The sequence below is a fragment of the Streptomyces sp. NPDC107522 genome, assembly GCF_055657525.1.
Map to the genome: position 1 here is coordinate 111,678 of NZ_JBVKAU010000007.1, position 112,500 is coordinate 224,177.

Genomic DNA, 112,500 nt, shown 5'->3' on the forward strand with positions numbered 1-112,500 from the left:
GAGTCGCGTACGGCCAGGGAGATCCGGGCCGGGCGGGCGGGAGCCAGGGGGGTGCTCATCGGACAGCCTCCTTGGGCTGGGTCAGGGCGAAGAAGACGTCGTCGAGGTCGGGGGTGTGGACGGTCAGCTCGTCGGCCTCGATGCCGGCCGAGTCGAGCCAGTCGAGGACGGAGCGCAGCTCGCGCTGGCTGCCGTCGCTGGGGATCTGCAGCGCGAGGGAATCGTCGTCCCGCGTCACCTCGCGCAGTGCGCCGGCGGCGCTCTGGTAGGCGGCCGGGTCGGTGAAGCGGAGCCGTATGTGGCCGCCGGGGACGATCCGCTTGAGCTCCTCGGCGGTGCCCTGGGCGGCGATCCTGCCGTCGTTGAGCACGGCGATGCGGTCGGCCAGTTCGTCGGCCTCCTCCAGGTACTGGGTGGTGAGGAAGACGGTGACGCCGCCCGTGACCAGCTCGCGGATGATCTGCCACATGTTGTGGCGGGAGCGCGGGTCGAGGCCCGTCGTCGGCTCGTCGAGGAAGATGATCCGCGGGTTGCCGACCAGGGTCATGGCGATGTCGAGGCGGCGCTTCATGCCGCCGGAGTAGGTGGAGGCGGGCTTCTTCGCGGCCTCGGTGAGGTCGAAGCGCTCCAGCAGCTCTGCGCTGACCTGCCGTCCCTCGCGCTTGGAGAGGTGGTGCAGATCCGCCATGAGGAGCATGTTCTCCTCGCCGGTGATCAGGCCGTCGACCGCGGAGAACTGCCCGGTGACGCCGATCTCGGCGCGCACGGCCTGTGCGTCGGTGGCGAGGTCGTGGCCGCCGACGCGGATCTCGCCGGAGCCGGGGTCGGGGGAGATGAGCGTGGAGAGGATCTTGACGGCGGTGGTCTTGCCGGCGCCGTTCGGGCCGAGCAGGGAGAAGATCGTTCCTGCCGGGACGGCCAGGTCGACGCCGTCGAGGACGGTCTTGTCGCCGTAGGACTTGCGCAGCCCGTTCGCCGCGATGGCCAGGTCGGTCATGAGAGGGACTCCTTGGAGGTCTACAGGCTGCGGGCGGTGATGTCGCCGTGGGAGGTGGTCGCGCGGATGCTCAGGCCGGCGTCGGCGCCGTCGGTGTTCCTGAGCGCGTTGTGGATGCGGCCGTAACCGGTGCTGGCGTCCAGGGAGGCGGACACTCCGTGGGCGGCGTCGATGGACACGTCGCCCATCTGCGTGGTCAGCACGACCGTGCCGTCCACCGCCTCGGCGATCCGGACGTCGCCCTTCTGGGTGCTGATCTGTGCGGAGCCGCCCAGACGGCCGATCGAGACGTCACCGGCGAGGACGGTGAGGCGGGCGCTCGCGGTCTCGTCGAGCTTGACCGGGCCGTGCGCGCCCTCGAAGGTGACGTCGCCGAGCCGTCCGACGCCGCGGAACTCGGCGCTGGCCGCCTTCCCCTCGACGTGGGAGCCGGCGGGCAGCTGGACGGTCACCTCGATGGATCCCGAGGGGCCGAGGTACTGGTTCTTCGCCGCCGGGGCGTCGATCCGCAGGACGCCGTCGCCGTATTCGACCGTGGTCTGCTCGGCCGCCTTCACGTCGCGGCTCTTCGAGGCGTTGGCGGGCAGGACCTCGACGGTGGTGTCGGCCCGGTCGGCGGCGATGAAGCGGATGCGTCCGGCGGGGATGTCGAGGACGGCGGAGATGGGGGCGGGGGTGTTGAACGTCTGCATCGTGCACTCCTGTGCTCTTCGTCGTTTCTGACGATGGAAAAGCTACGTTGCGTTCAAGCGTCAGGCAACAGAGTCATTGCGTTAAATTCCAATCGATGCAGGTGAGAGGCGAGATTTCGTTGCAATCGCCCTGGCGTCTAATGCAACAACGCCTAGCCGATCGTTGCAATGAATTCGAGCTGAACGCTATGCTGACGGCACCACGGAGCATCAAGGAGCACCAAGGAGGCCGCGATGCCGGGAGGCAGGCTCACCCAGCAGGAACGCCAGCAGATCGCGCTGGGACTGGCCGACGGCCTCGCCTACGCGGAGATCGCCAGAGGCCTCGACCGCCCGACCTCGACCGTCACACGCGAGGTCATGCGCAACGGCGGCCCCACCGCCTACCGCGCCGACCTCGCCCACCGCGCCACCGAACGCCGGGCCCACCGGCGCAGACAGGCAGCGCCCCGGGGGGCGGAGGCGCCGCCGCAGGCCCACGGACGCGACGCCGAGGCCGTGCGCGAGTACGAGGAGACGCTGACCACCGTCTTCATGCAGTCGGGCATGCCCAAGATGACGGCCCGGGTGATGGCCTGCCTCACCATCAGCGACACGGGCAGCCTCACCGCGGCCGAACTCGTCCAGCGCCTTCAGGTCAGCCCGGCGTCCGTGTCCAAAGCGGTCGCGTTCCTCGAGAGCCAGGACCTGCTCCGCCGGGAACGTGACGAACGCCGCCGCGAGCGCTACGTCGTCGACGACGAGATCATGCACCGGTCGATGATGGCCAGCGCCCGCGCCATCGCCCAGATCGCCGAGACCGCACGGGAGGGCGTCGGCGTCCTCGGTTCCGGCACCCCGGCCGCCACTCGCCTGGAGAGCATGGCCCGCTACCTGGACTTCGTCTCCGAGAGCACCATCCGCGCCGCGGACCAGGCGCGCGAGATCCTCCACACGAAACCCGGCACGGCCGCGGGCGGCGGTGCCGAGCCGGGTTCAGGTCGCTGACGGACGGTTTCTCGAGGCTCTCACCGGGGCTTTCGGACGATCAGGAACGCCTGCTGGCACGTCTCGTCGAGCGCCGGGTCCGGTTCACGGACCGTTCGGGACACCAGGGCGAAGCCGGCCGCCGTCAGCAGGTCGGCGATGTGCTCCGGCCGGCGACGCTGGAACGTGAGCGAGACCGGGTGACCGAAGGGCCGGTCGTGGTGCCGGTGTTCGTCGCCGGCCTGGAAGGCGACGAGCAGGGGAGCACCGGGGGCGAGCACACGGTGGAACTCGGCGAAGAGGTCCGGGAGCCGATCCACAGGTGTGTGGATGGAGGAATAGAAGGACAGCGCGCCGGCCAGAGTGCCGTCCGGTACGTCCAGCTCCAGCATCGACCCCTGCTCGAACCGCAGCCCCGGGTTCTCGCGGCGGGCGATCGCGAGCATCGACTCCGACAGATCGACCCCGAACACCGGCAGGCCCAGCGCGGCGAGGCGGGCGGTCGTCCGGCCCGGACCGCATCCCAGGTCGGCCACCGGGCCGTCCCCCTCGACGAGTTCGGCGAACACGGCCAGCACCGCCCGCTCCAGGGGCCTGTTCACCAGCTCGTCCCGGAAGAGGTCCGCGTAGTCCTCGGCGATGGCGTCGTAGAAGGTGCGGGTGGTGGTGAGGAAGTCGGCGTCGGTCATGGCCGGGGACCTTAGCGAAGCCGGTGCCTACTCGCCGCTCTCCTCCTGCTCACCCCGCTGCTTCAAGCCGGCGCTGATTGCGATGCCGGCGGCGCCACCCACCCCCATACCCAGGCAGAGCCCGATCCCGAGGTTGTCGAAGACGGTCAATCCGAACACGACGCCGATGCTCGTACCTACGGCGAGACCGACCGAAATGCCCAACGCCGGCTTGCTGTCGGCGGAAGTCCCGCCGCTTTCCCCCTGGTTGTTCTCCTCATCGCTGGTCACCCGGCAACTCTCCCACGAGGGCTCCTCACGCCACCCCCACCGCCCGCAGCACCGCGGTGGCCCCGGCCGCCCCCAGCACCACCACCGCGAACGGCGCCCTCCGCCACGCCAGGACACCGCCCACCAGCACCCCGGCCGGCCGCGCCCACCCCGCGAAACCGCCGTCCTCGGTCAGCGCGCCCGTGGCCAGCAGGGCCACCAGCAGGACGATCGCCCCCGCCGACAGCAACTCCTGGACTGCGGGCGAGAGTTCGACGCGCCCGTGGAGCACCGGTCCGACCAGCCGGAAGGCGTACGTCCCGACCGCCAGCGCCAGCATCATGGCCACCGTCGCGCTCATGCCGTACGCCCCCTGCCGCCCCGTCCGTACAAGGCGAGCCCCGCCAGCGCCACCAGCACCGGCACCCCCGCCGGGACGGCCGGCGTGACCGCCAGTGCCAGCCCGGCGCCGAGCAGCGCGCACCGCCGTACGGCCGGACCCTCGCGCAGGGCGGGCAGCACCAGGGCGACGAGGACGGCGGGGAAGGCCGCGTCCAGGCCGTAGGTGCCGGTGTCGCCCAGCGCGCCGCCGGCCAGTGCCCCGGCCAGGACGCCCAGGTTCCACACGGCGAACAGGCCGAGCCCGGAGATCCAGAAGGCCGCCCGCCGGCGTGCCGGATCGGGCTGGGCGAGGGCGAAGGCCACCGTCTCGTCGGTCACCAGATGGGCGCCCAGGAGACGGGCGAGGCGGCTCCGGCCGAGGATGTCCGCGACGGTGAGGCTGAAGGCCGCCGTGCGCGCGTTGAGCAGCAGCCCGGTCGCCGCGGCCGCCACCGGCCCGCCCCCGGCGAGCAGCACGCCGACCGCGCTGAACTGCGCGGAGCCCGCGTACACGAACAGGGACATCACCACCGGCACCCACACCGGCAGACCACCGGTGACGGCGATCGCGCCGAAGGAGACACCGACGACGCCGCTCGCCAGCCAGACGAGCGCGCTGTCCCGCACCAGGGGCGCTGTCAGAGGTCCCGTCAGAGGTGCCATCATCGGTGTTCGGAGAAGCGAACGCATGTTTCTCAGAATGAACGGGCAGACGGCCGTTCGTCAAGGCGAACGAACGTACCTGTAGAGCGAACGACAGGAAGGGAACCGCATGAGCGAGCCCCTCACGTGGATCGCCGCCTCACTGCGGCGCGAGCGCACCCGGGCCGGGCTGTCCCTGTCCGAGCTGGCCAAACGGGCGGGGATCGCGAAGTCCACGCTGTCCCAGCTGGAGGCGGGCGGCGGGAACCCCAGCGTCGAGACGCTGTGGGCGCTGGGGGTCGCGCTCGGCGTGCCGTTCAGCACGCTGGTGGAGCCGCCGGCCCCGGCCGTACAGGTGATCAGGGCGGGCGAGGGGCCCACCGTCGCGTCCGAGCGGGCGGACTACGTGGCCACCCTGCTCTCCGCCAGCCCGCCCGGCGCCCGCCGGGACATCTACCACCTACGCGCGGAGCCCGGCGCGGCCCGCGAGTCGGAGCCGCACATCCCGGGGAGCGTGGAGCATCTGATCGTCAGCACGGGGCGGCTGAAGGCGGGGCCCCGGGGTGAAGAGGTCGACCTGGGGCCGGGCGACTACATGTCGTATCGCGGGGACCTGCCGCACTCGTACGAGGCACTGGCGCCCGGGACGACGTTCGTGCTGGTCATGCAGCACGTATGACGTTTGTGCCGGTCATGCGGCACGTATGACGTTTGTGCCGGTCATGCGGTACGTACAAGGCAGGAGCCCCTGCGCCGGACGGCGAGGGGCTCCTTGGGTACTGCTCTCAGACGTCTTCAGAGGGGCATCCCTCGGATCAGACGGGGGTGACGTTCTCCGCCTGCGGACCCTTCGGGCCCTGCGTCACGTCGAAGGAGACCTGCTGGTTCTCCTCCAGCGAACGGAAGCCGCTCGCGTTGATCGCGGAGTAGTGAACGAAGACGTCGGGGCCGCCGCCTTCCTGGGCGATGAAGCCAAAGCCCTTTTCGGCGTTGAACCACTTCACGGTTCCGGTAGCCATAAGCCCTCCTTGGGCCCAAAGGGTTGCCCTGCTCCAGAACCCTGCAAGTGTGAAAACAAGATGCCGCACAACTGCATACGTCTGAAAACGACGAGAGCCCGCGGTTACATGCTCCGCAGGCTCTGTACTGCAAGGGAAACCAAACTGCAACTTGCGGCGAGCCTAGCACGCGGGCAGCCGAAAGCAATAGAGGTCAAGATCACGTCACCCGGACGTTTGAAGATCGAGATGGGGTTGACCCTGGGGTCGGAGTCCGAAGCGTACCCCACGGGGTCTAGCCTCGCGATGTGGACAATTCTCGCACCCGGCCGCGCGTAGGCCACATCCAGTTCCTCAACTGCCTGCCCCTGTACTGGGGGCTCGCGAGAACGGGCACGCTCCTCGACTTCGAGCTGACCAAGGACACCCCGGAGAAGCTCAGCGAGCAGCTGGTGCGGGGAGACCTCGACATCGCGCCCATCACCCTCGTCGAGTTCCTCCGCAACGCCGACGACCTGGTCGCCTTCCCCGACATCGCGGTCGGCTGCGACGGTCCGGTGATGTCCTGCGTGATCGTCTCGCAGGTCCCGCTGGACCAGCTCGACGGCCGCCGGGTCGCCCTCGGCTCGACCTCGCGCACCTCCGTCCGCCTGGCCCAGCTGCTGTTCGCCGAGCGCTACGGCGTACGGCCCGACTACTACACCTGCCCTCCCGACCTCAGCCTGATGATGCAGGAGGCGGAGGCGGCCGTACTCATCGGAGACGCGGCACTGCGGGCGAACCTGCACGACGGCCCTCGCTACGGCCTCGACGTCTACGACCTCGGCTCGCTCTGGAAGGAGTGGACCGGCCTGCCGTTCGTGTTCGCGGTGTGGGCGGCGCGCCGCGACTACCTGGAGCGCGAGCCGGTCATCACCCGCAAGGTCCACGAGGCCTTCCTCGCCTCGCGCAACCTCTCGCTGGAGGAGGTCGGCAAGGTCGCCGAGCAGGCGGCTCGCTGGGAGGCCTTCGACGAGCGGACCCTGGAGCAGTACTTCACCACCCTCGACTTCAGCTTCGGCGGCCCGCAGCTGGCGGCGGTCGCGGAGTTCGCGCGGCGGGTGGGGCCGACGACGGGATTCGCGGCGGATGTGAAGGTGGATCTGCTGCAGCCGTGAGCGGATCGGCTCCAGTCGTGAAGGGCGGGCCGCTTCCCCACTAACCTGCTGGGAGTTCCCAAGGCACTGCTGGGAGTTCCACGGGCGCAAGAAGCCGTACGGGGGAGGGGTGGGCGCCGATGCAGCCGCTCGGAGTTGACGAGCCGACCGCCGTCGGGCCGTACCGGCTGCTCGGGCGGCTCGGTTCCGGCGGGATGGGGCGGGTGTACCTGGGGCGCAGCGCGGGCGGCCGTACGGTCGCCGTCAAGATCGTGCACCCGCACTTCGCGCTGGACGAGGAGTTCCGGGCCCGTTTCCGCCGGGAGGTGGAGGCGGCGCGGCGGGTGGGCGGTGCCTGGACGGCGCCCGTGCTCGACGCGGATCCGGAGGCGGCGGTGCCGTGGGTGGCCACGGCGTATGCGGCGGGGCCGTCGCTGGCGGCGGCGGTCGCGGAATCCGGTGGCCCGCTGCCGGCGCACACCGTACGGGTGCTGGGTGCGGGGCTGGCCGAGGCGCTGGCCGCGGTGCACGAACTGGGGCTGGTGCACCGGGACGTGAAGCCGTCGAACGTGCTGCTGACCCTGGACGGCCCCCTGCTGATCGACTTCGGCATCGCGCGGGCCACGGACGGTACGGCGTCCCTGACGTCGACCGGCGTCTCGATCGGCTCGCCCGGCTACATGTCGCCCGAACAGATCCTGGGCAAGGGGGTCACCGGGGCGGCGGACGTCTTCTCGCTGGGCGCGGTGCTGGCCTACGCGGCGACCGGGGAGCCGCCGTTCTCCGGGGACTCGTCGGCGGCCCTGCTGTACAAGGTCGTGCACGAGGAGCCCGAACTCGACTCGCTGGAGGGTGAGTTGCGGGAACTGGCGGCGGCCTGCCTGGCGAAGGAGCCGGGTGCGCGGCCCGCGCCGGGGGAGGTGGCGCGGCGACTGGCCCCGGACGGGGTGGCCCGGGCGGTGGCGGGCGGGTGGCTGCCGGGGGCGTTGGTGGAGCAGGTCAGTCGGGGTGCGGTGCGGCTGCTGAACCTGGAGGCGGGGGACGACGTCGCGTCGGGGCCGGTGGCTTTCAGCCCGCAGGCGACGGTGGGGGAGTTCGGGCCGCCGCCGGTGATGCCGGGGGTGGCGGGTGGGGTCGCTTCTGTTCCTGGGGCTGCCTCTGCCCCGGGGGCGGCTTCTGTTCCCGGGGCAGCTTCTGCCCCCGGCACTGCTTCTGCGTCCGGGACCCCTTCTGCGCCCGACGCCCCCGTCGCCGTACCCGAACCGCGCGACGCCCGGCCTCCGCAGGACCGCGACACCCCGCCTCCCCGCGACACCGCACCGGCATCCGGTCAGCGACCCGGCAAGCTCTCCCTCTCCGTCGCGGCGGCCTCCACGCCGGGGGAGGGAGGGCGTGGGCGGCGGATGAGCTGCACGGTGGCGCTCGCGGTGGCGGGGGCGTTGGCCGCGGTGACGGTGGGGTCCGTGTTCGTCTTCGAGCTCCTGCCGGGCGGGGACCAGGACACCACCGCGGATTCGGGGGCGGCCTCGTCCGAGGCGCCGGGCAAGGACGCCTCCACCCCGCCCCCGGGCCAATTCACCCCCACCCCGGATCCGGGCCAAGCCTCCCCCACCCCGGCCACGGGCTCCGTCCCCGCCCGCTACTTCGGCACCTGGGAGGGCAAGGCCACCGCCCTCGGCAGCCTTCCCGCGGGCACCTTCCGGCTGACCGTGCACAAGGCCGACGTGGGCGACGAGTTGGGCACCCTCCGGCAGACGGACCTGCTCGGCGGCGTCTGCAACGACGTACTGACCCTGAAGAAGGTGACGGCGAAGGAGCTCGTCGTGACCTCCGTGGGCCGGAAGACCAACCACGGCGGCTGCAACCCGGCACCGCACACCGTACGGATCACACCGCGCGGCGACGACCTGGTGTACCGCTCGGAGAGCGACGCGGAGGGGAACCCCGAGGCGCGGCTGTCGAAGGTCGAGTAGCGCGGAGCGGAAGGCCAGGCAGCGTGGGGCGGGGGAAAGCGGGGGAGGCGTCGGACGGGCCCTAGGACGGCTGCGGCCCCGCGTTCCGGCGCCGCAGCACCCTGTGGACCATCCCCAGCACGCCCGCCACCAGCCCGAAGACCAACCCGGCCGCCAGGACGCCCCCGAACAGCCCCGACCCGAAATCGCCGCCGAAGAGCGGGGGCAGGTCGTCCTCGGTGACGGGGTCCGTCACCGGGTACGGGGATCCGGTGGTGTCGGGCTCATCCGTGCGCGGGGCCTTGTCGAGGACGGTCATCAGGGCGTCGAGGCGGTCGCCCAGCAGATGGTCGTCGGCCTCGTTCGCCTTCTCGTCGCCGTACGTGAGGGATTCCGGCAGGTCGTGGAGGAGGCCGAGACTGTCCAGCCGCAGACCGTGGTTGAAGGCGTTGATGTAACCGCTCAGCGGATCGGCGACGATGTACACCCCGTCCTCGCCGAGCTTGTCGTGGACCGCCGCGGCGAACGCCTCCTCGTCACCGGCGGACTCGTCCTCCGTCAGCTGAGGGACGAGCGAGACGAAGACCGGCCCGCCACCCTCCGAGCGCGCGAACGCACGGATGCGGTCGTGGAGCCGGTCCGACTGCGTGGCGTCGAGGACCCCCGGGCTCTCCGGGTCCGCGTACACCGGGTCCTGTGCCAGGCCCTCCGCGACCCGGTCGAGGCGGGCGTTGAGGTCGATCGCCCTGGGCCTGGGAGACCAGCTCGACCTGGTCTGGTCGAAGACCAGGAGGGCGGTCACGGCGACCACGGCGGCGGAGGCGAGAGCCAGGGACGGGACGGTCCAGCGCAGGACGCGGCCCGCCCTGACCTCCTTCCGCCAGGCGGCCCCGGTCGTCCCGGCGGCCTTCGGGAGACGGTGCCACCAGCGCCGTACATACGGAACCAGCACCAGAATCAGCAGCGGGACGCCGGTGAGCAGGACCCCGGTGAGGACCGACTGGTCGCTGCGGTCGGACGGTCCGATGTACAGGGCCGCCGGCTCTGTCCCGTCCTCGTCGTACTTCTCGCGCGCCGCCTCCGCCCGCGCCGCGGCCTTCTCGGTGCCCTGCGCGATGACCTCGACGAAGAGCTCGAAGCGGCGCAACGGGCCCGCGTCGTAGGGGGCTTCGTAGAGGGCGACCGTCGCGGCGTCGTCCGCCGGGGCACGGACTCCGTGAGCGACGGCGTCCGCCACCATCGACTCGTCGATGAGCACGTACAGCCCGTCCCGGCCGAGCCGGTCGTGAACCGCGTCGAGCAGGCCCGGGTCTGTGGCACTCTGGCTCGGCAGGACGAGGACGTACGTCGGAACGCCGGTGCCCCCGGCCGCTTCGGCGAACGCGGGGGTCGTGGACCGCGGTACCTCGCGCGGGAGTTGGTCGGTCACGTACACCGGGTTCTCACGCAGGCGGTCGGCGAGGTAGGCGGCCTGGGCGGTGGTGTCGGTGGCCGCCCGGGCCGGGGTGGTGGCGGTTGCGAACAGGGCGGTCAGGACGCCGAGGGCGAGCAGCACGCGCGTGGCGGGGGCACGCAGTGAGTGGCGGATCATGTGTATGCCGTATGCCCTGACTGTGCGCACTGCCGCCTTACCCCGTGTCGCGCCGACTGCTGTTGCTCGCGGCACTCTACTGAGGGGGACCGTCGTTCATGAGCACCACTGTGCTGGTCCTCGCCGCCGCGCTCTGGGGTGCGGTGGTGGGGACGCTGCTGCCGCGGGCCGCCTACCGGTTCTCCGCGCCGGACGGGGAGACCTGGCGGGAGGAGTGTCCGCAAGGGCATCCGGTCCGGGGGTGGATCGGGTGGGCCCGGTGCGGGAAGTGCGCGGGCGCGCGGGCGTACGGGTCCGGTACGGTCCGCTTGGCCATCGTCACCACCCTCGTCTGCGCCGCCCTGGCCGCGGCCACCGGCACCCGCCCCGAGGTGGGCGCCTGGCTGCTGCTGGCGCCGGTCGGCGTGCTGCTCGCGGCCGTCGACCTCCGGGTGCGGCGGCTGCCCGACCCGCTGACGCTCCCGCTCGCGGCCGCCGCACTGCTGCTGCTCGGCCTGGTCGCCCTCGTCCCCGAGCACGCCGGTGACTGGCCGACGGCCCTGTGGGCCACGCTTGCGCTCGGCGCCGGCTACTGCCTGCTGCACCTCATCAACCCTGCCGGCATGGGCTTCGGTGATGTGAAGCTGGCCCTCGCGGCAGGGGCGGTGCTGGGCTGGTACGGCTGGGCGACGGTCATGCTGGGCACCTTCGCCGGGTTCCTGTTCGGGGCGCTGTACGGCTGGGGGCGGGTGCTCCTACGGCGGGCCGGGCGCAAGTCGGCGATCCCGTTCGGGCCGTTCCTGCTCGGCGGGGTGTTCGTGGGGCTGCTGATCGGGGCGTACGCGGCCTGAGGTGAGCCCTGCAAAGGGGCTGGCGTAGGCTGGTTCGGTCCGTCCACAACCCTTACGAAAGGGACGCTCCGGTGACCGAGAAGGCCGACCTCCAGTCTGTGCTCGACCGTGCCGCAGCGGGCGGACGCATCACCCCAGAGGAAGCGCTCGACCTCTACCGCGACGCCCCGCTGCACGCTCTGGGCGCCGCCGCCGACGCCGTACGCCGCCGCAAGTACGCGGGCACCGAGCACATCGCGACGTACATCATCGAGCGCAACATCAACTACACGAACGTGTGCGTGACGGCGTGCAAGTTCTGCGCCTTCTACGCGGCGCCCAAGGACACGGCCAAGGGCTGGACCCGTGACCTGGACGACATCCTGCGGCGCTGCGCCGAGACCGTCGAACTCGGCGGCACGCAGATCATGTTCCAGGGCGGTCACCACCCGGACTACGGCGTCGAGTACTACGAGAAGCACTTCGCCGCCATCAAGAAGGAATTCCCCCAGCTGGTGATCCACTCGCTGGGCGCGTCCGAGGTCGAGCACATGGCCCGGATCTCGAAGGTGTCGGTGGAGGAGGCGATCCAGCGCATCCACGCCGCCGGTCTGGACTCCTTCGCGGGAGCGGGCGCGGAGCTGCTGCCGGAGAGGCCCCGCAAGGCCATCGCGCCGCTCAAGGAGTCGGGCGAGCGCTGGCTGGAGATCATGGAGACGGCGCACAACCTGGGCGTGGAGTCCACCTCCACCATGCTGATGGGCACCGGCGAGACCAACGCCGAGCGCATCGAGCACCTGCGCATGATCCGTGACGTACAGGACCGGACGGGCGGCTTCCGAGCCTTCATCCCGTACCTCTACCAGCCGATGAACAACCACCTGAAGGGCCGCACGCAGGCTTCGATCTTCGAGTACCTGCGGATGATCGCGACCGCCCGGCTCTTCATGGACAACATCGCCCACATCCAGGGCTCCTGGCTGACCACCGGCCAGGACGCGGGCCAGCTGACGCTGCACTACGGCGCGGACGACCTCGGCTCGGTCATGCTGGAGGAGAACGTCGTCTCGGCGGCCGGTGCCAAGCACCGCTCCAACCTGCAGGAAATGATCGACATGATCCGTACGGCAGGGCGGGTCCCGGCCCAGCGCTCCACCACGTACGAGCACCTCGTCGTCCACGACGACCCGGCGAACGACCCCGTCGACGAGCGGGTCGTGTCCCACATCTCCTCCACGGCGATCGAGGGCGGTACGGCTCACCCCGAGCTGAAGATCCTCGCGTCCAACTGACGTACCTGTGCTGACGATTCACGCGGACTCCAGAGGGCGGGCGCTCGCGGTCAAGGGCGCGTGGATCGCCGACGCGGGAGAGCCGGCGGTTCTGCTCGCCGCCCATCCGCGGGCCCGGGTGCGGGAGTGGCCGGGCATTCTCACGCCCGGCCTGATCAACCTCCAGGGCAACGAACTGCTGGAGGAGGCCTACCACCCCGATCCGCGCGAGGCCGACGAACTGGGCACCGAGCCACTGACCGGCGACGCCCTGGCGGCGCTCGCCATGGACGACGCCCGCTGGGCGGCCAGCGCCCGGCGCGGGCTGCAGCGCATGCTGGCGCACGGCACGGTCCGGGTGGCTTGCGAGGAACTGCGCAACCGGGCGGTGCGGGACGCGGTGCACCGCTCGGGCCTGGCGATGGGCCGGCTGGGGCGGCCCGGCGGGACTCCCGCGCTGGACCCGTACCAGTCCGGTCTGCCGGTGGAGTTCGCCGAGCCGAGGGAGCGGGACTCCGCCGCGAGGTTCGCGGTGTTCGACGTACGGGACGAGGCGGAGCTCGCGGAGCGGGGTGCGGGGACGTGCGTGGCGACGGTCGTCGACGGGCGACTGGTCTACCGACGGCGCTGAGACGTCCTCAGGGGCGCGGGGCTGTATCGATGTGCGGCTCCGCCGCGTGGGCGCGACCAGCCACGAAAAACCCGCAGCCCGCGTACATCGGAACCACCCGAGCTCATCCCGAAAACGCCTCCGCAAACGCCCCGGCTTCTTGATCCACCCCGCTGCAATTGGTCAGAGCGTCATCCGCTGAGGAACCGTCCTCACACTGCCGATCCCGAAACGTCGCCCACATGGAAACCCACCCGACCCCCCTTTCCTCGGCGAACTCCCGCACCTGCGCCGCATCCTCAAGCGTGAACGTCTCACCGTCGACGTCATTCACCCCGAGCATCGAGGTCAACGCCATCGCCTTCCAAGCCGTGCCGTCCGACGTCCCGAAAATCTCCTTCAACTGCCTATGCGCGGCCTTGGCCGAGGCGAGCGCATAGTCACCCATGTCCCCCGTGTACGACTCCCCGTAATTCATCGTCATGATGTTCACGCTCGAGACCTGAACGTCATGCCGGTTGGCCGACTCCAGCAGCGCGACACCGTCGTCGTCCAGCCCCGACGGCATCACCGGCAGCGTGAAGGACACCTCAAGGTCGCCGCGCTCCTCCTGCAGCAGCGCGATCGCCTCCGACCGCAGGTCCACCGACTCCGAGTCGGCCAGCTCATCGCCCTCGATGTCGAAGTCGGCCTGCGAGGACCCGGCCGCGTCCAACGCCTCCCCATAGGCCCGCGCCAGCTCAGACGCACTGTCGCAACTCGCCGCCAGCTCCTTGCCGGACGCGCCGCCGAAGGAGACCCGGACGGTGGCACCGCCCTGCGTGAGCTGCGCGATACGGGACTTCACGGCCGAGTCGGAGAGGGCGGCGGTGCCGTTCCAATCGGGCGTGCAGTCGCTGCCGTCCGAGATCACGAAGGCCAGGTTGTACGTCGCCGGGGAGCCGGCGGCGTCGTTCTCGGAAGCCTCGGTCGCGCTGACGTAGGGGGCGTACGACGTGCTGTACGCCGTGCTCGACGAGGCGCTCTCGGACGGCGAGGCATCGTTCCGCGTCGGGGTCGGCGGCGCCGCGTCCGTCGTACCGCCGGACCCCGCGGAGCACGCCGTGGTCAGCGCGAGCAGGCAGGTGATTGCGGCCGCCGATTTCCCAAGGTACGTATGCATGCCGGCAAATCTCTCATCACTTTGCGGCCGTTGCGGAAAACTCTCAGGCAAAGGACAGGCTCAGGCGTTTCTCATATGCCTCTCACATAGAGAGCGAGTTCTGGGCACATAAAGGCTCCGTAACGTCCGGGGAATGCAATCCGAGACTGCCATCGACAAGCAAGCCGACGTGCGCGGCCGCCGCCGCAGGCGCGGCAGGGCCTCCGCCGAGGGGCCCGTGTTCGTTGACAACTCCGGACGCCGCTCCAAGCTGCTGCGGCGCATCGGCCTCCTGGTCGGCGTCGCCTGCCTGGGGTACGCGGTCGTGCTGGGCATGGCCTTCATGGGCGTCGGCACCTCGCTCACCCCGTCCGAGCTGCTGCCCTTCGGGGGCGGCCAGGCAGGCGGCCCCGGCGGGCCGGGCCCCGGCAACCAACCCCAGGGCGGCATCGGCAACCCGGTCGCCCCGCCCAGCGGCACCCCGTCGGCACCGCCCTCGGGCGCCCCCGCCCCGTCCACCTCCGCGTCGCCCGTCGCGGCCGCCAACTGACCGGAACGCAGCCCCACTCATGACTACGACGACGCCTTCACGCGGTCGCCGCCGCGCCCCCTCCCGTATCGAGCGCGTGGCGGGCAAGGCCGCGGCCCTGCAGAAACCCCGCGTCATCCTCGCCGGACTGCTCCTGCTCGCGCTGACCAGCGTCATGCTGCTCGACGGCTATCTGCGCGCCGAGGTCGGCGGCGACCAGCGGGTGCGCACCGGAGCCAGCTCCAGCGAGGTGCCCGACGACATCCTGGAGGGCGGGCCGATCCTCACCTTCCGGGGCGGTCAGGCGACCACCGTCTCCGTGCCGGACAAGACCATCGCGCTCACCTTCGACGACGGCCCGAACCCCACCTGGACGCCGCAGGTCCTGAAGATCCTCCAGGAGTACGACGTACCCGCCACGTTCTTCGTGGTCGGCTCGATGGTCTCGCGCTACCCGGGGATCGTCGCGGACATGGTCGAGCAGGGAAACGAGGTGGGCATCCACACCTTCACCCACGTCGACCTCTCCTACCAGAGCGACGCCCGCGTCAACCGTGAGATGCAGCAGACCCAGTTGGCGCTCGCGGGCGCGGCCGGCATCACGACGACGCTGTTCCGGGCGCCGTACTCCTCGGAGACGGACGCCATCGACAACTACAGCTGGCCTGTCTACAAGAAGCTCGGTGAGGACGGCTACACCAGCGTCTTCGTCGACACCGACAGCGACGACTGGAAGCGGCCCGGCGTATCGAAGATCATCAAGTGGGCCACGCCGGAGGACGGCGAGGGGGCGTCCGTCCTGTTCCACGACGCGGGCGGCGAGCGCTCGCAGACGATCAAGGCGCTGCCGACGTACATCGAGAAGATGAGGGCGAAGGGCTACACCTTCACCACGATCAGCGGCGCCCTTCAGAAGGAACAGACGGCCAACGGTCAGCAGGCCGGTGGCCCGACGCAGCAGGGTCAGGGTCCGGGCGGGCAGGCACCTGCGGGGAACCTCCAAGCCGCCCACCGCAGCGCCACCGGCGCGACCCTCTACGAGGGCAAGGCCCTCATCGGAGCCGTGGCCGTCGCCGAATGGACGGTCCCGGTGCTGTCGGTCGGCCTCCTCGTCGTCGGCGTCGCCGTCCTGGGCCGCTTCGGCATGATGCTGCTCCTCGCCCGGCGCCACTACCGGCAGCGCAACAGACGCCGGTTCAGCTGGGGACCGCCGGTCCACGAACCGGTGAGCGTGATCGTCCCGGCGTACAACGAGAAGGAGTGCATCGCCAACACCCTCAAGTCGCTGGCGCAGAGCACCCATCCGATCGAGATCATCGTGGTCGACGACGGTTCGACGGACAACACCTCCGAGATCGCCCGCGCCGCGGCCCACGAACTCGGCATGACGAACGTCCGTGTCATCCGCCAGGAGAACGCGGGCAAGCCGGCGGCGCTGAACAACGGCGTCCGCAGCGCCAGTCACGACATCGTCGTGATGATGGACGGCGACACCGTGTTCGAGCCGGACACGGTACGGCAGCTGGTGCAGCCCTTCGCCGATCCCGAGGTCGGCGCGGTCGCCGGCAACGCCAAGGTCGGCAACCGCAACACCGTCATCGGGGCCTGGCAGCACATCGAGTACGTGATGGGCTTCAACCTCGACCGCCGTATGTACGACCTGCTGCGCTGCATGCCGACCATCCCGGGCGCGATCGGCGCGTTCCGCCGCGAGGCGGTGCTGGGCGTCGGCGGGATGAGCGAGGACACGCTCGCCGAGGACACCGACATCACCATCGCGATGCACCGCGCGGGCTGGCGGGTCGTCTACCAGGAGCACGCGCGCGCGTGGACGGAGGCGCCGGGTTCCCTGAAGCAGCTGTGGTCGCAGCGCTACCGCTGGTCGTACGGCACCATGCAGGCCCTGTGGAAGCACCGCAAGTCCCTCACGGACAAGGGCGCTTCGGGCCGCTTCGGCCGTGTCGGCATGCCGCTCGTCGTCGTCTTCCAGATCGTCACGCCGGTCTTCGCCCCGCTCATCGACGTGTTCACCGTCTACTCGATGATCTTCATCGACTTCAAGGCGGCCCTGCTGGCGTGGCTGGCGGTGCTCGGAGTCCAGCTGCTGTGCGCGGCGTACGCCTTCCGTCTGGACCGCGAGCAGTACCGCTACCTGCTGATGATGCCGCTCCAGCAACTCGCCTACCGCCAGATGATGTACCTCGTCCTCATCCACTCCTGCATCACCGCCATGACGGGCGGCCGACTGAGATGGCAGAAGCTGAAGCGGACCGGCGAGGTCGGAACGCCGGCGGGGGTGCGCTGATGGGGGCGCACAGCAAGGGGGCGGTTCGGCCGGAGGCACGGTCCAGCCCTGCGGAGGACACCGCCCCGCTCCCTCAGGTGCCGCCGTCGTCCGGACGCGACCGGTACTTCGACACCCTCCGGGCCGTGGCGCTGATCCGGGTCGTCACCTACCACACCTTCGGCTGGGCCTGGGCCGGCATGGTCTTCCCCTCCATGGGCGTCATGTTCGCCTTGGCCGGCACCCTCATGGCCAAGTCCCTGGAGCGCCCGGCGGTCAAGGTGATCCGCAGCCGGCTGCGACGCCTCCTGCCCCCGTTCTGGTTCTGGGGCTGCTTCGTGGTGCTGGCCATGCTGGTCCACGACTGGATGCCGGGCTGGCAGATCGTCTACTGGATCGTGCCGCTCGGCGACCCGCCGGGCAACGCCTGGGCCGAGCAGGCCTGGGAGATCCTCTGGTACCTGCGGACGTACCTCTGGTTCGTCCTGCTGTCCCCGCTCCTGCTGAAGGCGTTCCGGCCGGCCCCGGTACCGGTCCTGCTCCTCTCCCTCGCCCCGATCCTGGTGTTCCACTTCCTGTGGGAGCCCCCGGACAACCGCTTCGGCAGCGCGCTGACGGACCTGGCCACCTTCCTCTTCTGCTGGATCCTCGGCTTCGCGCACCGCGACGGCGTGCTCCAGCGGCTGAAGCCGTTCGCGGTCGTCGTCCTCTCGCTCGCCGCGACCGGCTACGGCGGCTGGTACGCCTTCACCCACCAGGCCGAGACCGGCTCCTACGACCTGGACGACATCCCGCTCGCACAGGCCTTCTGGTCGGCCGGATACGTGACCCTGCTGATGTACGCCAAGGCGTACTTCAAGGTCGACTTCGCCGGGCTCACCCGATTCCGCCGCCTCGACCGCCTCGTCACCGTCTTCAACGCCCGCGCGGTGACGATCTACCTCTGGCACGAGATCGCCCTGATCCTCGCCGTCCCGCTGATCGACCAGTTCTGGAACGTGCCCGCGTTCGAGAAGTACCTGCCGCTGGAGAGCCAGTGGTTCATGTTCGGCATCGGCTGGATCCTGATCGCGGCCTTCGTCCTGCTGTGCGGATGGGTGGAGGACGTGGCGGCGAAGAAGAAACCGAGGCTGCTGCCGTGAGGGTGCCGTGAGGCGGGTCGGCCGGGTGCTGCGGGGCCGTCCGGGCCGTACTGCCACAATGGGCCCGTGACCCGCGCATCCCTGGACAAGCAGCCGCACGAAGTCGCCTCGATGTTCGACAACGTGGCGGAACGGTACGACCTGACCAACGACGTGCTGTCGCTCGGCCAGGACCGCAGATGGCGCAAGGAGGTCGCGAAGGCCGTCGACGCCCGCCCAGCGCAGAAGGTCCTCGACCTCGCCGCGGGGACGGCCACCTCCTCGCTGCCCTTCGCACAGACGGGCGCGTACGTCGTCCCCTGCGACTTCTCCCTCGGCATGCTCCAGGTCGGCAAGCGCAAGCACACCTGGCTGCCGTTCACGGCGGGCGACGCGACGAGGCTGCCGTTCAAGGACGACACCTTCGACGCCGTGACGATCTCCTTCGGGCTGCGCAACGTCCAGGACTTCGACGCCGCCCTGCGCGAGATGTACCGGGTGACGCGGCCCGGCGGGCGGGTCGTGATCTGCGAGTTCTCACACCCGACCTGGGCGCCCTTCCGCACCGTCTACACCGAGTACCTGATGCGCGCCCTGCCCCCCGTCGCCCGCGCGGTGTCCTCCAACCCCGACGCGTACGTCTACCTCGCCGAGTCCATCCGCGCCTGGCCCGACCAGCCGGCCCTCGCCGAGCGTCTGCGCAAGGCCGGCTGGTCGAAGGTGGCGTGGCGGAACCTGACGGGCGGGGTGGTGGCCCTGCACCGGGGCTTCAAGGAGAGCTGAGTCCCGGGCCGCAGGCTGGGCCGAGCGCCCGGCTTCAGGCAGAGCTGACGACGGCGTACGGGTCCCCGGGCTCGTCGAGTTCGCGCTGCAGTCCGCCCGAGGGCGGCCATGGGGTGCGTGGCTCGCGTACGCCTCCGCCGCCCTCGCCCTCTGCGAAGTCGAACCAGATGTACACCATCGAGTTCCGCGGCACCTCGGCACCGGGCTGGGGGTACTGGCGTACGACGTAGTCGACGACGGTGAGGTGGAAGTCCGGCCGGTCCGGTGCGTTGAGGAGCAGGCCGTGCGATTTCGCTTCCTCGCGCGCGTCCATGGCCATCAGTCCGACGAGCTTCGGCACACGCACCTCGGGCGTTTTGGGTGTTATACGCACAGATGTCACCCCCAGCGGTACTGGCAGGGTAACCGCCCGGGGGTACCGTCCGGAAGCGTCAAGTACCTTTCTGTAGCAGTCGGTTACTCTACGTGAGCGCTCTGCAGGTCGAGCCGGAAACAGAGTGCGTCCTCCGGAAGCCGCGGATGCGGGAAGGTCTCCGCCGGCTTCATGCCGAGGCGCCGGGTGACCGCGATGGACCGCTCGTTTCCGGGTCTGACCAGCGCCACGACACCCGGCACGCCCGCCGCCCTGAGCCGGTCCAGCGTCATCCGCGCGGCCGCGGTGACGTACCCCTTGCCCCAGTACTCCCGGCCGAGCCGCCAACCGATCTCGATCTCGCCCGTGGGACCCCAGTCCTGCTCCCACGGCTGGGCGCCCGTGAAGCCGATGACCTGCCCGTCCTCGTCGAGCATGGTCCACAGGCAGAACCCCCGCTCGGCGTCGTGCCGGCGCTGGCGGGCGGTGAGCTCCTCGTAGACGGACAGCTCCGCGGCCCTGCCGCCGTGGAACTCCATGACATCCGGGTGGGCGAAGACCCGGTGCCAGGCGAACGCGTCCTCGTCGGTGGGCACACGCAGCCGTACTGCGGGGAGAGCTCGGTTCACAGGGCAGCCCTTCAGCCGGGTGATCAATTCTGCTGAATAGACTGCCCATGTCCAGTGCCGGTCGGCACGCAGATTTCGAACCCGGGGAGATCCAGCCGTGACCGTCGTGACCGAGCCCCACTCCTCCCCTCTCTCCGAGAACACCGCCGATGTGATCGTCGTGGGCGCGGGGCCGGCCGGCTCCACGACGGCGTACCACCTGGCCAAGTCCGGCCTCGACGTACTCCTGTTGGAGAAGACCGAGTTCCCCAGGGAGAAGGTCTGCGGTGACGGCCTGACCCCGCGCGCGGTCAAACAGCTGGTGGCGATGGGCATCGACATCTCCGAGGAAGCCGGCTGGCTGCGCAACAAGGGCCTGCGGATCATCGGCGGCGGTGTGCGCCTCCAGCTGGACTGGCCGGATCTCGCCTCCTTCCCCGACTACGGCCTCGTCCGCAAGCGCGACGACTTCGACGAGCAACTCGCCCGCCAGGCCCAGAAGGCCGGCGCCCGGCTCTACGAGCGCTGCAACGTCGGCGCCCCGATCATCGACGACCGCACCGGCCGCATCACCGGCGTCCACGCCAAGCTGGGTGAGGAGAAGCGCGAGGTCACCTTCCACGCGCCGCTGGTCGTCGCCGCCGACGGCAACTCCACCCGCCTGTCCCTGGCGATGGGCCTGCACCGCCGCGAGGACCGCCCGATGGGCGTGGCCGTACGGACGTATTTCGAAAGCCCCCGCCACGAGGACGACTACCTCGAGTCCTGGCTGGAGCTGTGGGACCGCCGCGGGCCGGGCGAGGACCGCTTGCTCCCGGGCTACGGCTGGATCTTCGGCATGGGCGACGGCACGTCGAACGTCGGCCTGGGGGTGCTCAACACCTCCGACTCCTTCAAGGAGCTGGACTGGCGCGAGGTGCTGAAGGCCTGGTGCGCGTCGATGCCGGAGGACTGGGGCTACACGCCGGAGAACATGACGGGCCCGATCCGCGGGGCCGCGCTGCCCATGGCCTTCAACCGGCAGCCCCACTACACCAAGGGCCTGCTGCTGGTCGGCGACGCCGGTGGTCTGGTGAACCCCTTCAACGGCGAGGGCATCGCCTACGCCATGGAGTCCGGCCAGATCGCCGCCGACGTCATCGTCCAGGCCCACGCCCGCTCGACCCCCGCGGGACGTGAACTCGCCCTCCAGCGCTACCCGCGCGTCCTGAAGGACACCTACGGCGGCTACTACACGCTCGGCCGCGCCTTCGTGAAGCTCATCGGCAACCCGAAGGTCATGAAGATCGCGACCCAGCGCGGCCTGACCCACCCCCTGCTGATGAAGTTCACGCTGAAGCTGCTCGCGAACCTCACGGACCCGACCGGCGGCGACGCGATGGACCGCATCATCAACGGCCTCAGCAAGGTGGCGCCGAAGGCGTGACGAGGCGGTCCGAGACGACCGCACCATTCCGGCATGACGATCTTCCTCGGTGACATAGTCGACTCAGGCGCTCCACGGATGGTGGGCGAGCGTGAGCACGTGGCGCCGAGGGGGATTCATGCGATTGGCGATATCGGCGCTCATCTTCGTCGTGTTGCTGGCCGTGCTGATCTGGGGGGCTGATCCGCGCGGTCAGGGCATTGAACGCCGGCCGGGCGGGCGCGGATCCGCCACCTGCGCTGCGGCCTCCCCTGCCCGACCCGGGAACGACACGGCGGCCCCTGCTCACCGTGGCCTCTGAACTTGCTGCGGTCATCGGCCTGGTCGTCGCCTTCCTCGCATTTGTCACGAGGAACTAGAGGAACTGGGCGCGGCCGACGGGCCTTGCCCTTCTTCCCTTCTGCCGTTCTCCCGCTGCGGGTTGTGAGGATGCTGTGGCCGGCCGGGAAACAGGCTTCCGACCTGCGCGGCCCCTCCCTACCCTCCGGGACTCATGACAACAGAACACACGCACGAGTCCCAGGAGCAGTCCGGCCCCCCGCAAACCGGCCACACCCGCAGACGCTTCCTGGCCGGTGCCGGGGGAGTCGCCGGCGCCCTCGCCTTATGGCCCGCCGGCACCGCGCAGGCCGCCGCGGGCAGACGCGTCGCCGTCCTCGGCGGCGGGGTCTCCGGCCTGAGCGCCGCCCACGAACTCGCCGAACGCGGCTACGCCGTCACCGTCTACGAGTACTACGACGCCCTCGGCGGCAAGGCCCGCTCGATGCCCGTCCCCGGCACGGCGGCCGGCGGCCGGAAGGACCTGCCCGCCGAACACGGCTTCCGCTTCTTCCCCGGCTTCTACCGGAACCTGCCGGACACCATGCGCCGCATACCCGTCCCCGGCAACGCGAACGGCGTCCACGACAACCTCGTCAGCGGCACCGAGGCCCTGTTCGCCCGCGCAGGCGGCCGCCCCGACCTGCACTTCCCGCTCCGCCGCGTCACCACCCCGCCCCGCCCCGGCGACCTCACCCTCAGCTGGATCCGCGACCAGATCCTCTCGGTCCTGGACCTCGGCACCCGCCTCCCCGCCCACGAGGCCGCCTACTTCGCCGACCGCCTCCTCGTCCACCTCACCAGCTGCGACGCCCGCCGTGAGCACCAGTGGGAGAAGGTCGCATGGTGGGACTTCATACGCGCCGAGGAGATGAGCGAGGAGTACCGGACCGTCCTCGGCGTCGGCCAGACCCGCAACCTGGTCGCCACGCGCGCGGAGGTGGCGTCCACTCGAACCGTAGGCCGCGTCATCATCGAGGCCCTGCTCCTGTGGGGCCTGCTCGGCCGCGGCATGGACGGCGACGCCGACATCGACCGCGTCCTCAACGCCCCCACCAGTGAGGCCTGGATCGACCCCTGGGAGGCCCACCTGCGCTCCCTCGGCGTCGAATTTGTCCTCGGGACCCAGGTCCGCGAGGTCCGCTACGACGCCGGCCGCGTCACCGGCGTCCGCGTCTCGGCCCGCGACAGCGGCGACGAACGCACGGTCACCGCCGACCACTACATCTGCGCCCTGCCGGTCGAGCACGCACGCGCGACGTGGGGCCCCGCCCTGCGCGCCGCCGACCCGCAGCTCGCCAGGTGCGACGCGCTCCGGACGGACTGGATGACCGGGGTGATGTTCTATCTGCGCACGCCCACACCCGTGGTGCACGGCCACATCAACTGCCTCGACTCACCCTGGTCTGTGACCGCCGTCGGCCAGGCCCAGTTCTGGGACGGACGGGACTTCCCCCGCGACTACGGCGACGGGCGGGCCCACGACTGCCTCTCCGCGATCATCTCGGAATGGGACAAGCCCGGCATCCTCTACGGCAAGACGGCCAAGGAATGCACCAAGGAGGAGGTCGTCGCCGAACTCTGGGCCCAGCTGAAGGGCGGCCTGAACGACGCCGGCAAGACCACGCTCCGGGACGAGGACCGCCTCGGCTGGTTCATGGACCCCGCGGTGACGGGCCTCGGCGGCCCCGAGCCGCGCAACCGCGAGCAGCTCCTCATCCACCCCACGGGGACCCTCTACAACCGCCCCACGGCCCGCACGAGGGTCCCGAACTTCTTCCTCGCGGGCGACTACGTCCGCACCGACGTGGACCTGGCCACGATGGAGGGCGCCAACGAGTCGGCACGCCTCGCGGTCAACGCGGTCCTGGACGCGGACAATTCGGGCGCCGACCGGTGTGGGATCTGGGAGCTGTACCGGCCTCCGGAGCTGGAGCCCCTCAAGCGCGTCGACGAGGTGCGCTACAAGCTGGGCCTGCCCAACACCTTCGACCTGGGATGAGACAGAAGGGCCGCTGCCCCCGAGCGGCTGCGGCCCTTCCGAAGACCTTACGGCTCAGAGCACGCGCACGGCACCCGACGCCGGGTACCCGGAGAGGTCCTGGATGACGACACCCTTGGAGGGGTTGGCCGCGTCCAGGTACTGGCCGTTCCCGATGTAGACACCCACGTGGTACGCGGAGCCCTTGCCACCCCAGTAGAGGATGTCGCCGACCTGGATCTGCGAGAGCGGGATGTCGGTGCCGGACATCGACTGGTCCTGCGAGACCCGCGGCAGGTCGACGCCGACCTGCTTGAACGCGGCCTGGACCAGGCTGGAGCAGTCCCACGCGTTGGGGCCGGTGGCACCCATGACGTACGCGTCGCCCAGTTGCGCCTTGAGGAAGGAGATCACCGTCCCGACGCTGCCGCTCGCGGGAGCGGACACGCTCGTGCTCGCGGAAGCGGACAGGGTGGCCCGCTCGGTGGAACGCGAGGCGGCGGCCTCTGCGGCGGCCCTGCGGGCCTCCTCGGCCTTCTTCTTGGCCTCGGCCTTCTTCTTCGCCTCGGCGAGGTCCTTCTTGGCTTCCTTGGCCGCCGCTGCGGCAGCCGCGTCACGCTCGGCGTCGAGCTCGTAGTTCGCCGCCGCCAGCTGAGTGGCGTCCGCGGACTGGGCGAGCTGGTCGGCCAGGTCACCCGTGAGGGTGGGCAGTTCGATGGTCTGCGTCACCGGCTCGGCGGCGTTCGCCGTGGCCGACGCACCTGCCGCTGCCATGCTGAGGACGCCACCGGCAACTCCGGCGCGCATCGCGATGGTCGTCGACGCGGTGCGGCGGGGCTTCCGGTGGCTGCGTATGTGAGCGGTGTGGGACATGAGAACAACCGGTATCAGGGGCTCCTCCATACCTTCAAGAAACGTGTGCTGCGCCACAATTGCTCAATGGCCGCCCCAAATCCCCGGTGCATCGCCCTTTATTGACGCCGTAACGGACATTGCGGACGCCCTCGATTCGGCCCGTGATCACGGCCTTTCATCATTAAGTCCGAATTGCCCATCGCTTACCACTGGTTGGGACCGGTGGCCAAGCCCGGTTCTCGAGGTCTCTCATTGATGTGGTGGAGGTCACGCAACGATCACGGCCGCGTGTGCGTCCTGTGCCCGGATCCCGCTGTCCGTCGCTCGTGAATGCGTGCACGCGTCCACATCCCGCTCCGAAGCTCCCTCCGATGTGTGAACGGGCCCTCTATCAAGACCTCCGGTCCAGCACCAATTTGCATGCAAGGGAACTCTCTTGATATGGAGACGCCCCTTCCGAGCTGCATCGACGAGCGAAAATGTCACCTCTGGTGATCACTCGGACGCTTCTCGTAGGAAGATCGCCACTCCTCCGGCTTCATGATCCTTCGTCAGGTGGTGGAGATCACAAAGCTTGTGTAATACCCCGTGTCGCAGATCACAGAGTGGCGGGCATAAGATGCGAGGCAGTTGGGCTTGTGACCTGCTTCACATGTTCTCGATCTTCGCCGGGACGAGCGGGGCTCGTGGGAGCGGTGAGGCGGCTGTGAGCCCAGTGCAACCGCCAGCAGTCAGTGCCGACTGAGAGGAGCGAGGAGCGGTGAACGCGTATGCGCCCATCCTCGTACTGGGAGCCCTCGGGGCAGGCTTTGCGATCTTCTCCGTGGTCATGGCCACGCTGATCGGTCCGAAGCGATACAACCGGGCCAAGCTCGAGGCCTACGAGTGCGGTATCGAGCCGACCCCCACGCCGGCCGGCGGCGGGCGCTTCCCCATCAAGTACTACCTGACGGCGATGCTCTTCATCGTCTTCGACATCGAGATCGTCTTCCTCTACCCCTGGGCCGTCACCTTCGACGCCCTGGGGATTTTCGGGCTCGTGGAGATGCTGCTCTTCGTGCTCACCGTCTTCGTCGCGTACGCGTACGTATGGCGGCGCGGCGGCCTGGAATGGGACTGAGGGGCCTTTAACGACATGGGACTCGAAGAAAAGCTGCCGAGCGGATTCCTGCTGACCACCGTCGAGCAGGCCGCGGGCTGGGTGCGCAAGGCGTCCGTCTTCCCGGCCACCTTCGGCCTCGCCTGCTGCGCCATCGAGATGATGACCACCGGCGCCGGCCGCTACGACCTGGCGCGCTTCGGCATGGAGGTCTTCCGCGGATCCCCGCGCCAGGCCGACCTGATGATCGTCGCCGGCCGGGTCAGCCAGAAGATGGCGCCGGTGCTCAGGCAGGTCTACGACCAGATGCCGAACCCCAAGTGGGTGATCTCCATGGGGGTCTGCGCCTCCTCGGGCGGCATGTTCAACAACTACGCGATCGTCCAGGGCGTCGACCACATCGTCCCGGTCGACATCTATCTCCCCGGCTGCCCGCCACGGCCGGAGATGCTCATGGACGCCATCCTCAAACTGCACCAGAAGATCCAGACCTCCAAGCTCGGCGTGAACGCCGAGGAAGCGGCCCGCGAGGCGGAGGAAGCGGCGCTCAAGGCCCTGCCCACGATCGAGATGAAGGGGCTGCTGCGGTGAGCGACGCGAACGGCACCAACGGGGCGAACGGGTCGAACGGGGTCAACCCCGAGAAGGACCTCTCCGCCTCCAATCTTCCCGGCCAGCGCGGCCAGGGCGGTGAGGAGATCCGCGTCCAGCGCGGCATGTTCGGCGCCAACAACGGCGGCGACACCTCCGGCTACGGCGGCCTGGTCCGCTCGGTCCGGCTCCCGGGACCGGCGAGCAGGCCGTACGGCGGCTGGTTCGACGAGGTCGCCGATGAACTCGAGGGCGCGCTGGAGGAACAGGGACTCCTCCCCGACAACGCCATCGAGAAGACGGTCGTCGACCGCGGCGAACTCACCTTCCACATCGAACGCGAACACCTGGTCCGCGTCGCCCGCACCCTGCGCGACGACCCGGCCCTGCGCTTCGAACTGTGCACCGGCGTCAGCGGCGTCCACTACCCCAGCGACAAGGGCCGCGAGCTCCACGCCGTCTACCACCTGCGCTCGATCACCCACAACCGGCTGATCCGCCTCGAAGTCAGCGCCCCCGACAGCGACCCGCACATCCCGTCGCTCGTCTCCGTGTATCCGACCAACGACTGGCACGAGCGCGAGACGTACGACTTTTTCGGCATCGTCTTCGACGGTCACCCGGCCCTGACGCGGATCATGATGCCGGACGACTGGCAGGGCCACCCGCAGCGCAAGGACTACCCCCTCGGCGGCATCCCCGTCGAGTACAAGGGCGCCCAGATCCCGGCTCCGGACCAGCGGAGGTCGTACTCGTGAGCACGCAGTCAGCAGCCGCCCGCGAAACCACCGAGGGCACCGTATATACGGTCACCGGTGGCGACTGGGACGAGGTCGTCGAGTCCGCGGCCCGCGCCGACGACGAACGCATCGTCGTCAACATGGGCCCCCAGCACCCCTCCACCCACGGAGTGCTGCGCCTCATCCTGGAGATCGAGGGCGAGACCGTCACCGAGGCCCGCTGCGGCATCGGCTATCTCCACACCGGCATCGAGAAGAACCTCGAGTACCGGACCTGGACGCAGGGCACCACGTTCGTGACGCGCATGGATTACCTGACGTCCTTCTTCAACGAGACCGCCTACTGTCTCGCCGTCGAGAAGCTCCTCGGCATCGAGGACCAGATCACCGAGCGCGCCAAGATCATCCGGGTGCTCCTCATGGAGCTGAACCGGCTCTCCTCCCACCTGGTGTGCATCGCCACCGGCGGCATGGAGCTCGGCGCCACCACGATCATGATCTACGGATTCCGTGATCGTGAAATGATTCTCGACATCTACGAGCTGGTCACGGGCCTGCGCATGAACCACGCGTACATCCGGCCCGGCGGACTCGCCCAGGACCTGCCGCCCGGCGCGGTGGACCAGATCCGCGAGTTCGTGAAGAAGATGAAGAAGAACCTCCCGGAGTACGACAAGCTCGCCACCGGGAACCCCATCTTCAAGGCCCGTATGCAGGACATCGGCTACCTCGACCTGGCCGGCTGCATGGCCCTCGGCGCCACCGGCCCGATCCTGCGCTCCACCGGCCTGCCGCACGACCTGCGCAAGGCACAGCCGTACTGCGACTACGAGACGTACGACTTCGAGATCCCGACCGCCGACACCTGCGACTCCTACGGGCGCTTCCTGATCCGCCTGGAGGAGATGCGCCAGTCGCTCGGGATCGTCGAGCAGTGCCTGGACCGGCTCCAGCCCGGCCCGGTCATGGTCGCCGACAAGAAGATCGCCTGGCCCGCCCAGCTCGCACTGGGACCGGACGGACTGGGCAACTCCCTCGACCACATCAAGAAGATCATGGGCACCTCCATGGAGGCCCTGATCCACCACTTCAAGCTGGTCACCGAGGGCTTCCGCGTCCCGCCGGGACAGGCGTACGCGGCCGTCGAGTCGCCCAAGGGCGAGCTCGGAGTGCACGCCGTGTCCGACGGCGGCACCCGCCCCTTCCGGGTCCACTTCCGCGACCCGTCCTTCACCAACCTGCAGGCCATGGCGGCGATGTGCGAGGGCGGCCAGGTCGCCGACGTCATCGTCGCCGTCGCGTCCATCGACCCCGTGATGGGAGGCGTCGACCGGTGACCACCTCTTCTTCCGAGCGGGGCGTCAGCCTGGGCATGCCCCAACTGCCCGCGCCCGGCTACCCGGACGACGTTCGAGCCCGGCTGGAGGCCGACGCGCGCGAGATCATCGCCCGCTACCCGGACTCCCGGTCCGCCCTCCTGCCGTTGCTGCACCTCGTGCAGTCGGAGGAGGGCCATGTCACGCGCACCGGGATGCAGTTCTGCGCGGACGTGCTCGACCTGACCACGGCCGAGGTCACCGCGGTCGCCACCTTCTACACCATGTACCGGCGCAAGCCGAGCGGTGACTACCAGGTGGGCGTCTGCACCAACACCCTGTGCGCGGTGATGGGCGGTGACGCGATCTTCGAGGAGCTCCAGGAGCACCTGGGCGTCGGCAACGGCGAGACCACCGACGACGGCAAGGTCACCCTGGAGCACATCGAGTGCAACGCCGCCTGCGACTACGCGCCCGTCGTGATGGTCAACTGGGAGTTCTTCGACAACCAGACCCCGGCGAGCGCCAAGCGCCTCGTCGACGACCTGCGCGAGGGGCGGCCCGTCGAGCCGACGCGCGGGGCGCGGCTGTGCACCTTCAAGGAGACCGCGCGGATCCTGGCCGGCTTCCCCGACGAGCGGCCCGGGGCCGTCGAGGAAAGCGGCAGTGCGGGACCGGCGTCACTGGTGGGCCTCCGCCTGGCCAGGGGAGAGACCGCACCCGCGCGCGTGGTCCATCCGCGGGAGGGCGGCCCGCACGAGGGGCCGCAGGACAGGGCAATGCACGAACCGTCGCCGGCTGAACACCTCAGCTCGCACGACGCGCCGCAGACAACGTCCGCGTCCGACCCAGCCCACCCGGCAGGGCCTGTCGCCGAGGAGGGGGAGTGATGACGTTGGCACCCGAACTGAAGGAAAACAGCCCCGAGAAGCTGCTCGCACCCGTGCTGTCGGCCTTCTGGGACGAGGACAGGTCCTGGACGCTGGACGTCTACCGAAGGCACGAAGGATACGAGGGGCTTCGCAAGGCGCTCGCCATGTCGCCGGACGACCTGATCGCGTACGTCAAGGACTCCGGTCTGCGCGGGCGCGGCGGCGCGGGATTCCCGACGGGAATGAAATGGCAGTTCATTCCCCAGGGTGATGGAAAACCGCACTATCTAGTTGTCAACGCCGACGAATCGGAGCCCGGAACCTGCAAGGACATCCCGCTCCTCTTCGCGAACCCGCATAGCCTCATCGAGGGCATTGTCATCGCGTGTTATGCCATCAGGTCTTCGCATGCCTTCATCTATCTGCGTGGTGAAGTCGTCCCCGTGCTGCGGCGGTTGCACTCGGCCGTGAGCGAGGCCTATGCGGCCGGCTACCTCGGCGAGAACATCCTCGGCAGTGGCCTCGACCTCGAACTCACCGTGCACGCGGGCGCGGGCGCGTACATCTGCGGTGAGGAGACCGCACTGCTCGACTCGCTCGAAGGCCGCCGTGGTCAACCGCGGCTCCGTCCTCCCTTCCCTGCGGTGGCAGGTCTCTACGCCTGCCCGACTGTTGTGAACAACGTCGAGTCGATCGCCTCGGTTCCCGCGATTCTGAATCGGGGCAAAGAATGGTTCCGCTCGATGGGTAGCGAGAAGTCCCCGGGCTTCACCCTGTACTCGCTCAGCGGCCACGTCGCCAACCCCGGCCAGTACGAGGCACCGCTCGGCATCACACTCCGCCAGCTCCTCGAAATGAGCGGCGGAATGCGCCCCGGGCATCGCCTGAAGTTCTGGACGCCCGGCGGCTCCTCGACACCGATGTTCACCGACGAGCACCTCGACGTCCCCCTTGATTACGAAGGAGTGGGCGCCGCGGGTTCCATGCTCGGCACGAAGGCCCTGCAGTGCTTCGACGAGACGACCTGCGTCGTACGCGCCGTCACCCGCTGGACCGAGTTCTACGCCCACGAGTCCTGCGGCAAGTGCACGCCCTGCCGCGAAGGCACGTACTGGCTCGTGCAGTTGCTTCGAGACATCGAGGCCGGCAAGGGCGTGATGAGTGACCTCGACAAGCTGAACGACATCGCCGACAACATCAACGGCAAGTCCTTCTGCGCCCTCGGCGACGGCGCCGCCTCGCCGATCTTCTCCTCGCTGAAGTACTTCCGTGAGGAGTACGAGCAGCACATCACGGGCCGTGGCTGCCCCTTCGACCCGGCCAAGTCGACGGCCTGGGCCGATCACCGCACGGAGGTGAACGCATGACCGTGACCACCAATGCTCCCTCGGGAGGGGGAGAGGCGGCGGTCCCGCCGGAAGATCTCGTGACGCTGACGATCGACGGCGTCGAGATCAGCGTGCCGAAGGGCACCCTGGTCATCCGGGCCGCCGAGCAGCTCGGCATCGAGATCCCCCGCTTCTGCGACCACCCCCTCCTCGACCCGGCCGGCGCCTGCCGCCAGTGCATCGTCGAGGTCGAGGGCCAGCGCAAGCCGATGGCCTCCTGCACCATCACCTGCACCGACGGCATGGTCGTGAAGACGCACCTCACCTCGCCGGTCGCGGAGAAGGCCCAGAAGGGTGTGATGGAGCTCCTGCTCATCAACCACCCGCTGGACTGCCCGGTCTGCGACAAGGGCGGCGAGTGCCCGCTGCAGAACCAGGCCATGTCGCACGGGCACGCCGAGTCCCGCTTCGAGGGAAGGAAGCGGACGTACGAGAAGCCCGTCCCGATCTCCACACAGGTGCTGCTCGACCGCGAGCGGTGCGTGCTGTGCGCCCGCTGCACCCGGTTCTCCAACCAGGTCGCGGGCGACCCGATGATCGAGCTGCTCGAGCGGGGCGCTCTCCAGCAGGTCGGCACCGGTGAGGGCGACCCGTTCGAGTCGTACTTCTCCGGCAACACCATCCAGATCTGCCCGGTCGGCGCGCTCACCTCGGCGGCGTACCGGTTCCGCTCCCGCCCCTTCGACCTCGTCTCCTCTCCGTCGGTCTGCGAGCACTGCTCCGGTGGCTGCGCGACGCGTACGGACCACCGGCGCGGCAAGGTCATGCGGCGGCTCGCGGCCTACGACCCCGAGGTCAACGAGGAGTGGATCTGCGACAAGGGCAGGTTCGCGTTCCGGTACGCCCAGCAGCGCGACCGGCTCGAGACACCGCTCGTGCGCAACGCCGAGGGCGACCTCGAACCGGCCTCCTGGCCGGAGGCGCTCCAGATCGCGGCTCAGGGACTGCTCGCCTCGCGTGGCCGGACCGGCGTGCTGACCGGCGGACGGCTCACCGTCGAGGACGCCTACGCGTACAGCAAGTTCGCGCGCGTGGCGCTCGACACCAACGACATCGACTTCCGCGCGCGCGTGCACAGCGGCGAGGAGGCCGACTTCCTGGCGGCCCGGGTCGCGGGCCACGGCCGCGACCTCGACGGCACGGGCGTCACCTACACCTCCCTGGAGAAGGCGCCGGCCGTCCTGCTGGCCGGGTTCGAGGCCGAGGAGGAGGCGCCCGGCATCTTCCTGCGGCTGCGCAAGGCCTGGCGCAAGCACGGCCAGAAGGTCTTCTCGCTCGCCACGCACGCGACGCGCGGCCTGGAGAAGGCCGGCGGAACGCTGCTGCCGGCAGCTCCGGGCACCGAGACCGAGTGGCTGGACGCGCTCGCGAGCGGGGTCGGCCTGGACGAGGCCGGTACGAAGGCGTCCGAGGCGCTGCGCGACGAGGGCGCGGTGATCGTCGTCGGCGAACGGCTGGCCGGTGTGCCGGGCGGGCTCACGGCTGCCGTACGGGCCGCTACGGCGACCGGCGCCAGGCTGGTGTGGATCCCGCGCCGGGCGGGGGAGCGAGGTGCCGTCGAGGCCGGTGCGCTGCCGTCGCTGCTGCCGGGAGGGCGTCCGGCGACGGACCCGCGCGCGCGTGACGAGGTCGCCGCCGTCTGGGGCCTGGCCGAACTCCCGCACCGCTACGGCCGTGACACGGGCCAGATCGTGGAGGCGGCCGCGACCGGCGAACTCCAGGCCCTGCTGGTCGCGGGCGTCGAGGTCGCCGACCTGCCCGACCCGGCACGCGCGCGTGAGGCGCTCGCCGAGGTCGGCTTCGTGGTGTCGCTGGAGCTGCGGCCCGGTGAGGTGACCGAGCTCGCCGATGTCGTGCTTCCGGTCGCGGCGGTCGCGGAGAAGGCCGGCACCTTCCTCAACTGGGAGGGCCGGGTGCGCTTCTTCGAGGCCGCGCTCAAGCCCGACCAGATGACCCGCCGCCTGGCTCCCACCGACGCGCGCGTGCTGCAGATGCTGGCCGACGCCATGGACGTACACCTGGGTCTGCCGGATCTGCGCACCACGCGCGCGGAGATCGACCGGCTCGGCCCCTGGGACGGGTCACGGGCCACCGAACCGCTGGCCACCGCCGATCAGTTGCCGCGGCCGGCCGCCGGAGAGGCCGTCCTCGCCGGGCACCGGCTGCTGCTCGACCAGGGCCTCCTCCAGGAGGGCGACGAGGCGCTCGCCGGTACCCGGCACGCCGCCAACGCGCGCCTGTCGGCCGCCACGGCCGCCGAGGCCGGCGTCAAGGCCGGCGACCTACTGGCCGTGACCGGCCCCGCCGGAGTCGTCGAACTCCCGCTGCAGGTCGCGGAGATGCCCGACCGCGTGGTGTGGCTCCCGCTGAACTCCACCGGCGGCGGCGTCGCCTCCGACACCGGGGCGCTGCCCGGCTCACTCGTCCGCATCGGCCCGGCGACCCTCGCCGAAGAGGCCCCCAAGGAGGTGGAGGCATGAGCCCGTACCTCGCCGCTGAAGACCTCTCGATGTTCGGCCGCGACCCCTGGTGGCTGGTCGTCGTCAAGGCGGTGTTCTGCTTCGCCTTCCTGATGGTGACCGTGCTGTTCTCCATCGTCTGGGAGCGCAAGGTCGTCGCCTGGATGCAGCTGCGCATCGGCCCCAACCGGCACGGCCCCTGGGGCATGCTCCAGTCGCTCGCCGACGGCATCAAGCTGATGCTCAAGGAAGACGTCATCGTCAAACGCGCGGACAAGGTGGTCTACGTCCTCGCGCCGATCGTCGCGGCCATCCCGGCCTTCATGGCGATCGCGGTGATCCCCTTCGGCCCGGCCGGCAACGAGATCTCGATCTTCGGCCAGCGCACCACGATGCAGCTCACCGACCTGCCGATCGCGATGCTCTACATCCTCGCGGTCGCCTCGGTCGGCATCTACGGCATCGTGCTGGCGGGTTGGAGTTCCGGATCGACCTATCCGCTGCTCGGTGGCCTGCGTTCCTGCGCGCAGATGATCTCGTACGAGATCGCCATGGGCGCCGCCTTCGCCTCGGTGTTCCTCTACTCCGGGTCGATGTCGACGTCGGCGATCGTCGAAGCGCAGCAGGACCGCTGGTACGTCGTGCTGCTGCCGGTCTCCTTCCTGATCTACATCGTGACGATGGTCGGCGAGACGAACCGCGCCCCCTTCGACATGCCGGAGTCGGAGGGCGACCTGGTCGGCGGCTTCAACACCGAGTACTCGTCGATCAAGTTCGCGATGTTCATGCTCGCCGAGTACGTGAACATGGTGACGGTCTCGGCCGTGTCGGTGACGCTCTTCCTGGGCGGCTGGCGGGCCCCGTACCCGGTCAGCGCCTTCTGGGAGGGCGCGAACCACGGCTGGTGGCCGCTCCTCTGGTTCGTGATCAAGGTTCAGCTGCTGCTCTTCTTCTTCATCTGGCTGCGCGGCACGCTGCCTCGCGTCCGCTACGACCAGCTGATGAAGCTCGGCTGGAAGGTCCTCATCCCGGTCTCCGTCGCATGGCTGATGCTCGTCGCGACCGTGCGGACTCTTCGCAACGAGAACTACGACTTCGCCGACATCGCCCTCTACGTCGGCGGCGGTGTCCTCGCGCTGCTGCTCCTGTCCTTCGTCGCGGACATGTTCCGCGAGCGGACGAAGGCGGCCGCGCAGGCAGCCGAGGAACCCGCCGGCTTCGACGCGATGGCGGGCGGATTCCCCGTACCGCCCCTGCCCGGACAGGAGCTTCCGCCGGTGCCGCGGCGCCGGTCGCGCCGCGAGCGGGAGCTGATTGTCAGTGGTGGCCCCGATACTCAGAGTGACGGATCTCTGGATGGAAAGGAGGCGTCCGATGGCTGAGGAGCCCAAGGAGACCAAGCCCGGTTTCCTGAACCCCGTGGCCGGCTTCGGCGTGACCTTCAAGGCCATGTTCAAGAAGCGGCTGACCGAGCAGTACCCGGAGCAGCAGAAGACCACCGCTCCGCGCTTCCACGGACGGCACCAGCTCAACCGCCATCCGGACGGCCTGGAGAAGTGCGTCGGCTGCGAGCTGTGCGCCTGGGCCTGCCCCGCCGACGCCATCTATGTGGAGGGCGCCGACAACACCGACGAGGAGCGCTACTCGCCGGGTGAGCGGTACGGCCGCGTGTACCAGATCAACTACGCCCGCTGCATCCTGTGCGGCCTGTGCATCGAGGCGTGTCCCACGCGCGCGTTGACGATGACGAACGAGTTCGAGCTCGCCGACTCCAGCCGCGCCAACCTCATCTACACCAAGGAGCAGCTGCTCGCCGGCCTCGAGGACGGCATGGTCGACACGCCCCACGCCATCTACCCGGGGACCGACGAGCAGGACTACTACCGGGGCCTGGTGACGGAGGCCGCGCCGGGTACGACCCGGCAGGTCGCGCTCTCCAAGGGCGAGGTCCCGCAGGAGGCCGCCTCCACCTCCGGCGAGGAAGAACCGGCGTCCGAGAAGGTGATCGGCCGATGACCGAGCAGCTCGCCGCCTACTCCACCTCCACCGGAGAGGCCGTCCAGTTCTGGATCCTCGGCACCGTCGCCGTGATCGGCGCCCTGTGCACCGTCTTCATGAAGAAGGCCGTGCACAGCGCGCTCTGTCTCGCCGGGACCATGATCGTGCTGGCGGTGTTCTATCTCGCCAACGGCGCCTACTTCCTGGGCGTCGTGCAGATCATCGTCTACACCGGCGCGATCATGATGCTCTTCCTGTTCGTGGTGATGCTCGTCGGCGTCACGGCCGCGGACTCCCTGAAGGAGACCATCAAGGGCCAGCGCTGGCTGGCCCTTCTCTGCGGCCTCGGCTTCGGCATCCTGCTGATCGCGGGCATCGGGAACGCTTCCCTGAAGGAGTTCAACGGCCTCGGCCAGGCGAACGCGAACGGCAATGTGGAGGGCATCGCGACCCTCCTGTTCACCAAGTACGTCTTCGCCTTCGAGATCACCGGCGCCCTGCTCATCACGGCCACCGTCGGCGCCATGCTGCTCACGCACCGAGAGCGCACCGAACGCGCCAAGACGCAGCGCGAGCTGTCCGAACAGCGCATCCGGGAAGGCAAGTACATCCCGCCGCTGCCGGCCCCCGGCGTGTACGCCCGGCACAACGCCGTGGACATCGCGGGCCTGCTGCCCGACGGCACCCCGTCCGAGCTCACCGTCAGCAAGACGCTGCGCGAGCGCGGCCAGATCCGCGACGTGTCCACCGAGGCACTCAACGATCTGAAGGCGCTGGAACAGCGCGCGGAGGAACGGCTGGAGCGGACCGCCATCGAGCCGTCGACCTTCAAGCGGCCGGAGGAGGCGTCGAAGTGAACCCGGTCAACTACCTCTACCTCGCCTGCCTGTTGTTCACGATCGGCGCCACGGGCGTGCTGATCAGGCGCAACGCGATCGTCGTGTTCATGTGCATCGAGCTGATGCTCAACGCCTGCAATCTCGCGCTCGTCGCCTTCTCCCGGATGCACGGCAATCTCGACGGCCAGATCATCGCCTTCTTCACGATGGTCGTTGCCGCAGCGGAGGTCGTCGTCGGGCTGGCGATCATCGTGTCGCTGTTCCGTTCCCGCCACTCGGCCTCGGTCGACGACGCCAGCCTGATGAAGCTCTAAGGGGTCGGAAGAATCGTGGAGAACCTGATTGCGCTGCTGGTAGCGGCGCCCCTGCTCGGAGCGGCCGTACTGCTGTGCGGCGGCCGGCGTCTCGATGCCGTCGGCCAGTGGATCGGCACGGTCCTTTCGTTCGTCTCCTTCGTCTTCGGCGTGATCCTCTTCGCCGACCTGCTGGGCAAGGACGCCGAACACCGCACCCTCACCCAGCACCTGTTCAGCTGGGTCCCGGTCGAGGGCTTCCAGGCGGACGTCGCCTTCCGCCTCGACCAGCTGTCGATGACGTTCGTGCTGCTGATCACCGGCGTCGGCTCGCTGATCCACCTGTACTCGGTCGGGTACATGGAGCACGACGAGCGGCGCCGCCGCTTCTTCGGCTATCTGAACCTGTTCCTCGCGGCGATGCTGCTGCTCGTCCTCGCCGACAACTACCTGCTGCTGTACGTCGGCTGGGAGGGCGTCGGTCTCGCGTCCTACCTCCTGATCGGCTTCTGGCAGCACAAGCCCAGCGCCGCCACCGCCGCGAAGAAGGCCTTCCTGGTCAACCGGGTCGGCGACATGGGCCTGTCGATCGCGATCATGCTGATGTTCCTGTGGTTCGGCACTTTCGCCTTCGGGCCGGTGCTCGGCACCCACGCGGAGGTCGGTCTGGTCGGTGACGCGAACGAGGGCAAGCTCACCGCCATCGGCCTGATGCTGCTGCTCGCCGCCTGCGGCAAGTCGGCCCAGGTGCCGCTGCAGTCCTGGCTCGGGGACGCGATGGAGGGTCCGACCCCGGTCTCGGCCCTCATCCACGCCGCGACGATGGTGACCGCGGGCGTCTACCTGATCGTCCGCTCCGGCGCGATCTTCAACGCCGCTCCCGACGCGCAGCTGGCCGTCACCGTGGTCGGTGCAGTCACGCTCCTCTTCGGTGCGATCGTCGGTTGCGCGAAGGACGACATCAAGAAGGCGCTGGCCGGGTCGACCATGTCGCAGATCGGCTACATGGTGCTCGCCGCGGGCCTCGGCCCCATCGGCTACGTCTTCGCGATCATGCACCTGGTGACGCACGGCTTCTTCAAGGCCGGGCTGTTCCTCGGCGCCGGTTCCGTCATGCACGGCATGAACGACGAGGTCGACATGCGCAAGTACGGCGGCCTCAGGAAGTACATGCCGGTCACCTTCGTCACCTTCGGCCTCGGCTACCTCGCGATCATCGGCTTCCCCGGTCTGTCCGGCTTCTTCTCCAAGGACAAGATCATCGAGGCGGCGTTCGCCAAGGGCGGCACCGAGGGCTGGATCCTCGGCGGTTGCGCCCTGCTGGGCGCGGCCATCACCGCGTACTACATGACGCGCGTGATGCTGATGACGTTCTTCGGAGAAGAACGCTGGCGGCACGCCCCGACCCCGTCCCCGGCCGAGCCCAGCGTGGAGCCCGCCGCCGAGACGCGCGGTGAGCACGCCGAGCCGCACCCGCACGAGTCGCCGAAGGTCATGACGATCCCGATGATCGTGCTGGCCGTCGGATCGGTGGCCGGCGGTGCGTTCTTCAGCATCGGCGACCGGTTCCTGCACTGGCTGGAGCCCATCACCGGGCACGACCACGGCCACGCGCCGATCAGCGCCGGAGTGGTCACCACCGCGACCGTGGCATGCATGGTCATCGGCGTCGCCATCGCCTACGCCCAGTACGGCCGCCGCCCGGTCCCGGTCGTCGCCCCGCGCGGCTCGCTGCTCACCCGGGCCGCCCGGCGCGACCTGCTCCAGGACGACTTCAACCACGTCGTCCTCGTACGCGGCGGCGAACACCTCACGCGCTCCCTGGTGTACGTCGACCACACCCTGGTCGACGGCGTCGTCAACGGCACGGCGGCCTCGATGGGCGGCCTGTCCGGACGGATGCGCAGGCTGCAGAACGGCTTCGCACGGTCGTACGCGGTCTCGATGTTCGGCGGTGCGGCGATCCTCATCGCCGCGACCCTGCTGATGAGGGCGGTCTGATACCGATGTCCTTTCCTCTGCTGACAGCTACGGCGGTGCTCCCGGCGATCGGGGCGATCGCCACGGCCGCCGTACCGGCCGCCCAGCGCACCGCCGCCAAGTGGCTGGCGCTGCTGTTCTCGCTCGCCACGCTCGCGCTCGCGATCACCGTCCTGGTCCGGTTCGACCCGGGCGGCGACCGCTACCAGCTCACCGAATCCCACGCCTGGATCGCGGACTTCGGGGTCCGCTACGAGCTAGGTGTGGACGGCATCGCGGTGGCGCTGATCGCGCTGACGGCGCTGCTGATCCCGTTCATCATCCTCGCGGGCTGGCACGACGCCGACCCGCTGGAGACCGGCAGCACTCGCTGGCGGCCGACGCAGGGCTTCTTCGCCCTGATCCTGGCCGTCGAGGCGATGGTGATCCTCTCCTTCGAGGCCACCGACGTCTTCCTCTTCTACATCTTCTTCGAAGCCATGCTCATCCCGATGTACTTCCTCATCGGCGGCTTCGGGGACCGTGCCCACGAGCACGGCGAGAAGGCGGCGTCGACGCAACGGTCGTACGCGGCCGTGAAGTTCCTGCTCTACAACCTGGTCGGCGGCCTGATCATGCTGGCCGCGGTGATCGGCCTGTACGTGGTCGCGGGGAACTTCAGCCTCCAGGAGATCGTCGAGGCCCGCGCCAACGGCACGCTCGACATGGCGACGAACACCGAACGCTGGCTGTTCCTCGGCTTCTTCTTCGCCTTCGCGGTGAAGGCGCCGCTGTGGCCGCTGCACACCTGGCTGCCCAACGCCATGCAGGAGTCCACCGCGCCGGTCGCCGTGCTCATCACGGCGGTAGTCGACAAGGTGGGCACCTTCGCGATGCTCCGCTTCTGCCTCCAGCTGTTCCCGGAGGCCAGCAAGTGGGCGACGCCGACGATTCTCGTCCTCGCCCTGATCAGCATCGTCTACGGGGCGCTGCTCGCGGTCGGCCAGCGCGACATCAAGCGGCTGGTGGCGTACGCGTCGATCTCGCACTTCGGCTTCATCATCATGGGCATCTTCGCGATGACCAGCCAGGGGCAGTCCGGCGCGACGCTCTACATGGTCAACCACGGCATCTCCACGGCCGCGCTGATGCTGGTGGCCGGCTTCCTGATCTCGCGGCGCGGTTCGCGGCTCATCGCCGACTACGGCGGGGTCCAGAAGGTCGCCCCGGTGCTCGCCGGCACCTTCCTGATCGGCAGCCTGGCGACCCTGTCGCTGCCGGGGCTCGCGCCCTTCGTGAGTGAGTTCCTGGTCCTGGTCGGCACCTTCACCCGCTATCCGGTGATCGGCATCATCGCCACCTTCGGCATCGTGCTCGCCGCGCTCTACACCCTCGTCCTCTACCAGCGGACGATGACGGGCCCGGTGAAGCCGGAGGTCTCCGCGATGCCCGACCTCAGGGTGCGGGAACTCGTGGTCGTCGCCCCGCTGGTCGTACTGCTGATCTTCCTGGGCGTCTACCCGAAGCCCGTCACGGACATCGTCAACCCGGCGGTCAAGCAGACCATGTCCGACGTACAGAAGAAGGACCCCCAGCCCGAGGTGGAGGCGGCCAAGTGAGCGCATCAGCCGTCCACAGCCTGTGGACAACCGCGGCCGACCCGATCTCGAAGATCGACGCGCCGAAGATCGAGTACGGACAGTTGTCGCCCACCCTGATCGTCGTCGGCGCGGCGGTCGTCGGGGTGCTGATCGAGGCGGTCGTCCCGCGCAGGTCCCGCTACTACGCGCAGGTGTTCGTCTCCGTCGTGGCGCTCGTCGCGGCCTTCGCCGCAGTCGTGGCGCTGGCGGCCGGCGGATACGCCACGACCAAGTCGGGCATCGCCGCGATGGGCGCGATCGCCGTCGACGGACCGGCCCTCTTCCTGCAGGGCACGATCCTGCTGGCGGGACTGGTCGGCCTGTTCACCTTCGCCGAACGGCGACTCGACCCGGCGGCGCACGGCAACCGGGTCGACTCCTTCGCCGCGCAGGCGGCGTCCGTGCCGGGCAGCGACGGTGAAAAGGCCGCCGTGAAGGCCGGGTTCACCACGACCGAGGTGTTCCCGCTGCTGCTGTTCGCGGTCGCCGGCATGCTGGTGTTCCCGGCGGCCAACGACCTGCTGACGCTGTTCATCGCCCTGGAAGTCCTCTCGCTCCCGCTGTACCTGATGTGCGCGCTGGCCCGCCGCAAGCGGCTCATGTCGCAGGAGGCAGCGGTCAAGTACTTCCTGCTGGGCGCATTCGCGTCCGCGTTCACGCTGTTCGGCATCGCGCTGCTGTACGGCTACGCGGGCTCGGTGTCGTACGCGACGATCGCGCAGGTCGTCGACGGCGCGGCCCCGGACGTCACCCCGGCGCTCGCGGACACGATGGGCAACGACGCGCTGCTGCTCGTCGGCGCCGCGATGATCGTCATGGGCCTGCTGTTCAAGGTGGGTGCCGTGCCGTTCCACATGTGGACGCCCGACGTCTACCAGGGCGCGCCGACGCCAGTGACCGGCTTCATGGCGGCCGCGACGAAGGTGGCCGCCTTCGGTGCGCTGCTCCGCCTCCTGTATGTCGTCCTGCCCGGGCTGCGCTGGGACTGGCGGCCGGTCATGTGGGGCATCGCGATCGTCACCATGCTGGGCGGTGCGATCGTCGCGATCACGCAGACCGACATCAAGCGGCTGCTGGCGTACTCGTCGATCGCGCACGCCGGCTTCATCCTCGCGGGTGTCATCGCGGCCACGCCGTCCGGGGTGTCGTCCGTCCTCTTCTACCTGGCCGCGTACTCGTTCGTGACGATCGGCGCGTTCGCGGTGGTGACGCTGGTGCGCGATGCCGGCGGCGAGGCGACGCACCTGTCCAAGTGGGCCGGCCTGGGCCGCCGTTCGCCGCTGGTGGCGGCCGTGTTCGCGGTGTTCCTGCTGGCCTTCGCCGGCATCCCGCTGACCTCCGGCTTCGCCGGGAAGTTCGCCGTGTTCAAGGCGGCGGCGGAGGGCGGGGCGGGCCCACTGGTCGTGGTCGGTGTGATCTCGTCCGCGATCGCGGCGTTCTTCTACATCCGCGTCATCGTGCTGATGTTCTTCAGCGAGCCCAAGCCGGAGGGGCCGACGGTCGCGGTGCCGTCGCCGCTGACGATGACGGCGATCGGCCTCGGCGTGGCGGTCACGCTGGTGCTGGGCGTGGCGCCGCAGTACTTTCTGGATCTGGCGAGCCAGGCGGGCGTGTTCGTGCGCTGACCCGGCACTCGCCTGCCCGGACCACGGCGGCCCGGCACCTCTCGGGGGTGCCGGGCCGCCGTGCGCGCTCCGGGCGGAGTCATGCCGAGCACGCAAGGAAGTCGGTCGATTACGGAAGCGGGCGGGCCAAGCCTGTGGATAACTCCGGCGCTGTCCGTGGCGGCCCCTATCGTGGAGGCAGTGGTCGAGGGACGACGTACGGGGGACATGGCGATGGGTGCGACGGGCGGGATCAGCGAGATGCCAAGGGTGACCGAGGCGGTACCGGCGAGCGGCGGCGAGGCGCTGGCCACGTTGCACCGGGTCTTCGGGTACGACGCCTTCCGGGGCGAGCAGGAAGCGGTCATCGAGCATGTCGTGGCCGGCGGGGATGCCGTCGTGCTCATGCCGACCGGCGGCGGGAAGTCGCTGTGCTACCAGATCCCGTCCCTGGTCAGACCGGGCACCGGCGTCGTCGTCTCGCCGCTCATCGCGCTGATGCAGGACCAGGTGGACGCGCTGCGGGCACTCGGCGTGCGCGCCGGGTTCATGAACTCCACGCAGGACTTCGACGAGCGGCGGGTCGTGGAGGCGGAGTTCCTCGCGGGCGAGCTCGACCTGCTCTACCTGGCCCCGGAGCGGCTGCGGCTCGACTCGACGCTGGACCTGCTGTCGCGCGGCAAGATCGCCGTCTTCGCGATCGACGAGGCGCACTGTGTGTCCCAGTGGGGCCACGACTTCCGCCCCGACTACCTGGCCCTCTCGCTGCTCGGCGAGCGCTGGCCGGACGTCCCGCGGATCGCGCTGACGGCGACGGCGACGCGGGCGACGCACCAGGAGATCACCCAGCGGCTGAACATGCCGACGGCCCGGCACTTCGTGGCGAGCTTCGACCGGCCCAACATCCAGTACCGGATCGTGCCGAAGGCCGACCCGAAGAAGCAGCTGCTGAGTTTCCTGCGCCAGGAACACGAGGGCGACGCGGGCATCGTCTACTGCCTCTCGCGCAAGTCGGTGGAGGCAACGGCGGAGTTCCTGACCCGCAACGGCATCGAGGCGGTGCCGTACCACGCGGGCCTCGACGCGGGCACGCGCGCGGCGCACCAGTCCCGGTTCCTTCGGGAGGAGGGCCTGGTCGTGGTGGCGACGATCGCCTTCGGGATGGGCATCGACAAGCCGGACGTCCGCTTCGTCGCCCACCTCGACCTGCCCAAGTCGGTCGAGGGCTACTACCAGGAGACGGGCCGCGCCGGCCGTGACGGACTGCCCTCCACGGCCTGGATGGCCTACGGCCTCAACGACGTCATACAGCAGCGCAAGCTGATCCAGTCGGGCGAGGGCGACGAGGCGTTCCGGCGCCGGGCCGCCGCGCACCTGGACGCGATGCTGGCCCTGTGCGAGACGGCCCAGTGCCGGCGCGGTCAGCTGCTCGCCTACTTCGGCCAGGACCCCGATCCGGTGGGCTGCGGCAACTGCGACACCTGCCTGACGCCGCCGGAGACCTGGGACGGCACGATCGCGGCGCAGAAGGTGCTGTCGACGGTGGTGCGGTTGCAACGGGAGCGGGGGCAGAAGTTCGGGGCGGTGCAGATCGTCGACATTCTGCTGGGGCGGCGCACGGGGAAGGTGATCCAGTTCGATCACGACCAGCTGTCCGTGTTCGGCATCGGCGAGGAGCTGAGCGAGGGCGAATGGCGGGGTGTCGTCCGGCAGTTGCTGGCGCAGGGGCTGCTGGCGGTCGAAGGGGAGTACGGGACGCTCGTGCTGACGGAGGCCAGCGGGTCGGTGCTGCGGCGCGAGCGGGAGGTGCCGCTGCGGAAGGAGCCGAAGAAGCCGGTGACCTCGCGGGCGGCGTCGGGGTCGGGTTCCGCGGGCTCCGGGCGCGGTGAGCGCAAGGCGAAGGCAGCCGTGGCCGAGTTGCCGGAGGAGCTGGTGCCGGCCTTCGAGGCGCTGCGGGCCTGGCGGGCGGAGCAGGCTCGGGAGCAGGGTGTTCCGGCGTATGTGATCTTCCATGACGCGACGTTGCGGGAGATCGTGATGGCATGGCCCGAGTCGGTGCGGGAGCTCGGGGGCGTCAGCGGGGTGGGGGAGAAGAAGCTGGCGACGTATGGGGGCGGGGTGCTGGAGGTGCTGGCCTCGGTGCGTGGGGAGGCCGGGGCGGGGACGTCGACCGCCGAGGCGGGCGAGTGGCCCGAGATGGAGGCGGAGCCGGAGCCGGAGGACTGGGCCTAGAGGTCGGGAGCGGGGCCTCTGCCGATGGGTGCGCGGTGTCTGTGTCCACCGGGAGCAGGTGCACAACCCGGCGCTGGCGGAGTGCCGCCTCTGTTTGGGATGGGTGCCGCCCCAGCGGCACGACTGCCCGCAGGCTAGGCGGGCTAGGCGGGTTGGCGGGCGAAGCAGGAGCGGTGGGCTAGGCGGGCTGGCGGGCTAGGTGGGATCGGTGGGCTAGGTGGGCTGGCGGGCTAGGCGGGATCGGTGGGCCCGGCGGAATCGTGGGCCAGGCGGGATTAGGGGAATCGCGGCCAGGCTCGGTGTCAGCTCAGTGCCGTCAGTCCCGGGGCGAACGTGATCAGTAGCGGGAGCAGCGGTACCAGCGCGGCCACGGCAGTCGTCAGGGCACGGTCGCGGCGGCCCAGACGCGGCGGCGGCTCGAGGAGCCGGTCCACGCGCTCGCCCAGCAGACGGTGGCTGTTGGCGCAGGACAGGACGCCTCGGTGCTGGTTGAGCTCGATCAGGGCCAGGGCGGTCGTGAGGTGACCGCAGCGGCGGGAGGCGGTGTCGTCGGCGGCCAGTTCGACCAGGCGGTGGGTCTGGTCGCAGAAGTGGGCGAACAACGGGATGCGGGGGAAGCCGGTGGCAAGCGCGGTGGAGAGGTGCAGCAGCCAGTCGTGGCGGGCCTGGGCGTGGCCACGTTCATGGGTGAGGACGGCGTCGAGCTGGTGGTCGGTCAGGCGGTGCAGGGCGCCCGTGGTGACGATCAGCTGGGGCGGGCTGCCGGGCATCCACCAGGCGTCCGGATACTCGTCCTCCAGCACCAGCAGCGGGCCCCGTGCCGAGCCCAGGCCGGCGGGCAGGTCGGGAGCGCGTTCACGCAGGTGGGCCCTGGCCTGGCCGCGTCGCCGACGTGCCTCGACGAGTTCGCGGGCCAGCATCGCGGTCGTCCAGGCGGCACCGCAGGCGAGCAACACGGTGAGCGCGGCCGCCCAGACGGGCGCGGACGAGAGGTCGTACGCCTCGGTCACCGACGGTGGCGCGGGAGCGAAGAGCTGGGTGCGCACCGTGCCGAAGACGGCGGCGGTGCCCAGGGCCAGGGCCGTCAGGCAGCACAGCAGGACGGTGGCGACCAGGCACTGCCACACCCAGAGCGCGACGACCGGTTCCCGCTCGGGCCAGGTGGCCCGGGTCAGCGCTCGCGGGACGGGTACGGCGGCCGTCAGAGCGACGATGCTCAACAGGAGCAGGCAGACGGTCATGCCAAGGGCTCCGGATCCTGGTCAGGGAAGGTGCGGGGGCGGCTGTGCGGGGCGGTGGGCCGCGACGACCGGTTGCGGATCGCTTCCCACCGCCAGCCAGTATGACGGTGACCATCGCAGGAGTCAGGGGGAAAGACGCGCCGAATACCCTGTGCGGGGCCGATCACCTACCCGCCCGGCCTCCGTGCCGCGGCCGCGAACCGCCGGGCGGGGGCCGGTGGTTGGCCCGATCACCGGTGTCGCTTCGGATGACTGGTGTCGGGTCGGATGACGGGCGTCGGGTCGGATGACGGGCGTCGGGTCGGATGACCGGTGTCGGGTCGGATGACCGGCGTCGGCGCGGATCGAGGTTTCGGGAGCTTGCAGGGGCCGGGACTCCGGCGTCACTCGGCCACGACCCGCCCCGTGACCTCGCCCAGCCCCACCCGGATCCCGTCCGGGCCCGGAGCCCAGGCGGACAGGGTCACCACATCGCCGTCCTCCAGGAACGTCCGCTTGCCGTCCGGGAGTTCAAGTGGGTCCCGGCCGTTCCACGTCAGCTCCAGCAGCGACCCGCGCTCGCGTTCCGTCGGGCCGCTCACCGTGCCCGAGCCGTACAGGTCGCCGGTGCGCAGGGAGGCGCCGTTCACGGTCATGTGGGCGAGTTGCTGGGCGGCTGTCCAGTACATGGTGGAGAAGGGAGGTTCGGAGACGACGTGGCCGTTGACGGCCACCGAGATGCGCAGGTCGTAGCCGCCGGGTTCGGCTTCGGGGCCGGAGTCGTCGAGGTACGGGAGCAAGGGGTGCGTCCGCTCCGGCGGGGCCACCTGGGCCGCCTCCAGCGCGTCCAGCGGGGTGATCCACGCCGACACCGACGTGGCGAAGGACTTGCCGAGGAACGGACCGAGGGGGACGTACTCCCAGGCCTGGATGTCGCGTGCCGACCAGTCGTTGAGCAGGCACAGGCCGAAGACGTGCTCGCGGAAGTCGCCCAGCGCAACCGGCTTGCCCATCTGCGACGGTGTGCCGACCACGAAGCCGACCTCGGCCTCGATGTCCAGGCGGACGGAGGGACCGAAGACCGGCGCCGGATCAGCGGGCGCCTTGCGCTGGCCGGACGGCCGTACGACATCCGTGCCGGAGACGACGACCGTGCCCGAGCGGCCGTGGTATCCGATCGGCAGGTGCTTCCAGTTGGGGGTGAGGGAGTCCGCGGCGTCGGGGCGGAACATCTGGCCGACGTTACGGGCGTGGTTCTCGGAGGCGTAGAAGTCGACGTAGTCCGCGACCTCGAAGGGGAGGTGCAGGGTCACGGAGGACAGTGGATGGAGGAGGTCCGCGATGGCCTCCTGGTGCGCCGGGACCGTCACCCACGCCGTCAGGGCGCGCCGTACGTCCGACCAGGTGGTGCGGCCCGCTGCGAGCAGCGGGTTCAGGGACTTCTGGGCGAGCAGCGGGGCGTACGGCGAGCCGAGCGCGTAGGCCGCCTTGCCCGCGTCGAGGACGTGGTCGCCGAGCCGGACGCCGACCCTGCGCGCGGAGTCCGAGCCGGGGAGGGAGAAGACGCCGTACGGAAGGTTGTGCGCGCCGAAGGGTTCGCCCTCGGGGAGATCGAAGGGGGGCATGGGGTGCTGCCTCACTCTCATCCGCTCCATGTGCCATGTGGTCGGGCCACACGTTACGGCCTCCGAAAAAGATCTTCGGCGTGCCGGTCACAACTGCTTCCTCCGCTCCGTCAGTGCAGTGAAGACGGAAGCACTGACACAGGAGGCACGAAACCATGCAGGCACGAACCATGCAGGCACGGATGACCAACCCGGCGTACATCCTCTCGGGCGCGGGGAAGGGGGTCGGCACCCTCCTCCAGGCGATCGGCGAGGGCGGCCTGGATCAGGAGCTGGCCGAGATCGTCGGGCTGCGCGCCAGCCAGATCAACGGGTGCGGCGCCTGTGTGCACGGCCACGCGGGCAACCTGCGCAAGGCAGGGGTGAGCGAGGAGCGGATCGACGCCGTCTCCGCCTGGCGCGAGGCGCCCTGGTTCACCGATGCCGAGCGGGCCGCGCTGCAGCTGACCGAGGCGATGACGAGGCTCGCGGACCGTTCGCACGAGTCGGTGCCGGACGCGCTGTGGGACGAAGTGGCCGATCACTTCGACGAGAAGGAGCTGTCGGCGCTGATCCTCACCATCGCCGTCATCAACATGTTCAACCGCATCAACACCACCATCAAAGAGCCCGCGGGCACCACATGGGGGTGAAATCGCCACAAGCGGAAGGAAGTTGTCGCGGGAAAGCACAACGGCGGACAGGGCCGGGAGCAGAACCGGAACCAGGCCCACAACCGGAACAGGTGTCAACACATGTGAACACAGCAGCCGTCCGGTTCGAGTCGAGTCGATGGGGCGTCCTGTCCGTATTCTCTGATCATGGCCGCACCTATCGCATATTCACTCATCGCCACTGACCTGGACGGGACCCTGCTCCGAGGCGACGACACGCTCTCGGACCGGTCCATCGACGCGCTCGCGCTGGTGGCGGCGGCCGGTGCGCAGCACCTCGTCGTGACGGGGCGCCCGGCGCCCAGAGTGCGGCCGCTCCTCGACGAACTGGGCAGCGGGGGGCTCGCGGTGTGCGGACAGGGCGCGCAGTTGTACGACGCCGGCGCGGACCGTCTGCTGTGGTCCGTCACTCTGGACCGGGAGTTGGCGGAGACCGCGCTCGGCAAGATCGAGGCCGAGGTGGGGCAGGTGTACGCGGCCGTCGACCAGGACGGCGTCGACGGGCTCACGCTCATCGAACCCGGGTACCTGATGCCCCACCCCACCCTGCCCGCCGTACGTGTCCAGCGCCGCGACGATCTGTGGTGCGAGCCGATCAGCAAGGTGTTGCTGCGTCATCCCAGCCTGTCGGACGACGAGTTGGCGGCGACGGCGCGCTCGGTGGTCGGCTCCCTGGCCACCGTCACCATGTCGGGGCCCGGGACCGTCGAACTCCAGCCATGCGGCATCACCAAGGCGACCGGTCTCGCGCTTGCCGCCGAGCATCTCGGCCTCGGTCCGCACGAGACCATCGCCTTCGGTGACATGCCCAACGACATCCCCATGTTCGACTGGGCCGCGCGTGGCGTCGCCATGGCCAACGCCCACCCCGAACTCCAGGCGGTCGCCGACGAGATCACCCTGTCGAACGAGGACGACGGCATCGCCGTCGTCCTCGAAAGACTCTTCACGGGCAGTATGGCCGATTTCGCCCGGTAGGGAACCTTTGCCCAGTAGGGCTGGTTCGCTGCCTAGTGGGGCTGTTGACCTGTTCCTGGCCTAGTAGGGGCCGTTCACGTTGTCGATCGAGCCGTAGCGCGCGGCCGCGTAGTTGCACGCGGCCACGATGTTCGCGACGGGGTCGAAGGGGTCGTACACCGTCCCCGGCACGTGGTACGTGGCGAAGGTCGGGTCGATGACCTGCAGGAGGCCCTTCGACGGGGTGCCCGCGGCGGCGTTGGAGTCCCAGTTGTTGATGGCCGTGGGGTTGCCGGACGACTCACGCATGACGTTGCGGTAAATGCCGTCGTACGACCCGGGAATTCCGTTCTGCTCCATGATGTCCAGCGCGTTGCGGATCCAGCCGTCGAGGTTGTTCGGGAACGTCTTGACGGAAGACTGGGTGGCGCGGGCCACGGAGGACTTCTTGGCGGGCGCGGACGCCTTGCCGGCCGTCGTGCTCGCCTTCTTCGTCGCCCGGACCTTCAGGTCGACGCCCGGGTGGATCAGCCGGGGGTTGTCGCCGATGGCCTTGCGGTTGTCCTTGTAGAGCTGCCGCCAGCCGCCCTGCGCGTCGTACCGGTCCGCGATCCCGTAGAGCGAGTCGCCCTTCTTCGTGGTGTACGTGACCGACCCGACCTTCGTCGGCGTGGGGGCCTGGGCGGCGGGCTCCGCGGCGCTCGCGGTGGTCGCGCTGAGGAGCGGGAGGGCGAGAGCGGCGGTGCCGGTTCCGGCGGCGACGACGTGTCGGGTGAGCGGGTTGGTGCGGGGGCGGCGGTGCTTGCCTCGGGCCATGGCGCTGTTCCTCTCCGACGCCTGCGAGGTGAGCTGTCGGGTTCGGGCGGGAGATGCCCGGCCGCGCCGCCCTGCGGCAGCGCGACTTCACCCCGAGCCGCTCCGGTACGCCATCAAGGCGGCCGGTTCGGCGACTTACCTGGGTCCCCCGCTCCTGCCGTGCGTGTGTGAGTGCGTCGATGGATGACTCGGGCGGCGGCAGGATTCGGCGTCCGCCCGACTGAGCGGGAACGTATGCGAGAGCACATGCCCGGAACAAGTGCCATGGTCGCCTGTCGTGCCGGTTGACCATGGTCTGGTGTGTATGGGGTGCTTGATCCTTTGCGGTTGCCAAGCCTCAACTTGCGCTTGAGGCAAGGAGGTATGGGGCGTGCCGGTCTGGGTGCTTGAGCGCGGCCGCGTGACTCAACTCACTGGCATCCACAAGAGCGGCAAATCGGGCAATGGGTCCAACTCGCCTTTAACTGGCTGTCCGTGAAGTCCGTTTATCCCGTGTCCGATGGAAAAGGGCCTCTTCGTCCTCATCGTGGATCGCCTCGCCCGGAAGTTCCGGGGAGCTCCCGCCGGTTTCAGGGTGAAGACCGCGCGGGGGTGCCTTCGGGTGCTCCAACGCCCCGGCGTGCTCGCCCACTTCGGGGCTGAAGGGCCTCGGTTGTGCATATCGACCGCGAAGGCGGAACCTCCCGTGGAGTGCGCGTCGTTGTCTTGGTGATCGTCCGTGGCGCCGGCTGTGCCGGTCGTGTCGACCGTGGCGATCGCCTTGAGCGGCTCGGGCGTGAGGGCTGTGGCCTGAGAGGGGTGGCGTCGGTGTGCCTGGATGCCGCCCGGAGGGGGTGAGGGGGTGCCCTGAGGGCGGGGTGGAGGCGATGGCTCCGGGGATGGCTTGCCCATGTCGCTCGAGGAGGTCGCGTCCGTGGGGTGTGGCATGAGGATGCGGGGCGAGCGCGCCTCTGGGCCGGTCGGGGGAGGTGTGGGCGTCGCGGGGTGGAGGGCCCCTGTCTGGCTGGATGACGACGAGGGATCGGGGCACAGGCGGGTACATCCCTATAAGTCGATGGATGTCCGGCCTTATCAGGTGATCAAAAACATACCGGTCGTGATCCGATACCGCCCGTGGTGGACGGGTGGGCGGCATCGGTGATCGAAACGTGACCGGATACGCTGACTTGAGTGATGGCAGCGACCTATCGACAAACCGTGTAACCGCCAGTAGACACCAGCAGACAGGAGACCCCTCGTGACCGTCGTCGGGCCGTTCGGGCTGAGCGTGCGGGACCAGGCTCTGGAAGCCGATGTCCAGGCCGGATTGGCGGCTGTCGAGGAGGGATTGCTCGAAGCCACCAAGAGTGAGGTCCCCTTCATCACCGAGGCCGCCCAGCATCTGGTGCGAGCGGGTGGAAAGCGGTTCCGGCCCTTGCTGGTGATGCTCACCGCCCAGTTCGGGGACCCGTACGCGCCGGGGGTCGTGCCGTCGGCGGTGGTGGTCGAGCTGACCCATCTGGCGACGCTGTACCACGACGACGTGATGGACGAGGCGGCGGTTCGGCGGGGCGTCGAGAGCGCGAACACCCGCTGGGGGAACTCGGTCGCCGTTCTGACCGGGGATTTCCTGTTCGCGCGGGCCTCGCACATCCTCGCCGACCTCGGGCCCGAGGCGGTGCGGGTGCAGGCCGAGGCGTTCGAGCGGCTGGTCACCGGGCAGATCCTGGAGACGGCGGGGCCGCAGGACGGGCGGGATCCTGTGGAGCACTACCTGGATGTGCTGAGCGGGAAGACCGGGTCGCTGGTGGCGGTGTCGTGCCGGTTCGGGGCGATGATGTCGGGCGCCGACGAGACGGTGGTCGATGTGCTGACCCAGTACGGGGAGCGGCTGGGGGTCGCCTTCCAGCTGGCGGATGACGTGCTGGACATCGCGAGTGACTCCCATGAGTCCGGGAAGACGCCGGGGACGGATCTCCGGGAGGGGATTCCGACGCTGCCGGTGCTGCGGTTGCGGGAGCGGGCCGAGCGGCTGGGGCTGGCGGAGGACGTCGCGCTGTGCGAGCTGCTGGACTCCGACCTGAGCGATGACGCGCGGCATGCGGAGGCGTTGGCGGCGTTGCGGGTGCATCCGGCGCTGGAGCAGGCTCGGCGGGACACGGTGCGGTATGCGGAGGATGCGCGGGCTGCGTTGGCGCCGTTGGCGGACATTGATGCCAAGGCTGCGTTGATGGAGTTGTGCGACGCCGTGGTGCATCGGGCTGGGTGAGGGGTTTCGCCCCCGCCGCCCCTACCCGTCCCATCCTCCAGGGGCTCTGCCCCTTCGACCCCGTTCCTGGGGGCTGCCGCCCCCAGACCCCCGCTCCGGCCCTGAAGGGGCCTTGTCCTCAAACGCCGGACGGGCTGAATGCGGCGGTTGCGGACTTTTCCTCAGACGCCGGACGGGCTGGAATGCAGTGACCGGCGTCGAGAGGTGCCCCCACGTGCATGTGACGCGCATCACAAAGCTGGACTGAGTCCAAACTGAGATCACCTCCGTATTCATGCCCAGAAGCTGACGCAGGGGGCGTCAGCTGCACTACGGGGAGAAAACTGCATCATGGGCATGAACACGACGTTCTCGAAGCGCCGTAAGAGCCTGATCGTCACCGCTGTCGCGGTGGCCGCCGCCGGTGGCGTTGCCGCCGCGGTGATTCCCGCCTTCGCCGCCGGAGGCGGCCGCGCTGACCACGCGGGCCACGCCGGAGGCGACACGCAGGGGATCGTGAGTCGGAGTGGGACCGCCGGTGGTGGGACCGCCAGTGGCGCCGTCAATGGCGGCACCGGGGGCACCCTCCTCGCCGCCGGCCTTCGCGGGGCGAACGAGGTGCCCGTCCCGGGTGGGCCCGCCGTGGGCGACAAGGACGGGGCCGCCCTGCAGTTCGTGAAGGTCAAGGGCGACAAGGTGTCCGTCGCCGTCACCTGGCGCGGCACTGGCAAGCCGACCGCCCTCCACCTCCACCAGGGCGCCAAGGGCACCAACGGCGGCATCAAGGTCGACTTCGGCGGCCTCCTCGGCAAGACCAAGGGCCACAGCCTCACGGGCACCGTGAACGTGAAGGACCCTGCCCTCCTCGACGCCCTGAAGACCGACCCGAATTCGTTCTACGCCAACCTCCACACCGCCGAGTTCCCGGGCGGTGCCGTACGGGGGCAGCTCCACAAGGTCACCGTCGCCGAGTTCGACTTCCGCGACGCGCTCGACAACTTCCAGGCGTCCGTCATCAAGGGCAAGCAGATCTACGAGTGCAAGCCGGCCGAGGGCGGTGGATACGCCTTCGCCCAGCGGGACGTCAGCGCCGTACTCGGCGGCCGTATCGCGCACTCCTTCGTCGCACCCAACTCCGGTACGCCGCAGTGGATCGCGCGGGACGGTAGTGCGGTGACCGGGTCGGTCATCTCCAGGACCCCGAACGGGGAGGGGAACATCCCCGAGCTCGACCTGAAGGCCACTCAGTCCGGCAAGCATCACGGCCTGCTCGCCGACACCGCGGAGATCCTGCGCCTCAACACCGTCGGCGGCGTCGCCCCGGCCGGCTCGTGCACACCCGGCGACATCGTCGGCGTGCCGTACCAGGCCGACTACGTGTTCATCAACGGCTAGCCCGCGGAGCCGTTCGGCGGCGTCCGGCGACATCCGGCGGCGTCTCCCCGCACCGACCCCTACGGGTCGGGGGAGGCGCCGCCTCCATGTGTCATACCGCAGGTGTACGCGGAGTTGGCTCCGGAGGTTGACGAATCTCCCTGACTTATTTGGTCAGATGGAAACCACGGAAATCACCACTCCTCACCGATTCGGGTGAGAATGGCGGCTCAGGGGTGGACGAGTGCGGGGTCGTAAGACTCGCGGGCGAGCACAAGAGACGGACAGCCGCCGCCGACGACGGAGGTAAGGCACACATGGCACCGTACGCATCCGACGACAGTACGACCGCCGCGGAGGGCGACGACCTGCGCGACGACCTGCGGGCGGGGCGGCGCAAGGCCGCGCGGTACGTCGTCCCGGTCGCGGTCGTGGGAGTCGCGGCGGCGACCATCGGGCTCGTCCCGGCGATCGCCGACTCCGGCGACCCGGACCTGCCGGAGATCACCGCGCAGCAACTCATCGAGAAGATCGCCCAGTCGGACGTGCAGCAGATGTCCGGCACCTTCAAGATCACCACCGATCTGGGCCTGCCCGACCTGGGTGGGCTGGAGTCGAGCCTCGCCTCCGGCGCCATGGGGTCGGGGTCGGGTGACGGATCGTCCGCCGATCCCACGGCCAAGCTCACCGAGCTCGCGTCCGGCACGCACACCCTGCGCGTCGCCGCCGACGGCCCGGACCGGCAGAAGCTCTCCCTGCTGGAGAACGCCGCCGAGTACAGCCTCATTCACAACGGCAAGGACGTCTGGGGCTACGACAGCAGGTCGAACGAGGTCTTCCACGGCACCGCCGAGGAGGCGAAGGGCGGGCAGGAGAAGGAAGACGTTCCCGCCACGCCCAAGGACTTCGCCGAGGAGGCGCTCAAGGCGGTCGACGACACCACGTCCGTCACCGTCGACGGCACCGCCCAGGTCGCGGGCCGGGACGCGTACCGGCTGCTCATCAAGCCGAAGCAGTCCGGGACCACGGTCGGTGCCATCACCGTGGCCGTGGACGCCAAGACCGGTATGCCGCTGAAGTTCACGTTGACCCCGTCGAGCGGCGGCGCGGCCGTGGTCGACGCGGGATTCACCCAGGTCAGTTTCGCCAAGCCGGCCGCCTCCACCTTCGACTTCACCCCGCCCAAGGGTGCGAAGGTCACCGAGGAGAGCGAGCTCGACGGGGCGGCCGCGGAACACGGCTCCGCGAAGTCCGAGGACGAACTCCGCAAGGAGCTCGACAAGGAACTCGGCGGCCTGAAGTCCGACGACGAGCACGGCAAGGCGCCCGAGGGCGGTCCCGACGTCATCGGCGAGGGTTGGAACTCCGTGGCCGTCTTCGACACCGGCGGCGAGGGCGTGCCCTCCGGCGCCGAAGCCGGCGGCGACCTGGGCGGCTTCCTCGACTCCCTGGGCGACAAGGTCAGCGGCAAGTTCGGCTCGGGCACGGTCTTCCAGACCCGGCTGATCAACGCACTGGTCACGGACGACGGCAAGGTCTACGTGGGCGCGGTCGACAAGGACGCGCTCGTGAAGGCGGCCAACTCGGCGAAGTGACCGTCCCGGAGCCGACCGGCGTACACGCACGATGAACCGAGGAGCCTGAGGAGCGTATGGAGGAACTGCCCGCCGCGGAAACCGACGAGGCCGGTCCCGCCGCTCGCGCCGGTCACGCCGGTCACGCCGGTCGCGCCGGTCACACCGACCGAGCCGCTCAGGCGGACCACGGTCCTCAGGCGGACCCAGCCGAGCAGACCGCTCGGTCCGAGGGGCTCGTTCAGCCGGAGCGGGGCCCTCGGGCTGAACAGGGTCGGGTCGGCCGGGTCGATCAAGCCGGTCAGACCGGTCCGACCGGTGAGACCGGCAACGGCGACACGGTGATCGCCACCCGAGCGCTCACCAAGCGCTACCGCGGCGGGCAGCTCGCCGTGGACGGTCTCGATCTGACCGTCCCGGCGGGCAGCGTCTTCGGCTTCCTCGGGCCGAACGGCTCCGGCAAGACCACCACCATCCGCATGCTGATGGGTCTCATCGAGCCCACCTCCGGTACCGCGCACGTCCTCGGGCAGCCCATGCCCCGGGCCGCGCGCGCCGTACTGCCGCACGTCGGCGCCCTCATCGAGGGGCCCGCCCTGTACGGCTTCCTCTCCGGCCGGGACAACCTCATCCGCTACGACGCCGCCGATCCGACCGCCGATCCGCGCACCCGGCGTGCCCGCGTCGCGGCCGCGCTGGACCGGGTGGGCCTGACGGCCGCCGCGGGCAAGAAGGCGAAGGCGTACTCACTCGGCATGAAGCAGCGACTGGGGCTCGCGGCCGCGCTCCTCCAGCCGCGCAGGCTCCTCGTTCTCGACGAGCCGACCAACGGCCTCGACCCGCAGGGCATGCGCGAGATCCGTTCCCTGATCAGGGAGTTGGCCTCCGACGGCACGACCGTCTTCCTCTCCTCGCACCTCCTCGACGAGATCGAGCAGGTGTGCACGCACGCGGCGGTGATGGCGCAGGGCCGGCTGATCACCCAGGGCGCGGTGGCGGAGCTGGCGGCCGGGATGCGCGGCCGGCTCGTCGTGACCACGCCCGACCCGTCGGACGCGGCCCGGGTGCTGAAGGAGCAGGGCGCGGGCGACATCGTCATCGCCGACGACCGGGTGACCGCGGAACCTCCGGATCGTGATCTCGCCGACGTCAATGCGGCGTTGGTGACCGCCGGGGTCCGCGTCCGCGGCTTCGGTGTCGAACGGGCCTCCTTGGAGGACGCGTTCGTGGCGCTCACGGGGGAGGGGTTCGATGTCGCAGGTTGAGGCCACCCTTGAATCCGGTCCGTCGAACCGTAGGCCGAACCCGTTGTGGACCTTCGGTCTCCTCCGCAGCGAACTGATCACCACGTTCCGGCGCTGGCGCACTCTCGCGCTGCTCGGCGTCCTGGCCGCCGTGCCGATCCTGGTCGGGATCGCCGTGAAGATCGAGACCGGCGACGGTTCGTCGGCGGGGGGCGGCGGCCCGCAAGGCGGCGGTCCGGCCTTCATCTCCCAGATCACCAACAACGGTCTCTTCCTGGTCTTCACCGCGCTGGCCGCGACGCTCCCGTTCTTCCTGCCGATGGCGATCGGCGTCATTGCGGGCGACGCGATAGCGGGCGAGGCGAACGCGGGCACCCTCCGCTATCTGCTCGTCGCCCCCGCCGGCCGCACCCGCCTGCTGCTCACCAAGTACGCGACCACGATGGCCTTCTGCCTGGTCGCCACCCTCGTGGTCGCGGTCTCGGCCCTCACGGTCGGGGCGCTGCTCTTCCCGCTCGGCGACCTGACGACCATCTCCGGCACCCGGATCAGCTTCGCCGAAGGCCTCGGCCGTGCGCTGCTGATCGCCCTGGTCGTCGCCGTGTCACTGATCGGGGTCGCGGCCCTCGGCCTGTTCGTCTCGACGCTGACCAACAGCGGCATCGCGGCGATGGCGACGACGGTCGGCCTGCTGATCACCGTCCAGATCCTCGACCAGATACCCCAGCTCCACGCGATACAGCCGTACTTCTTCTCCCACTACTGGCTGTCCTTCGCCGACCTCATGCGCGAACCCGTCTACTGGGACGACCTGGTCAAGAACCTGGGCATCCAGGCCCTCTACGCGGCGGTGTTCGGCTCGGCGGCGTGGGCGAGGTTCACGGCGAAGGACGTCACGGCGTAGGGCCGCAGGGCTCAGTCGGTCTCGTACGGGAAGCGCGCGAGCCGTGCCTCCTGGGCGAAGAACGTCTTCGCGCGGGCGAGGGCCTCGGCGTCGTTCAGTACGTCACCGGGCTTGCTGCCGTTGCCGAGCAGTACGCCGCCGAAGCGCATCCCCATGTACGCGGCGGAGTTGTTGAGCGTGCCGACCAGCGGGTCGGCGACCTCCTGCTCCTCATGGGCGAGCGCGGTGACGCCCCACAGGGTGCGCCCGGCCATGCTCGCCTTGAAGCCGAGGCCGGGTGTGCGCAGCCAGCCCGACCAGTAGTCGAGGTAGCGCTTGACGTGGGCGGACACCGAGTACCAGTAGAGCGGGGAAGCGATCACGACATCCGTCGCCGCGAGCGTGGCGTCGAGCAGCAGCGCCACGTTCCCCTTGGTCGGGCGCACGTGGTCGCTGTCGTGCCGTAGGTCCTCGAAGTCGGGCAGCGGGTGCGCGGCCAGGTCGATCCACTGCTGCTCGACGCTCTCGGGCAACTGCTCGGCGGCCCTGCGGGCCAGCAGCTCGGTGTTGCCGTCAGAGCGGCTGCTGCCGAGGACGAACAGGAAGTGGCGGGTCATTGGGTCCCCCAAAAGGGTCGGTCACAACGGTGGGCACGGTGTGGCAGATGATCGGCGTACGACAATTAATCGCATGTGCATTATATGCGCATGCATGCAGATGCCCAGGGCCCGGTCTCTCTCTCAGTCACCCCTGCCGCGCTGAGCAGCAGCGATTCCGCTCCGTGGGCCGCCACCAGCTGGAGCCCGACCGGACAGCCGTCGGGGCCGAAGCCCGCCGGCATGCTGAGCGCCGGATGCCCACTCAGGTTGAACGCCCAGGTGAGAGAGGTGGAGTACCGGTCACCGGGGCCTTCGTGGCCGTGCGGCGGGGTCGGGGTGGTCGGGGTCAGCAGCAGCTCCGCCTCGGTGAAGAGGGAGTCCAGGCGGCTGTCGTTCACGGCCTTGACGCGGTGAGCGAGGGCCGGGTCCGCGCCCGGTGTCCGCAGGGCGAGCCATGCTGGGGCGGGGTCGTCGAGGCGGAGGGGAGCGACCGGGCGCACGAGCCGTATCGCGCCGGCTTCGGCAAGCCGTACGGCGGCGGCATGGGCGACGGCGACGACGTCCGGGTCGGGCGAGTCGAAGCCGAGGTCGGGGGACCATACGGCGGTCGGGGCGTCGTACTCGCACGGTGTCACTGCTGCCGCGCCGGGTGTCGCCACGGCCGAAGTGCCCGCCCGCGGCTCGCCCCGTTCGCCGGGCACCGCATCGGCATGCGGCCCGTCCCCCGGCACTGCTCCCCGGCACGCCCCCGACATCACACTCCAGTAGGCCGCCGCGTCCCCCACGCACCGCGCCAGCACCCCCGGCGCCATGAGCCCCGTACGGTCGGCCGACGGCAGCCGCCCGTTGCTCACCTTCAGCCCGACGACCCCGCACCACGCCGCCGGAATCCGCACCGACCCGGCCCCGTCGCTCCCGGTGGCGAGCGGCACCAGCCCCGCCGCCACCGCCGCCGCGGAACCGGCCGAGGAGCCGCCCGGCGTACGGTCGTACCGCCATGGGTTGACCGTACGGCCGTACCGGCCAAGTCCCCAGGTCTGCCAGGGAGTTCCCGGCCCCGGAACGGATGTCGCCCCCACCGGCACACACCCCGCCTCGAGCAGCGGGCCCGCGGTGCGCAGACCGTGCCGGCCCTTGACCCCGATCGGCACGCCGGCCAACGGCAGCCACTCACCCGCGCCCACTCGCGCGTCCACCTCGCCGGCCCGCTCGAGCGCCTCCTCTTGCCACACCTCGATGAAGGCGCACAGGACGGGATCGGCGCGTCGGATCCGTTCGAGCGCGGCCGCGACGACGTCGACGGCGCGGAGGGTGCGGGCGCGTACGGCTGAGGCGATCTCCTCGGCTGAGAGGGGGGCAGGCGAGCCGGGACCGGGTGCGGTCGTCATGGGCTGATTCTCCGCGTGGCACCCGCGTGGCCAGCCACTAGGCCGCTCACAAGGCTCTTGCGCCCTCGCAGACCTGGCCGGTCAGGCGGGCAGGGCCAGGCCTGCGCCCCCACAGCCGACTCGCACCGCCAACCTCAGCGAGCGCGCCCCGTCAGCCGCGTCAACGCGTCGGTCTCCCGAGGCGGCTGTCCGCTCAGGTCGCCGAGCCGCCATGCGGGGACCCACGGCACCCGGTACACGTCGATGACCGACTCGATCACCTTGACACGCTCGGCGAGCGGCCGTGGAAGCCGCCCCGGCGCGTCCGCGACCAGGACCACGGCATCGAGGTCGAGCCCGTGCGGAGCCTCCCCGCGCCGGAACACCTCGACGGCACCCAGGGCGGCGGCCAGTCCGGACGCATGGGTGCGGGCGACGAGCAGCACCGACGAGGGGTCGGCGGGCCCGGGCCAGTTGCGCCCGCAGTCGTGGCCGCCGTAGACCGCGGCGAGCGTGGAGACACCGGCCCCGCCGTGCGTGCCGACCCAGGAGAAGCGCCGGGGCGCGCCGGCGGCGGGGGAGGGCGGCGGCTCCTCGGGAAGAGCCACCGGCCCGCGGATCCAGATCTCCGGACCGGGCTCCGGCCGTCGGCCCTGTTGCACGTGCATGTCCGTGCGCATGCCCGCACACCTCCCTCGTCACGCCACCGATCTTCGCGGCAGGCATGAGAACGCTGTGACGTGGCACAAGCTCCTGGAACGAGTCTGTGACGCCACGGTGACGTCGGCGCCGCGCGCGGCCGGAGAGACTCGACAGTACATGTACGACGTGTCCGAATCACGGGTCCGGCCGGTACGGCCGGACCCGTGACGCCGCCGGGGCGGGCGGACCGCGGGAGGGAGCACCATGGGACCGACCATGGGACCCGAACGCGCTGTCCGCGCACTCCCCGACGCATGCGAGTGAGGGAAGCGATGTCTCGACTGAGCCGCGCGAAGAAGCGGGAACAGAAGCGCGCCGCGGCCTCGGCGGCCCCCGTGGCCACGCCGATCGACGTGCGCGTCCCTGCCGTCGGTCCCGGCGCGGGCGGCGCGTCGATCGGCGGCGTACCCGTCAGCGCGGCCCCCGGTGAGGAGATCCAGCACGCCGTCCTGACCCACCTCCAGCGCATCGCCCTCGCCTCCGGCCACCCCGTCCACGCCACGGTCCACGACGAGCGCATCGGATACGTCGTCCCGCTGCGGGTGGACGCGGACGGCTCCAGTCAGTTCACGGCGGAGCCCGTGCGGACGGCTCCGCCGGGGGAGCCGGTGGTGTCACCTACCTCTACCTCGAACGAGGCGCCGTACCGGGACAAACCCACGCATGTCCTACGGCCTCTGCCGGGTCCGGAGCAGGACGCCTCGCCCACGTTCCGGATGCGCGCCCTGCCCGGGCCGGTGCAGGACGCCGTGCCCGGCACGGTCGCACCGCCGCTGGGGGAGTTCGGCCCACCGCCCTCGATGGAGCCGAGGCCGCTGCCGGGCGCCGTACCGGAAGCCGACGTACCGCAAAGCGTCGTACCGCACACCGGCGTAGCGCAAAGCGCCGTAACGCCCACCGACGTGCACGTCCCCGACCCCGACCCCAAACCCACCCCGCCCCGAGGCTTCGACGCCGTGGCCGAAGCCGTGCTCGGGGACGCGCCGGCCGCCGGTATCGCCGACGCCTCCCCCTTCGCCGGGCCGATGGCCCGGATCAACGAGGCCGTGAAGGCGGGGCGGACGGTGGAGGCGGCGGAGCTTGCGGAGCGGACCGTGGCGGAGGCGTCCGCGGTGCTCGGTCTGGAGCACGCCGAGGTGCTGCGGATGCGCGAACTCGCCGCGTACATCGCCTATTTGACGGGCGAACCGCTGCACGCCTTCCGTCTCTCCCTGGACGTGGCCCGTACGCACCACCGCATCCGGGACGCGGAGGCGGCGTACGGCAGCCTCCAGAGCGCGGCCACGGCCTGGCGGGCCGTACGGGATCCGGCGCTGGGGCTCGACCTCGGCCGCGAGCTGCTCGGCCTGTGGACCGAGCTCACGGCCGGGGGCGGTCCGGCCGCCGAGGACATCGAGGAACTGGAGTCGGCCCGCGCGCGTATGGACCGCCTCGCCGCCCGAGCCGCCAAGTCGGCCGAACCGCCCAGGAGCTGAGGGTCAGCAGATCACTCCGACAGCTCCCACACCGCGTACGCGACGGCGTCACTGTTCCGGTCGAGGGCGGTGTCGTTGATGTTGGACGTGGTGTCGCAGGACGAGTGGTAGCAGCGGTCGAAGGCCCGCCCCGACGTGCCGCCCCACTTGGCCACCTGAGCCGCGGTCTTCGTACGGCTCGCCCCCGTGAACAGCCCGCCCACCGGTACGCCCGCGCTCTTGAACGGGGCGTGGTCGGAGCGGCCGTCGCCCTCGGTCTCGATCTCGGTCGGGACACCGAGGCCGGCGTAGTAGTCCTTGAAGGTCTTCTCGATCGCGGGGTCGTCGTCGTAGACGAAGTAGCCGGGGTTGGGCGAGCCGATCATGTCGAAGTTCAGATAGCCGCTGATCTTCGCGCGGTTGGCGGAGGAGAGGTTGTTGACGTAGTAACGGGAGCCGACGAGCCCCAGCTCCTCCGCGCCCCACCAGGCGAACCGCAGATGCTTGGTGGGGTGGTAGCCGGCCCGCGACACGGCGAGCGCGGTCTCCAGGACCGCGGCCGATCCGGAGCCGTTGTCGTTGATGCCGGCGCCGGAGGAGACGCTGTCGAGGTGCGAGCCGGCCATGACGACCTGGTTGGTGTCGCCGCCGGGCCAGTCGGCGATCAGGTTGTAGCCGGTACGGCCCGAGGAGGTGAACTGCTGGACGGTCGTGGTGTATCCGGCGGCGTCCAGCTTGGCCTTCACATAGTCGAGCGAGGCCTTGTGGCCGGGGCGGCCGTGGGCGCGGTTGCCGCCGTTGGCGGTGGCGATGGACTGCAGCTGGGTGAGGTGGGCCTTGACGCTCGCCACGGGTATGTCGGGTGCGGCGGCGGCCTCGACGTCGGCCTCGGTCGCCGCGCCGGCTATGGAACCGCTGGTCAGCAGCGTGGCGGCCGCGACTGCGGCGGACGCCGACGCGCGCCAGGAGACGGGGAGCTTCATGTGGGGGGCTCCGAATTCCAGGGGGATCCCCGTGGGGTGACCACAGGGGATCCACAGTGAATGGGGTGCCTGGATGGTGGAGCTGTGACTGACTCTCCGTCAAGGTCCCTATCTGGACAGGAAGTTCAGACTGGGAGAAACGCAAGAAGGGCCTAGGGAAAACCCTGTGTGCCTCACTGCACGCAGAACTCGTTCCCCTCCGGATCCGCCATCACCACCCACTCCCCGCCCGGCTCCTTCACCTGCCGCAGCACACTCGCGCCCAGCCCCTCCAGCCGCCCGACCTCGGCTTCGCGCTCCCCGGCCGCCGCGTGCAGATCGAGATGGAGCCGGTTCTTGACGGTCTTCGCCTCCGGCACCCGCTGGAACAGCAGCCGCCGCCCCAGCCCCGTCCCGCTGTCCTGGTCATACGGGTCGTCCGGATGCCGTACGGCCACCAGGTCCCGGAAGGCGAGCCGGGCGTGGAACTCGACGACGGCCTCGCGCGGCAGCGCGCCGAGCTCCAGGAGCCGCTCGATGAGGGCGTTGTTGTCCTCGACCTCGTAGTGCAGCGCGGCAGCCCAGAAGTCGGCCTGGGACTGGGGGTTGGCGCAGTCGACGACGAGCTTCCAGTGGACGGGGGTCGGTGTGGTGCCGGATGCCTGAGTCATGGGACCACTCATAGGGGGTGGGGGGAGCGGGCGGCAACGGAGAATCGCCGGTCGGGAGGTATTCAGCCCGTCCGGCGTTTACGGACGAGGTCCTTTCGGAGCCGAAGCGGGGGTCTGGGGGCGGCAGCCCCCAGATCAGACGTCCACTGCAGCGGAGGCAGGCTTCTCGACTCGCGGCAGATTGACCTCGGTGGCCCGCAAGCGCCGCGCCGCGCGCCACGCATCTGCCGTCAGCAGCGTCAACGCCAGCCACACCAGCGCGAACCCGGCCCACCTCTCGGCCGGCATCGCCTCGTGGAAGTACAGGACCCCGAGCAGGAACTGGAAGACCGGCGCCAGGTACTGCAGCAGCCCCAGCGTCGACAGCGGCACCCGTATCGCGGCCGCGCCGAAGAACACCAGGGGCAGCGCGGTGACGGCGCCCGCTGCCGCGAGCAACGCGGCGTGGCCGGGGCCCTCCGTCGTGAACGTCGACTCTCCGCGTGCCGTGAGCCAGGCCAGGTACCCGACCGCGGGCAGGAACTGGATCGCGGTCTCCGCGGCCAGCGACTCGACCCCGCCGAGGTTGACCTTCTTCTTCACCAGCCCGTACGTGGCGAAGGAGAAGGCGAGGACGAGGGAGATCCACGGCGGCCGGCCGTACCCGACGGTCAGCACCACCACCGCCGCGAAGCCGACCCCGACCGCCGCCCACTGCACGGGCCGCAGCCGTTCCTTCAGGAGCAGGACGCCCATGGCGATGGTGACGAGCGGGTTGATGAAGTACCCGAGCGAGGCCTCGACGACATGGCCCGAGTTGACGGCCCAGATGTAGACACCCCAGTTGACGGTGATCACAGCCGCGGCCACGGCGACGAGCGCCAGTCGCCGCGGCTGCCGTATCAGCTCACCCGCCCAGGCCCAGCGCCGTACGACAACGAGCACGGCCGCCACGAAGACGAGGGACCAGGCCATTCGGTGGGCGAGGATCTCGACCGACCCGGCGGGTTGCAGCAGCGGCCAGAAGAGCGGGAAGAGCCCCCAGATCCCGTATGCGGCGAAGCCGTTCAGCAGTCCTACACGCCGCTCGCCCTTGGACGTCCCGGTCACGGCCCCTCCTTCGCACCACACCTGGCCGCGCTCGTATGACGGCCCGCATGAAGGTAACGCCGAATGCCCCCGCGTGTCATGCCCGTATCGCCATACGGTCATGACACACGGGGGGCCCGAGGCGGGCTGGGGGGGCAGCCCTCGGGGCGGCCGAAGCCGCCGAAGCCGCCGGAGCCGCCGGGGGGCCGGGGCTTCCGGGGCCGCCGGGCCGTCCGGGCCGTCCGGGCCGTCCGGGGTCCGGGGCCGGCGGGGCGGCAGGGGCATCGGGGCCCCGGTGCCGCCGGGCGGCCAGGTCGGTCGAGGTGGGCGGCCTACGGAAGCCGCGGCGGAACTCAGCCCTTGACCGCGACCGCGATCGCGTCGGCGAGCGGAGTGGTCGGACGGCCGGCCAGACGGGACAGATCCCCGCTGTCGACGACCAGCTCGCCCTTCGCGACGGAGGCGTCCACGCCGGCCAGGATCGCGGCGAGCGGCTCGGGCAGCCCGGCGCCGGTCAGGATGCCGGTGTAGGCCTCGACGGAGACGGGGTTGTTGGCGATCTCCTTGCCGCTCTGCCGGCTCAGCTCGGCGGCGTACTCGGCGAAGCTCCAGGCGGCGTCGCCGCCCAGTTCGTACGTCTTGTTCTCGTGCCCCTCGCCGGTCAGCACGGCCACGGCGGCGGCCGCATAGTCGGCGCGGGAGGCGGAGGAGACGCGGCCCTCGCCGGCGGCGTGGGTGACCGCGTTGTACTGCAGGACCGGGGCGAGGTTCTCGGTGTAGTTCTCGTGGTACCAGCCGTTGCGCAGCAGCGTGTACGGCAGGCCGGAGGCCAGGAGCACCTTCTCCGTGCCCCGGTGGTCGTCGGCGAGGGCGGCCGTCAGGCTGCCGGGGGCGCTGGTGTACGCGAGCAGGGCGACGCCGGCGGCCTTGGCGGCGTCGATGACGATCTGGTGCTGGCCGACGCGGCCCTTGTCGAACTCGTTGCCGGATATGAGCAGCACCTTGTCGCCGGCCGCGAACAGGCCGTCGAAGGTCTCGGGGGCGTTGTAGTCGGCGACGGCGATCCTCACGCCGCGCTCGGCGAGGTCGGCGGCCTTCTCGGGGGTGCGGACGACGGCGGTGACCTGGTCGGCCGGAACCTTCTCCAGCAGCTGCTCCACGACGTGGCGGCCCAGGTGTCCGGTGGCTCCGGTGACGACGATGCTCATGATGTGTGACTCCTTGTGGGGTGCGTTGGCACTAACCCTAGGAGTGGCGCTAACTCAGCGAAAGTACCCACTTTGAAGTAAGGTACTGGCATGGCCGTAAGTAACCTGGCAGGCGCGACAAGCACCGTGGTGGGCGCGACGACGGGCGGATACGACACCGGCGAGGCGATGTGCCCGCACCGCCTGGTGCTGGAGCACCTCACCAGCCGCTGGGGAGTCCTCGTCCTGATCGAGCTCCTGGAACGCCCGTACCGTTTCAGTGAGCTGCGCCGGGCGATCGGCCGGTGGGGAGGCCGGGGCGTCAGCGAGAAGATGCTCACCCAGACCCTGCAGACCCTGGAGCGCGACGGCCTCGTCCACCGCGACGCGAAGCCGGTGATCCCGCCGAGGGTCGACTACTCCCTGACCGATCTGGGTCGCGAGGCGGCGGAACAGGTGCGCGGGCTGGCGCTGTGGACCCAGGAGCGGATGGCGGAGGTGCAGCAGGCGCGCGAGGCGTACGACGCGCGGAGGAGCGCCCCTGAGCAGGGATGACGTAGGAGTCCGGGTCCCGTCCGAAGGAATGCGGACGGCGCCTGGGGGCACACATATGTCAGGGCGTCGGTCGACATGCGAGACACGTCCTTCCATGCGCCCCCTCTCCGCTCCCACGCCGCCTTGAGTCGCCGGGCACGCTTGGGGCGGAGTGCTACGCCCACCGCGCACCCGCCCACGATCCGCCCTTCGGTGCGCGGTCACCGGATCCAGGGGGATTGCTTGACATGGCCACACAGATTCCGGCCGCGCGGGCCAGCAGGATCGGTTCTGCGGTAGCGGCGGGACTCGGTCTGCTTCGTGACTTCTTCGCCCGCGGCACCCGCCGCCGGCGCCAGGAGGAGATCCTGCTGGACCTGCTCGGGCAGCTCAGGCTGATGACCGAGGAGATTCATCGGGCGAACCTTATCCAGCAGTACCGGTTGACCTTGGACCAGATGGATCGAACGATCGACGATCCTTCCCTGGCGGATGCTTCGAGCACCCTGACGGGCCTCTCCGAGGGGAAGCGCCGCCAACTGCTCTTCGCAAACCGGGAGTACGGCTCGCTCTTGCTCGCCCATCGTGTTGGAGTGCTCGATTGGAGCGAACTTCTCGGACACGTCCGCATTCTGTGCCGCAACGCCATCTTCGCCGAGTACTGGGACCGCACAGCCGAACACCGGCGGAGCATCCCGGAGGGATCGGTCGAGGCCCGGGTCGGCGCGGCCGTCGACGTCATGATGGAGGAACTGGCCGATGATCCGGAGGAGTGGTGGATCGTGGGACCGTCCACCTCCGGCTGACCGGTGCCCCGACGGGGATGACGAGACAACGGCGCGGCGCCGGATGCTGTGCGGTCAGGCGTCGGGGATGTCCCGTTTGGCGCGGATCAGGGTCTCGCGACTGATCACGACGATGCGTTCGTAGGTGGCACGTGCAGCGTCGGCAGGGAGGAGAGGTTCCAGCGCCTCCGTGGCTTCGGTGCCGATGACGGCGAAGTTGCCATCGCTCAGCTCGAAGACGTCCGGACAGCTCTCCGAAGTCTGGCTGCCCCTCAGCTTGGGCGGATCCCCTAGACGACGGATCACGTTGAGAGCAGGGAATTCGCGGGGCACTCGGAGCCTCTTCTGTAACCCGGAGACAGTCCGGACACGCTATCGCGATCTTCTCCAGGGCACCCTGCCAACGACACAGTTCGCAGCGATTGCCTCCGTTTGCAGGGCATTGCAGGCGGGCCCTGACGCGCCTCCGTGCGCCCCCTTTCCGCCTCCCGCGCCGACTTGTGCAGCCCGGCAGGCTGGAACGCGGTGATTTCGTATGCCGTGCGCCGGCTTATGGGTCACGACGCGCACGGCCATGGTATGCGGGGGTGTCTCTGCGTGGTGTTACCGAATCAAGAAGCGCTCTTCCGGGACCTTGTGCGCGCGTTCACCCAGGTCGGAGAGGCCATGGCCGCTGTGGCGGAGCAACTGCAGCTGGCCAACAAGATCCGAGTCCGCGCTCTCTTCGCCGAGCAACTGGACCGGGCGATCGATGATCCGGCGCTGGCCGCCGGGTTGAGCACGCTAAGTGATCTCTCTGAGGACGAGCGGCGGCAGATGCTCCTGGCCAACAAGCAATATGGGCTGCTCCTGCTCGCCCATGAGGTGGGAGCGACGGACCGAAACGAACTTCTGGGGCACCTGAAAGTGCTCAGCAAGAGTGCCGTCTTCGTCCAGTACTGGGCGCGGACGTCCGAGCACCGGCGAATGCTGCCGCCGGAGTCGCTGGAGGCGCGGACCGGCAGGGCGGTCGACGCCATCATGAACGAGCGGCTGGATGACCTGGAGGAGTGGTGGGTCGTCGGGCCTGAGTCGGACACGGCGGCCGATTGATGGTGGAGGGCCTGGGGTGCCGTACGACACCCCAGGCCCTCCCGCTGCTCGAAGGAGTCGGTCAGCCGACGACCGTCCAGGTGTCCCCACCCGCCAGCAGTGCCGCCAGATCCCCCTTGCCGTTCTGCTCGATTGCAGAGTCCAGCTGGTCGGCCATCTGGGTGTCGTACACCGGCCGGTCCACCGCGCGGAACACGCCGATCGGGGTGTGGTGCAGGGTGTCCGGGTCGGCCAGGCGGGACAGGGCGAAGGCGGTGGTGGAGGACGCGGAGTGGGCGTTGTGGACCACGATCTGCGACTCGTTCTCCGGGGTCACCGTCACCACCTTCAGGTCGCCGGTCTGGGCGTCACGCACGACACCGCGCGAACCGTCCGCCCCGAAGCGGATCGGCTGCCCGTGCTCCAGCCGGATCACCGCTTCCTCGGCCTGTTGCTTGTCCTTGAGGACCTCGAAGGCGCCGTCGTTGAAGATGTTGCAGTTCTGGTAGATCTCGATCAGCGCCGTGCCCCGGTGCGCGGCCGCCTCGCGCAGGACCTGGGTGAGGTGCTTGCGGTCGGAGTCGATCGTGCGCGCCACGAAGGACGCCTCCGCGCCGATCGCCAGCGACACCGGGTTGAAGGGGGCGTCCAGCGAGCCCATCGGCGTCGACTTGGTGATCTTGCCGACCTCGGAGGTCGGGGAGTACTGCCCCTTCGTCAGTCCGTAGATCCGGTTGTTGAACAGCAGGATCTTGAGGTTGACGTTGCGGCGCAGGGCGTGGATCAGGTGGTTGCCGCCGATCGACAGCGCGTCACCGTCACCGGTCACCACCCACACCGACAGGTCCCGGCGCGACGAGGCCAGCCCCGTCGCGATCGCGGGGGCGCGGCCGTGGATGGAGTGCATGCCGTACGTGTTCATGTAGTACGGGAAGCGGGACGAACAGCCGATGCCCGAGACGAAGACGATGTTCTCCTTGGCCAGGCCCAGCTCCGGCATGAAGCCCTGGACCGCGGCCAGGATCGCGTAGTCACCGCAGCCGGGGCACCAGCGCACTTCCTGATCGGACTTGAAGTCCTTCATGGACTGGCGGGCCTCGGCCTTGGGGACGAGCGAGAGCGCCTCGATCGTGCCCGTGCCTTCCGCGGACGTCTCAGGCATCGATGGCCTCCTTGAGAGCCTTGGCGAGCTGTTCCGCCTTGAACGGCATGCCGTTGACCTGGTTGTACGAGTGGGCGTCCACCAGGTACTTCGCGCGGACCAGGGTGGCGAGCTGACCGAGGTTCATCTCGGGGATCACCACCTTCTCGTAGCGTCCGAGTACCACGCCCAGGTTGCGTGGGAACGGATTCAGGTGACGCAGATGCGCCTGCGCGATGGACTCGCCGGCCTTGCGTAGGCGGCGGACCGCGGCCGTGATCGGGCCGTACGTCGATCCCCAGCCCAGCACCAGCGTCTTCGCCTCGTGCGGATCGTCGACCTCGAGGTCCGGCACCTCGATGCCGTCGATCTTGGCCTGGCGGGTGCGGACCATGAAGTCGTGGTTGGCGGGGGCGTAGGAGATGTTGCCCGTGCCGTCCTCCTTCTCGATGCCGCCGATCCGGTGCTCCAGGCCCGGCGTGCCCGGGATCGCCCATGGCCGGGCGAGGGTCTGCGGGTCTCTCTTGTACGGCCAGAAGACCTCGCTGCCGTCCTCCAGGGTGTGGTTCGGCCCCTGCGCGAACTGCACGGTCAGGTCCGGCAGCTCGTCCAGCTCCGGGATCCGCCAGGGCTCGGAGCCGTTGGCCAGGTAGCCGTCCGACAGCAGCATCACCGGCGTGCGGTACGTCAGTGCGATCCGCGCCGCCTCCAGGGCCGCGTCGAAGCAGTCGGCCGGGGTGCACGGGGCGATCACCGGGACCGGCGCCTCGCCGTTGCGGCCGTACATCGCCTGCAGCAGGTCCGCCTGCTCCGTCTTGGTCGGCAGACCGGTGGACGGGCCGCCGCGCTGGATGTCCACGATCAGCAGCGGCAGCTCCAGCGACACGGCAAGACCGATGGTCTCGGACTTCAGGGCCACGCCCGGGCCGGAGGTCGTGGTCACCGCGAGCGAGCCGCCGAAGGCCGCCCCGAGGGCCGCGCCGATGCCGGCGATCTCGTCCTCGGCCTGGAAGGTCCGTACGCCGAAGTTCTTGTGCTTGCTCAGCTCGTGCAGGATGTCCGAGGCCGGGGTGATCGGGTACGAGCCCAGGAAGAGTGGCAGGTCCGCCTGGCGAGACGCGGCGACCAGTCCGTAGGACAGAGCGAGGTTTCCGGAGATGTTCCGGTAGGTGCCGACCGGGAAGGCCTTCGTGGCCGGGGCGATCTCGTAGGAGACGGCGAAGTCCTCGGTCGTCTCGCCGAAGTTCCAGCCCGCTCGGAAGGCGGCGATGTTGGCCGCCGCGATGTCGGGCTTCTTGGCGAACTTCGACTTCAGGAACTTCTCGGTGCCTTCGGTCGGGCGGTGGTACATCCAGCTCAGCAGGCCCAGCGCGAACATGTTCTTGCTGCGCTCGGCCTCCTTGCGGGTGAGGTCGAACTCCTTCAGTGCCTCGACGGTCAGCGTCGTCAGCGGCACCGGATGGAGGCTGTAACCGTCGAGCGAACCGTCCTCCAGCGGCGAGGTCTCGTAGCCCACCTTCTGCATCGCCCGTCTGGTGAACTCGTCCGTGTTGACGATGATCTCCGCGCCGCGCGGCAGGTCGCCGATGTTGGCCTTCAGTGCCGCCGGGTTCATCGCGACCAGCACGTTCGGCGCGTCGCCCGGCGTCAGGATGTCGTGGTCGGCGAAGTGTAGCTGGAAGGAGGACACGCCCGGCAGGGTCCCGGCGGGGGCGCGGATCTCGGCCGGGAAGTTCGGCAGTGTCGACAGGTCGTTGCCGAAGGACGCCGTTTCGGAGGTGAAGCGGTCGCCGGTGAGCTGCATGCCGTCGCCCGAGTCCCCCGCGAAACGAATGATCACCCGGTCCAGCCGGCGGACGTCCTTCGTCCCTGCCGGTTTGCGCTGTTCTCCCACGACGGCTTCGTCGGCCTGCTCCGCTGGGCTACTGACCTGGCTGGTCACTGAACTGGACCTCCCTCGAGGCGGCTGTCTGGGCATGGCCTTCCCGCAAGCCTTCCCAGGATCAACCCTACGTCCGCAAAGGTCGCCCTCCCGGGGCCATTCGCATGACGGACATGATTTTGAGACGCTTCCCCGCCCTGACTTGTCATGATTTACACGCCCCCCGGCGCTTGCTTACAAGACGCTCCCCGCTCGCTCTTCGGTTCTCGGCCCGGACGGGCCGCATTTATCTGACACGGTGTCAGATCCTCAGGAGTTCAGGTAGGTGAGGACCGCCAGAACCCGCCGGTGGTCCCCGTCGCTCTGGGACAGCCCGAGCTTGAGGAAGATGTTGCTGACGTGCTTCTCGACCGCGCCGTCGCTCACCACCAGCTGCCGGGCGATCGCCGAGTTGGTGCGCCCTTCGGCCATGAGCCCCAGGACCTCCCGCTCCCGCGGGGTGAGCCCCGCGAGCACGTCCTGCTTACGGCTGCGGCCCAGCAACTGGGCGACGACCTCCGGGTCGAGAGCCGTACCCCCTTGGGCCACCCGCACGACCGCGTCCACGAACTCGCGAACCTCCGCCACGCGGTCCTTGAGCAGATAGCCGACTCCACGGCTGGAACCGGCCAGCAGTTCGGTGGCGTACCGCTCCTCCACGTACTGCGACAGCACGAGTACCCCGAGTCCGGGGTGTGCCTTCCGCAGCTGTACGGCCGCCCGCACTCCCTCGTCCGTGTGCGTGGGCGGCATCCGTACGTCCGCGACCACCACATCCGGCAGCTCGCCCCGCGCGTCCAGCTCCGTGATGGTCTTGATCAGCGCGTCGCCGTCTCCCACCCCCGCCACGACCTCGTGCCCACGGTCGGTCAACAGCCGGGTCAGCCCCTCCCTGAGCAGCACCGAGTCCTCGGCGATGACCACCCGCACCCTGTCCTCCACGATCCTCGGCCCCCCGAACCTTGGCATTCGGCCGAGCGTGTCCCGGCCCTGTCGTCCCTCGCGATCTCAGTATCCCGCGATCGGCTCTTCCTCACGGGGCCTGTGGAAAACCTGCCCGACCGCGCTCGAAGCGCGCTGGAACGAAGGGGGGCCTTGGAGGCGCATGCTCGGGGAGTGACTTTGGGTCATGGCGAGGAGTGGCTTGGGGCATGGCGGGTGTGGACGAGGGCTGGGTCGCGGACGGGGGGCGGGACCACACGGGTGGGGGCGGCGCCACGGATGGAGGGCCGGGCCACAGATGGGGGACTTCATGGCACCGCCCCCGATCCGCCTGCGTACGGCAGACCAGGGGGAGCCGCTGAGGTGCGTTCGCGCCCCGGACTACACCGTCCTCCAGGGCAGCTCCGCCGTGACCCGAGTAGGCCCCCCGACCGGCGAGTCCACGACCAGAATCCCGTCCACCGCGTCCAACCGCTCGGCCAGCCCCGCCAGCCCCGACCCCCCGGAGACGTCGGCGCCACCGATGCCGTTGTCCACGACCTGCAGCATCAGCCGGTTCTCCACCCGCCACACATCCACGGCCGCCCAGGTGGCCCGAGAGTGCTTGCTGATGTTCTGGAGCAGTTCCGACACCGTGAAGTAGGCGATCCCCTCGATCGCCGGCACCGGCCGCTCGTCCAGGTCGACCTGCACCTCCACCGGCACCGTGCAGCGCGAGGCCACCGCCGACAGCGCCGCGTCGAGCCCTCGGTCGGTCAGGACCGCCGGATGGATCCCGCGGGCCAGGTCCCGCAGCTCCTGCAACGCCGTCTTCACCTCGCCGTGCGCCTCGTCGACCATCCGGGCCGCCGCCTGCGGGTCCTCCGCGAGCTTCTCCTTCGCGAGGCCGAGATCCATGGCCAGGGCCACCAGGCGGGCCTGGGCACCGTCGTGCAGATCGCGCTCGATGCGCCGCAGGTCGGCAGCGGCCGTATCGACCACCACACCGCGGTCCGACTCCAGTTCCACCACGCGCGTGGCCAGCCGCGACGGCCCGAGCAGGCCGTGCACCAGCACCCGGTCCACCGTCGTCAGCGCCCGCACGATCCACGGTGTGGCCAGCGTGAACAGCAGTCCGATCAGCGCGGTCACGGCGATCTCGAAGGGGTTGTCGAGATAGATGTGGTGGGTCTCGTCGCCGTACAGCTGAAGGCCGTCCTGACCGGCCCACACCGGGAACACCCAGAACCACAGCGGATACGTCAGCAGCGCCCAGCCGTATGCCCAGACGTTCACGGCGACGACGAAGGAGAACGTCGCCCACGGGAGGTGCAGCACCGCGTACAGCAGGCTCCGCCACGACGTCCCGCTCTTCAGTACGGCGCCCATCCAGGCCACGAAGCCGCTCCGGCGCATCCGCAGCGGCTCCGGGTCGGCCACCTCCAGGTCCAGCAGCGCACGCGCGCGTGCCCGCTCCAGCGCCCCGAAGCCCCGGCAGCCGGCGAGGCCCGCCGCCAGCACGGGGATGCCGAGGAAGGTCACCAACAGGCCCGCCCCCAGCGACACCATCGTGACGGCGTACACGAACAGCAGGATGCTGATCGGCAGGCTCAGCAGCACGTACCCGAACTCGCGCCAGCTGCGTGCCTCGAACGGCGCCCTCAGCCCGGCCGGCAGCCGGTGCCGTCGCTCGCCGCCGTGCTCGGGAAAGCCGCTCGCGCGGCCGCGCTCGGGGAAACCGAGCTCCTGCCCGTAGCCCTGTCCGTACTCCGTGGCCATCGGCGTCGTCCGTTCTCCTCGTCCCGTCAGCCCCCGGTCGCCGGGGCTGTGCCGTCGTATCTCCACCCTGCTCGAGTGCAGGTCGGCGGACCATGGAGGCCGTCGGCGTCTTGAACGGGGGGTTTTCCCTACCCCGGCCGTCACCCCTGCCCCCGCCGCTACCCCTGCCCGGGGACGCGGTCCCGCCAGGGCAGCTCCGCCGTCACCGTCGTAGGGCCGCCCTGTGGCGACTCGATGACGAACAGGCCGTCCACGGCGTCCAGCCGGTCGGCGAGCCCGCGCATGCCCGTACCGCCGTCGAGGCGCGCGCCTCCGCGGCCGTCGTCCCACACCTGGATCAGCAGCCGGTCCTCCGACCGCCACACGTCCACCGACGCCGACCTCGCCCCGCTGTGCTTGCTGATGTTCTGCAGCAGCTCGGAGACGGTGAAGTAGGCGATGCCCTCGATGGCCGCGGCCGGTCTGGACAGCAGGTCCACGGTCACCTTCACCTCCGCCGTGCAGCGTGAGGCGACCGCCGACAGGGCGGCGTCCAGACCGCGGTCCGTCAGTACGGCCGGATGGATGCCGCGCGCCAGATCGCGCAGCTCCTGCAGCGCGAGCTTCACCTCGCCGTGCGCCTCCTCGACCATCGCGGCGACGTGTTCGTCGGCCTGGCCCTCCAGGAGCTTCTCCTTGGCCAGGCCCAGTCCCATGGCCAGATTGACCAGGCGGGCCTGCGCGCCGTCGTGCAGGTCGCGCTCGATGCGGCGCAGATCGGCGGCGGCCGTATCCACGACGACCCCCCGGTCCGACTCCAGTTCGGCGATACGGCGCTCCAGCTCGTCGGAGGGCGACAGCAGGCCGCGCACCATCGCCCGGTCCGCGTTGGCCAGGCCCCGCGCGATGAACGGCAGCACCGGCCACAGCACGAACAGCGAGGTCAGCGTGATGACGAAGGTGAGGATGCCCCAGGGCAGGCGCATGAAGTCGTACAGGATCGTGCGCCAGCCCACCGGGTCCTTCAGCGCCAGCCACAGCTGCGGGAAGAAGCCGTCCTTGCCGCCGCGCAACGGCAGCGGACTCGGCTCGTCCACCCGCACTCCGAGCAGCGCACGCGCGCGTGCCCGCTCCAGCTTGCCCAGCTGCCGTGCACCCATCAGCCCGGCCGCGAGCAGCGGGAACCCGATCACCGTCAGCGTCAGGAACGCACCGGTGAACAGCACCGTCGCGACGTAGGTGAAGCCGAGCAGCGACAACGGAAGGTTCGCCAGGAGGTGTGCGATCTCCTTCCAGGTGTGCCGGTCGTAGGCGAAACGGGCGGGTGGCAGCGGCGGCTGCTCGTTGTCGGACCGCCTGGAGGCGTCCCGCGAAGGGCTGGGGCGTTCGGTCATATGGGCTAGCGTGCCGCGCGGTGCGCCACCGCGCCATGAGGCGGGCCGCCCCCGTATGCGGGGGAAATCCCCACCCTCACGACCCTGCCGGGCTGCGGGCCCTGCACCCGGCCGTCGCATCTCGACGAGATCTCAAGGCGTGACTGCCTGCTTACGGTGTCTTTAGCAGGGCCTAGACTCCCGTGCGTACAGATCGTCGAACAGCGATGTTCACGGGGTACCGCGGTGTTCGACGGGGAACAGCGGTGTTCGACGGGGAACAGCGGTGTTCACGAGTTCACAAGTCGCAGGACACTGGTCCTGGGGCATCGGTTACGAGGTCAGGGAGCGAGGGGCGGACGTGTCGGAACAGACCGTCGTCGTCGCGGCGGACTACTTCCAGTCCTACTCGGTCGTCGGACTGCTGGCCGTCGTCGGCGTGCTGTTCGTCGCCGTGGCCTTCGGGGCGGGCCGCCTGCTGCGTCCCGTGGTCCCCACGCCCGAGAAGCTCCTGACGTACGAGTGCGGCGTCGACCCGGTCGGCGAGGGCTGGGCCCACACCCAGGTCCGCTACTACGTCTACGCCTTCCTGTACGTGATCTTCGCCATCGACTCGATCTTCCTGTTCCCCTGGGCGACGGTCTTCGCCGCCCCTGGTTACGGCGCAACCACGCTCGTGGAGATGTTCGTCTTCCTCGGCTTCCTGGCCGTGGGTCTGCTCTACGCATACAAGAAGGGCGTCCTGGCATGGACGTGACGCCAGACACCAACGAGCAGCCGGTTCTGTTGCCGGAGCCGAAGCGGCTGGGCGCGCTGGCCCGCCTCGCTCCCGAGCCGATGAAGGTGATCCTGAACTGGGGCCGCCGCTACTCGCTCTGGGTCTTCAACTTCGGCCTCGCCTGCTGCGCGATCGAGTTCATCGCCGCGTCGATGGCCCGCCACGACTTCATCCGCCTCGGCGTGATCCCCTTCGCGCCCGGCCCCCGCCAGGCCGACCTGATGGTCGTCTCGGGCACGGTGACGGACAAGATGGCCCCGGCCGTGAAGCGCCTGTACGAACAGATGCCCGAGCCGAAGTACGTCATCTCCTTCGGGGCCTGCTCCAACTGCGGGGGCCCGTACTGGGACTCCTACTCCGTCACCAAGGGCGTCGACCAGATCATCCCGGTGGACGTGTACGTCCCGGGCTGCCCGCCGCGTCCTGAGGCGCTGCTCCAGGGGATTCTGAAGCTCCAGGAGAAGATCGCGCGCGAGTCGCTGGGGGAGCGGTACGCGGGCGCGGCGGGGCGTCCGTCCACGGCGGCGCTGCAGAGTGGGTTGGTTAAGGCGCCGGCTGGGGCGGGGGCTGGTGTCGGTGCCGGTGGGGCTGGCGGTGCCGGTGGTGTCGGCAGTGCTGACGGTGGCGGTGCTGACGGTGCCAGTGGTGGCGGTGCCGGTACAAAGGGTGCCGGTGGCGGCGGTGTCGCTGGTGCCGACGGTAGTGAGGGTGCCGACGCGGGGGAGGCCGACCGATGACCACGATCGGCTGGCTGCCCGCCCCTGTCGAGGACCTCTTCGGCCAGGAGGCCACGGCCGAGGAGTCGTACGAGGTCCTGACGGTCGACGTACCCCCGACCTCCTGGATCGCGGCGCTGGAGACGGCCCGCGACCAGCTCGGCTGCACCTACTTCGACTGGCTGAGCGCGGTCGACGAACCGGGTACGGGCTTCCGCGTCGCGGCCCACGTCGCCGCCCTGTCTCCGGTACGGCGGCTGCTGGTCCGTACGACGGTCCCGCACGAGGCGCCGACGCTGCCCTCGGCCGTGGGCGTCTACGCGGGCGCGGCCTGGCACGAACGCGAGACGCACGAAATGTTCGGCGTGGTGTTCGCCGACCACCCTGCGCTGGACCACCTGCTCCTCCCGGACAACTTCGAGGGTCACCCCCTGCGCAAGGACTTCGTCCTGGCAGCCCGCGTGGCCAAGGCCTGGCCCGGAGCCAAGGAACCCGGGGAGTCCGAACACGGCGGCCCGAAGCGCCGCCAGATGCTGCCCCCCGGCGTCCCCGACCCGAACGAATGGGGCCCCTTGAAGGGCCAGCTCCCGCCTGCCCCGGCTCGCCCGGCCCGGGGCGCGGGGCGCACGGCGGGGGAGCGTCCGGCACGGGCTGCGGGGGAGCGGCCGGTGCGGCGGGCTCGTACTGCGGCGGAGGGCTCGGCGAGCCAGGCGGGGGCCCCTGCGGCTGGAGCACCGGCGGGTGCCGCGCCGCGTCGCGCCCGTACGGCGGCGGAGGGTTCCGCGAGCCAGACGGAGGCCCCGGCGGGCGCCGCTCCTGCGGCGGAATCGCCGGAGGGTGCGGAGCGGCGGCGCGCGCGTACGGCGGCGGAGGGGTCGGTCAGCCAGCAAGGGGCGGCCTCGGAGGGTGGAACTCCTGCGGCGGCCCCGGCGCGGCGTGCCCGTACGGCGGCAGAGGGCTCGGTCAGCCAGGCCGCCGCTGAGGGCGCCGAGTCCTCGACGGCCGCTGAGGGTGCCGAGTCCTCGACAGCGGCGGGTGCGTCTCCGGCGGATCCGTCGGGCACCGGCCCGACGCCGACCACGCCCGGAACGCCGGCCACGCCACGCCGCGCGCGGAGCGCCGACGAGGGCTCGGCGACCCAGCGGGCCGAGGCGGCGGCGGAGACGACGACCGGTGGAGCGGAGGAACGCGGGGCGGCGGAGGAACGCGGAGCGGGGGATGGCCGAGACGCGGCCGCGACCGGTACCCCGTCCGCCCGGCGTGCGCGCAGCGCGAGCGAAGGCTCGGCGTCGCAGCGCCCGGGAACGGGCGCAACCGCGGCTGGTCCTCGCCGATCGCGCACCGCCTCGGAGGGCTCCGCGACCCAGAGGGCCGCGTCCGATGCGGCCGCACCGGAGGCGGCGTCGCCTGGCGCGGCGTCCGACACGCCTGCACCGGGTCCGGCGTCGACCGGCGCGGCGTCCGCTGGTGAGGCGGGCCAGGCCGCCCCGTCCTCGACCCCATCGGCCACTCGGAAGCCCCCCAAGGCCCCCCGCAGCCCGGACGCCCCGTGGCACCACGCCCGCCCGGCCTTCGACGAGCCCGAGCCTGAGCCGGAGCGACGAGCCGAGCCGGAGCCGCAGACGCAGGACGAGCCGGAGCGACGAGCCGAGCCCGAGCCGCAGGACGAGTTGGCGCAACGCGTCGAGCCCGAGCCGCGGACCGAGAACGAGCCGGCGCCGGAGACCGCCGAGAAGCCCGCGGCATCCGCCGAGCCTGATGCTCCGAAGGCGCAGGCCGATGCCGAGGCGGAGGTCCAGGTCGAGGTCGCCCCGCGCCCCGACAGCGAGCCGCGCCCCGCAACCGATGCAAAGCCCGAGTCGGCCCCCGATCAGCCCAAGCCCGGCAAGGCAGCCACCCCCGCAGACGCAGACCGCACAGACGCAGCCCCCACCGACCCCACCGCCGACGACACAAACCCCGCAGGAGGCCCGCAGTGAACGACGCGCTCGACGTCACCCTGCGACTCCTGATCGTCTTCGTCGTCTTCCTCACGTTCCCCCTGATCATCGGTCAGACCGAGCACAAGGTGATGGCCCATATGCAGGGCCGCCTCGGCCCGATGTACGCCGGCGGCTTCCACGGCTGGGCCCAGCTCGTCGCCGACGGCGTGAAGTTCGCGCAGAAGGAGGACGTCGTCCCGGCCGGCGCGGACCGCCGTATCTTCCAGCTCGCCCCTGCCGTGGCCCTCCTCCCGTACCTGCTCGTCCTCCTCGCCATCCCCATCGGCCCGGGCGAGGGCGCGGTCGGCGAGGTCATCGACGCGGGCATCTTCTTCGTACTCGCCGTCATGGGCGTAGGCGTCCTCGGCTCCCTCATGGCCGGCTGGGCATCCGCCAACAAGTTCTCCCTCCTCGGCGGCCTGCGCACCGCCGCCCAGCTCCTCGCCTACGAACTCCCGATGCTGCTCGCCGCCGCCTCCGTGGCGATGGCGGCCGGCACTGTCTCCCTCCCCGGCATCCTCGACGCCTTCGAGTGGTGGTGGCTGCCCTGGCAGATCGTCGGCGCGATCGTCTTCTTCGTCGCGGGACTGGCCGAGCTCCAGCGCCCGCCGTTCGACATGCCCGTCGCCGACTCAGAGATCATCTTCGGCGCCTACACCGAGTACACCGGCCTCCGCTTCGCCCTCTTCCTTCTCGCCGAGTACGCCGGAATCGTCGTCCTGTGCGGCCTGACCACCGTCCTCTTCCTGGGCGGCTGGCACGGGCCCTGGGGCGCCGACGGCCTCGGCTGGGTCTGGACCCTGCTGAAGACCGCCGTCCTCGCCTTCATCGTGATCTGGCTCCGCGTCACCTACCCCCGCCTCCGTGAGGACCAGCTCCAGAAGCTCTCCTGGACCCTCCTCGTCCCCCTTTCCCTCGCCCAGATCGCCCTCACCGGCATCGTCAAGGTGGTGATCCAGTAACCATGGCTGCGCCTCTACCGCCCTCCCGGCCCCGCATTCCTGGCAGCGGCCTCGCCAAGGGTCTGGCCGTCACCCTCCGCACGATGACGAAGAAGCACGTCACCGCGCAGTACCCGGACACCCAGCCCGACCTCCCGCCCCGCACCCGCGGCGTGATCGGCCTGTTCGAGGAGAACTGCACGGTCTGCATGCTGTGCGCCCGCGAGTGCCCGGACTGGTGCATCTACATCGACTCCCACAAGGAGACGGTCCCGGCGGCGACCCCTGGCGGCCGCGAACGCAGCCGCAACGTCCTCGACCGCTTCGCCATCGACTTCTCCCTGTGCATGTACTGCGGTATCTGCATCGAGGTCTGTCCTTTCGACGCCCTGTTCTGGTCTCCGGAGTTCGAGTACGCCGAGACCGACATCCGCGACCTCACCCACGAACGCGACAAGCTCCGCGATTGGATGTGGACCGTCCCGGCCCCGCCCGCCCTCGACCCCGGTGCCGAGGAGCCCAAGGAGATCGCCGCCGCCCGCAAGACCGCCGAGAAGCTGGCCGCCCAGCAGGAGGCCGCAGCCGCCGAGCCCACCACCCAGGCCGCAGCCGCCGAGCCCGCCGCCCCCAGCACGACCGAGCCGCACGCCGAGGAGCAGGCCCGCGCCGCCGAGCAGCCCACCCGGCCGGCGGGGGAGTCCCGGCAGCAGACGGACCAGCCGAGGCAGGAGGGCAGGGAATGACCCTCGCCGCAACCGCAGGCCTCCTCGCGGCGGTCCCGACCAGCGGGGCCGCCGCCGAAAACCACGGCTTCCTCTCCCCGACCGGCGTCGAGATCGCCTTCCTCCTCGTCGGCCTGGTCACCTTCGGCGCCGCGCTGATCACCGTCACCACCCGGCAGCTGGTGCACGCCGCCCTGTGGCTGGTGGTCACCCTCGGCGGCCTCGCCGTCGAGTACCTCCTGCTCACCGCCGAGTTCATCGCATGGGTGCAGGTCCTCATCTACGTCGGTTCCGTCGTCGTCCTCCTCCTGTTCGGTCTGATGCTGACCAAGGCCCCCATCGGCCGCTCCCCGGACGCCGACTCCGGCAACCGCTGGGCCGCCCTCACCGTGGCCGTCGCCGCCGCGGCCGCGCTGATCTGGGTGGTCGTCGACGCCTTCCGCACCACCTGGATCGACCTCGACGGCCCCGCCGCCGGCTCCACCAAGGCCACCGGCGAGAGCCTCTTCCAGAACTGGGTCCTCCCCTTCGAGGCCCTCTCCGTCCTCCTCCTCGCCGCCCTGGTCGGCGCGATCGTCCTGTCCCGCAAGGCGAAGGCGGAGTCGAGCTCTCCCCCTGTGAACTCCCGGTCCGCGACCGGGAGTTCCCCATCCGTCCCGGATTCCCGGAATCACCCGATCGGGCGAAATGGATCGTCCGAGGGAACTGAGCCGGCCGAGCAGGAAGGCGCCCGCTGATGCACCTCGCCTATCCCGCCGTACTCTCCGCTCTCCTCTTCTGCACCGGCCTGTACGGCGTCCTCGCCCGGCGCAACGCGATCCTGGTCCTGATGTCCGTCGAGCTGATGCTCAACGCCGTCAACCTCAACCTGGTCGCCTTCGACGTCTGGCTCAGCAAGACCGCCGAGGAGACCCTGCACTCCGGCCAGGCCCTGACCCTGTTCACCATCACCATCGCCGCCGCCGAGATCGGCATCGGCCTGGCGATCGTCCTCGCCGTCTACCGCAACCGCGGCACCTCGGACATCGACAAGCTCCGCGACACCGCCGAGAGCCACGGCACCGACGGCCCCGACCGCGACGCCCTCACGGCCCCGCGGGCCGAGAAGGCTGAGGCCACCGCGTGACCACGACCACCCTCGCCGCACTCGTCCCCCTCCTTCCGTTCCTCGGTGCCGCATCAGGCCTGCTCCTGGGCCGCACCGCCCCGGGCTTCGTCCGCCCGCTCGCCGTCCTGCCGACGCTCGCGTCCCTCGTGCTCGCCGCGGTGGTCGCCCTGCGCCAGGGCGGCGACCAGGCGATCGACGCCGCGACCGAGCTCACGCCCACCGGCTCGGTCCCGATCGAACTCGCCCTGCACGTCGACGGCTTCGCAGCCCTGGTCGCCGTCCTGGTCGGCGTCGTCGCCACCTGCGTGCAGATCTACTCGACGGGCTACCTGCGCGAGGACCCGCGCTACCCCTCGTACGCCGCTCTCGTCTCCCTGTTCACCTCCGCGATGCTGCTCGTCGTCTACTCCGGCGACCTGATGGTGCTGCTGGTCGGCTGGGAGATCATGGGCATCTGCTCTTACTTCCTGGTCGGCCACTACTGGGAGACCCCGGAGGCCCGCGCCGCCTCCATCAAGGCCTTCCTCGTGACCAAGCTCGGCGACGTCCCCTTCCTCATCGGTCTGTTCGCCCTGGCCACCGACGCCGGCTCCTTCCGCATCACGAAGGTCCTCGGCACCGTCGCGAGCGGCGGACTCGACCACCCGACCCTGATCGCCCTGCTGCTCCTCGCGGGCGTGGCCGGCAAGTCGGCGCAGTTCCCGCTGCACACCTGGCTCCCCGACGCGATGGCGGGCCCGACGCCCGTCTCCGCGCTGATCCACGCCGCGACGATGGTCGCCGCCGGTGTCTACTTCATCGCCCGGCTCCTCCCGGTCTTCGCGGCCTCCCAGGCCGCGATGATCGTCCTCGCCGTCATGGCCGCCGTCACGATGCTCGGCTCGGGCCTCGCCGCCCTCGCCCAGGACGACATCAAGCGCGTCCTCGCCTACTCGACGATCGGCCAGCTCGGTTACATGACCGGCGCCCTCGCCGTCGCCGACCGCGGTGCCGCCGTCTTCCACCTCCTCTCGCACGGCGCCTTCAAGGCGCTGCTCTTCCTCGCGGCCGGCGTGATCATCCACGCCGCCGGCACCAACTCGCTGGCCGCCATGTCCCGCATGAGCCACCTGCGCGACCGCGTCCCCGACGCCTACTGGACGATGACCGTGGCGCTCCTCGCGCTCGCCGCGATCCCGCCGTTCAGCGGCTTCTTCTCCAAGGAGTCCGTCCTCGGCGCCGCCGAACACGTCGCCACCGGCCACACCGAGCACGCCCCCGGCGCCGCAGGCTGGACGGTCCTCGTGGCAGGCGTGATCACGGCCCTGCTCACCGCCGCCTACGCGATGCGCCTGTGGCTGCTGGCCTTCCGCGGACGTGGGGCCGAGGCCCCCGACCACGGCAGGCAGCCGCTGACGATGACCGTGGTGCTGTGGGTGCTCGCCGCCCCGTCCCTCGCCGTCGGCGCGCTCGCCTACCGCGTGCTCCCCGACTGGTTCGACGGCAACGACCTCGCCCCGACCCTCACCACGTCCGTCGTCGGCACCGGCGTGGCCCTGGTCGGCGGCATCGTCACCTACGCCGCCTGGCGGCACACCACGGCCGTGGCGGCCCGCGTCCCGCTGGGTGCGGTCGCGGCACACCCCGAGGGCGACGCGGCCCAGGTCGAGGCCGAGGCCATCGCCAGCCACGCGCCCGTGTACGGGGGAGTGGCGTACGCACCCGACCCCGCCGACCCCGGGCGGCTGCTGCTCGGCCCGCTGCACCGGCCCGCGGCCGTCGGCTTCCACCTCGACGCCGTGTACCGGGCGCTGTTCGTCCGCCCGGTCCAGGGCGGCGCGAGTCTCGTCCGGTTCCTCGACCGCGAGGTCGTCGACACCTACGTACGCGGCGCGGGGGCCCTACCTCGCTGGCTCGGCATCGCCGTACGGCGCGCCCAGACCGGCAATGTGCAGACCTATGTGAGCGCGCTGCTCGCCGGCACCGTCGTCCTGGCGGTCGCTGTCGTCCTCGTCGCCACAGGAGCGTGAGCAGGCGTGATCGATATCAACGAGTCCGTGATGCAGTTCCTTCTGGCATTCGTCGTCGTCGGCCCGCTCCTCGGCGCCGCCGCCGCTCTCCTGCCCGCCCCGCCCGGACTGAAGGGGAAGTCGCCCGAGCAGGCCGTGCTGAGGCACGGCGTGACCGTCACCGGCGTCGTCCTCATCGCCGCGATCGTCCTCGCGCTCGGCTTCGACCACGACCAGCCGTCGAAGATGCAGGCCAGCACGGACATCAGCTGGATCCCCGCACTCGACGTGCGCATCCACCTCGGCATCGACGGCATCTCCCTGCCCCTTCTGGTCCTGACCGCGCTGCTGACCTTCCTCTGCGCGCTCTACTCGTACTTCAAGATGCCCTCGGGCCCGACCCCGAAGGCCTTCGTCGCACTGCTGCTCGTCCTGGAGTCCGGCACCCTCGCCACCTTCGCCGTCCTCGACCTGCTGCTCTTCTTCCTCGCCTTCGAGATCGTCCTGATCCCGATGTACTTCCTCATCGCCCGCTGGGGCGGCGAAGGCCGAAGCCAGGCCGCCTGGAAGTTCATCCTCTTCACGCTGCTCGGCTCCGTGGTCATGCTGCTCGGCCTGCTCCTGATCGGCATCAAGGCGGGCACGTTCGACATGGTGGCACTCGCCACTGACAACGGCCGGTCACTGACCACATCCGTGCAGGTCATCGCGGTTTTGGCGATCGGGATCGGGCTCGCGGTCAAGACGCCGATGTGGCCGCTGCACAGCTGGCTGCCCGACGCCCACACCGCCGCGCCGACCGTCGGCTCTGTCCTGCTGGCCGGCGTCCTGCTCAAGATGGGTACATACGGGTTCGTCCGGATTCTGCTGCCGATCGCTCCTGACGGCTTCGCCGACTTCGCGCCCTACCTCGCCGCCTTCGCCGTCGTCGGGATCATCTACGGATCCCTCGCCTGCCTCGCCCTCGCCAAGCGGGGCGCGAAGGGCGACCTCAAGCGCCTCATCGCCTACTCCTCCGTCGGCCACATGGGCTTCGTGCTGCTCGGCATCGCGACCATGACCCCGACCGGCCTGAACGGCGCCCTGTTCGCCAACGTCGCCCACGGCCTCATCACCGGCCTGCTCTTCTTCCTGGTCGGCGCGCTGAAGGACCGTACGGGCACGACCGACCTCGACGCCCTCGCCGAGCAGACCGGCGCCGCGCTGTACGGCAAGGCCCCGCGCCTTGGCGGACTGCTCGCCTTCGGCGCGGTCGCCTCGCTCGGACTGCCGGGCCTCGCCGGGTTCTGGGGCGAGATGCTCGCGCTGTTCGGCGCGTTCGAGCCCGCCGCCGAGCTCAGCCGCCCGGCCTTCCTCACCTTCATGGCCATCGGCGCCTTCGGCACCCTGCTCACGGCCGCGTACCTGCTCGTCGTGGTCCGCCGCGTCTGCATGGGCGCCGCGCCGCAGGAAGCCCCGAAGCTCGCCGACGTCCAGACGTACGAGTTCGCGGCCTGGGCCCCGCTCGTCGCCCTCACCGTCGTCGCCGGACTGTGGCCGAAGACCCTCCTCGGCCTGACCGACCCGGCCGTGCAGCAGCTCCTCGCAGGAGGCACCCGATGAGCTCCCTGGCCCAGCCCCTGGCCGAGTCGCTGGTCCAGTCCGTCGACTGGCTCGCCATCGCGCCGCCCACCGTCGCGGCGGCCGTCGCACTCGTGGTCCTCGTCGCCGACCTGTTCGTCGCGGAGAACAGGAAGGCCCTGCTCGGCTGGACGTCCGTAGCCGGCCTGGCGGCCTCCGCGCTCCTGCTGCTGCCCCTCCTGGACGGCGACCGCTCCACCTTCTGCCTCACCGGCGACCCCGGCGTCTGCAGCTACACGGCCGACCGCTTCACGCTCGTCATCCAGTTCCTGGTCCTCGGCGGGGCCCTCCTCGCGGCCCTCCTGTCGGTCACCGCCCTCAAGGACGCCAAGAAGGAACTCCCCGAAGGGGAGTTCTGGTTCCTGCTGCTCTCCTCCGCCGCCGGAGCCGCCCTCCTGCCCGCCTCCCGAGACCTGGCGACCCTCATCGTCGCCCTCGAAGTCGCCTCTCTCCCGGCGTTCGCGCTGGTCGGCCTCCGCTTCGGGGACCGCAAGTCCTCCGAAGCGGCTCTGAAGTTCTTCCTGTCCTCGGTCACCGCGACCGCGGTCAGCCTCATGGGCATCAGCTTCGTCTACGCCTCGACAGGCACCCTCTACCTGACCCAGATCGCCGAGCGGATCCAGAACGTCGACGGACAGCTCGACATCCTCGCCCAGACCGGAGTCGTCCTCACCCTGGTCGGCTTCGCCTTCAAGACAGCCGCCGTGCCCTTCCACTTCTGGGTGCCGGACACCTATGTGGGCGCGCCCCTGCCGGTAGCCGCCTACCTGTCGGTCGTCGGCAAGGCGGTCGGCTTCACCGGCCTGATCCTCGTCACGGTCATCGCCCTCCCGTCGTACGCCGACGTCTGGGGACCGGCCCTCGCGGCGCTCGCCGCCCTCACCATGACCGTCGGCAACGTCGGCGCTCTGCGCCAGCAGGCCACGCGCGCGTACAGCGCTGTACGCCTGCTCGCCTGGTCCTCCGTCGGCCAGGCCGGCTACCTCCTGGTGCCGATCGCCGCCGCCGCGTACTCGGACGACGCCGAGCGGTCCATCGGCTCCACCGTCGCCTACGCGCTCATGTACGCCGCCGTGAACCTCGGCGCCTTCGCGGTGGCCGCACTCGTCGGCCGTACGAAAACCCTCAACCGCCTCAGCGACTACCGCGGCCTGTACGCGCGCAACCCCCTCTCCGCCCTGACCCTGGCCTTCTTCCTGCTCTGCCTCGCCGGACTCCCGCCGGGCATCATCGGCCTGTTCGCCAAGGTCACCGTCTTCTCCGCCGCCGTCGACGCGGGCCTCGGCTGGCTGGCCGTGGTCATGGCCGTCAACGTCGTGATCGCGCTGTTCTACTACCTCCAGTGGACGGCCCTGCTGTTCCGCGGCCCCGAGGGTGAGGCCGTCAAGCACCTTCTCCCCGCGCCCGTGACGGCCACGATGGCCCTCACCGGTGTCGTCGGCATCGCCCTGTCCGGAGCCCCCCAGCTGATCCTGCGTTTCGCCGACACCGGGCTCTTCTGAGCCCTGGCGCATTCCGCACGCGCGCGTGGAGCGTCCCACGCCCCGCCCGCGTGCCGGCGCCCTCACCCGGACGGCCCACGCCCGCCGCCGAACATGCCAGGGAACCCGTGGCCCTCGCCTGGCGTTGACCAGTACGGAAGGGTCCACTGGACGTGACACCACGGCACCAGTGGCATCGCAGATCGAGCAGCAAAGGGTTCCCCTGCCGCACGACTTGGAGGGCGTACCGTGCACCGCCGGCACAACGGGCTCAGGACCGCAGTACTCCTCGGGGGACTGTCCGCACTCATCATCGTCATCGGCAGCTTCTTCGGCCGTATGGGGCTCGTCGTCGCGGTCCTGATCGCGCTGGGCACGAACGCCTACGCGTACTGGAACAGCGACAAGCTGGCGCTACGCGCGATGCGCGCCCGCCCGGTCAGCGAGTTCGAGGCCCCGGGGCTCTACCGCATGGTCCGCGACCTCTCCACGCAGGCCCGCCAGCCCATGCCCCGCCTCTACATCTCGCCGACGGAGGCGCCGAACGCGTTCGCGACGGGCCGCAACCCGCGCAACGCCGCCGTGTGCTGCACCGAAGGCATCCTGCGCCTCCTCGACGAGCGCGAGCTGCGCGGCGTCATCGGCCACGAGCTCAGCCACGTCTACAACCGCGACATCCTCATCTCGTCCGTCGCTGGCGCCCTCGCCTCGGTGATCATGTTCCTGGTCAACTTCGCCTGGCTGATCCCGATCGGCCGCTCCGACGACGACGAGGGCCCCGGCATTCTCGGCATGCTGCTCATCATGATCCTGGGCCCGCTCGCGGCCAGCCTGATCCAGCTGGCCATCAGCCGCTCCAGGGAGTACGAGGCCGACGCCTCCGGCGCCCAGCTCACCGGCGACCCGCTCGCCCTCGCCAGTGCCCTGCGCAAGCTCGAACTCGGGACCAAGCAGCTCCCGCTGCCCCCCGAGCCCCGCATCGAGACCGCCAGTCACATGATGATCGCGAACCCCTTCCGTCCGGGGCAGGGGTTCTCCAAGATGTTCTCCACCCACCCGCCGATGGCGGACCGTATCGCCCGGCTCGAAAAGATGGCAGGCCCCCCACAGTGAAGACCATCCTCAACGTCATCTGGCTCGTTCTGAGCGGCTTCTGGCTGTTCCTCGGCTACATGCTCGCGGGCCTTCTGCTCTGCATCACCGTCATCGGCATCCCGTTCGGCATCGCGGCCTTCCGCATCGGCATCTACGCCTTGTGGCCCTTCGGGTACACCACTGTCGAGCGCCGCGACGCCGGAGCGCCCTCCTGCATAGGCAACGTCCTGTGGCTGGTCCTCGCGGGCTGGTGGCTGGCCATCAGCCACATCGTCACCGGTATCGCCCTGTGCGTCACGATCATCGGCATCCCGTTCGGCATCGCCAACTTCAAGCTGATCCCGGTGTCGCTGTTCCCGCTGGGCCGCGAAATCGTCTCGACGGACCAGCCGTTCTCGTCGCGCTGGTAGGTGCGGCGGGGCGGGCAAGCCGACCGCAGGTTTTCCACAACCCGGGAGTTGTCCACAGGCCGGACCGATTGTCAGTGGCGGCTTGCATCATGAACGCATGACCGAGAACGAGCAGTTGCTGACGAGGGTGGCGGACAAGGCCCGCAACACCCGCCCGTGGGGCTGGCCTTCACTCCCCGACCCCGTGGACGCGGGCACCCTGGCCCGCGCCGAGGCCGCCCTCGGCTTCCGCCTCCCCCCACTGCTCGCCGACCTCTACCTGCGCATAGGAGATGGCGGATTCGGCCCGGAGTACGGTCTGTTGCCCCTGCTCGACAGCCCACCGGCCGGCGAGCCCGCCGCCGTCACGCAGTACCTCGCCAACCGCGAGAGCGCCCGCAAGGATCCTGACTGGCCCTGGCCCGAAGGCGTCCTGCCGATATCCCACTGGGGCTGCGCGATGTACGCGTGTGTGGACTGCCGCAGCCCCCAGGCCGCCGTCCTGCTCTTCGAACCGAACGCCGACGACGCCGACCAGGCGTGGTACGTGGACGCCCCGAGCCTCACGGACTGGCTGCGCGACTGGGTCGACGGCACGGGGTGGTACGAGGAGATGAACGAGGAGCTGGAGATGGCTCCTTGGGCCGAGTTCCGCATACGTACGGCGGTGGCGCGGGCCTCTTGAGGAGGCGCGGACCGGCGGTTGCCGACTGGGCCGACGGCCGCTGGGGCGGACTGCTCGTCGTCCGCGTACGGCGACTGCGTGAGTTTGCCGTTGGCGGTCCAGCGCTCCGACGGCGCGAGTGCGCTGTCGACGGTCGAACGGCCCCCTCTCGCCGACTCGGCCGACGCCCCGTCCAGCGAGCCGCAACGGCTGCTCAGCAGACCCGGCTACCTGTCGCGTCCACGCGCCTCCGGTGACGTCCGGTGCGTGCTGCTGCCTGCTCCCGGCCAGTGCGTCCAGCGGACATGCCACCAGCTGCCCGAACCGCCGACCGGGGGCCCCTCGCCCGGACGGCCGCACGCGCCCGAGCCCACCGGCCCTCAACAGCGGCCCCGACGGCTGCACCGGCCTACCGCCCGCTGCCACCCGCCCGCTCCACCACCCACCGCCGAACCGCGTACGCCACCACACCTGCCACCAGCACGCCCGCACCGGTGACGACCGACACCCCCGGAAGCGAGAACGCCAGCACCACGCACCCGAGAAGCCCCACCGTCGGCACGACCCGCGCAGTCGGTTTCGAGTCGAGAGTCCAGGCCGACGCGTTGGCCACCGCGTAGTACGCCAGCACACCGAAGGAGGAGAACCCGATCGCGCCCCGCACGTCCACCGTGGCGGCCAGGACCGTGACCACCGCACCCACGGCCAGCTCCGCGCGGTGCGGCACCTGGAAGCGCGGATGCACCGCGGCCAGGGCGCCGGGCAGATGCCGGTCGCGGGCCATGGCCAGCGTCGTTCGCGAGACGCCCAGGATCAGGGCGAGCAGCGAGCCCAACGCGGCGACGGCCGCACCAACCCGCACCACCGGCGCCAGCTCCGGCACCCCGGCGGCCCGCACCGCGTCGGCCAGCGGCGCGCCCGCGTCCCCGAGCCGCTCCGCCCCCAGCACGGAAAGGACAGCCACCGCCACACAGGCGTACACCGCCAGCGCGATGCCCAGGGCCAGCGGAATCGCCCGGGGGATCGTGCGTGCCGGATCCCGCACCTCCTCACCGAGGGTCGCGATCCGCGCGTACCCGGCGAACGCGAAGAACAGCAGCCCCGCCGCCTGCAGCACCCCGCCCACGCTGCCCGAGGCCCCGACGTCCAGGCGTCCGGCATCGGACTCCCCGGAACCCAGACACACGACTACCACACAAGCGAGGACAGCCAGGACCACCGCAACGATCGCCCGGGTCAGCCAGGCGGACTTCTGGACGCCGCCGTAGTTCACCGCGGTCAGCGCCACCACGGCCGCGACCGCCACCGCGTGCGCCTGCCCCGGCCAGACGTACGAGCCCACCGTCAGCGCCATCGCCGCACAGGAGGCCGTTTTGCCCACCACGAACGACCAGCCCGCGAGATACCCCCAGAACTCCCCGAGGCGCTCGCGGCCGTACACGTACGTGCCGCCCGAGGCCGGATACAGCGCCGCCAGCCGTGCCGACGAAGTGGCGTTGCAGTAGGCGACCACGGCCGCGAGCGCGAGCCCGAGCAGCAGGCCGGATCCGGCCGCGTGCGCCGCGGGTGCCAGGGCGGCGAAGATCCCGGCCCCGATCATCGAACCGAGCCCGATGACCACGGCGTCTCCGACGCCCAGCGTGCGTCGCAGCTCGGAAGGAGCACGGGAGCCTGTCATGGCCCGAACCCTACTGATCAGTGCAACCGAGGGGTGCCGCAGTGACGTCCTGTTCATCAACAAGGCACGAACAAGCGCGCCACGAGCCCGTCTCACCGCCGAGCGGCACGCAGCGCGCAATGCACACGCACATCGCGCCACGCACAACCTGTCCGCACGGAAGTCACACAGGTCGGACAGTGACAGCACAGCGCGGAAGGGCAGGTTCAGGGCATGACCATCATCAGCTGGATCATCCTGGGGCTGTTGGCCGGGGCCATCGCCAAGTTCCTGCTGCCGGGGCGCGACCCGGGCGGCTTCATCGGCACGACGATCATCGGCATCTCGGGCGCGTTCATCGGTGGCTGGATCTCGGCCCGCTGGCTGGACCACCCGATCACCAAGGACTTCTACGACGGCGCCACCTGGGCCGCCGCGATCGGCGGCTCGCTCGTGCTCCTGATCGCCTACCGCATCCTGTTCGGCCACTCGCGCAACTGAGCGAGGAGTGCATCCCCGGACCGCAGCCGGCAGGCGAGATGGGTGGGCACCGACGGTGCCCACCCTTCCTCGTACCTCCTACGCCCGTGAGTCAGCGACTCACCGGTAGTTCACGAACTGAATCGCGAAGTCGAAGTCCTTGCCCTTCAGCAGGGCGATCACGGCCTGCAGGTCGTCCCGGCTCTTCGAGCTGACCCGCAGCTCGTCGCCCTGCACCTGCGCCTTCACGCCCTTCGGGCCTTCGTCGCGAATGATCTTCGCCACCTTCTTCGCGTTCTCCTGGGAGATGCCCTCCTGGATCTCCGCGAAGATCTTGTACTCCTTGCCCGAGAGCTGGGGCTCGCCCGCGTCCAGGGCCTTCAGCGAGATCCCGCGCTTGATCAGCTTGGACTGGAAGACGTCGAGGACAGCCTTCACCCGGTCCTCGGAGTTCGCCTCCATCAGGATCTTTTCACCGGACCACGAGATCGAGGCACCCACGCCCTTGAAGTCGTAGCGCTGCGAGATCTCCTTGGCGGCCTGGTTGAGGGCGTTGTCGACCTCCTGCCGCTCGACCTTCGAGACGATGTCGAAACTGGAGTCGGCCATGTCCTGTGGCTCCTTGTATCGAGGTGCGTGTGGGGTGCGTATCGGCGGGCGTGGGGGTGGCCGCCGAGCCCGGGCCAGCCCGGACCGCATCCGGACAAGCCTAGCCACCCGGCGTCCCCCGGGAGGCGATCAATCGGGTGGCGAAGCACCCCTGTGCATCGGGTATTGTTTACGTCGTTGCCAGGGAGCACCGCCGAAAAGCGGTTCGAACGGCAGCAAACCCGGCGGTGTGCCCGAGCGGCCAAAGGGAGCAGACTGTAAATCTGCCGGCTCAGCCTTCCCAGGTTCGAATCCTGGCGCCGCCACACTGGGGAAGACCCCCTCCGATCTGCGGAAACGTGGATCGGAGGGGGTTTTCGCGTTCCTGCGTCGCGACCGGGGCACACTGACCCCATGGCCACGCGTCGCAGAAGCTGCCCCGAGTGCCGTCGTGAGATCGCCGTCGTCGCCGGTCGGTTCGCGCGGCACGATCCGCCCGGGGCGCGGGAGAACGGGGAACTCGTGTCGTGCCCGGGATCCCGGCGACAGGCGCAACTCGGGGCAGTGCAGCCGGCCCTGGACGGGTACGCGGTGCCCGAGTTCCCCGGGCAGCTGCCGCTCTTCTGAGGGCCTGAAGGCGCCCCACCGAGGCCCCGAAACTCCCCCGACACTCAGGTGGCCGTCCGCACATCCATCCACGTCACCAGGCCGCCCGCGTCGAACCGGTACACATGCTCGACGGTCTCCTGCGCCCACCGGTCACCCGACGCGTCGCGCATCCCCGGCCGTACGGTCGCCACCACCGTCTCGCCGTCCTCGTCCGGACGCAGGCCCTCCAGTCGTACGAGGGGATGCCCGGCGGCGAACTGCCGCGCCCAGTACGCGCGTACCGCCTCGCGGCCGTGCAGCCGGACTCCGTCGAGAACGTTCGGCCAGTCCACGTCGGGCGCGAGACACCGTTCCATGTAGGCCTCTCGCTCGTCCGTCGAGAAGACCTCGTACATGCGCCGCAGCAGCGCCTCCTGCGCGGCGGGAACCCCGTCGGTGCCCAACGTCAGTTACCCGCCACCGACTTCACCGCCACCGACACCGGAGCCGACCCGCTGATCAGTTCGAGCGTCAGACCGGCCGTCGCCGGGGTGTCGAGCAACTCCGCGAGTACGGCGGCCACGTCGTCACGCGGAATGGGGCCGCGGCCGGTGTGTGCCTCCAGGCGTACCAGGCCGGTTCCGGCGTCGTTCGTCAGCATGCCGGGGCGCAGGATCGTCCAGTCCAGGGCGTCCAGGCCGCGGACGTACTCGTCGGCGGCGCCCTTGGCGCGCAGGTAGACGTCGAAGACGTCGTCGCCCTCGTGCCGCGGGTCCGCACCCATCGACGACACCACCAGGAAGCGCCGTACGCCCGCCTGGACCGCCCCGTCCGCGAACAGCACCGCCGCTCCCTTGTCCACCGTGTCCTTGCGGGCCGTCCCGCTGCCGGGGCCGGCGCCGGCAGCGAAGACCACCGCGTCCGCGCCCCGCAACCGGGTCGCGACCTCCTCCACCGAGGCCGACTCCAGGTCCAGCACGACGGGTTCGGCACCGGCCTCCCGCAGGTCGCCGCTCTGTTCGGCCTTGCGGATGATCCCCGCTACCTCGTCCCCGCGCGCGGCGAGCAGCTTCTCCAGCCGCAGCGCGATCTGACCATGACCACCAGCGATGACAATGCGCATGTTTCCGACCGTACGCCCGGACGGACGCATCCGCCGCACGACTTCAGTCACGCCTCACATCACGCGAGCGCACGGCCCACGCCCCTGTGGTGCACAGCGCGCGTCCCCGGGCACACAACCCACGCGCGGGCACCGGGCGCACGAGTCGCAGGCACACCCCGGCGCACTCCCACCGCTCACGACAACTCCCCCCGCCCCTGCCGCGGCAACCCCAACTCCGCGGCCACAGCCGAGTTGCAGTACTCCCGCACCGCGCTCGTCCGTGCCACCACGCGCCCCCGATGCACCACGATGCGGCTGTACGCGAGGGACAGCGCTCCGGCCAGCCGTTCCCCGCGTACCGCCAGCAACTCGGCCGGGAAGCCCGCCTCCACCCGTACCTCGGGCAGGCCCAGCACCGAACGCGCCGACGCGCTCACCGCGTCGTAGGCGTCCTCGGGGCGTAGCCCGTGACGTGAGGAGAGCAGGTAGGCGGCCTCCAGCGGGTCCCCGCGTCCCACCGGGTTCGACACGTCCCTCAGGGCGCCGCTTCCGGCCGCGACGCGTACGCCGGCGGCGCGCAGCAGTCGTACGGGCGCCGTAGCCCGCCGTTCCACGCCCCCGCAGCCGCCCTGTGGCAGGCACACGACCGTCACCCCGGCCGCGGCGAGCTGGTCCGCAGTGCGGGAGGCGGCCTGGGCCGGCAGGCGCCCCAGGCCGCCGCACGGGCCGAGCGTCACACCGGGGCGCAGCCCGCCGGCCATCGCGGCGAGGCGGGCCAGGCGCGCCGGGTCGGTGGCGTCGGTGTGCAGGTCGACGGGGCAGCCGTGTTCCGAGGCGACCTCCAGGACCGCCTCCACGTAACCCGTCGGATCCGGGTCCAGGTCGGGACAGCCGCCGACCACCGAGGCGCCCATCTTCAGGGCGTCCCGGAGCATCGCGAGCCCGTCGGCGCCGGCCACACCTGTCAGCAGCCGGGGCATCGCCACCGTCGTCAACTCGGTGAGCCCGCGCAGCGAACGCCGTGCCTGCAGTACGGCGGCCAGCGCGCTCAGCTCCTGGACGTCGCCCACGCGCACGTGTGCCCTTAGCGCGGTCGCCCCGTGCCCGAGCTGCAGCAGGGCGGCCTCGGTGGCCCGGCGCTGGACGTCCGGGGGGTCGTACGAGACCGGGCCGCCGGCGTCGGCGGAGAGAGCGGTGTCGCCGTGGGCGTGCGGTTCGGCCGGGGCCGGCAGGAGCAGGTAGCCGGTGAGGTCCACGCGCGCACCGCACGCGCGCGTGCCGTCCCCCGCCAGGCTCCCCGCCGTACCGACCGCCTCGATGCGCCCGCCGACCAGCCGTACGTCCACGGTCCGGCCGTCGGTGAGCCGCGCCCCGCACAGCAGCAGTGCGGACGGGTCGGCCGGTCCGGACGAGCCCGACGAGGACGACGAGTGGGGCGGCTGGGGCTGACTGTCGGGCATCGCGTTCCAGAGGCTCGGGGCTGCGCATCGGGGCTGAGGGGACGGTGCTGGGAACTTCGCCGGGCACGCAAGATCACGCAGAGTGAGACGAGCCTAGGGTGACGATCCGGCCCTGGCGCGCAGGAGCGCAATAGTCGTACCGGTGTGGTCCGCCGAACGGGAGTCCCGCCGCGGTACCGCAGTGGCCTGCGAGGTGTCTGTGCAGCCCGCCGATCGGCCGCAGGGAGGTGCCGCGAAACGGATTTGGGTGAACGGCAGCCGAGCGTGTAATGTCTTCATCGCTCGCCCCAATAGCTCAGTCGGCAGAGCGTCTCCATGGTAAGGAGAAGGTCAACGGTTCGATTCCGTTTTGGGGCTCTGGTGTGAGAGGTTCCCGTCGCAAGGCGGGGCCCGATCGCATCGCAGCGGTGTAGCTCAGTCGGTAGAGCAAGCGGCTCATAATCGCTGTGTCACCGGTTCAAGTCCGGTCACCGCTACTGACAGTAGCCGATTGCGGGGTCGGTCCTTCGATCGGCTACTCTTTCTTGCGTTGAATCAGTCCATCCGTTCGTCTTAGGAGCACTCACGTGGCTGCCACCGACGTCCGCCCGAAGATCACGCTGGCCTGCGTGGAGTGCAAGGAGCGGAACTACATCACCAAGAAGAACCGGCGTAACAACCCGGACCGTCTTGAGATGAAGAAGCACTGCCCGCGTTGCAACGCGCACACCGCGCACCGCGAAACGCGATAAATCAGGCTCGTACGCGAGGCCGCCCCCACAGTCTGGGGGCGGCCTCGCGTCGTTTCCGCCCCGGTTACCGGTCGGTTCCGGCCGACCCGGGCAGCCACGCGGACCAGCAGGTCAGTCACAGCAGACAGCAGGAGGTGCCGAGCCATGGCGCTCGACCAGTCCTTCGTGGGGCGGAGCTACCCGCCCACCGACCCCTATGAGGTGGGCCGGGAGAAGATCCGTGAGTTCGCGGAGGCGGTGGGGGACACCAACCCGGCGTACACGGACCCGGAGGCGGCCAAGGCGCTCGGGCACCCCGATGTGATCGCCCCGCCGACCTTCGTCTTCGCGATCACCTACAAGGCCGCGGGACAGGTCGTCCAGGACCCCCTGCTGGGCCTGGACTACAGCCGCGTGGTGCACGGTGACCAGAAGTTCGCCTACACCCGCCCTGTACGCGCCGGCGACCGGCTGACCGTCACCTCGACCATCGAGACGATCAAGACCATGGCGGGCAACGAGATCCTGGACATCCGCGGCGAGGTCCACGACGAGGCGGGCGAGCACGTGGTGACCGCCTGGACGAAGCTGGTGGCCCGCCCCGCGGACTCCGCCGACTCCGAGGAAGGGAAGGCCTGAGACCGATGACGGCGAAGATTGCGTACGACGACGTCGAGGTCGGCACCGAGCTGCCCACCCAGACCTTCCCCGTGAACCGCGCCACGCTCGTCCAGTACGCGGGCGCCTCCGGTGACTTCAACCCGATCCACTGGAACGAGAAGTTCGCCAAGGAGGTCGGGCTGCCGGACGTCATCGCGCACGGCATGTTCACCATGGCCGAGGCGATCCGTGTGGTCACCGACTGGACCGGCGACCCTGGCGCGGTCGTCGAGTACGGCTGCCGCTTCACCAGGCCCGTCGTCGTACCGAACGACGGCCAGGGCGCCACGATCGAGGTCAACGGCAAGGTCGCGGCCAAGCTCGACGACAACAAGGTCCGCGTGGACCTGACCGTGAAGAGCGCCGGGCAGAAGGTGCTCGGGATGTCGCGGGCGGTCGTACAGCTGGCGTAACGGCACGCGCGTGTCGTGCGGTAAGGGGCGGTCTCCATGGTGGGGCGCCCCTTACGCATTTCCAGGTGTCGCACATTCCTGGCGTACCCCCTTGCGCCAGTTAGTGATTGAGTACTAACTTACCTTTCATGGCCAGGATGAGTGCAGAGGAGAGGCGCGAGAGCGTCATCCGTGCGGCGATGACCGAGTTCGCCCGCGGTGGCTACTACGGCACGTCGACCGAGGTGATCGCCAAGCGGGTCGGTGTCTCGCAGCCGTACCTCTTCCGGCTCTTCCCGGGCAAGAAAGCGATCTTCCTCGCCGCCGCACAGCGGTGCGTCGAGGACACCATCCGGATGTTCGCCGAGGCCGCCGAGGGGCTGGAGGGCGAGGAGGCCAGGCGCGCCATGGGCGGGGCGTACCGGAAGGTCGTCTCGGAGCAGCCCGAGCGGCTGATGATGCAGATGCAGATGTACCTGGCCGTGGCGGCCGCCGAGCAGGAGGGCGACCACGAGTTCGGCGAGGCCGTGCGGGCCGGCTGGATGCGGTTGTGGGACACCATCCACCTGCCGCTGGGGGCCGAGGTCGGCGAGACGACGTCCTTCCTGGCGCACGGCATGCTCATCAACTGCCTGGTGGCCATGGGTTTCCCGCCCGAGCACCGAGTCTGGGCGGGGATGGCCCCGGCGCAGGGAGCCGAGAGGCTGTCGTAGGGGCAGGGTCGACGGGACTGCCATGCCCTTCCGCGCCCCCAGAAGTTAGTGATCAATAACTATCCATCCTATCCGAACCCATCACCCTGGGGGAGCGATGTCACACCAGACCGAACCAGCCATCCGGACGACCGGCCGGGGCGGGGCCGTGTGGGCCCTCGTCATCACCAGCGTCGCGGGGTTCATGGCAGCCCTCGACAACCTCGTCGTCACCACCGCACTGCCGTCCATCCGCGAGGACCTCGGCGGAGGGCTGCACGACCTGGAGTGGACGGTGAGTGCCTACACGCTCACCTTCGCCGTCCTGCTGATGTTCGGCGCGGCGCTTGGCGACCGCTTCGGCCGCCGCCGGCTCTTCCTCGTCGGCATCACGATCTTCACCGGCGCGTCCGCCGCGGCGGCCCTCGCGCCCGGCATCGACTCCCTCATCGCCGCCCGCGCGGTCCAAGGCGCAGGCGCGGCCATCATGATGCCGCTGACGCTGACCCTGCTGACGGCGGCCGTCCCGGCGGCCAAGCGCGGGATGGCGTACGGCATCTGGGGTGCCGTCAACGGGCTGGCGATCGCGTCCGGGCCGCTCATCGGGGGCAGCCTCACCGAGCACATCTCCTGGCAGTGGATCTTCTGGCTGAACGTACCGCTCGGCCTCGCCCTGCTGCCGCTCGCCCGCCTGCGCCTCGCGGAGTCCTACGGCACGGGCGCGCCGCTCGACATCCCCGGCACCCTGCTGGCCAGCGGCGGCCTGTTCGGCATCGTGTACGGCCTGGTGCGCGGCCCTGCCGACGGCTGGACCGGCCGTCTGGTCCTGACGGGCCTGTTCGCCGGAGGGGCGCTGCTCGTCGGCTTCGTGCTCTACAGCACACGCGCCAAGAACCCGATGCTGCCGATGCGGCTGTTCCGTTCGCGGGCCTTCTCGGCGATCAACGCCGCGAGCATGCTGATGTTCCTCGGCATGTTCGGGTCGATCTTCCTGCTCAGCCAGTACATGCAGGGTGTGCTCGGCTACTCGCCGACCGAGGCGGGGCTGCGCATGCTGCCGTGGACCGGCATGCCGATGCTCGTCGCGCCGATCGCCGGCATCCTCTCCGACCGCATCGGGGGGCGCCCGGTCGTCGCCACCGGCCTGTTCCTCCAGGCGGCCGGGCTCGCCTATCTCGCCTCCGTGACCATCGTCGACGCCTCCTATGACGCCCAGCTGCCCGGCCTGATCATGAGCGGGATCGGCATGGCGCTGTTCTTCGCCCCCGCCTCCAACCTGGTCATGTCCAGCGTCCGCGCCTCGGAGCAGGGCATCGCCTCGGGCGCCAACAACGCGCTGCGCGAGGTCGGCGGTGCGCTGGGCATCGCCGTCATGGGGTCGATCTTCTCCGCGCAGGGCGGCTACGAGACCGGCCAGACCTTCGTCGACGGTCTGCGGCCCGCCTTGATCACCGGCGCCGCAGTGGTGGCCCTTGCGGGCGTCGCGGCGCTGCTGATCCCGGCGGGGCGGCGGGTCGGCCCGGCCGTGAGCGAGGCCGAGCAGGCGCCGGAGCCGGTGCTGGAGAAGATCCCCGGCTGACCCCTGCCTGAATCCGGCCCGTGCCGCAGAGGCGGGGCCGGACTCAGGTGGCTGTCGGCTTGAGGGTGCCCCGCGTGGGGGGGGCGCGCAGCCCGGCGCTACGGGGTGCCGCCTGAGGGTCGGGAGCCGCCCCAGCGGCACCACTGCCCGCAGCTGCGCGGGCTGTGGCGGATCGCGGCGGAGTCGGCGCAACGGCACGCGGCTGGGTCGGGGGAGGGGGGACGGCCGCGGCTACGCAGGCTGGCGCCGACCTGCGGCTGGGGCGGCGCGACGGTCCGCAGCAGCACAGGCTGTGGCCGACCGCGGCGGGTAGGCGAGACGGCCCGCAGCTAGGCACGCTGCTGCAGGCGCGCGAGGCGATGGCGCATACCCCCGCGCGGGCCCGCGCTAGGCATGCTGCTGCGGTCGCGCGGCGCGTACCCCCCCGCAGGGCGCGCAGCTGGGCACGCTGCTGCGACCACGCGGCGATGGCGCGTACCCCCACGGGCCTGCGGTCGCGTACGGCGGGAAGGGGACGTGTCGGGGGGTGTCCGCCCGCAGTGGCCGGCGTCAACACGCGGGACCTCTTGGCCTAAGTCCGGCCGCCGGTCCGAGGACGGACACCCCCCGGCGCGGCCCCGACCCACCCACCGACCCGTAGGCGCTACGCGAACCCCCACCCCACCCGCACAGGCGCCGCAGGCATCGGCCACGCGCACCCCCACCCCACCCGCACAGGTCCGCCGCAGGCACCCCCGCCCCACCGCCGGAGGCCCACTCCCACCGTCTCGTTACTCTTGAGCCCGTGCAGGTACTCCACGACGCCCCCCTCGCCCCCCTCACCACCTTCCGCCTGGGCGGCCCCGCCACCCGCCTGGTCACCGCGACCACCGACGCCGAGGTGATCGACGTCGTGCGTGAGGCCGACGCCGGCGGGACGCCGCTGCTGCTCATCGGCGGCGGATCGAACCTGGTCATCGGGGACAAGGGCTTCGCGGGCACCGCCCTCGTCATCGCCACGAAGGGCTTCGAGCTGGACGGCACCACCCTCGAACTGGCCGCCGGCGAGGTGTGGACCGACGCAGTCGCACGCACCGTAGAGGCCGGGCTGGCCGGGATCGAGTGCCTCGCCGGTATCCCCGGCTCCGCGGGCGCCACACCGATCCAGAACGTCGGCGCCTACGGCCAGGAGGTCTCCTCGACGATCACCGAGGTGATCGCGTACGACCGCCGCGTGGGCGAGACCGTCGTCATCCCGAACGCCGACTGCGCCTTCTCCTACCGCCACAGCCGCTTCAAGGCCGACCCCGAGCGCTACGTCGTCCTGCGCGTCCGCTTCCGGCTGGAGGACGCCGACGGGCTCTCCGCGCCCATCAAGTACGCAGAGACGGCCCGTGCCCTCGGCGTCGAACCCGGCGACCGCGTCCCGCTGGCCGACGCCCGCGAGACGGTCCTGAAGCTGCGTACCGGGAAGGGCATGGTCCTGGACCCCGAGGACCACGACACCTGGTCGGCCGGGTCCTTCTTCACCAACCCGATCCTCACCGACGAACAGTTCGCGGCGTTCCACGCGCGCGTGCGCGAGCACCTCGGCGACGGCGTGGAGCCGCCCGCGTACCCGGCGGGGGAGGGCCACACCAAGACCTCCGCGGCCTGGCTGATCGACAAGGCGGGCTTCACCAAGGGCTACGGCACCGGCCCCGCCCGCATCTCCACCAAGCACACCCTCGCCCTGACCAACCGCGGCGAAGCGACCACCGAGGACCTGCTGGCTCTCGCCCGCGAGGTCGTGGCCGGCGTCCGCGAGGCCTTCGGCATCACGCTGGTCAACGAGCCGGTCACGGTGGGCGTCAGCCTCTAGGCCCCTCAAGATCCCTCCAGGCCCTGTCGATAGACCCCTCCAGACCCTGTCGGCAAGTTCCCGGCCGAGCGAATCTCCGTTGTGCGCGGCCCGGTGCCATCGTCACCCTGGGCGGCATGACCCACCCGGCCACAAAAATCCCCGCATGCGACTGAGACTGCGCGAGTTCCGGCCCAGGACCGGCCCGTACGAACACCGGGTCGTCCAGCCCTGGCAGCCCCTGCGCCACACCTCCCTGCGCGGCCCCGACCCCATCGGCCTGCTGCTGGGCGACCACGACGGGCTGAACCGGCTCGCGGGGCTGTTCTCCTTCGCGGCCTACTCCCGGCACACCGTCGTCCACGTGCCCCTGCGCGACGCGACACCGATCGACGAGGGCTGGGGCGAGCCGGTCGACCTCGTCCTGGCCCATCACACGTCCGGCCTGCGCCCCAGCAAATGGCCCGGACTGCGCCGGAAACTGCGGCAGGGCACACCGCTGACCGTCCGCACCGACGAGGCGCGCACCGCCCGGGACGCCGCGTCCTGGCGCACACGGTCGCAACGGGCGGACTTCCGCGAAGAGCTGCGGCACACCACCTACGCCCGCACGTTCTTCCTGTTCGGCAGCCGGGACATTTTCGCCGAGACCGCCACGGGCTTCGCCCACGCGGCAGGCTGGGGGCCGTACCAGAAGGGCGTCGTCAAAGGGCGTTCGGCGCTGATGACGTCGCTCCCCTCACTGAGCCAGCCGCCCGGCGGCGGACACCCCGTCGAGGTGCTGATCTGCTTCAAGCCCTGTCCGCCCTACGCCCACTTCAAGCGGCCGGGCCGCTGAGCCAGTCGTCCACCCCCGCCAGCAGCTTCCCCTTCACGTCCTCCGGCGCCGCCGACCCCCGCACCGACTGCCGGGCCAGTTCCGCCAGTTCCGCGTCCGTGAAGGCGTGGTGGCGGCGGGCGATGTCGTACTGGGCGGCGAGACGGGAGCCGAACAGGAGGGGGTCGTCCGCGCCCAGGGCCATCGGGACGCCCGCCTCGAACAACGTCCGCAGCGGCACGTCCTCCGGCTTCTCGTAGACGCCGAGGGCGACGTTCGAAGCGGGACACACCTCGCACGTCACGCCCCTGTCCGCGAGGCGCTTCAGCAGCCGCGCGTCCTCGGCGGCCCGCACCCCGTGGCCGATCCGGTGCGCGTGCAGGTCGTCCAGGCAGTCACGGACCGAGGACGGGCCCGTCAGCTCACCACCGTGCGGGGCCGACAGCAGGCCGCCCTCGCGCGCGATGTGGAAGGCACGGTCGAAGTCGCGCGCCATGCCGCGGCGCTCGTCGTTCGACAACCCGAAGCCGACCACACCCCGGTCGGCGAACCGCACCGCGAGCCGCGCCAGCGTACGGGCGTCCAACGGGTGCTTCATGCGGTTCGCGGCGACCAGGACGCGCATCCCGAGCCCCGTCTCCCGCGACGCCGTCTCCACGGCGTCCAGGATGACCTCCAGCGCCGGGATCAGACCGCCCAGCCGGGGCGCGTACGACGTCGGATCGACCTGGATCTCCAGCCAGCCGGAGCCGTCCCTGATGTCCTCCTCCGCGGCCTCCCTGACCAGCCGCTGGATGTCCTCCGGCTGCCGCAGACACGAGCGTGCCGCGTCGTACAGGCGCTGGAAGCGGAACCAGCCCCGCTCGTCCGTCGCCCGTAGCTTCGGCGGCTCCCCGCTGGTCAGCGCGTCGGTCAGCGCCTCGGGCAGGCGCACGCCGTACTTGTCGGCCAGTTCCAGCAGGGTCGCCGGCCGCATCGAGCCGGTGAAGTGCAGGTGCAGATGGGCTTTCGGCAGCTCAGAGACATCACGTACACGCTCCATTCCAGGATCCTGCCGTACGTCACCGGTGTCCCGGAAGCGGATTCCCCTTTAGTGGTCTTGCTCGCACGAAGAAGCGGGCCGCCTCCCGAAGGAAACGGCCCGCACGCGCGCGTGAAGGGAGCAGGACGTCAGTCCCGCGCCTCCGCCAGCAGCTTCTGGATCCGACTCACGCCCTCGACGAGGTCCTCGTCACCGAGCGCGTACGACAGCCGCAGATAGCCCGGCGTGCCGAAGGCCTCGCCCGGGACGACCGCGACCTCGGCCTCCTCCAGGATCAGCTCGGCCAGCTCGACGCTGCTCTGCGGGCGCTTGCCGCGGATCTCCTTGCCCAGCACGGCCTTCACCGACGGGTACGCGTAGAAGGCGCCCTCGGGCTCCGGGCAGACCACGCCGTCGATCTCGTTGAGCATCCGCACGATCGTCTTGCGGCGGCGGTCGAAGGCCTCGCGCATCTTCGCGACCGCGTCCAGGTCACCGGAGACGGCGGCGAGGGCGGCCACCTGGGCCACGTTCGAGACGTTCGACGTGGCGTGCGACTGGAGGTTGGTCGCGGCCTTCACGACGTCCTTCGGGCCGATGATCCAGCCCACGCGCCAGCCCGTCATGGCGTACGTCTTGGCGACACCGTTGACCACGATGCACTTGTCGCGCAGCTCGGGCAGGAGGGCCGGCAGGGACACGGAGACCGCGTCGCCGTAGACGAGGTGCTCGTAGATCTCGTCGGTCAGCACCCACAGGCCGTGCTCGACGGCCCAGCGGCCGATGGCCTCGGTCTCGGCCTCGCTGTAGACCGCGCCGGTCGGGTTCGAGGGGGAGACGAACAGGACGACCTTCGTCCGCTCCGTGCGGGCCGCCTCCAGCTGCTCGACCGAGACGCGGTAGCCGGTCGTCTCGTCGGCGACGACCTCGACCGGGACACCGCCGGCGAGACGGATCGACTCCGGGTACGTCGTCCAGTACGGGGCCGGGACGATCACCTCGTCACCCGGGTCGAGGATCGCGGCGAAGGCCTCGTAGATGGCCTGCTTGCCGCCGTTGGTGACCAGGACCTGCGAGACGTCGGGCTCGTAGCCGGAGTCGCGCAGCGTCTTCGCGGCGATCGCGGCCTTCAGCTCGGGCAGACCGCCGGCCGGCGTGTAGCGGTGGAACTTCGGGTTCTTGCAGGCCTCGATGGCCGCCTCGACGATGTAGTCCGGGGTCGGGAAGTCGGGCTCACCGGCGCCGAAGCCGATCACCGGACGCCCGGCGGCCTTGAGGGCCTTGGCCTTGGCGTCCACGGCGAGGGTGGCGGACTCGGAGATCGCGCCGACTCGGGCGGAGACCCGGCGCTCGGTGGGAGGGGTTGCAGCGCTCATGGGGCCCATGGTTTCAGACCGGAAACGCGGGCGGCACGCGGGTTTCACAGACTGAACATCGGCTGAACATCAGTCCGGATCCGCCCCGCGGCCTGGGCGATCTTGCGTTGTCGCACGGCCGGTCCGCAGGCGATCTTCCGCCGCCCAAGCCCCCATCGGGCACTTTCTGTTCGACGAGGCGCCCGGGACCACGTACACTCTCACCTCGTTGGCCTTCAGCAGCCCGCACTCGCACGGTGCACAACGAGCACCCGGTCGGATGCGGTACGTTGGGGGACACACCAAAGGGTCGTAGCTCAATTGGTAGAGCACCGGTCTCCAAAACCGGCGGTTGGGGGTTCAAGTCCCTCCGGCCCTGCTACACACACCTTCGCCAGGATGTGTGCGCATGTACGTACAGCAATGCACCGCCGTGCGGCTCAGACCGGGCGCGGCACGGCCACGACCCGGAATCAGGTGAGGACGAGTGACGGACGCCGTGGGCTCCATCGACATGCCTGATGCCCAGGACGAGGCGCCGGAGTCCAAGAAGAAGACCCGGAAGGGCGGCAAGCGCGCCAAGAAGGGCCCGCTGAAGCGCCTCGCGCTCTTCTACCGTCAGATTGTCGCGGAACTCCGCAAGGTCGTCTGGCCGACGCGGAACCAGCTGACGACGTACACCACTGTGGTGATCATCTTCGTCGTCATCATGATCGGCCTGGTGACCGTGATTGACTATGGGCTCGACAACGCCGCCAAGTACGTCTTCGGCTGAGCCAAGAGCGAAGGGCGCCGTGGTTACCGGCGCCCCTTTCGCATGTTCCACCCCTATGTATCCAGGAAGAAGCAGCCACCGTGTCTGACCAGAACCTGAACGACGCCGTCGAGCCAAGCGGGCAGGGTGCCGAGTCCGTGGAAGACGAGCTCGACATCGTCGAGGGCGCGGACGAGGACCTGGACGAGGTCGAGGCTGCCGACGCCGAGGCGGGCGAGCCCGCCGAGGAAGCCGCGCTGCACGAGGAGGACGAGGCCGAGGCCGCCGAGGAGGAGGCCGAGCCCGTCGACCCCGTCGCCGCGCTGCGCGAGGAGCTTCGCACGCTGCCCGGCGAGTGGTACGTCATCCACACCTACGCCGGTTACGAGAACCGCGTGAAGACCAACCTGGAGCAGCGCGCCGTCTCGCTGAACGTCGAGGACTACATCTTCCAGGCCGAGGTGCCGCAGGAAGAGGTCGTCCAGATCAAGAACGGCGACCGCAAGACGATCAAGCAGAACAAGCTGCCGGGTTACGTCCTGGTCCGCATGGACCTGACCAACGAGTCCTGGGGCGTCGTCCGCAACACCCCCGGCGTCACCGGCTTCGTGGGCAACGCCTACGACCCGTACCCGCTGACCCTGGACGAGATCGTCAAGATGCTCGCCCCGGAGGCCGAGGAGAAGGCCGCTCGCGAGGCCGCCGAGGCCGAGGGCAAGCCGGCTCCGCAGCGCAAGGTCGAGGTCCAGGTGCTGGACTTCGAGGTCGGCGACTCGGTCACCGTCACCGACGGCCCGTTCGCCACGCTGCAGGCCACGATCAACGAGATCAACCCCGACTCGAAGAAGGTCAAGGGCCTGGTGGAGATCTTCGGCCGCGAGACGCCGGTCGAGCTCTCCTTCGACCAGATCCAGAAGAACTAGTTCTTTCTGGAACCACCGCTTCCGCGCAGGTCAGGCGAACGCTCGAGCGGCCGCCTGACCTGCTCGGTTTTTGGCCGCGCATCCATACCCGTTATCGTTGTGCGGTATGCCTTCATCCGGGACGCGACCCGGGCGGGGGCACGCCTCAATCGAAAGGACCCGGAGAGTAATGCCTCCCAAGAAGAAGAAGGTCACGGGGCTCATCAAGCTCCAGATCCAGGCCGGTGCCGCCAACCCGGCCCCGCCGGTCGGCCCCGCGCTGGGTCAGCACGGCGTCAACATCATGGAGTTCTGCAAGGCCTACAACGCCGCGACCGAGTCGCAGCGCGGTTGGGTCATCCCGGTGGAGATCACGGTCTACGAGGACCGCTCCTTCACCTTCATCACCAAGACGCCGCCGGCCGCCAAGATGATCCTCAAGGCCGCGGGCGTGGAGAAGGGCTCCGGCGAGCCGCACAAGACCAAGGTCGCCAAGATCACCGAGGCGCAGGTCCGCGAGATCGCCACCACGAAGATGCCCGACCTCAACGCCAACGACCTGGACGCCGCCGCGAAGATCATCGCCGGCACCGCCCGTTCCATGGGCATCACGGTCGAGGGCTGACCCCAACCCCCCAAGCAGAAGTGAGTGGCAGGGCCTGCTCGGCCCGGACCACAACTCCTAAGACAACACAGGAGCAGTAGTGAGCAAGCGCAGCAAGTCTCTCCGCGCTGCGGACGCCAAGGTCGACCGGGAGAAGCTCTACGCCCCGCTCGAGGCCGTCCGTCTCGCCAAGGAGACGTCCACGACCAAGTTCGACGGCACCGTCGAGGTCGCCTTCCGTCTGGGTGTCGACCCGCGTAAGGCCGACCAGATGGTCCGTGGCACCGTGAACCTTCCGCACGGCACCGGTAAGACCGCCCGGGTCCTGGTCTTCGCGACCGGCGACCGTGCCGAGGCCGCGCGTGCCGCGGGCGCCGACATCGTCGGTGCCGACGAGCTGATCGACGAGGTTTCGAAGGGCCGCCTGGACTTCGACGCCGTCGTCGCCACCCCGGACCTCATGGGCAAGGTCGGCCGCCTCGGCCGTGTGCTCGGTCCGCGTGGTCTGATGCCGAACCCGAAGACCGGCACCGTCACCCCCGACGTGGCCAAGGCCGTCACCGAGATCAAGGGCGGCAAGATCGAGTTCCGCGTCGACAAGCACTCGAACCTGCACTTCATCATCGGCAAGGCGTCCTTCGACGACACCAAGCTGGTGGAGAACTACGGCGCCGCGCTGGAGGAGATCCTCCGTCTGAAGCCGTCCGCCGCCAAGGGTCGCTACATCAAGAAGGCCGCCATCACCACCACGATGGGCCCCGGCATCCCGGTCGACCCGAACCGCACCCGCAACCTCCTTGTCGAGGAGGACCCGGCCGCGGTCTGAGCCATCGGCTCACCAGGCTCGCAGACGGGCCCCGCACCCTTCCCGGGTGCGGGGCCCGTCCCGTTGTCCGGACCCGTTTGTCAGTGCGCTGGGTTAACGTGCATGCACGGGATTCGCACAGGGGGAACGAATGACGAGCACGAAGGCGCGCCGGTCGGCGTTCTGGATCGCGCTGCTGACAGTGCTGACGGCTCTCGCCGCCTGCACCCCCTCCCACCCTGACGAACGGGGCCGCGCCAAGCCCTCCCGCGCCGTCACGGCCGCCCTGAGCACCGTGGAACGCGCCACCGGCCGGGCCGAGTCCGCCCGCGTGAAGTCGGCGACCACCATGGGCTCCACGCTCTCCATGAAGGCCCACGGCACCCTCCTCTGGGGCGACGGCCTCACCGGCACCCTGACGATCACGTACACCGGCGGCACGACGGCCGAGACGATGCGCCGGCTCGGCACCACGTCGATGGAGGCCCGCTATCTCCCCGACGCCTACTACGCGCGTATGGGCGAGACGTTCGCCGAGAAGACCGACGGCAAGCACTGGATCAAGTACGCCTACGACGACCTGGAACACCTCGCCGGCAGCTCCGGAGCGGACCTCGCGGACCAGATGCGCGGCACCGCGCCGCATACGTCGGTGAAGCTGCTGCTGTCCTCCGGAGACGTGCGGAAGGTCGGCGAGGAGACCGTGAGCGGCGAGCGCACCTCGCACTACTCCGGCACGGTGCAGGGGCAAGGCGCCACCGAACAGACCGTCGACATATGGGTCGACGACCGGGATCTGCTGGTCAAGAAGGTCGAGAAGGGCCGGACGGCCACGGGGCCGCTGACCCAGACCGCGTACTACAGCGACTACGGCGTGAAGGCCGAGGTTCGGAAGCCTCCGGCGGGGGACACGGCGGACCTGAAGGAGCTGCTGAAGAAGCAAGGGTGACGGTGCCTGCGTTAGGCTCTCGATCTTGCTGTGCGCCGACCACGCATCAGCGATGCATTCCTTGGGGGGAATCGATGAGGCTTTCCGTACGTGCCGCCATGCCTGCCGCCGCGCTGCTGCTCGCCGGCTGCGGGACAGGGGCCGGCGAGCAGCAGTCCGCGGACTCGTCCGTCGCGGAGGCCGTGGCGCGGGCCGCGGAGAAGAGCGAGGGCGTCACGTCCCTGCGCTACCGGCTGACCGGCCGGTTCCCGGAGCGAGGGCGGATAGCCGACGAGGGGACCGTCCGCACGAAGCGGGCGGTGGCCCGGCTCAAGACGGTCAACCTGAGCGGCGAGGAACGCGGCGAGACCGAGCTGCGCCTGGTCGGCGGGGTGCTGTACGAAAGCGCACCCGCCGACATGGTCCGGAAGCTGGGCGGCAGGCACTGGATCAGCTACGGCCCGGCCGCCGAGTTCACCACGGACAGCGGCCTGCGCATGGACGTCGGCGCCATGCGCGACCAGGTCGGCCGCAACCCGGCCCGGGAAGCCGGCTTGCTGGCCGGTGCGCGGGACGTGAAGCGGGTCGGCGGCGAGAAGGTCGACGGGGCCGACACCACGCACTACGCGGGCACGGCCGCCGTCGACGAGCTCCGAGCCTCGCTCAAGGACGTCGAGGACAAGGCCACCCGGCAGGGGCGCGAGCGCAGCCTCGACCAGTACAAGAACCTGGGCGTGGAGGAGCTCACCCTGGACGTGTGGGTCGACGGCGACGACCGCGTCAAACGGCTCCGCACCCAGGGCTTCGGCCGCAAAGGAGCGCTCGACCTCACCTTCACGTTCCTCGACTACGGGAAGCCGGTGACCATCCCGGCGCCCCGCCCGGAGGACACCGCGGACATGCGGAAGCCGCTGAAGAAGAACAGGAGCTGAGGGGCGTAGGGGCCGATTTGCTTGACAGCGATCCCGTCCCGTACCCTCCTACAGAAGCCAAAGACCGCTGGTCGTTGCCGTGCGCTCGCAAGAGGGTTCGGTGGCCGAAGGATCCGCTGAAAATGCGGACGACCCGCGCAGGTGACTGTGGAAGAACTCCCGGAGTACGTGCGTCCCCGCGCGTGCAGCCGGTCGAGTCCGCCCCGTGCGCCTGCGCCGGGGCGTTTCGTTTTCCCCAGTCCTCCTTCGGGTCCGCGCGGTCAGAATCACCCGGAAGGAGGCCGAGGCTCTATGGCGAGGCCCGACAAGGCTGCCGCAGTGGCCGAGTTGACGGAGCAGTTCCGCAACTCCAACGCTGCCGTGCTGACCGAGTACCGCGGTCTCACCGTGGCGCAGCTCAAGACGCTGCGTCGTTCGCTCGGTGAGAACGCCCAGTACGCCGTGGTGAAGAACACGCTGACCAAGATTGCGGCCAACGAGGCCGGGATCGACACGCTGGACGACCTCTTCAACGGTCCGACGGCTGTCGCCTTCGTCACCGGTGACCCGGTGGAGTCGGCGAAGGGTCTCCGTGACTTCGCCAAGGACAACCCGAATCTCGTCATCAAGGGCGGTGTCCTTGACGGCAAGGCGCTGTCCGCCGACGAGATCAAGAAGCTTGCGGACCTCGAGTCCCGCGAGGTTCTGCTCGCCAAGCTGGCGGGCGCCCTGAAGGGCAAGCAGACCCAGGCTGCTCAGGTCTTCCAGGCGCTCCCGTCGAAGCTCGTCCGCACCGTGGACGCGCTTCGCGCCAAGCAGGACGAGCAGGGCGGTGCCGAGTAATTCGGCTCGCATCATGACCGCCGCCTGAGGCGGAGGTCGTAGCGGGCCAACGTACGCCCGCCTCTCATGTACATCCGGCACCTGCCGAATTAGTGGAAGGAAAGCCATCGTGGCTCTCACCCAGGACGAACTGCTCGCCGAGTTCGAGGGCATGACCCTCATCCAGCTCTCCGAGTTCGTGAAGGCGTTCGAGGAGAAGTTCGACGTCACCGCCGCTGCCGCCGTCGCCGTTGCCGGCCCGGCCGGTCCGGCCGCCCCGGCCGAGGCCGCTGAGGAGAAGGACGAGTTCGACGTCATCCTCACCGGCGCCGGCGACAAGAAGATCCAGGTCATCAAGGTCGTGCGTGAGCTGACCTCCCTCGGCCTGAAGGAGGCCAAGGACCTGGTCGACGGTGCGCCGAAGCCGGTTCTGGAGAAGGTCAACAAGGAGGCCGCGGACAAGGCCAAGGAGTCCCTCGAGGGCGCCGGCGCCTCCGTCGAGGTCAAGTAAGACCTTCGCGAACGCCTGTGACAGCCCCGTAGGGCTGTAACGCGAACGCACCGAAGAGCGATCATCCATTCGGGTGGTCGCTCTTCGGCGTTCCTGGGGCGCGGCCGCGGTTGCCTTGCGCCCGCTTCGACGGGGGGTATGGTGATCTTCGTCGTGTCCCTGGTCGGCCCGGGGTTCGGGTATGGGGGCCTTGACGAACCGCACGCAGCGCGCAATTCTCAGGACGCGTCGTCACAAGGATCCGAATCCGAGGCATGGATCGACGACGAAGAGGGCAGTATCAACGTGCGTTGAAGGCAGGCATGGCGCAGACGTTGAGAACAACGAGGGTCTCTGAAAACCGGGACTGGACATCAGTGTGCCAAGTGGCTACACTGACCCTTTGCGCTGCCTGTTAGCTGTCCCCTGCCCGTCACCAGGGGTCTGCCCTCGCCTCAGCACTGACGACCGGAATGTCCCTGACCTGGCCAAACAGCCAAATCAGGGAGCCTGTCCTCTGTGCGCGGGTGAGGGGCCGGTACGCGCGTAGTGAGTCCGAGCCCTCGGAAGGACCCCCTCTTGGCCGCCTCGCGCACTGCCTCGACCGCGAATACGAACAACGGCGCCAGCACCGCCCCGCTGCGCATCTCCTTTGCAAAGATCAAGGAGCCTCTCGAGGTTCCCAACCTGCTCGCGCTGCAGACCGAGAGCTTTGACTGGCTGCTCGGGAACACCGCCTGGCAGAGTCGGGTCGAGGAGGCTCTGGAGTCCGGTCAGGACGTCCCCACCAAGTCCGGCCTCGAGGAGATCTTCGAGGAGATCTCCCCGATCGAGGACTTCTCCGGGTCGATGTCGCTGACGTTCCGCGACCACCGCTTCGAGCCGCCGAAGAACAGCATCGACGAGTGCAAGGAGCGCGACTTCACGTACGCCGCTCCGCTCTTCGTCACGGCCGAGTTCACGAACAACGAGACCGGCGAGATCAAGTCCCAGACGGTCTTCATGGGCGACTTCCCGCTCATGACGAACAAGGGCACGTTCGTCATCAACGGCACCGAGCGTGTCGTGGTGTCGCAGCTTGTCCGTTCGCCCGGTGTCTACTTCGACTCCACCATCGACAAGACGTCCGACAAGGACATCTTCTCGGCCAAGATCATCCCGTCCCGGGGTGCCTGGCTGGAGATGGAGATCGACAAGCGCGACATGGTCGGTGTCCGTATCGACCGCAAGCGCAAGCAGTCCGTCACCGTCCTGCTCAAGGCGCTCGGCTGGACGACCGAGCAGATCCTCGAGGAGTTCGGCGACTACGAGTCGATGCGCGCCACCCTGGAGAAGGACCACACCCAGGGCCAGGACGACGCGCTGCTCGACATCTACCGCAAGCTGCGTCCGGGCGAGCCCCCCACGCGTGAGGCCGCGCAGACGCTCCTGGAGAACCTGTACTTCAACCCGAAGCGTTACGACCTCGCCAAGGTCGGCCGCTACAAGGTCAACAAGAAGCTGGGTGCGGACGCTCCGCTCGACGCGGGCATCCTGACCGTCGAGGACATCATCTCGACGATCAAGTACCTGGTGAAGCTGCACGCGGGCGAGACCGAGACGGTCGGCGACAGCGGTCAGACGATCGTCGTCGAGACCGACGACATCGACCACTTCGGCAACCGTCGTCTGCGCAGCGTCGGCGAGCTCATCCAGAACCAGGTCCGTACGGGTCTGGCGCGTATGGAGCGTGTCGTCCGCGAGCGGATGACGACCCAGGACGTCGAGGCGATCACGCCGCAGACCCTGATCAACATCCGGCCGGTCGTCGCCTCCATCAAGGAGTTCTTCGGCACCAGCCAGCTGTCGCAGTTCATGGACCAGAACAACCCGCTGTCGGGTCTCACCCACAAGCGCCGTCTGTCGGCTCTTGGCCCGGGTGGTCTCTCCCGTGAGCGGGCCGGCTTCGAGGTCCGTGACGTGCACCCGTCCCACTACGGGCGTATGTGTCCGATCGAGACCCCTGAAGGCCCGAACATCGGTCTGATCGGTTCGCTCGCCTCGTACGGGCGGGTCAACGCGTTCGGTTTCGTCGAGACGCCGTACCGCAAGGTCGTCGACGGTCAGGTCACCGACGAGGTCGACTACCTGACGGCCGACGAGGAGGACCGCTTCGTCATCGCGCAGGCCAACGCCACGCTGACGGACGACCTGCGCTTCGCCGAGGCCCGCGTGCTCGTCCGCCGCCGTGGCGGCGAGGTCGACTACGTCGGTGGCGAGGACGTGGACTACATGGACGTCTCGCCGCGCCAGATGGTGTCGGTCGCGACCGCCATGATCCCCTTCCTCGAGCACGACGACGCCAACCGTGCCCTCATGGGCGCGAACATGATGCGCCAGGCCGTTCCGCTCATCAAGGCGGAGGCCCCGCTCGTCGGCACCGGCATGGAGTACCGCTCCGCCGTCGACGCCGGCGACGTCGTCAAGGCCGAGAAGGCCGGTGTGGTCCAGGAGGTCTCCGCGGACTACATCACCACCGCCAACGACGACGGCACGTACATCACGTACCGCCTGGCCAAGTTCGCCCGCTCCAACCAGGGCACCTCGGTCAACCAGAAGGTCATCGTCCACGAGGGCGACCGCATCGTCGAGGGCCAGGTCCTCGCCGACGGTCCGGCCACCGAGAACGGTGAGATGGCGCTGGGCAAGAACCTGCTCGTGGCGTTCATGCCGTGGGAGGGTCACAACTACGAGGACGCGATCATCCTGTCGCAGCGCCTCGTGCAGGACGACGTCCTCTCCTCGATCCACATCGAGGAGCACGAGGTCGACGCCCGTGACACCAAGCTCGGCCCCGAGGAGATCACCCGGGACATCCCGAACGTCTCCGAGGAGGTCCTCGCCGACCTCGACGAGCGCGGCATCATCCGTATCGGTGCCGAGGTCATCGCCGGTGACATCCTCGTCGGCAAGGTGACCCCGAAGGGTGAGACCGAGCTGACGCCGGAGGAGCGCCTGCTGCGCGCGATCTTCGGTGAGAAGGCCCGTGAGGTCCGTGACACCTCGCTGAAGGTGCCGCACGGCGAGACCGGCAAGGTCATCGGCGTCCGCGTCTTCGACCGCGAGGAGGGCGACGAGCTTCCCCCCGGTGTGAACCAGCTTGTGCGCGTGTACGTGGCGCAGAAGCGCAAGATCACCGACGGTGACAAGCTCGCCGGCCGTCACGGCAACAAGGGTGTCATCTCGAAGATCCTGCCGATCGAGGACATGCCGTTCCTGGAGGACGGCACCCCGGTCGACATCATCCTCAACCCGCTTGGTGTGCCGTCCCGAATGAACCCGGGACAGGTCCTGGAGATCCACCTCGGCTGGCTCGCCAGCCGCGGCTGGGACGTCTCCGGCCTCGCGGACGAGTGGGCGCAGCGCCTCCAGGCGATCGGCGCCGACCAGGTCGACCCGGGCACGAACGTCGCGACCCCCGTCTTCGACGGTGCGCGCGAGGACGAGCTCGCGGGTCTGCTGCAGCACACCATCCCGAACCGGGACGGCGAGCGCATGGTGCTCCCGACCGGCAAGGCGCGGCTGTTCGACGGCCGTAGCGGTGAGCCGTTCCCGGACCCGATCTCGGTCGGCTACATGTACATCCTGAAGCTGCACCACCTGGTCGACGACAAGCTGCACGCCCGCTCGACCGGTCCGTACTCCATGATCACCCAGCAGCCGCTGGGTGGTAAGGCCCAGTTCGGTGGCCAGCGGTTCGGTGAGATGGAGGTGTGGGCCCTCGAGGCCTACGGCGCCGCGTACGCCCTCCAGGAGCTGCTGACCATCAAGTCCGACGACGTCACCGGCCGCGTGAAGGTCTACGAGGCCATCGTCAAGGGCGAGAACATCCCCGAGCCCGGCATCCCCGAGTCCTTCAAGGTGCTCATCAAGGAGATGCAGTCGCTCTGCCTGAACGTGGAGGTGCTGTCCAGCGACGGTATGTCCATCGAGATGCGTGACACCGACGAGGACGTCTTCCGCGCTGCGGAGGAGCTCGGCATCGACCTGTCCCGGCGCGAGCCGAGCAGCGTCGAAGAGGTCTGACGGGAGTCCGGCGGGGCCCTCACCCACAGGGCCCCGCCGACCCCCAGGCCCCCGTTTCAGACCACAGACTTACGACCCTGAGAGGGATTGACGCATAGTGCTCGACGTCAACTTCTTCGACGAGCTCCGGATCGGCCTGGCCACCGCTGACGACATCCGTCAGTGGAGCCACGGCGAGGTCAAGAAGCCCGAGACCATCAACTACCGCACCCTCAAGCCCGAAAAGGACGGACTCTTCTGCGAGAAGATCTTCGGTCCGACCCGGGACTGGGAGTGCTACTGCGGCAAGTACAAGCGCGTCCGCTTCAAGGGCA

Annotated in this window: 106 protein-coding genes, 4 tRNA genes, 1 pseudogene and 1 riboswitch (2 of these 112 running past the window's edge); of the genes and pseudogenes, 75 read left to right on the top strand and 36 right to left on the bottom strand. The window is 70.0% G+C overall.

Going from position 1 to position 112,500, the window contains the following annotated elements:
* The 3 genes in view from ACZ7L6_RS23735 to ACZ7L6_RS23745 are tightly spaced (at most 20 nt apart) and all read right to left on the bottom strand, a layout consistent with a single transcriptional unit that may run on beyond the window.
* Positions 1-59, bottom strand: the beginning of a protein-coding gene (locus ACZ7L6_RS23735; protein WP_471927040.1) for an ABC transporter permease. The gene continues 757 nt to the left of window position 1, outside the view; 59 of the gene's 816 nt are visible here — the first part of the coding sequence; it begins with the start codon at positions 57-59; the stop codon falls past the left edge of the window.
* Positions 56-997: an ATP-binding cassette domain-containing protein gene (locus ACZ7L6_RS23740; RefSeq protein WP_471927042.1), complete on the bottom strand. Its 942-nt coding sequence runs from the start codon at positions 995-997 to the stop codon at positions 56-58. The genes ACZ7L6_RS23735 and ACZ7L6_RS23740 overlap by 4 nt, the downstream gene beginning before the upstream one ends.
* 20 nt (positions 998-1,017) lie before the next feature.
* Positions 1,018-1,689 (bottom strand): DUF4097 family beta strand repeat-containing protein, encoded by a 672-nt coding sequence (locus ACZ7L6_RS23745; RefSeq protein WP_471927044.1) that lies wholly within the window; start codon positions 1,687-1,689, stop codon positions 1,018-1,020.
* 234 nt (positions 1,690-1,923) lie between these two features.
* On the opposite strand from ACZ7L6_RS23745, the gene ACZ7L6_RS23750 reads away from it, so the two are divergent.
* Positions 1,924-2,676: a helix-turn-helix domain-containing protein gene (locus ACZ7L6_RS23750; RefSeq protein WP_471927046.1), complete on the top strand. Its 753-nt coding sequence runs from the start codon at positions 1,924-1,926 to the stop codon at positions 2,674-2,676.
* Positions 2,677-2,696: 20 nt separating this feature from the next.
* Here the strand turns inward: ACZ7L6_RS23750 and ACZ7L6_RS23755 are convergent, their stop codons facing one another.
* From ACZ7L6_RS23755 to ACZ7L6_RS23770, 4 genes are read right to left on the bottom strand one after another with little or no spacing between them, the layout of a single operon-like run.
* A complete protein-coding gene (locus ACZ7L6_RS23755; protein ID WP_471927048.1) occupies positions 2,697-3,344 on the bottom strand; it encodes a class I SAM-dependent DNA methyltransferase in 648 nt (215 codons plus the stop codon).
* A 27-nt stretch (positions 3,345-3,371) separates the two neighbouring features.
* A complete protein-coding gene (locus tag ACZ7L6_RS23760; protein WP_471927050.1) occupies positions 3,372-3,614 on the bottom strand; it encodes a glycine zipper domain-containing protein in 243 nt (80 codons plus the stop codon).
* A gap of 25 nt (positions 3,615-3,639) precedes the next feature.
* Positions 3,640-3,954, bottom strand: a complete 315-nt coding sequence (locus ACZ7L6_RS23765) for an AzlD domain-containing protein (RefSeq protein ID WP_471927052.1) — start codon at positions 3,952-3,954, stop codon at positions 3,640-3,642.
* Positions 3,951-4,637, bottom strand: coding sequence for an AzlC family ABC transporter permease (locus tag ACZ7L6_RS23770; protein ID WP_471927514.1), 687 nt, complete (start codon positions 4,635-4,637; stop codon positions 3,951-3,953). Before ACZ7L6_RS23770 ends, ACZ7L6_RS23765 begins: the two co-directional genes overlap by 4 nt.
* Before the next feature lie 109 nt (positions 4,638-4,746).
* Between ACZ7L6_RS23770 and ACZ7L6_RS23775 the strand changes: the two genes are divergently transcribed.
* Positions 4,747-5,295 carry a helix-turn-helix domain-containing protein gene (locus ACZ7L6_RS23775; RefSeq protein ID WP_471927054.1) on the top strand — a complete coding sequence of 183 codons (549 nt, stop codon included), beginning with the start codon at positions 4,747-4,749 and terminating at the stop codon, positions 5,293-5,295.
* Between the two features lie 136 nt (positions 5,296-5,431).
* Here the strand turns inward: ACZ7L6_RS23775 and ACZ7L6_RS23780 are convergent, their stop codons facing one another.
* Positions 5,432-5,635, bottom strand: coding sequence for a cold-shock protein (locus tag ACZ7L6_RS23780; protein ID WP_003992177.1), 204 nt, complete (start codon positions 5,633-5,635; stop codon positions 5,432-5,434).
* Between the two features lie 287 nt (positions 5,636-5,922).
* On the opposite strand from ACZ7L6_RS23780, the gene ACZ7L6_RS23785 reads away from it, so the two are divergent.
* Both ACZ7L6_RS23785 and ACZ7L6_RS23790 read left to right on the top strand, forming a co-directional pair.
* Positions 5,923-6,771 carry a menaquinone biosynthetic enzyme MqnA/MqnD family protein gene (locus ACZ7L6_RS23785; RefSeq protein WP_471927056.1) on the top strand — a complete coding sequence of 283 codons (849 nt, stop codon included), beginning with the start codon at positions 5,923-5,925 and terminating at the stop codon, positions 6,769-6,771.
* Between the two features lie 119 nt (positions 6,772-6,890).
* Positions 6,891-8,723 carry a serine/threonine-protein kinase gene (locus ACZ7L6_RS23790; protein WP_471927058.1) on the top strand — a complete coding sequence of 611 codons (1,833 nt, stop codon included), beginning with the start codon at positions 6,891-6,893 and terminating at the stop codon, positions 8,721-8,723.
* Between the two features lie 61 nt (positions 8,724-8,784).
* On the opposite strand, the gene ACZ7L6_RS23795 is transcribed toward ACZ7L6_RS23790, so the two are convergent.
* Positions 8,785-10,293: a hypothetical protein gene (locus ACZ7L6_RS23795; RefSeq protein WP_471927060.1), complete on the bottom strand. Its 1,509-nt coding sequence runs from the start codon at positions 10,291-10,293 to the stop codon at positions 8,785-8,787.
* A 98-nt stretch (positions 10,294-10,391) separates the two neighbouring features.
* On the opposite strand from ACZ7L6_RS23795, the gene ACZ7L6_RS23800 reads away from it, so the two are divergent.
* The 3 genes from ACZ7L6_RS23800 (at position 10,392) to ACZ7L6_RS23810 (ending at position 13,004) form a co-directional block, all read left to right on the top strand.
* Complete coding sequence (locus ACZ7L6_RS23800; RefSeq protein ID WP_471927062.1) at positions 10,392-11,123, top strand: prepilin peptidase; 732 nt, start codon at positions 10,392-10,394, stop codon at positions 11,121-11,123.
* Between the two features lie 71 nt (positions 11,124-11,194).
* Positions 11,195-12,394: a cyclic dehypoxanthinyl futalosine synthase gene (gene mqnC / locus ACZ7L6_RS23805; protein ID WP_471927064.1), complete on the top strand. Its 1,200-nt coding sequence runs from the start codon at positions 11,195-11,197 to the stop codon at positions 12,392-12,394.
* 7 nt (positions 12,395-12,401) lie between these two features.
* Complete coding sequence (locus tag ACZ7L6_RS23810) at positions 12,402-13,004, top strand: hypothetical protein (protein WP_471927066.1); 603 nt, start codon at positions 12,402-12,404, stop codon at positions 13,002-13,004.
* A gap of 103 nt (positions 13,005-13,107) precedes the next feature.
* Here the strand turns inward: ACZ7L6_RS23810 and ACZ7L6_RS23815 are convergent, their stop codons facing one another.
* The gene (locus ACZ7L6_RS23815; protein ID WP_471927068.1) at positions 13,108-14,145 is read right to left on the bottom strand and encodes a chitinase; all 1,038 of its coding nucleotides are present in this window, start codon (positions 14,143-14,145) and stop codon (positions 13,108-13,110) included.
* A 133-nt stretch (positions 14,146-14,278) separates the two neighbouring features.
* Here ACZ7L6_RS23815 and ACZ7L6_RS23820 point away from each other — a divergent pair, with 133 nt between their 5' ends.
* From ACZ7L6_RS23820 to ACZ7L6_RS23835, 4 genes are all read left to right on the top strand, one after another.
* Positions 14,279-14,674 carry a hypothetical protein gene (locus ACZ7L6_RS23820; RefSeq protein ID WP_471927070.1) on the top strand — a complete coding sequence of 132 codons (396 nt, stop codon included), beginning with the start codon at positions 14,279-14,281 and terminating at the stop codon, positions 14,672-14,674.
* 19 nt (positions 14,675-14,693) lie between these two features.
* Complete coding sequence (locus ACZ7L6_RS23825) at positions 14,694-16,958, top strand: bifunctional polysaccharide deacetylase/glycosyltransferase family 2 protein (RefSeq protein WP_471927072.1); 2,265 nt, start codon at positions 14,694-14,696, stop codon at positions 16,956-16,958.
* A complete protein-coding gene (locus tag ACZ7L6_RS23830) occupies positions 16,958-18,079 on the top strand; it encodes an acyltransferase family protein (protein WP_471927074.1) in 1,122 nt (373 codons plus the stop codon). Before ACZ7L6_RS23825 ends, ACZ7L6_RS23830 begins: the two co-directional genes overlap by 1 nt.
* Positions 18,080-18,145: 66 nt before the next feature.
* Positions 18,146-18,841, top strand: coding sequence for a demethylmenaquinone methyltransferase (locus ACZ7L6_RS23835; RefSeq protein ID WP_471927076.1), 696 nt, complete (start codon positions 18,146-18,148; stop codon positions 18,839-18,841).
* Between the two features lie 34 nt (positions 18,842-18,875).
* Here ACZ7L6_RS23835 and ACZ7L6_RS23840 read toward each other — a convergent pair whose 3' ends face one another.
* Together ACZ7L6_RS23840 and ACZ7L6_RS23845 are read right to left on the bottom strand one after the other, a co-directional pair.
* Positions 18,876-19,187 (bottom strand): PASTA domain-containing protein, encoded by a 312-nt coding sequence (locus tag ACZ7L6_RS23840; RefSeq protein WP_471927516.1) that lies wholly within the window; start codon positions 19,185-19,187, stop codon positions 18,876-18,878.
* Positions 19,188-19,297: 110 nt separating this feature from the next.
* On the bottom strand, positions 19,298-19,822 hold the full coding sequence (locus ACZ7L6_RS23845; RefSeq protein ID WP_471927078.1) for a GNAT family N-acetyltransferase: 525 nt from the start codon (positions 19,820-19,822) through the stop codon (positions 19,298-19,300).
* Positions 19,823-19,919: 97 nt separating this feature from the next.
* Here ACZ7L6_RS23845 and ACZ7L6_RS23850 point away from each other — a divergent pair, with 97 nt between their 5' ends.
* On the top strand, positions 19,920-21,227 hold the full coding sequence (locus ACZ7L6_RS23850) for a geranylgeranyl reductase family protein (protein WP_471927080.1): 1,308 nt from the start codon (positions 19,920-19,922) through the stop codon (positions 21,225-21,227).
* 493 nt (positions 21,228-21,720) lie between these two features.
* A complete protein-coding gene (locus tag ACZ7L6_RS23855; protein ID WP_471927082.1) occupies positions 21,721-23,547 on the top strand; it encodes a hydroxysqualene dehydroxylase in 1,827 nt (608 codons plus the stop codon).
* A 54-nt stretch (positions 23,548-23,601) separates the two neighbouring features.
* On the opposite strand, the gene ACZ7L6_RS23860 is transcribed toward ACZ7L6_RS23855, so the two are convergent.
* Positions 23,602-24,429 (bottom strand): C40 family peptidase, encoded by an 828-nt coding sequence (locus ACZ7L6_RS23860; RefSeq protein WP_471927084.1) that lies wholly within the window; start codon positions 24,427-24,429, stop codon positions 23,602-23,604.
* 712 nt (positions 24,430-25,141) lie between these two features.
* On the opposite strand from ACZ7L6_RS23860, the gene ACZ7L6_RS23865 reads away from it, so the two are divergent.
* The 15 genes from ACZ7L6_RS23865 (at position 25,142) to recQ (ending at position 43,411) form a co-directional block, all read left to right on the top strand.
* The gene (locus ACZ7L6_RS23865) at positions 25,142-25,501 is read left to right on the top strand and encodes an NADH-quinone oxidoreductase subunit A (RefSeq protein WP_003992243.1); all 360 of its coding nucleotides are present in this window, start codon (positions 25,142-25,144) and stop codon (positions 25,499-25,501) included.
* 15 nt (positions 25,502-25,516) lie between these two features.
* Positions 25,517-26,071, top strand: a complete 555-nt coding sequence (locus ACZ7L6_RS23870) for a NuoB/complex I 20 kDa subunit family protein (protein ID WP_003998928.1) — start codon at positions 25,517-25,519, stop codon at positions 26,069-26,071.
* Complete coding sequence (locus tag ACZ7L6_RS23875) at positions 26,068-26,829, top strand: NADH-quinone oxidoreductase subunit C (protein ID WP_471927086.1); 762 nt, start codon at positions 26,068-26,070, stop codon at positions 26,827-26,829. The genes ACZ7L6_RS23870 and ACZ7L6_RS23875 overlap by 4 nt, the downstream gene beginning before the upstream one ends.
* Positions 26,826-28,148 carry an NADH-quinone oxidoreductase subunit D gene (locus ACZ7L6_RS23880; RefSeq protein WP_433045513.1) on the top strand — a complete coding sequence of 441 codons (1,323 nt, stop codon included), beginning with the start codon at positions 26,826-26,828 and terminating at the stop codon, positions 28,146-28,148. The genes ACZ7L6_RS23875 and ACZ7L6_RS23880 overlap by 4 nt, the downstream gene beginning before the upstream one ends.
* Positions 28,145-29,017 (top strand): NADH-quinone oxidoreductase subunit NuoE, encoded by an 873-nt coding sequence (gene nuoE / locus ACZ7L6_RS23885; protein WP_471927088.1) that lies wholly within the window; start codon positions 28,145-28,147, stop codon positions 29,015-29,017. Before ACZ7L6_RS23880 ends, nuoE begins: the two co-directional genes overlap by 4 nt.
* Positions 29,017-30,366, top strand: coding sequence for an NADH-quinone oxidoreductase subunit NuoF (gene nuoF, locus ACZ7L6_RS23890; RefSeq protein ID WP_398820015.1), 1,350 nt, complete (start codon positions 29,017-29,019; stop codon positions 30,364-30,366). The genes nuoE and nuoF overlap by 1 nt, the downstream gene beginning before the upstream one ends.
* A complete protein-coding gene (locus ACZ7L6_RS23895; RefSeq protein WP_471927090.1) occupies positions 30,363-32,867 on the top strand; it encodes an NADH-quinone oxidoreductase subunit G in 2,505 nt (834 codons plus the stop codon). Before nuoF ends, ACZ7L6_RS23895 begins: the two co-directional genes overlap by 4 nt.
* Positions 32,864-34,228 (top strand): NADH-quinone oxidoreductase subunit NuoH, encoded by a 1,365-nt coding sequence (gene nuoH / locus ACZ7L6_RS23900; protein WP_471927092.1) that lies wholly within the window; start codon positions 32,864-32,866, stop codon positions 34,226-34,228. The genes ACZ7L6_RS23895 and nuoH overlap by 4 nt, the downstream gene beginning before the upstream one ends.
* Positions 34,221-34,862, top strand: a complete 642-nt coding sequence (nuoI, locus tag ACZ7L6_RS23905; RefSeq protein ID WP_471927094.1) for an NADH-quinone oxidoreductase subunit NuoI — start codon at positions 34,221-34,223, stop codon at positions 34,860-34,862. The genes nuoH and nuoI overlap by 8 nt, the downstream gene beginning before the upstream one ends.
* On the top strand, positions 34,859-35,701 hold the full coding sequence (locus tag ACZ7L6_RS23910) for an NADH-quinone oxidoreductase subunit J (RefSeq protein ID WP_471927096.1): 843 nt from the start codon (positions 34,859-34,861) through the stop codon (positions 35,699-35,701). Before nuoI ends, ACZ7L6_RS23910 begins: the two co-directional genes overlap by 4 nt.
* Entirely contained in the window at positions 35,698-35,997 is a 300-nt protein-coding gene (gene nuoK, locus ACZ7L6_RS23915; RefSeq protein WP_433045534.1) for an NADH-quinone oxidoreductase subunit NuoK, read from the top strand. Before ACZ7L6_RS23910 ends, nuoK (ACZ7L6_RS23915) begins: the two co-directional genes overlap by 4 nt.
* A gap of 15 nt (positions 35,998-36,012) precedes the next feature.
* Positions 36,013-37,977 (top strand): NADH-quinone oxidoreductase subunit L, encoded by a 1,965-nt coding sequence (gene nuoL / locus ACZ7L6_RS23920; RefSeq protein ID WP_471927098.1) that lies wholly within the window; start codon positions 36,013-36,015, stop codon positions 37,975-37,977.
* Positions 37,978-37,982: 5 nt separating this feature from the next.
* Positions 37,983-39,554 carry an NADH-quinone oxidoreductase subunit M gene (locus tag ACZ7L6_RS23925; protein ID WP_471927100.1) on the top strand — a complete coding sequence of 524 codons (1,572 nt, stop codon included), beginning with the start codon at positions 37,983-37,985 and terminating at the stop codon, positions 39,552-39,554.
* Entirely contained in the window at positions 39,551-41,200 is a 1,650-nt protein-coding gene (gene nuoN, locus ACZ7L6_RS23930; protein ID WP_471927102.1) for an NADH-quinone oxidoreductase subunit NuoN, read from the top strand. The genes ACZ7L6_RS23925 and nuoN overlap by 4 nt, the downstream gene beginning before the upstream one ends.
* 213 nt (positions 41,201-41,413) lie before the next feature.
* The gene (gene recQ / locus ACZ7L6_RS23935; RefSeq protein ID WP_471927518.1) at positions 41,414-43,411 is read left to right on the top strand and encodes a DNA helicase RecQ; all 1,998 of its coding nucleotides are present in this window, start codon (positions 41,414-41,416) and stop codon (positions 43,409-43,411) included.
* 302 nt (positions 43,412-43,713) lie between these two features.
* On the opposite strand, the gene ACZ7L6_RS23940 is transcribed toward recQ, so the two are convergent.
* Positions 43,714-44,652 carry a M56 family metallopeptidase gene (locus ACZ7L6_RS23940; RefSeq protein WP_471927104.1) on the bottom strand — a complete coding sequence of 313 codons (939 nt, stop codon included), beginning with the start codon at positions 44,650-44,652 and terminating at the stop codon, positions 43,714-43,716.
* A gap of 383 nt (positions 44,653-45,035) precedes the next feature.
* Positions 45,036-46,256, bottom strand: coding sequence for a fumarylacetoacetase (fahA, locus tag ACZ7L6_RS23945; protein WP_471927106.1), 1,221 nt, complete (start codon positions 46,254-46,256; stop codon positions 45,036-45,038).
* A 170-nt stretch (positions 46,257-46,426) separates the two neighbouring features.
* Here fahA and ACZ7L6_RS23950 point away from each other — a divergent pair, with 170 nt between their 5' ends.
* Both ACZ7L6_RS23950 and ACZ7L6_RS23955 read left to right on the top strand, forming a co-directional pair.
* Positions 46,427-46,888, top strand: coding sequence for a carboxymuconolactone decarboxylase family protein (locus tag ACZ7L6_RS23950; protein WP_471927520.1), 462 nt, complete (start codon positions 46,427-46,429; stop codon positions 46,886-46,888).
* Positions 46,889-47,056: 168 nt separating this feature from the next.
* Entirely contained in the window at positions 47,057-47,887 is an 831-nt protein-coding gene (locus ACZ7L6_RS23955; protein ID WP_471927108.1) for an HAD family hydrolase, read from the top strand.
* A gap of 60 nt (positions 47,888-47,947) precedes the next feature.
* On the opposite strand, the gene ACZ7L6_RS23960 is transcribed toward ACZ7L6_RS23955, so the two are convergent.
* Entirely contained in the window at positions 47,948-48,682 is a 735-nt protein-coding gene (locus ACZ7L6_RS23960; protein WP_471927110.1) for a LysM peptidoglycan-binding domain-containing protein, read from the bottom strand.
* A gap of 5 nt (positions 48,683-48,687) precedes the next feature.
* Positions 48,688-48,871: riboswitch (cyclic di-AMP (ydaO/yuaA leader) on the bottom strand.
* Positions 48,872-49,919: 1,048 nt separating this feature from the next.
* Between ACZ7L6_RS23960 and ACZ7L6_RS23965 the strand changes: the two genes are divergently transcribed.
* From ACZ7L6_RS23965 to ACZ7L6_RS23985, 5 genes are all read left to right on the top strand, one after another.
* Complete coding sequence (locus ACZ7L6_RS23965) at positions 49,920-50,930, top strand: polyprenyl synthetase family protein (RefSeq protein WP_471927112.1); 1,011 nt, start codon at positions 49,920-49,922, stop codon at positions 50,928-50,930.
* Between the two features lie 336 nt (positions 50,931-51,266).
* The gene (locus ACZ7L6_RS23970) at positions 51,267-52,304 is read left to right on the top strand and encodes a CHRD domain-containing protein (protein WP_471927114.1); all 1,038 of its coding nucleotides are present in this window, start codon (positions 51,267-51,269) and stop codon (positions 52,302-52,304) included.
* 296 nt (positions 52,305-52,600) lie between these two features.
* Positions 52,601-53,878, top strand: a complete 1,278-nt coding sequence (locus ACZ7L6_RS23975; protein WP_471927116.1) for a LolA family protein — start codon at positions 52,601-52,603, stop codon at positions 53,876-53,878.
* Positions 53,879-53,934: 56 nt separating this feature from the next.
* Positions 53,935-55,122, top strand: a complete 1,188-nt coding sequence (locus ACZ7L6_RS23980; protein WP_471927118.1) for an ABC transporter ATP-binding protein — start codon at positions 53,935-53,937, stop codon at positions 55,120-55,122.
* Positions 55,109-56,005: an ABC transporter permease gene (locus ACZ7L6_RS23985; protein WP_471927120.1), complete on the top strand. Its 897-nt coding sequence runs from the start codon at positions 55,109-55,111 to the stop codon at positions 56,003-56,005. Before ACZ7L6_RS23980 ends, ACZ7L6_RS23985 begins: the two co-directional genes overlap by 14 nt.
* An 11-nt stretch (positions 56,006-56,016) precedes the next feature.
* Here ACZ7L6_RS23985 and ACZ7L6_RS23990 read toward each other — a convergent pair whose 3' ends face one another.
* From ACZ7L6_RS23990 to ACZ7L6_RS24000, 3 genes are all read right to left on the bottom strand, one after another.
* On the bottom strand, positions 56,017-56,601 hold the full coding sequence (locus tag ACZ7L6_RS23990) for a flavodoxin family protein (protein ID WP_471927122.1): 585 nt from the start codon (positions 56,599-56,601) through the stop codon (positions 56,017-56,019).
* A gap of 80 nt (positions 56,602-56,681) precedes the next feature.
* Positions 56,682-57,971: an amidase family protein gene (locus ACZ7L6_RS23995; protein WP_471927124.1), complete on the bottom strand. Its 1,290-nt coding sequence runs from the start codon at positions 57,969-57,971 to the stop codon at positions 56,682-56,684.
* A gap of 134 nt (positions 57,972-58,105) precedes the next feature.
* The gene (locus ACZ7L6_RS24000) at positions 58,106-58,630 is read right to left on the bottom strand and encodes a DUF6668 family protein (RefSeq protein WP_471927126.1); all 525 of its coding nucleotides are present in this window, start codon (positions 58,628-58,630) and stop codon (positions 58,106-58,108) included.
* Between the two features lie 294 nt (positions 58,631-58,924).
* Here ACZ7L6_RS24000 and ACZ7L6_RS24005 point away from each other — a divergent pair, with 294 nt between their 5' ends.
* Complete coding sequence (locus tag ACZ7L6_RS24005; RefSeq protein WP_471927128.1) at positions 58,925-60,127, top strand: tetratricopeptide repeat protein; 1,203 nt, start codon at positions 58,925-58,927, stop codon at positions 60,125-60,127.
* Between the two features lie 11 nt (positions 60,128-60,138).
* Here ACZ7L6_RS24005 and ACZ7L6_RS24010 read toward each other — a convergent pair whose 3' ends face one another.
* The 4 genes from ACZ7L6_RS24010 to ACZ7L6_RS24025 all read right to left on the bottom strand — a co-directional run bounded on the left by ACZ7L6_RS24010 (position 60,139) and on the right by ACZ7L6_RS24025 (position 64,015).
* Positions 60,139-61,089, bottom strand: a complete 951-nt coding sequence (locus ACZ7L6_RS24010; protein ID WP_471927130.1) for a M28 family metallopeptidase — start codon at positions 61,087-61,089, stop codon at positions 60,139-60,141.
* 173 nt (positions 61,090-61,262) lie between these two features.
* Positions 61,263-61,739: a VOC family protein gene (locus tag ACZ7L6_RS24015; RefSeq protein ID WP_471927132.1), complete on the bottom strand. Its 477-nt coding sequence runs from the start codon at positions 61,737-61,739 to the stop codon at positions 61,263-61,265.
* A gap of 135 nt (positions 61,740-61,874) precedes the next feature.
* Positions 61,875-62,828, bottom strand: coding sequence for an EamA family transporter RarD (rarD, locus tag ACZ7L6_RS24020; protein WP_471927134.1), 954 nt, complete (start codon positions 62,826-62,828; stop codon positions 61,875-61,877).
* A 332-nt stretch (positions 62,829-63,160) separates the two neighbouring features.
* The gene (locus ACZ7L6_RS24025; RefSeq protein WP_471927136.1) at positions 63,161-64,015 is read right to left on the bottom strand and encodes an SDR family oxidoreductase; all 855 of its coding nucleotides are present in this window, start codon (positions 64,013-64,015) and stop codon (positions 63,161-63,163) included.
* Positions 64,016-64,183: 168 nt separating this feature from the next.
* Between ACZ7L6_RS24025 and ACZ7L6_RS24030 the strand changes: the two genes are divergently transcribed.
* The gene (locus ACZ7L6_RS24030) at positions 64,184-64,549 is read left to right on the top strand and encodes a winged helix-turn-helix transcriptional regulator (RefSeq protein ID WP_471927522.1); all 366 of its coding nucleotides are present in this window, start codon (positions 64,184-64,186) and stop codon (positions 64,547-64,549) included.
* A gap of 227 nt (positions 64,550-64,776) precedes the next feature.
* A complete protein-coding gene (locus ACZ7L6_RS24035) occupies positions 64,777-65,334 on the top strand; it encodes a DUF6082 family protein (RefSeq protein WP_471927138.1) in 558 nt (185 codons plus the stop codon).
* 54 nt (positions 65,335-65,388) lie between these two features.
* Here ACZ7L6_RS24035 and ACZ7L6_RS24040 read toward each other — a convergent pair whose 3' ends face one another.
* A complete protein-coding gene (locus ACZ7L6_RS24040) occupies positions 65,389-65,616 on the bottom strand; it encodes a hypothetical protein (RefSeq protein ID WP_471927524.1) in 228 nt (75 codons plus the stop codon).
* Positions 65,617-65,892: 276 nt separating this feature from the next.
* Here ACZ7L6_RS24040 and ACZ7L6_RS24045 point away from each other — a divergent pair, with 276 nt between their 5' ends.
* Positions 65,893-66,405, top strand: coding sequence for a DUF6082 family protein (locus ACZ7L6_RS24045; RefSeq protein WP_471927526.1), 513 nt, complete (start codon positions 65,893-65,895; stop codon positions 66,403-66,405).
* Positions 66,406-66,466: 61 nt separating this feature from the next.
* Here ACZ7L6_RS24045 and ACZ7L6_RS24050 read toward each other — a convergent pair whose 3' ends face one another.
* From ACZ7L6_RS24050 to ACZ7L6_RS24070, 5 genes are all read right to left on the bottom strand, one after another.
* Positions 66,467-67,546 (bottom strand): 2-oxoacid:ferredoxin oxidoreductase subunit beta, encoded by a 1,080-nt coding sequence (locus ACZ7L6_RS24050; RefSeq protein WP_471927140.1) that lies wholly within the window; start codon positions 67,544-67,546, stop codon positions 66,467-66,469.
* Positions 67,539-69,467: a 2-oxoacid:acceptor oxidoreductase subunit alpha gene (locus tag ACZ7L6_RS24055; RefSeq protein ID WP_471927142.1), complete on the bottom strand. Its 1,929-nt coding sequence runs from the start codon at positions 69,465-69,467 to the stop codon at positions 67,539-67,541. Before ACZ7L6_RS24055 ends, ACZ7L6_RS24050 begins: the two co-directional genes overlap by 8 nt.
* 249 nt (positions 69,468-69,716) lie before the next feature.
* A complete protein-coding gene (locus ACZ7L6_RS24060; RefSeq protein WP_471927144.1) occupies positions 69,717-70,415 on the bottom strand; it encodes a LuxR C-terminal-related transcriptional regulator in 699 nt (232 codons plus the stop codon).
* Between the two features lie 354 nt (positions 70,416-70,769).
* On the bottom strand, positions 70,770-72,146 hold the full coding sequence (locus ACZ7L6_RS24065; protein WP_471927146.1) for a sensor histidine kinase: 1,377 nt from the start codon (positions 72,144-72,146) through the stop codon (positions 70,770-70,772).
* A gap of 158 nt (positions 72,147-72,304) precedes the next feature.
* On the bottom strand, positions 72,305-73,519 hold the full coding sequence (locus tag ACZ7L6_RS24070; protein WP_471927148.1) for a sensor histidine kinase: 1,215 nt from the start codon (positions 73,517-73,519) through the stop codon (positions 72,305-72,307).
* Between the two features lie 340 nt (positions 73,520-73,859).
* Between ACZ7L6_RS24070 and ACZ7L6_RS24075 the strand changes: the two genes are divergently transcribed.
* From ACZ7L6_RS24075 to ACZ7L6_RS24135, 13 genes are all read left to right on the top strand, one after another.
* Complete coding sequence (locus ACZ7L6_RS24075; RefSeq protein ID WP_471927150.1) at positions 73,860-74,255, top strand: NADH-quinone oxidoreductase subunit A; 396 nt, start codon at positions 73,860-73,862, stop codon at positions 74,253-74,255.
* Complete coding sequence (locus ACZ7L6_RS24080) at positions 74,246-75,013, top strand: NADH-quinone oxidoreductase subunit B (protein ID WP_471927152.1); 768 nt, start codon at positions 74,246-74,248, stop codon at positions 75,011-75,013. Before ACZ7L6_RS24075 ends, ACZ7L6_RS24080 begins: the two co-directional genes overlap by 10 nt.
* Positions 75,010-76,971, top strand: a complete 1,962-nt coding sequence (locus ACZ7L6_RS24085) for an NADH-quinone oxidoreductase subunit C (protein WP_471927154.1) — start codon at positions 75,010-75,012, stop codon at positions 76,969-76,971. Before ACZ7L6_RS24080 ends, ACZ7L6_RS24085 begins: the two co-directional genes overlap by 4 nt.
* Positions 76,968-77,936: a complex I subunit 1/NuoH family protein gene (locus ACZ7L6_RS24090; RefSeq protein WP_471927156.1), complete on the top strand. Its 969-nt coding sequence runs from the start codon at positions 76,968-76,970 to the stop codon at positions 77,934-77,936. The genes ACZ7L6_RS24085 and ACZ7L6_RS24090 overlap by 4 nt, the downstream gene beginning before the upstream one ends.
* A 2-nt stretch (positions 77,937-77,938) precedes the next feature.
* Positions 77,939-78,658 (top strand): NuoI/complex I 23 kDa subunit family protein, encoded by a 720-nt coding sequence (locus tag ACZ7L6_RS24095; RefSeq protein WP_471927158.1) that lies wholly within the window; start codon positions 77,939-77,941, stop codon positions 78,656-78,658.
* On the top strand, positions 78,655-79,374 hold the full coding sequence (locus tag ACZ7L6_RS24100; protein ID WP_471927160.1) for an NADH-quinone oxidoreductase subunit J family protein: 720 nt from the start codon (positions 78,655-78,657) through the stop codon (positions 79,372-79,374). Before ACZ7L6_RS24095 ends, ACZ7L6_RS24100 begins: the two co-directional genes overlap by 4 nt.
* Positions 79,374-79,763, top strand: a complete 390-nt coding sequence (gene nuoK / locus ACZ7L6_RS24105; RefSeq protein ID WP_471927162.1) for an NADH-quinone oxidoreductase subunit NuoK — start codon at positions 79,374-79,376, stop codon at positions 79,761-79,763. Before ACZ7L6_RS24100 ends, nuoK (ACZ7L6_RS24105) begins: the two co-directional genes overlap by 1 nt.
* Positions 79,760-81,754: an NADH-quinone oxidoreductase subunit 5 family protein gene (locus ACZ7L6_RS24110; protein ID WP_471927164.1), complete on the top strand. Its 1,995-nt coding sequence runs from the start codon at positions 79,760-79,762 to the stop codon at positions 81,752-81,754. The genes nuoK (ACZ7L6_RS24105) and ACZ7L6_RS24110 overlap by 4 nt, the downstream gene beginning before the upstream one ends.
* 6 nt (positions 81,755-81,760) lie before the next feature.
* Positions 81,761-83,335 carry a complex I subunit 4 family protein gene (locus tag ACZ7L6_RS24115; protein WP_471927166.1) on the top strand — a complete coding sequence of 525 codons (1,575 nt, stop codon included), beginning with the start codon at positions 81,761-81,763 and terminating at the stop codon, positions 83,333-83,335.
* Positions 83,332-84,855, top strand: coding sequence for an NADH-quinone oxidoreductase subunit N (locus ACZ7L6_RS24120; protein ID WP_471927168.1), 1,524 nt, complete (start codon positions 83,332-83,334; stop codon positions 84,853-84,855). Before ACZ7L6_RS24115 ends, ACZ7L6_RS24120 begins: the two co-directional genes overlap by 4 nt.
* A 228-nt stretch (positions 84,856-85,083) precedes the next feature.
* Positions 85,084-85,947, top strand: a complete 864-nt coding sequence (gene htpX, locus ACZ7L6_RS24125) for a zinc metalloprotease HtpX (RefSeq protein WP_471927170.1) — start codon at positions 85,084-85,086, stop codon at positions 85,945-85,947.
* Positions 85,944-86,339: a YccF domain-containing protein gene (locus ACZ7L6_RS24130; protein ID WP_471927172.1), complete on the top strand. Its 396-nt coding sequence runs from the start codon at positions 85,944-85,946 to the stop codon at positions 86,337-86,339. The genes htpX and ACZ7L6_RS24130 overlap by 4 nt, the downstream gene beginning before the upstream one ends.
* A gap of 97 nt (positions 86,340-86,436) precedes the next feature.
* A complete protein-coding gene (locus ACZ7L6_RS24135; protein WP_471927174.1) occupies positions 86,437-87,003 on the top strand; it encodes an SMI1/KNR4 family protein in 567 nt (188 codons plus the stop codon).
* A gap of 388 nt (positions 87,004-87,391) precedes the next feature.
* Here ACZ7L6_RS24135 and ACZ7L6_RS24140 read toward each other — a convergent pair whose 3' ends face one another.
* Positions 87,392-88,660 (bottom strand): APC family permease, encoded by a 1,269-nt coding sequence (locus ACZ7L6_RS24140; RefSeq protein WP_471927176.1) that lies wholly within the window; start codon positions 88,658-88,660, stop codon positions 87,392-87,394.
* Between the two features lie 213 nt (positions 88,661-88,873).
* Here ACZ7L6_RS24140 and ACZ7L6_RS24145 point away from each other — a divergent pair, with 213 nt between their 5' ends.
* A complete protein-coding gene (locus tag ACZ7L6_RS24145; protein ID WP_471927178.1) occupies positions 88,874-89,140 on the top strand; it encodes a GlsB/YeaQ/YmgE family stress response membrane protein in 267 nt (88 codons plus the stop codon).
* A 99-nt stretch (positions 89,141-89,239) separates the two neighbouring features.
* Here ACZ7L6_RS24145 and ACZ7L6_RS24150 read toward each other — a convergent pair whose 3' ends face one another.
* Positions 89,240-89,728, bottom strand: coding sequence for a YajQ family cyclic di-GMP-binding protein (locus ACZ7L6_RS24150; protein WP_471927180.1), 489 nt, complete (start codon positions 89,726-89,728; stop codon positions 89,240-89,242).
* Positions 89,729-89,951: 223 nt separating this feature from the next.
* Here ACZ7L6_RS24150 and ACZ7L6_RS24155 point away from each other — a divergent pair.
* A tRNA-Tyr gene (locus tag ACZ7L6_RS24155) sits at positions 89,952-90,033 on the top strand.
* Positions 90,034-90,121: 88 nt separating this feature from the next.
* Positions 90,122-90,334 (top strand): hypothetical protein, encoded by a 213-nt coding sequence (locus ACZ7L6_RS24160; protein ID WP_471927182.1) that lies wholly within the window; start codon positions 90,122-90,124, stop codon positions 90,332-90,334.
* 44 nt (positions 90,335-90,378) lie between these two features.
* Here ACZ7L6_RS24160 and ACZ7L6_RS24165 read toward each other — a convergent pair whose 3' ends face one another.
* The 3 genes from ACZ7L6_RS24165 to ACZ7L6_RS24175 form a co-directional block, all read right to left on the bottom strand.
* On the bottom strand, positions 90,379-90,759 hold the full coding sequence (locus tag ACZ7L6_RS24165) for a nuclear transport factor 2 family protein (RefSeq protein WP_471927184.1): 381 nt from the start codon (positions 90,757-90,759) through the stop codon (positions 90,379-90,381).
* Between the two features lie 2 nt (positions 90,760-90,761).
* On the bottom strand, positions 90,762-91,418 hold the full coding sequence (locus ACZ7L6_RS24170) for an SDR family oxidoreductase (protein WP_471927186.1): 657 nt from the start codon (positions 91,416-91,418) through the stop codon (positions 90,762-90,764).
* Positions 91,419-91,594: 176 nt separating this feature from the next.
* A complete protein-coding gene (locus ACZ7L6_RS24175) occupies positions 91,595-92,860 on the bottom strand; it encodes an amidohydrolase family protein (protein WP_471927188.1) in 1,266 nt (421 codons plus the stop codon).
* 284 nt (positions 92,861-93,144) lie between these two features.
* Between ACZ7L6_RS24175 and ACZ7L6_RS24180 the strand changes: the two genes are divergently transcribed.
* From ACZ7L6_RS24180 to ACZ7L6_RS24220, 9 genes and pseudogenes are all read left to right on the top strand, one after another.
* Positions 93,145-93,217, top strand: a tRNA-Thr gene (locus ACZ7L6_RS24180).
* Positions 93,218-93,263: 46 nt separating this feature from the next.
* A tRNA-Met gene (locus tag ACZ7L6_RS24185) sits at positions 93,264-93,336 on the top strand.
* A gap of 90 nt (positions 93,337-93,426) precedes the next feature.
* A complete protein-coding gene (gene rpmG / locus ACZ7L6_RS24190) occupies positions 93,427-93,591 on the top strand; it encodes a 50S ribosomal protein L33 (RefSeq protein WP_003948671.1) in 165 nt (54 codons plus the stop codon).
* A 144-nt stretch (positions 93,592-93,735) separates the two neighbouring features.
* Positions 93,736-94,209, top strand: a complete 474-nt coding sequence (locus ACZ7L6_RS24195) for an FAS1-like dehydratase domain-containing protein (protein ID WP_471927190.1) — start codon at positions 93,736-93,738, stop codon at positions 94,207-94,209.
* Between the two features lie 5 nt (positions 94,210-94,214).
* Entirely contained in the window at positions 94,215-94,643 is a 429-nt protein-coding gene (locus ACZ7L6_RS24200) for a MaoC family dehydratase (RefSeq protein ID WP_471927192.1), read from the top strand.
* 128 nt (positions 94,644-94,771) lie between these two features.
* Positions 94,772-95,335, top strand: a complete 564-nt coding sequence (locus tag ACZ7L6_RS24205; protein ID WP_471927194.1) for a TetR/AcrR family transcriptional regulator — start codon at positions 94,772-94,774, stop codon at positions 95,333-95,335.
* 97 nt (positions 95,336-95,432) lie between these two features.
* Positions 95,433-96,893: an MFS transporter gene (locus tag ACZ7L6_RS24210; RefSeq protein ID WP_471927196.1), complete on the top strand. Its 1,461-nt coding sequence runs from the start codon at positions 95,433-95,435 to the stop codon at positions 96,891-96,893.
* Positions 96,894-97,665: 772 nt separating this feature from the next.
* Positions 97,666-98,733, top strand: a pseudogene (locus tag ACZ7L6_RS24215) (UDP-N-acetylmuramate dehydrogenase); the annotation flags it as partial.
* A gap of 145 nt (positions 98,734-98,878) precedes the next feature.
* The gene (locus tag ACZ7L6_RS24220) at positions 98,879-99,550 is read left to right on the top strand and encodes a hypothetical protein (RefSeq protein ID WP_471927198.1); all 672 of its coding nucleotides are present in this window, start codon (positions 98,879-98,881) and stop codon (positions 99,548-99,550) included.
* On the opposite strand, the gene ACZ7L6_RS24225 is transcribed toward ACZ7L6_RS24220, so the two are convergent.
* Both ACZ7L6_RS24225 and ACZ7L6_RS24230 read right to left on the bottom strand, forming a co-directional pair.
* Positions 99,531-100,571 (bottom strand): adenosine deaminase, encoded by a 1,041-nt coding sequence (locus tag ACZ7L6_RS24225; protein ID WP_471927200.1) that lies wholly within the window; start codon positions 100,569-100,571, stop codon positions 99,531-99,533. The two genes, ACZ7L6_RS24220 and ACZ7L6_RS24225, sit on opposite strands and share 20 nt — an antisense overlap.
* Before the next feature lie 128 nt (positions 100,572-100,699).
* Entirely contained in the window at positions 100,700-101,926 is a 1,227-nt protein-coding gene (locus ACZ7L6_RS24230; protein WP_471927202.1) for a pyridoxal phosphate-dependent aminotransferase, read from the bottom strand.
* Between the two features lie 285 nt (positions 101,927-102,211).
* Here ACZ7L6_RS24230 and ACZ7L6_RS24235 point away from each other — a divergent pair.
* The 11 genes from ACZ7L6_RS24235 to ACZ7L6_RS24285 all read left to right on the top strand — a co-directional run.
* Positions 102,212-102,284: transfer RNA gene (locus tag ACZ7L6_RS24235), tRNA-Trp, on the top strand.
* Between the two features lie 108 nt (positions 102,285-102,392).
* The gene (gene secE, locus ACZ7L6_RS24240; protein ID WP_003998859.1) at positions 102,393-102,680 is read left to right on the top strand and encodes a preprotein translocase subunit SecE; all 288 of its coding nucleotides are present in this window, start codon (positions 102,393-102,395) and stop codon (positions 102,678-102,680) included.
* An 80-nt stretch (positions 102,681-102,760) separates the two neighbouring features.
* A complete protein-coding gene (gene nusG / locus ACZ7L6_RS24245) occupies positions 102,761-103,582 on the top strand; it encodes a transcription termination/antitermination protein NusG (protein WP_471927205.1) in 822 nt (273 codons plus the stop codon).
* A gap of 169 nt (positions 103,583-103,751) precedes the next feature.
* The gene (rplK, locus tag ACZ7L6_RS24250; protein ID WP_028805116.1) at positions 103,752-104,186 is read left to right on the top strand and encodes a 50S ribosomal protein L11; all 435 of its coding nucleotides are present in this window, start codon (positions 103,752-103,754) and stop codon (positions 104,184-104,186) included.
* 79 nt (positions 104,187-104,265) lie between these two features.
* On the top strand, positions 104,266-104,991 hold the full coding sequence (rplA, locus tag ACZ7L6_RS24255) for a 50S ribosomal protein L1 (RefSeq protein WP_129799294.1): 726 nt from the start codon (positions 104,266-104,268) through the stop codon (positions 104,989-104,991).
* Positions 104,992-105,121: 130 nt separating this feature from the next.
* Positions 105,122-105,919, top strand: coding sequence for an SCO4651 family lipoprotein (locus ACZ7L6_RS24260; protein WP_471927207.1), 798 nt, complete (start codon positions 105,122-105,124; stop codon positions 105,917-105,919).
* Positions 105,920-105,993: 74 nt separating this feature from the next.
* A complete protein-coding gene (locus ACZ7L6_RS24265) occupies positions 105,994-106,830 on the top strand; it encodes an SCO4651 family lipoprotein (protein WP_471927209.1) in 837 nt (278 codons plus the stop codon).
* Positions 106,831-107,121: 291 nt separating this feature from the next.
* Positions 107,122-107,652: a 50S ribosomal protein L10 gene (gene rplJ / locus ACZ7L6_RS24270; protein WP_471927211.1), complete on the top strand. Its 531-nt coding sequence runs from the start codon at positions 107,122-107,124 to the stop codon at positions 107,650-107,652.
* Between the two features lie 106 nt (positions 107,653-107,758).
* Positions 107,759-108,142 carry a 50S ribosomal protein L7/L12 gene (rplL, locus tag ACZ7L6_RS24275; protein WP_126394250.1) on the top strand — a complete coding sequence of 128 codons (384 nt, stop codon included), beginning with the start codon at positions 107,759-107,761 and terminating at the stop codon, positions 108,140-108,142.
* Between the two features lie 558 nt (positions 108,143-108,700).
* Positions 108,701-112,186, top strand: coding sequence for a DNA-directed RNA polymerase subunit beta (gene rpoB, locus ACZ7L6_RS24280; RefSeq protein ID WP_471927213.1), 3,486 nt, complete (start codon positions 108,701-108,703; stop codon positions 112,184-112,186).
* 97 nt (positions 112,187-112,283) lie between these two features.
* Positions 112,284-112,500, top strand: partial view of a DNA-directed RNA polymerase subunit beta' gene (locus tag ACZ7L6_RS24285; RefSeq protein WP_471927215.1) — the beginning only. 3,683 nt of this gene lie beyond the right edge of the window; only the first 217 of its 3,900 coding nucleotides appear in the window; it begins with the start codon at positions 112,284-112,286; its stop codon lies off the right edge, out of view.

Excerpts from the sequence above, each read along its gene's own strand:
- ACZ7L6_RS23740 (WP_471927042.1), bottom strand. The coding sequence starts at position 997 with ATGACCGACCTGGCCATCGCGGCGAACGGGCTGCGCAAGTCCTACGGC.
- ACZ7L6_RS23745 (WP_471927044.1), bottom strand. The coding sequence starts at position 1,689 with ATGCAGACGTTCAACACCCCCGCCCCCATCTCCGCCGTCCTCGACATC.
- ACZ7L6_RS23750 (WP_471927046.1), top strand. The coding sequence starts at position 1,924 with ATGCCGGGAGGCAGGCTCACCCAGCAGGAACGCCAGCAGATCGCGCTG.
- ACZ7L6_RS23755 (WP_471927048.1), bottom strand. The coding sequence starts at position 3,344 with ATGACCGACGCCGACTTCCTCACCACCACCCGCACCTTCTACGACGCC.
- ACZ7L6_RS23765 (WP_471927052.1), bottom strand. The coding sequence starts at position 3,954 with ATGAGCGCGACGGTGGCCATGATGCTGGCGCTGGCGGTCGGGACGTAC.
- ACZ7L6_RS23770 (WP_471927514.1), bottom strand. The coding sequence starts at position 4,637 with ATGGCACCTCTGACGGGACCTCTGACAGCGCCCCTGGTGCGGGACAGC.
- ACZ7L6_RS23775 (WP_471927054.1), top strand. The coding sequence starts at position 4,747 with ATGAGCGAGCCCCTCACGTGGATCGCCGCCTCACTGCGGCGCGAGCGC.
- ACZ7L6_RS23780 (WP_003992177.1), bottom strand. The coding sequence starts at position 5,635 with ATGGCTACCGGAACCGTGAAGTGGTTCAACGCCGAAAAGGGCTTTGGC.
- ACZ7L6_RS23790 (WP_471927058.1), top strand. The coding sequence starts at position 6,891 with ATGCAGCCGCTCGGAGTTGACGAGCCGACCGCCGTCGGGCCGTACCGG.
- ACZ7L6_RS23795 (WP_471927060.1), bottom strand. The coding sequence starts at position 10,293 with ATGATCCGCCACTCACTGCGTGCCCCCGCCACGCGCGTGCTGCTCGCC.
- ACZ7L6_RS23800 (WP_471927062.1), top strand. The coding sequence starts at position 10,392 with ATGAGCACCACTGTGCTGGTCCTCGCCGCCGCGCTCTGGGGTGCGGTG.
- ACZ7L6_RS23815 (WP_471927068.1), bottom strand. The coding sequence starts at position 14,145 with ATGCATACGTACCTTGGGAAATCGGCGGCCGCAATCACCTGCCTGCTC.
- ACZ7L6_RS23820 (WP_471927070.1), top strand. The coding sequence starts at position 14,279 with ATGCAATCCGAGACTGCCATCGACAAGCAAGCCGACGTGCGCGGCCGC.
- ACZ7L6_RS23825 (WP_471927072.1), top strand. The coding sequence starts at position 14,694 with ATGACTACGACGACGCCTTCACGCGGTCGCCGCCGCGCCCCCTCCCGT.
- ACZ7L6_RS23830 (WP_471927074.1), top strand. The coding sequence starts at position 16,958 with ATGGGGGCGCACAGCAAGGGGGCGGTTCGGCCGGAGGCACGGTCCAGC.
- ACZ7L6_RS23855 (WP_471927082.1), top strand. The coding sequence starts at position 21,721 with ATGACAACAGAACACACGCACGAGTCCCAGGAGCAGTCCGGCCCCCCG.
- ACZ7L6_RS23860 (WP_471927084.1), bottom strand. The coding sequence starts at position 24,429 with ATGGAGGAGCCCCTGATACCGGTTGTTCTCATGTCCCACACCGCTCAC.
- ACZ7L6_RS23870 (WP_003998928.1), top strand. The coding sequence starts at position 25,517 with ATGGGACTCGAAGAAAAGCTGCCGAGCGGATTCCTGCTGACCACCGTC.
- nuoF (WP_398820015.1), top strand. The coding sequence starts at position 29,017 with ATGACGTTGGCACCCGAACTGAAGGAAAACAGCCCCGAGAAGCTGCTC.
- ACZ7L6_RS23895 (WP_471927090.1), top strand. The coding sequence starts at position 30,363 with ATGACCGTGACCACCAATGCTCCCTCGGGAGGGGGAGAGGCGGCGGTC.
- nuoH (WP_471927092.1), top strand. The coding sequence starts at position 32,864 with ATGAGCCCGTACCTCGCCGCTGAAGACCTCTCGATGTTCGGCCGCGAC.
- nuoI (WP_471927094.1), top strand. The coding sequence starts at position 34,221 with ATGGCTGAGGAGCCCAAGGAGACCAAGCCCGGTTTCCTGAACCCCGTG.
- ACZ7L6_RS23910 (WP_471927096.1), top strand. The coding sequence starts at position 34,859 with ATGACCGAGCAGCTCGCCGCCTACTCCACCTCCACCGGAGAGGCCGTC.
- ACZ7L6_RS23925 (WP_471927100.1), top strand. The coding sequence starts at position 37,983 with ATGTCCTTTCCTCTGCTGACAGCTACGGCGGTGCTCCCGGCGATCGGG.
- recQ (WP_471927518.1), top strand. The coding sequence starts at position 41,414 with ATGGGTGCGACGGGCGGGATCAGCGAGATGCCAAGGGTGACCGAGGCG.
- ACZ7L6_RS23940 (WP_471927104.1), bottom strand. The coding sequence starts at position 44,652 with ATGACCGTCTGCCTGCTCCTGTTGAGCATCGTCGCTCTGACGGCCGCC.
- fahA (WP_471927106.1), bottom strand. The coding sequence starts at position 46,256 with ATGCCCCCCTTCGATCTCCCCGAGGGCGAACCCTTCGGCGCGCACAAC.
- ACZ7L6_RS23950 (WP_471927520.1), top strand. The coding sequence starts at position 46,427 with ATGCAGGCACGGATGACCAACCCGGCGTACATCCTCTCGGGCGCGGGG.
- ACZ7L6_RS23955 (WP_471927108.1), top strand. The coding sequence starts at position 47,057 with ATGGCCGCACCTATCGCATATTCACTCATCGCCACTGACCTGGACGGG.
- ACZ7L6_RS23960 (WP_471927110.1), bottom strand. The coding sequence starts at position 48,682 with ATGGCCCGAGGCAAGCACCGCCGCCCCCGCACCAACCCGCTCACCCGA.
- ACZ7L6_RS23970 (WP_471927114.1), top strand. The coding sequence starts at position 51,267 with ATGAACACGACGTTCTCGAAGCGCCGTAAGAGCCTGATCGTCACCGCT.
- ACZ7L6_RS23975 (WP_471927116.1), top strand. The coding sequence starts at position 52,601 with ATGGCACCGTACGCATCCGACGACAGTACGACCGCCGCGGAGGGCGAC.
- ACZ7L6_RS23980 (WP_471927118.1), top strand. The coding sequence starts at position 53,935 with ATGGAGGAACTGCCCGCCGCGGAAACCGACGAGGCCGGTCCCGCCGCT.
- ACZ7L6_RS23985 (WP_471927120.1), top strand. The coding sequence starts at position 55,109 with ATGTCGCAGGTTGAGGCCACCCTTGAATCCGGTCCGTCGAACCGTAGG.
- ACZ7L6_RS23990 (WP_471927122.1), bottom strand. The coding sequence starts at position 56,601 with ATGACCCGCCACTTCCTGTTCGTCCTCGGCAGCAGCCGCTCTGACGGC.
- ACZ7L6_RS23995 (WP_471927124.1), bottom strand. The coding sequence starts at position 57,971 with ATGACGACCGCACCCGGTCCCGGCTCGCCTGCCCCCCTCTCAGCCGAG.
- ACZ7L6_RS24000 (WP_471927126.1), bottom strand. The coding sequence starts at position 58,630 with ATGCGCACGGACATGCACGTGCAACAGGGCCGACGGCCGGAGCCCGGT.
- ACZ7L6_RS24005 (WP_471927128.1), top strand. The coding sequence starts at position 58,925 with ATGTCTCGACTGAGCCGCGCGAAGAAGCGGGAACAGAAGCGCGCCGCG.
- ACZ7L6_RS24010 (WP_471927130.1), bottom strand. The coding sequence starts at position 61,089 with ATGAAGCTCCCCGTCTCCTGGCGCGCGTCGGCGTCCGCCGCAGTCGCG.
- ACZ7L6_RS24015 (WP_471927132.1), bottom strand. The coding sequence starts at position 61,739 with ATGACTCAGGCATCCGGCACCACACCGACCCCCGTCCACTGGAAGCTC.
- ACZ7L6_RS24025 (WP_471927136.1), bottom strand. The coding sequence starts at position 64,015 with ATGAGCATCGTCGTCACCGGAGCCACCGGACACCTGGGCCGCCACGTC.
- ACZ7L6_RS24030 (WP_471927522.1), top strand. The coding sequence starts at position 64,184 with ATGTGCCCGCACCGCCTGGTGCTGGAGCACCTCACCAGCCGCTGGGGA.
- ACZ7L6_RS24035 (WP_471927138.1), top strand. The coding sequence starts at position 64,777 with ATGGCCACACAGATTCCGGCCGCGCGGGCCAGCAGGATCGGTTCTGCG.
- ACZ7L6_RS24045 (WP_471927526.1), top strand. The coding sequence starts at position 65,893 with ATGCGGGGGTGTCTCTGCGTGGTGTTACCGAATCAAGAAGCGCTCTTC.
- ACZ7L6_RS24050 (WP_471927140.1), bottom strand. The coding sequence starts at position 67,546 with ATGCCTGAGACGTCCGCGGAAGGCACGGGCACGATCGAGGCGCTCTCG.
- ACZ7L6_RS24060 (WP_471927144.1), bottom strand. The coding sequence starts at position 70,415 with ATGCCAAGGTTCGGGGGGCCGAGGATCGTGGAGGACAGGGTGCGGGTG.
- ACZ7L6_RS24065 (WP_471927146.1), bottom strand. The coding sequence starts at position 72,146 with ATGGCCACGGAGTACGGACAGGGCTACGGGCAGGAGCTCGGTTTCCCC.
- ACZ7L6_RS24070 (WP_471927148.1), bottom strand. The coding sequence starts at position 73,519 with ATGACCGAACGCCCCAGCCCTTCGCGGGACGCCTCCAGGCGGTCCGAC.
- ACZ7L6_RS24080 (WP_471927152.1), top strand. The coding sequence starts at position 74,246 with ATGGACGTGACGCCAGACACCAACGAGCAGCCGGTTCTGTTGCCGGAG.
- ACZ7L6_RS24085 (WP_471927154.1), top strand. The coding sequence starts at position 75,010 with ATGACCACGATCGGCTGGCTGCCCGCCCCTGTCGAGGACCTCTTCGGC.
- ACZ7L6_RS24095 (WP_471927158.1), top strand. The coding sequence starts at position 77,939 with ATGGCTGCGCCTCTACCGCCCTCCCGGCCCCGCATTCCTGGCAGCGGC.
- ACZ7L6_RS24100 (WP_471927160.1), top strand. The coding sequence starts at position 78,655 with ATGACCCTCGCCGCAACCGCAGGCCTCCTCGCGGCGGTCCCGACCAGC.
- nuoK (WP_471927162.1), top strand. The coding sequence starts at position 79,374 with ATGCACCTCGCCTATCCCGCCGTACTCTCCGCTCTCCTCTTCTGCACC.
- ACZ7L6_RS24120 (WP_471927168.1), top strand. The coding sequence starts at position 83,332 with ATGAGCTCCCTGGCCCAGCCCCTGGCCGAGTCGCTGGTCCAGTCCGTC.
- ACZ7L6_RS24135 (WP_471927174.1), top strand. The coding sequence starts at position 86,437 with ATGACCGAGAACGAGCAGTTGCTGACGAGGGTGGCGGACAAGGCCCGC.
- ACZ7L6_RS24140 (WP_471927176.1), bottom strand. The coding sequence starts at position 88,660 with ATGACAGGCTCCCGTGCTCCTTCCGAGCTGCGACGCACGCTGGGCGTC.
- ACZ7L6_RS24145 (WP_471927178.1), top strand. The coding sequence starts at position 88,874 with ATGACCATCATCAGCTGGATCATCCTGGGGCTGTTGGCCGGGGCCATC.
- ACZ7L6_RS24150 (WP_471927180.1), bottom strand. The coding sequence starts at position 89,728 with ATGGCCGACTCCAGTTTCGACATCGTCTCGAAGGTCGAGCGGCAGGAG.
- ACZ7L6_RS24160 (WP_471927182.1), top strand. The coding sequence starts at position 90,122 with ATGGCCACGCGTCGCAGAAGCTGCCCCGAGTGCCGTCGTGAGATCGCC.
- ACZ7L6_RS24170 (WP_471927186.1), bottom strand. The coding sequence starts at position 91,418 with ATGCGCATTGTCATCGCTGGTGGTCATGGTCAGATCGCGCTGCGGCTG.
- ACZ7L6_RS24175 (WP_471927188.1), bottom strand. The coding sequence starts at position 92,860 with ATGCCCGACAGTCAGCCCCAGCCGCCCCACTCGTCGTCCTCGTCGGGC.
- ACZ7L6_RS24195 (WP_471927190.1), top strand. The coding sequence starts at position 93,736 with ATGGCGCTCGACCAGTCCTTCGTGGGGCGGAGCTACCCGCCCACCGAC.
- ACZ7L6_RS24200 (WP_471927192.1), top strand. The coding sequence starts at position 94,215 with ATGACGGCGAAGATTGCGTACGACGACGTCGAGGTCGGCACCGAGCTG.
- ACZ7L6_RS24205 (WP_471927194.1), top strand. The coding sequence starts at position 94,772 with ATGGCCAGGATGAGTGCAGAGGAGAGGCGCGAGAGCGTCATCCGTGCG.
- ACZ7L6_RS24210 (WP_471927196.1), top strand. The coding sequence starts at position 95,433 with ATGTCACACCAGACCGAACCAGCCATCCGGACGACCGGCCGGGGCGGG.
- ACZ7L6_RS24220 (WP_471927198.1), top strand. The coding sequence starts at position 98,879 with ATGCGACTGAGACTGCGCGAGTTCCGGCCCAGGACCGGCCCGTACGAA.
- ACZ7L6_RS24225 (WP_471927200.1), bottom strand. The coding sequence starts at position 100,571 with ATGGAGCGTGTACGTGATGTCTCTGAGCTGCCGAAAGCCCATCTGCAC.
- ACZ7L6_RS24230 (WP_471927202.1), bottom strand. The coding sequence starts at position 101,926 with ATGAGCGCTGCAACCCCTCCCACCGAGCGCCGGGTCTCCGCCCGAGTC.
- rplK (WP_028805116.1), top strand. The coding sequence starts at position 103,752 with ATGCCTCCCAAGAAGAAGAAGGTCACGGGGCTCATCAAGCTCCAGATC.
- ACZ7L6_RS24260 (WP_471927207.1), top strand. The coding sequence starts at position 105,122 with ATGACGAGCACGAAGGCGCGCCGGTCGGCGTTCTGGATCGCGCTGCTG.
- ACZ7L6_RS24265 (WP_471927209.1), top strand. The coding sequence starts at position 105,994 with ATGAGGCTTTCCGTACGTGCCGCCATGCCTGCCGCCGCGCTGCTGCTC.
- rplJ (WP_471927211.1), top strand. The coding sequence starts at position 107,122 with ATGGCGAGGCCCGACAAGGCTGCCGCAGTGGCCGAGTTGACGGAGCAG.